Annotated in this window: 92 protein-coding genes and 2 tRNA genes (1 of these 94 running past the window's edge); 51 read left to right on the top strand and 43 right to left on the bottom strand. The window is 48.6% G+C overall.

Going from position 1 to position 115,343, the window contains the following annotated elements:
- Positions 1-1,065 carry the 5' portion of an FAD-binding oxidoreductase gene (locus tag PHW04_02300; GenBank protein ID MDD2714705.1) on the bottom strand. It extends 498 nt beyond the left edge of the window, so 1,065 of the gene's 1,563 nt are visible here — the first part of the coding sequence; the start codon lies at positions 1,063-1,065; its stop codon lies beyond the left edge, outside the window.
- A complete protein-coding gene (locus PHW04_02295) occupies positions 1,062-2,864 on the bottom strand; it encodes an FAD-binding protein (protein ID MDD2714704.1) in 1,803 nt (600 codons plus the stop codon). Before PHW04_02295 ends, PHW04_02300 begins: the two co-directional genes overlap by 4 nt.
- A 151-nt stretch (positions 2,865-3,015) precedes the next feature.
- Between PHW04_02295 and PHW04_02290 the strand changes: the two genes are divergently transcribed.
- Genes PHW04_02290 through epmA form a run of 3 tightly spaced genes read left to right on the top strand, consistent with a single transcriptional unit; the run spans position 3,016 to position 5,472 of the window.
- The gene (locus PHW04_02290) at positions 3,016-3,540 is read left to right on the top strand and encodes an RNA polymerase sigma factor (protein MDD2714703.1); all 525 of its coding nucleotides are present in this window, start codon (positions 3,016-3,018) and stop codon (positions 3,538-3,540) included.
- Positions 3,531-4,517, top strand: a complete 987-nt coding sequence (locus PHW04_02285; protein MDD2714702.1) for a FecR family protein — start codon at positions 3,531-3,533, stop codon at positions 4,515-4,517. The genes PHW04_02290 and PHW04_02285 overlap by 10 nt, the downstream gene beginning before the upstream one ends.
- 7 nt (positions 4,518-4,524) lie before the next feature.
- On the top strand, positions 4,525-5,472 hold the full coding sequence (epmA, locus tag PHW04_02280) for an EF-P lysine aminoacylase EpmA (GenBank protein ID MDD2714701.1): 948 nt from the start codon (positions 4,525-4,527) through the stop codon (positions 5,470-5,472).
- Between the two features lie 4 nt (positions 5,473-5,476).
- Here the strand turns inward: epmA and PHW04_02275 are convergent, their stop codons facing one another.
- Both PHW04_02275 and PHW04_02270 read right to left on the bottom strand, forming a co-directional pair.
- Positions 5,477-5,743 (bottom strand): hypothetical protein, encoded by a 267-nt coding sequence (locus tag PHW04_02275; GenBank protein MDD2714700.1) that lies wholly within the window; start codon positions 5,741-5,743, stop codon positions 5,477-5,479.
- 61 nt (positions 5,744-5,804) lie between these two features.
- The gene (locus PHW04_02270) at positions 5,805-6,926 is read right to left on the bottom strand and encodes a hypothetical protein (protein ID MDD2714699.1); all 1,122 of its coding nucleotides are present in this window, start codon (positions 6,924-6,926) and stop codon (positions 5,805-5,807) included.
- Between the two features lie 155 nt (positions 6,927-7,081).
- Here PHW04_02270 and PHW04_02265 point away from each other — a divergent pair, with 155 nt between their 5' ends.
- The 14 genes from PHW04_02265 to PHW04_02200 all read left to right on the top strand — a co-directional run bounded on the left by PHW04_02265 (position 7,082) and on the right by PHW04_02200 (position 21,388).
- Positions 7,082-8,128 carry a 3-oxoacyl-ACP synthase III gene (locus PHW04_02265; GenBank protein ID MDD2714698.1) on the top strand — a complete coding sequence of 349 codons (1,047 nt, stop codon included), beginning with the start codon at positions 7,082-7,084 and terminating at the stop codon, positions 8,126-8,128.
- Complete coding sequence (locus PHW04_02260; GenBank protein MDD2714697.1) at positions 8,122-9,009, top strand: alpha/beta fold hydrolase; 888 nt, start codon at positions 8,122-8,124, stop codon at positions 9,007-9,009. Before PHW04_02265 ends, PHW04_02260 begins: the two co-directional genes overlap by 7 nt.
- Positions 8,999-10,651: a fatty acid CoA ligase family protein gene (locus PHW04_02255; GenBank protein MDD2714696.1), complete on the top strand. Its 1,653-nt coding sequence runs from the start codon at positions 8,999-9,001 to the stop codon at positions 10,649-10,651. Before PHW04_02260 ends, PHW04_02255 begins: the two co-directional genes overlap by 11 nt.
- Entirely contained in the window at positions 10,648-11,646 is a 999-nt protein-coding gene (locus PHW04_02250; protein MDD2714695.1) for an NAD-dependent epimerase/dehydratase family protein, read from the top strand. The genes PHW04_02255 and PHW04_02250 overlap by 4 nt, the downstream gene beginning before the upstream one ends.
- A gap of 96 nt (positions 11,647-11,742) precedes the next feature.
- Entirely contained in the window at positions 11,743-12,981 is a 1,239-nt protein-coding gene (locus tag PHW04_02245; GenBank protein ID MDD2714694.1) for a beta-ketoacyl-[acyl-carrier-protein] synthase family protein, read from the top strand.
- A 23-nt stretch (positions 12,982-13,004) separates the two neighbouring features.
- Positions 13,005-13,256 carry an acyl carrier protein gene (locus tag PHW04_02240; GenBank protein ID MDD2714693.1) on the top strand — a complete coding sequence of 84 codons (252 nt, stop codon included), beginning with the start codon at positions 13,005-13,007 and terminating at the stop codon, positions 13,254-13,256.
- A gap of 4 nt (positions 13,257-13,260) precedes the next feature.
- Positions 13,261-14,334 carry an alpha/beta fold hydrolase gene (locus tag PHW04_02235; GenBank protein ID MDD2714692.1) on the top strand — a complete coding sequence of 358 codons (1,074 nt, stop codon included), beginning with the start codon at positions 13,261-13,263 and terminating at the stop codon, positions 14,332-14,334.
- 80 nt (positions 14,335-14,414) lie between these two features.
- Positions 14,415-15,335, top strand: coding sequence for a hypothetical protein (locus PHW04_02230; GenBank protein MDD2714691.1), 921 nt, complete (start codon positions 14,415-14,417; stop codon positions 15,333-15,335).
- 88 nt (positions 15,336-15,423) lie between these two features.
- Positions 15,424-16,812, top strand: a complete 1,389-nt coding sequence (locus PHW04_02225; protein ID MDD2714690.1) for an NAD(P)/FAD-dependent oxidoreductase — start codon at positions 15,424-15,426, stop codon at positions 16,810-16,812.
- A 251-nt stretch (positions 16,813-17,063) separates the two neighbouring features.
- Entirely contained in the window at positions 17,064-17,879 is an 816-nt protein-coding gene (locus tag PHW04_02220) for a M48 family metallopeptidase (GenBank protein MDD2714689.1), read from the top strand.
- Between the two features lie 53 nt (positions 17,880-17,932).
- The gene (locus PHW04_02215) at positions 17,933-19,342 is read left to right on the top strand and encodes an FAD-dependent oxidoreductase (protein ID MDD2714688.1); all 1,410 of its coding nucleotides are present in this window, start codon (positions 17,933-17,935) and stop codon (positions 19,340-19,342) included.
- Positions 19,343-19,356: 14 nt separating this feature from the next.
- The gene (locus PHW04_02210; GenBank protein ID MDD2714687.1) at positions 19,357-20,094 is read left to right on the top strand and encodes an SDR family NAD(P)-dependent oxidoreductase; all 738 of its coding nucleotides are present in this window, start codon (positions 19,357-19,359) and stop codon (positions 20,092-20,094) included.
- Positions 20,095-20,099: 5 nt separating this feature from the next.
- Positions 20,100-20,522 (top strand): 3-hydroxyacyl-ACP dehydratase FabZ, encoded by a 423-nt coding sequence (fabZ, locus tag PHW04_02205; GenBank protein MDD2714686.1) that lies wholly within the window; start codon positions 20,100-20,102, stop codon positions 20,520-20,522.
- Positions 20,523-20,584: 62 nt separating this feature from the next.
- Positions 20,585-21,388, top strand: coding sequence for an SDR family oxidoreductase (locus PHW04_02200; GenBank protein MDD2714685.1), 804 nt, complete (start codon positions 20,585-20,587; stop codon positions 21,386-21,388).
- Positions 21,389-21,492: 104 nt separating this feature from the next.
- On the opposite strand, the gene PHW04_02195 is transcribed toward PHW04_02200, so the two are convergent.
- A complete protein-coding gene (locus tag PHW04_02195) occupies positions 21,493-22,488 on the bottom strand; it encodes a hypothetical protein (protein ID MDD2714684.1) in 996 nt (331 codons plus the stop codon).
- Positions 22,489-22,497: 9 nt separating this feature from the next.
- Complete coding sequence (locus tag PHW04_02190; protein ID MDD2714683.1) at positions 22,498-23,397, bottom strand: polysaccharide biosynthesis/export family protein; 900 nt, start codon at positions 23,395-23,397, stop codon at positions 22,498-22,500.
- Between the two features lie 109 nt (positions 23,398-23,506).
- Here PHW04_02190 and PHW04_02185 point away from each other — a divergent pair, with 109 nt between their 5' ends.
- The 5 genes from PHW04_02185 (at position 23,507) to PHW04_02165 (ending at position 26,242) form a co-directional block, all read left to right on the top strand.
- Positions 23,507-25,069, top strand: coding sequence for a hypothetical protein (locus tag PHW04_02185; protein MDD2714682.1), 1,563 nt, complete (start codon positions 23,507-23,509; stop codon positions 25,067-25,069).
- Positions 25,056-25,412, top strand: a complete 357-nt coding sequence (locus PHW04_02180; GenBank protein MDD2714681.1) for a type II secretion system protein — start codon at positions 25,056-25,058, stop codon at positions 25,410-25,412. Before PHW04_02185 ends, PHW04_02180 begins: the two co-directional genes overlap by 14 nt.
- Positions 25,409-25,855 carry a prepilin-type N-terminal cleavage/methylation domain-containing protein gene (locus PHW04_02175; GenBank protein ID MDD2714680.1) on the top strand — a complete coding sequence of 149 codons (447 nt, stop codon included), beginning with the start codon at positions 25,409-25,411 and terminating at the stop codon, positions 25,853-25,855. Before PHW04_02180 ends, PHW04_02175 begins: the two co-directional genes overlap by 4 nt.
- 121 nt (positions 25,856-25,976) lie before the next feature.
- Positions 25,977-26,147, top strand: coding sequence for a 4Fe-4S binding protein (locus tag PHW04_02170; protein ID MDD2714679.1), 171 nt, complete (start codon positions 25,977-25,979; stop codon positions 26,145-26,147).
- Positions 26,148-26,156: 9 nt separating this feature from the next.
- A tRNA-Leu gene (locus tag PHW04_02165) sits at positions 26,157-26,242 on the top strand.
- A gap of 122 nt (positions 26,243-26,364) precedes the next feature.
- Here PHW04_02165 and PHW04_02160 read toward each other — a convergent pair.
- Both PHW04_02160 and PHW04_02155 read right to left on the bottom strand, forming a co-directional pair.
- On the bottom strand, positions 26,365-27,003 hold the full coding sequence (locus tag PHW04_02160; protein ID MDD2714678.1) for a tetratricopeptide repeat protein: 639 nt from the start codon (positions 27,001-27,003) through the stop codon (positions 26,365-26,367).
- A gap of 21 nt (positions 27,004-27,024) precedes the next feature.
- Positions 27,025-27,570, bottom strand: a complete 546-nt coding sequence (locus PHW04_02155; protein ID MDD2714677.1) for a tetratricopeptide repeat protein — start codon at positions 27,568-27,570, stop codon at positions 27,025-27,027.
- Positions 27,571-27,654: 84 nt separating this feature from the next.
- On the opposite strand from PHW04_02155, the gene PHW04_02150 reads away from it, so the two are divergent.
- Positions 27,655-28,191, top strand: a complete 537-nt coding sequence (locus PHW04_02150; GenBank protein MDD2714676.1) for a thermonuclease family protein — start codon at positions 27,655-27,657, stop codon at positions 28,189-28,191.
- On the opposite strand, the gene PHW04_02145 is transcribed toward PHW04_02150, so the two are convergent.
- A complete protein-coding gene (locus PHW04_02145) occupies positions 28,174-28,596 on the bottom strand; it encodes a hypothetical protein (GenBank protein MDD2714675.1) in 423 nt (140 codons plus the stop codon). The genes PHW04_02150 and PHW04_02145 overlap by 18 nt on opposite strands.
- A gap of 137 nt (positions 28,597-28,733) precedes the next feature.
- On the opposite strand from PHW04_02145, the gene PHW04_02140 reads away from it, so the two are divergent.
- A complete protein-coding gene (locus PHW04_02140; GenBank protein ID MDD2714674.1) occupies positions 28,734-30,323 on the top strand; it encodes a tetratricopeptide repeat protein in 1,590 nt (529 codons plus the stop codon).
- 23 nt (positions 30,324-30,346) lie between these two features.
- On the opposite strand, the gene PHW04_02135 is transcribed toward PHW04_02140, so the two are convergent.
- Positions 30,347-31,996 (bottom strand): SPASM domain-containing protein, encoded by a 1,650-nt coding sequence (locus tag PHW04_02135; GenBank protein ID MDD2714673.1) that lies wholly within the window; start codon positions 31,994-31,996, stop codon positions 30,347-30,349.
- Between the two features lie 63 nt (positions 31,997-32,059).
- Positions 32,060-32,698 (bottom strand): hypothetical protein, encoded by a 639-nt coding sequence (locus tag PHW04_02130; GenBank protein MDD2714672.1) that lies wholly within the window; start codon positions 32,696-32,698, stop codon positions 32,060-32,062.
- A 266-nt stretch (positions 32,699-32,964) separates the two neighbouring features.
- Here PHW04_02130 and PHW04_02125 point away from each other — a divergent pair, with 266 nt between their 5' ends.
- The 6 genes from PHW04_02125 (at position 32,965) to PHW04_02100 (ending at position 36,700) form a co-directional block, all read left to right on the top strand.
- Positions 32,965-33,468 carry a TlpA disulfide reductase family protein gene (locus PHW04_02125; protein ID MDD2714671.1) on the top strand — a complete coding sequence of 168 codons (504 nt, stop codon included), beginning with the start codon at positions 32,965-32,967 and terminating at the stop codon, positions 33,466-33,468.
- Positions 33,469-33,533: 65 nt separating this feature from the next.
- Positions 33,534-33,911 carry a hypothetical protein gene (locus PHW04_02120; protein MDD2714670.1) on the top strand — a complete coding sequence of 126 codons (378 nt, stop codon included), beginning with the start codon at positions 33,534-33,536 and terminating at the stop codon, positions 33,909-33,911.
- 183 nt (positions 33,912-34,094) lie between these two features.
- The gene (locus PHW04_02115) at positions 34,095-34,742 is read left to right on the top strand and encodes a TlpA disulfide reductase family protein (protein MDD2714669.1); all 648 of its coding nucleotides are present in this window, start codon (positions 34,095-34,097) and stop codon (positions 34,740-34,742) included.
- Positions 34,742-35,644 (top strand): ABC transporter ATP-binding protein, encoded by a 903-nt coding sequence (locus PHW04_02110; GenBank protein MDD2714668.1) that lies wholly within the window; start codon positions 34,742-34,744, stop codon positions 35,642-35,644. The genes PHW04_02115 and PHW04_02110 overlap by 1 nt, the downstream gene beginning before the upstream one ends.
- Positions 35,641-36,462 carry a hypothetical protein gene (locus PHW04_02105; GenBank protein ID MDD2714667.1) on the top strand — a complete coding sequence of 274 codons (822 nt, stop codon included), beginning with the start codon at positions 35,641-35,643 and terminating at the stop codon, positions 36,460-36,462. Before PHW04_02110 ends, PHW04_02105 begins: the two co-directional genes overlap by 4 nt.
- A 16-nt stretch (positions 36,463-36,478) precedes the next feature.
- Positions 36,479-36,700 carry a helix-turn-helix transcriptional regulator gene (locus tag PHW04_02100; protein MDD2714666.1) on the top strand — a complete coding sequence of 74 codons (222 nt, stop codon included), beginning with the start codon at positions 36,479-36,481 and terminating at the stop codon, positions 36,698-36,700.
- A 32-nt stretch (positions 36,701-36,732) separates the two neighbouring features.
- On the opposite strand, the gene PHW04_02095 is transcribed toward PHW04_02100, so the two are convergent.
- Entirely contained in the window at positions 36,733-40,533 is a 3,801-nt protein-coding gene (locus tag PHW04_02095; protein MDD2714665.1) for a hypothetical protein, read from the bottom strand.
- Between the two features lie 376 nt (positions 40,534-40,909).
- Between PHW04_02095 and rny the strand changes: the two genes are divergently transcribed.
- The 4 genes from rny (at position 40,910) to PHW04_02075 (ending at position 44,450) form a co-directional block, all read left to right on the top strand.
- On the top strand, positions 40,910-42,448 hold the full coding sequence (gene rny / locus PHW04_02090) for a ribonuclease Y (GenBank protein ID MDD2714664.1): 1,539 nt from the start codon (positions 40,910-40,912) through the stop codon (positions 42,446-42,448).
- A 165-nt stretch (positions 42,449-42,613) separates the two neighbouring features.
- Entirely contained in the window at positions 42,614-43,336 is a 723-nt protein-coding gene (locus tag PHW04_02085; protein MDD2714663.1) for a glycosyltransferase family 2 protein, read from the top strand.
- Positions 43,336-44,016 carry a hypothetical protein gene (locus tag PHW04_02080; protein MDD2714662.1) on the top strand — a complete coding sequence of 227 codons (681 nt, stop codon included), beginning with the start codon at positions 43,336-43,338 and terminating at the stop codon, positions 44,014-44,016. Before PHW04_02085 ends, PHW04_02080 begins: the two co-directional genes overlap by 1 nt.
- Positions 44,017-44,081: 65 nt before the next feature.
- Positions 44,082-44,450, top strand: a complete 369-nt coding sequence (locus PHW04_02075) for a zinc ribbon domain-containing protein (GenBank protein MDD2714661.1) — start codon at positions 44,082-44,084, stop codon at positions 44,448-44,450.
- Here PHW04_02075 and PHW04_02070 read toward each other — a convergent pair.
- Positions 44,442-46,568 (bottom strand): HEAT repeat domain-containing protein, encoded by a 2,127-nt coding sequence (locus PHW04_02070; protein MDD2714660.1) that lies wholly within the window; start codon positions 46,566-46,568, stop codon positions 44,442-44,444. The genes PHW04_02075 and PHW04_02070 overlap by 9 nt on opposite strands.
- Positions 46,565-47,260, bottom strand: coding sequence for a hypothetical protein (locus PHW04_02065; protein MDD2714659.1), 696 nt, complete (start codon positions 47,258-47,260; stop codon positions 46,565-46,567). Before PHW04_02065 ends, PHW04_02070 begins: the two co-directional genes overlap by 4 nt.
- Positions 47,261-47,385: 125 nt before the next feature.
- Here PHW04_02065 and PHW04_02060 point away from each other — a divergent pair, with 125 nt between their 5' ends.
- Positions 47,386-48,195 carry a glycosyltransferase gene (locus PHW04_02060; GenBank protein ID MDD2714658.1) on the top strand — a complete coding sequence of 270 codons (810 nt, stop codon included), beginning with the start codon at positions 47,386-47,388 and terminating at the stop codon, positions 48,193-48,195.
- Here the strand turns inward: PHW04_02060 and PHW04_02055 are convergent.
- The 7 genes from PHW04_02055 to PHW04_02025 form a co-directional block, all read right to left on the bottom strand.
- A complete protein-coding gene (locus PHW04_02055) occupies positions 48,192-48,500 on the bottom strand; it encodes a hypothetical protein (GenBank protein MDD2714657.1) in 309 nt (102 codons plus the stop codon). The genes PHW04_02060 and PHW04_02055 overlap by 4 nt on opposite strands.
- Positions 48,501-48,526: 26 nt before the next feature.
- Entirely contained in the window at positions 48,527-49,009 is a 483-nt protein-coding gene (locus PHW04_02050; protein MDD2714656.1) for a zf-TFIIB domain-containing protein, read from the bottom strand.
- A gap of 168 nt (positions 49,010-49,177) precedes the next feature.
- Entirely contained in the window at positions 49,178-50,485 is a 1,308-nt protein-coding gene (miaB, locus tag PHW04_02045) for a tRNA (N6-isopentenyl adenosine(37)-C2)-methylthiotransferase MiaB (protein ID MDD2714655.1), read from the bottom strand.
- Complete coding sequence (locus PHW04_02040) at positions 50,486-52,219, bottom strand: tetratricopeptide repeat protein (protein MDD2714654.1); 1,734 nt, start codon at positions 52,217-52,219, stop codon at positions 50,486-50,488.
- Entirely contained in the window at positions 52,216-53,046 is an 831-nt protein-coding gene (locus tag PHW04_02035; GenBank protein MDD2714653.1) for a carbohydrate ABC transporter permease, read from the bottom strand. Before PHW04_02035 ends, PHW04_02040 begins: the two co-directional genes overlap by 4 nt.
- Complete coding sequence (locus PHW04_02030; protein MDD2714652.1) at positions 53,043-53,924, bottom strand: sugar ABC transporter permease; 882 nt, start codon at positions 53,922-53,924, stop codon at positions 53,043-53,045. The genes PHW04_02035 and PHW04_02030 overlap by 4 nt, the downstream gene beginning before the upstream one ends.
- Positions 53,925-53,966: 42 nt before the next feature.
- Entirely contained in the window at positions 53,967-54,761 is a 795-nt protein-coding gene (locus PHW04_02025; protein MDD2714651.1) for a hypothetical protein, read from the bottom strand.
- Positions 54,762-54,861: 100 nt separating this feature from the next.
- Between PHW04_02025 and PHW04_02020 the strand changes: the two genes are divergently transcribed.
- The 7 genes from PHW04_02020 to PHW04_01990 all read left to right on the top strand — a co-directional run bounded on the left by PHW04_02020 (position 54,862) and on the right by PHW04_01990 (position 75,737).
- A complete protein-coding gene (locus tag PHW04_02020) occupies positions 54,862-55,731 on the top strand; it encodes a hypothetical protein (protein ID MDD2714650.1) in 870 nt (289 codons plus the stop codon).
- A 281-nt stretch (positions 55,732-56,012) separates the two neighbouring features.
- The gene (locus PHW04_02015) at positions 56,013-56,588 is read left to right on the top strand and encodes a LemA family protein (GenBank protein MDD2714649.1); all 576 of its coding nucleotides are present in this window, start codon (positions 56,013-56,015) and stop codon (positions 56,586-56,588) included.
- Positions 56,589-56,853: 265 nt separating this feature from the next.
- The gene (locus tag PHW04_02010) at positions 56,854-57,786 is read left to right on the top strand and encodes a hypothetical protein (GenBank protein MDD2714648.1); all 933 of its coding nucleotides are present in this window, start codon (positions 56,854-56,856) and stop codon (positions 57,784-57,786) included.
- 58 nt (positions 57,787-57,844) lie between these two features.
- Positions 57,845-59,296, top strand: a complete 1,452-nt coding sequence (locus PHW04_02005; GenBank protein ID MDD2714647.1) for a matrixin family metalloprotease — start codon at positions 57,845-57,847, stop codon at positions 59,294-59,296.
- Between the two features lie 55 nt (positions 59,297-59,351).
- The gene (locus tag PHW04_02000; GenBank protein MDD2714646.1) at positions 59,352-61,013 is read left to right on the top strand and encodes a carboxypeptidase-like regulatory domain-containing protein; all 1,662 of its coding nucleotides are present in this window, start codon (positions 59,352-59,354) and stop codon (positions 61,011-61,013) included.
- Positions 61,010-75,112: an Ig-like domain-containing protein gene (locus PHW04_01995; GenBank protein MDD2714645.1), complete on the top strand. Its 14,103-nt coding sequence runs from the start codon at positions 61,010-61,012 to the stop codon at positions 75,110-75,112. The genes PHW04_02000 and PHW04_01995 overlap by 4 nt, the downstream gene beginning before the upstream one ends.
- Positions 75,113-75,128: 16 nt before the next feature.
- Entirely contained in the window at positions 75,129-75,737 is a 609-nt protein-coding gene (locus tag PHW04_01990) for a hypothetical protein (GenBank protein MDD2714644.1), read from the top strand.
- A 142-nt stretch (positions 75,738-75,879) separates the two neighbouring features.
- On the opposite strand, the gene PHW04_01985 is transcribed toward PHW04_01990, so the two are convergent.
- From PHW04_01985 to PHW04_01965, 5 genes are all read right to left on the bottom strand, one after another.
- The gene (locus PHW04_01985) at positions 75,880-77,424 is read right to left on the bottom strand and encodes a hypothetical protein (GenBank protein MDD2714643.1); all 1,545 of its coding nucleotides are present in this window, start codon (positions 77,422-77,424) and stop codon (positions 75,880-75,882) included.
- 9 nt (positions 77,425-77,433) lie between these two features.
- A complete protein-coding gene (locus PHW04_01980) occupies positions 77,434-78,588 on the bottom strand; it encodes a hypothetical protein (protein MDD2714642.1) in 1,155 nt (384 codons plus the stop codon).
- Positions 78,588-79,673 carry a sn-glycerol-3-phosphate ABC transporter ATP-binding protein UgpC gene (gene ugpC, locus PHW04_01975; protein ID MDD2714641.1) on the bottom strand — a complete coding sequence of 362 codons (1,086 nt, stop codon included), beginning with the start codon at positions 79,671-79,673 and terminating at the stop codon, positions 78,588-78,590. The genes PHW04_01980 and ugpC overlap by 1 nt, the downstream gene beginning before the upstream one ends.
- A gap of 14 nt (positions 79,674-79,687) precedes the next feature.
- The gene (locus tag PHW04_01970; GenBank protein MDD2714640.1) at positions 79,688-80,155 is read right to left on the bottom strand and encodes a HutP family protein; all 468 of its coding nucleotides are present in this window, start codon (positions 80,153-80,155) and stop codon (positions 79,688-79,690) included.
- 377 nt (positions 80,156-80,532) lie between these two features.
- The gene (locus tag PHW04_01965; protein ID MDD2714639.1) at positions 80,533-81,414 is read right to left on the bottom strand and encodes a radical SAM protein; all 882 of its coding nucleotides are present in this window, start codon (positions 81,412-81,414) and stop codon (positions 80,533-80,535) included.
- 55 nt (positions 81,415-81,469) lie between these two features.
- Here PHW04_01965 and PHW04_01960 point away from each other — a divergent pair, with 55 nt between their 5' ends.
- From PHW04_01960 to PHW04_01940, 5 genes are all read left to right on the top strand, one after another.
- A complete protein-coding gene (locus PHW04_01960) occupies positions 81,470-82,357 on the top strand; it encodes an RluA family pseudouridine synthase (GenBank protein ID MDD2714638.1) in 888 nt (295 codons plus the stop codon).
- A 7-nt stretch (positions 82,358-82,364) separates the two neighbouring features.
- Entirely contained in the window at positions 82,365-84,617 is a 2,253-nt protein-coding gene (locus PHW04_01955) for a bifunctional (p)ppGpp synthetase/guanosine-3',5'-bis(diphosphate) 3'-pyrophosphohydrolase (protein MDD2714637.1), read from the top strand.
- 10 nt (positions 84,618-84,627) lie between these two features.
- Positions 84,628-85,869 (top strand): prepilin-type N-terminal cleavage/methylation domain-containing protein, encoded by a 1,242-nt coding sequence (locus PHW04_01950; protein MDD2714636.1) that lies wholly within the window; start codon positions 84,628-84,630, stop codon positions 85,867-85,869.
- A 90-nt stretch (positions 85,870-85,959) separates the two neighbouring features.
- Entirely contained in the window at positions 85,960-87,144 is a 1,185-nt protein-coding gene (locus PHW04_01945) for a hypothetical protein (GenBank protein MDD2714635.1), read from the top strand.
- Positions 87,145-87,187: 43 nt separating this feature from the next.
- Positions 87,188-88,168, top strand: a complete 981-nt coding sequence (locus PHW04_01940; GenBank protein MDD2714634.1) for a transglycosylase SLT domain-containing protein — start codon at positions 87,188-87,190, stop codon at positions 88,166-88,168.
- A 6-nt stretch (positions 88,169-88,174) separates the two neighbouring features.
- Here the strand turns inward: PHW04_01940 and PHW04_01935 are convergent, their stop codons facing one another.
- From PHW04_01935 to PHW04_01925, 3 genes are all read right to left on the bottom strand, one after another.
- Positions 88,175-88,951, bottom strand: a complete 777-nt coding sequence (locus tag PHW04_01935; protein MDD2714633.1) for a hypothetical protein — start codon at positions 88,949-88,951, stop codon at positions 88,175-88,177.
- A gap of 48 nt (positions 88,952-88,999) precedes the next feature.
- Positions 89,000-90,040, bottom strand: coding sequence for a hypothetical protein (locus PHW04_01930; protein MDD2714632.1), 1,041 nt, complete (start codon positions 90,038-90,040; stop codon positions 89,000-89,002).
- A 193-nt stretch (positions 90,041-90,233) separates the two neighbouring features.
- Complete coding sequence (locus PHW04_01925; GenBank protein MDD2714631.1) at positions 90,234-91,046, bottom strand: kelch repeat-containing protein; 813 nt, start codon at positions 91,044-91,046, stop codon at positions 90,234-90,236.
- A gap of 690 nt (positions 91,047-91,736) precedes the next feature.
- Between PHW04_01925 and PHW04_01920 the strand changes: the two genes are divergently transcribed.
- Positions 91,737-94,379, top strand: coding sequence for a valine--tRNA ligase (locus tag PHW04_01920; GenBank protein ID MDD2714630.1), 2,643 nt, complete (start codon positions 91,737-91,739; stop codon positions 94,377-94,379).
- Between the two features lie 24 nt (positions 94,380-94,403).
- Here PHW04_01920 and PHW04_01915 read toward each other — a convergent pair whose 3' ends face one another.
- The 6 genes from PHW04_01915 to PHW04_01890 all read right to left on the bottom strand — a co-directional run bounded on the left by PHW04_01915 (position 94,404) and on the right by PHW04_01890 (position 102,643).
- The gene (locus tag PHW04_01915) at positions 94,404-95,165 is read right to left on the bottom strand and encodes a SprT family zinc-dependent metalloprotease (protein MDD2714629.1); all 762 of its coding nucleotides are present in this window, start codon (positions 95,163-95,165) and stop codon (positions 94,404-94,406) included.
- Between the two features lie 348 nt (positions 95,166-95,513).
- Positions 95,514-96,602, bottom strand: a complete 1,089-nt coding sequence (locus PHW04_01910) for a HigA family addiction module antitoxin (protein MDD2714628.1) — start codon at positions 96,600-96,602, stop codon at positions 95,514-95,516.
- On the bottom strand, positions 96,603-96,902 hold the full coding sequence (locus PHW04_01905; protein MDD2714627.1) for a type II toxin-antitoxin system RelE/ParE family toxin: 300 nt from the start codon (positions 96,900-96,902) through the stop codon (positions 96,603-96,605).
- Between the two features lie 394 nt (positions 96,903-97,296).
- Positions 97,297-99,060 (bottom strand): aspartate--tRNA ligase, encoded by a 1,764-nt coding sequence (gene aspS, locus PHW04_01900; protein MDD2714626.1) that lies wholly within the window; start codon positions 99,058-99,060, stop codon positions 97,297-97,299.
- A 5-nt stretch (positions 99,061-99,065) separates the two neighbouring features.
- Positions 99,066-100,325, bottom strand: a complete 1,260-nt coding sequence (gene hisS / locus PHW04_01895) for a histidine--tRNA ligase (GenBank protein ID MDD2714625.1) — start codon at positions 100,323-100,325, stop codon at positions 99,066-99,068.
- An 8-nt stretch (positions 100,326-100,333) separates the two neighbouring features.
- Positions 100,334-102,643, bottom strand: a complete 2,310-nt coding sequence (locus tag PHW04_01890) for a xanthine dehydrogenase family protein molybdopterin-binding subunit (GenBank protein MDD2714624.1) — start codon at positions 102,641-102,643, stop codon at positions 100,334-100,336.
- 177 nt (positions 102,644-102,820) lie between these two features.
- Between PHW04_01890 and eno the strand changes: the two genes are divergently transcribed.
- Positions 102,821-104,101 (top strand): phosphopyruvate hydratase, encoded by a 1,281-nt coding sequence (gene eno, locus PHW04_01885; GenBank protein ID MDD2714623.1) that lies wholly within the window; start codon positions 102,821-102,823, stop codon positions 104,099-104,101.
- Between the two features lie 63 nt (positions 104,102-104,164).
- Here the strand turns inward: eno and PHW04_01880 are convergent, their stop codons facing one another.
- The gene (locus PHW04_01880; protein MDD2714622.1) at positions 104,165-104,968 is read right to left on the bottom strand and encodes a hypothetical protein; all 804 of its coding nucleotides are present in this window, start codon (positions 104,966-104,968) and stop codon (positions 104,165-104,167) included.
- Between the two features lie 165 nt (positions 104,969-105,133).
- Between PHW04_01880 and PHW04_01875 the strand changes: the two genes are divergently transcribed.
- Complete coding sequence (locus PHW04_01875) at positions 105,134-105,265, top strand: hypothetical protein (protein MDD2714621.1); 132 nt, start codon at positions 105,134-105,136, stop codon at positions 105,263-105,265.
- 18 nt (positions 105,266-105,283) lie between these two features.
- On the opposite strand, the gene PHW04_01870 is transcribed toward PHW04_01875, so the two are convergent.
- From PHW04_01870 to PHW04_01840, 7 genes are all read right to left on the bottom strand, one after another.
- The gene (locus PHW04_01870) at positions 105,284-105,478 is read right to left on the bottom strand and encodes a hypothetical protein (protein ID MDD2714620.1); all 195 of its coding nucleotides are present in this window, start codon (positions 105,476-105,478) and stop codon (positions 105,284-105,286) included.
- A complete protein-coding gene (locus tag PHW04_01865; protein ID MDD2714619.1) occupies positions 105,475-107,883 on the bottom strand; it encodes an ATP-dependent Clp protease ATP-binding subunit in 2,409 nt (802 codons plus the stop codon). Before PHW04_01865 ends, PHW04_01870 begins: the two co-directional genes overlap by 4 nt.
- Before the next feature lies 1 nt (position 107,884).
- The gene (locus PHW04_01860; protein MDD2714618.1) at positions 107,885-108,511 is read right to left on the bottom strand and encodes a tetratricopeptide repeat protein; all 627 of its coding nucleotides are present in this window, start codon (positions 108,509-108,511) and stop codon (positions 107,885-107,887) included.
- 8 nt (positions 108,512-108,519) lie between these two features.
- On the bottom strand, positions 108,520-109,083 hold the full coding sequence (locus PHW04_01855; GenBank protein MDD2714617.1) for a hypothetical protein: 564 nt from the start codon (positions 109,081-109,083) through the stop codon (positions 108,520-108,522).
- A 216-nt stretch (positions 109,084-109,299) separates the two neighbouring features.
- Positions 109,300-111,453 (bottom strand): tetratricopeptide repeat protein, encoded by a 2,154-nt coding sequence (locus tag PHW04_01850; protein MDD2714616.1) that lies wholly within the window; start codon positions 111,451-111,453, stop codon positions 109,300-109,302.
- Between the two features lie 253 nt (positions 111,454-111,706).
- A tRNA-Ala gene (locus PHW04_01845) sits at positions 111,707-111,782 on the bottom strand.
- A gap of 164 nt (positions 111,783-111,946) precedes the next feature.
- Entirely contained in the window at positions 111,947-113,452 is a 1,506-nt protein-coding gene (locus PHW04_01840) for a sigma 54-interacting transcriptional regulator (protein ID MDD2714615.1), read from the bottom strand.
- 344 nt (positions 113,453-113,796) lie between these two features.
- On the opposite strand from PHW04_01840, the gene PHW04_01835 reads away from it, so the two are divergent.
- On the top strand, positions 113,797-115,343 hold a 1,547-nt coding region (locus tag PHW04_01835), incomplete at its 3' end, for a hypothetical protein (GenBank protein MDD2714614.1).

The following is a 115,343-nucleotide window of genomic DNA, read 5'->3' as shown; positions in this document are numbered from 1 at the left end:
GGGATCCATGCCGTGCACTTTAAGGATAGATTCCAGGCTGGATATTTGTTCTGGAATCCCGCTTTCGTGTTCCAGTCCGATCTCCAGATAAAACACCTTGGCTGTATCTGACGGGAAGTCCGGTACAAAGCTGGCTGCTGCTATTTCCTGCTTGAATTCCTTGAGGATCTTCAAAGAACCGGAGTCCATGAACTCCAGGGAAATAAGATTCATTTCTTTCAGGTCATGCACCAGAGGAGCCTCCAGACAGCGCTCAGGAGCAAAAATACATAAATACAGGCATTTTTTCCAGGCAGGGGCAAGCTTGAGCTCCAGCTCTGTGATTACTCCCAGCGTTCCTTCTCCCCCGATGAAAAGATCGATCAGATCCATCTCACGATTCAGAAGATATCCGGCGACATGTTTGGTGGCAGGAGGCTTGATCCCTTCAAGCCTGTGCTTTTTGAAACCAGCTGATTCCAGAATGAATTCTCCGTCAACACAAAAACACTCTCCTCGCTTGAGCTTGAGCACAGCACCGTCCTGCAATACAACAGTCAGACCGTTGATCCAGTCCCTGCACGGGCCATAGTAAAGAGTTCGAGCGCCGCTCGCGTTGGCTGCCGCCATTCCTCCCAAAGATGCCGTCGTCTCCGTGGGATCAACAGGAAAGAATAGATTTCCGTCTGCAAAACTGCAGCGCTTTTTCAGGAAATTATTAAGATCACTTAGTCTGGCTCCTGCACCTGCTGTTACCGTGAACTTCCTGTCGCTGGACAGATTTACAGCCAGCGGGGTATTTCTTTCCAGTGAAAGGATATTCAAAGCGTGATTCACAGCTCCGCCAACGATCCCGGTTCTGCCGCCCGAAATCGTGACCGATTCGCCTCTTGCGGATATCTCGGCAAGGGCTTGTGCTGTCTGTTCCGTATTTTCAGGGAAATAAATCCTGTCCGGAATCGTTCCGTCCAGACGGGATTCATCGAGGCAATATTTCAGATATGAAGTGCTGATTTTTTCCTGTCCTTCAATGATTGGACATTTCGCGGGGTCCGAATAGAAGAATGCAGACAGAACATTTCTCATAGTTTTTCCGCAGCAACCATTTTCAGCATAATTTCCATGATTGGAAAACAGTCTGCAACTACCGCATAGTCGGAAATGGAAAAGATCGGAGCTGCAGGATCCTTATTAATTGAAATCACAATGCCTGCAGACTGCATCCCCACCAGATGCTGCACAGCGCCGGAAATTCCGAAGGAAAGATAATGCTCAGGCTGAACTGTCTTTCCAGTCTGCCCGACCTGATGCCTGTATTCGATCCAGCCTGCGTCTACTGCAGCTCTGGAAGCACCAAGCGAAGCTCCGGTTATTTCAGCGAGTTTTTTTAAACCTGAAAAGGCTTCTCTGGACCCGATTCCGATCCCTCCGGAAATCATCAGACCTGAGTCTTTTTCTGGACATGAATAACTTTCATGTCTGATAATCCGGAATCCGCTCTCTTCCTCGATCAAAACTGCAGGAGTCAAAATTTCAGGTTTGCAGCCACCCGGAAAATGATTAACCTGCTTGAAAACACCGGCTCTCACAGTAGCCATTTGCGGTTTATGCCTCTCGCAGGTAATGGTGGCCAGAATATTCCCTCCCAGCGCAGGTCTGATTTGAAGAAGCAGGCCTTTTTCGTCGAGATCAAGTTCAGTGCAGTCTGCAGTCAGGCCTGTACGAAGCTTTACGGAAATCCGGGGCAGCAGTGCTCTGCCCTGAAAACTCGCGCCACCCAGGATGATTTCCGGCTGCAGGGACTTGCATAGCTGTGCAATGGCCGAACAATGTACTCTGGCATCAAAAATTGAAAGTTTCTGATCGTCAAGCAGGTAAACCGAGTCAGCCTGTATCTCATTCAACGGAAGGTTCAGCTGATGCCCGCAGAAAATCACTCCTACTCTGGCGCAGCGTTGAGCAGCCAGCACTGCGGCGATTGAGAGCAGTTCCCTGGTCAGAGCTGTGATTTCAGCATCCAATTCCCCGATTACCAGAATCAGTCTCGCGTCGTTTACTGCGCAACGCTGAACATTATAGTCGATCTTTGAAATGGTCTTCTTTATTTTCAGCAGATCCAGAATCTGCCTGCAGATTTCTTCGGTGTTTCCTGTCAGAAAAACAGTTTTCTTGGAATAGGCAACAGTCCTGATTGATCTGACTCTGGTCGGAGAACCACTCAATCCCACCTGGGATGTTTCGAATCCCAGTGTAGCAGCATCCAAAGTCCTGATCTCTGAAACCAGTGCTCTGCTCCAGTCCGCGAGACTTGCCTGTCTGGGCGTGTTGAGCTCTTTGACAGCAGTGATCAGAAGCGGCAGTCCGGACTGGATGGTGTCACTGCCATTCCCGCATAACGATTGAACTGTGATTTTATCTTTTCCCAGGGCTACCACTCTGTTGACTGAGTCAATCTGTGGAATTCCCAGATGCTCAGCAATGCCTGGCCCGACCTGAGCGGTATCGCCATCAATGGCCTGCTTGCCGCAGAAAATCAGGTCTGCTCCGCCCAGGTGCTCGATCGCCCTGGAAAGGATCAGGGAAGTGCACCAGGTATCTGATCCGGCAAATGCTCTGTCAGTGATCAGGTATGCATTGTCGGCACCTCTGGCGATCGCTTCAGCCAGGGCGTCTGCAGCCTGCGGCGGACCCATTGAAATTACAGTGACAGTTCCACCATGCTCTTCCCTGATTCTCACTGCTTCTTCCAATGCATGCATGTCAAAAGGGCTGATGATCGAGTCCACGCCTTCGCGCTTCAGACTTCCAGTCACAGGATCAATGGAAATCTCGGCAGTGTCAGGGACCTGTTTCAGGCAGACAAAAAGGCGGAGTGGAGTAAACATGGAAGAATAATAACAAAACAAGCCGGAAAAATCATTTCCCTGCCAATAAAGCAATTCTCCCTCCTGAAGAGAAAATCAGATATGAAACATTCCTCGCTTCAGCAGGTATGATATAATAAAATTTATGGAGGAAAACCTTAAAAATTGGATTATGGGAGTCATCCAGGGAGACAAGTCGCAATTCCGGTTCCTTGTATTGGAATTCGAAAAAAAGATTTTTTACTACTTCCTGAGGATGACCAAAGATTACGAGGAAGCGAAGGATCTGACGCAGAACACCTTCCTGAGGGCGTTCAATTACATCAGAAGCTACAACTTCGATTACTCGTTCCAGAGCTGGCTCTATTCGATTGCCCATAACCAACTGAAGGACTGGTGGCTCAAGAAGAAGAAGGATTCTTTCAGCATCGAGGAAATGGAGGAGAAATACTTCTTCAAGTTCAGTTCAGATGAGGAAGTGATCCAGACTCTGAGCGACAAGAACCTGAATGAGAAAGTCAGAGAAGCAGTGAGTGCCCTGCCTGACCTCTACCGTGAAATCATGCTGCTGCTCCTGGTGGAAAACCAGAGCTACGACGAAATCGCATCTGTCACGGAGTTGCCGCTGAACACGGTCAAGATCAGAATCCACAGGGCCAGGAAACTCTTACGGAAGGCGCTGGAAAAATGGCTGTAAAGAAGAACTGTCAGAAATTCATGCAACTGCTGGAAGACGCCGAGCTGATGAGCTTGACCGCGGAAGAGTTCTCCTTTGTGGAAAAGCATCGCAAGTCTTGTGAAGCCTGTGCCCGTCTCGTAAGCCTGAATCAGAGCTTCGACTCAGCCCTCGCTTCCTTCAGGGATGAGGAAATTGCCTTCAGAAACAGGCTGATGCCAGAAATTTCACAATCAGTGATGAATGAGATACTTCCGCCAAAAACCAGACCGATCTGGTCATATGCCATGGCAGCTGTAATCGTCTTTTTCGCCCTGCTCGACCTCTGGCTATACAGGGCGGAACAGCCCTTGAACAAAGCCGTTCTCAGCGACAACTCTCTAGCTGCAGCGATTGAAGTGAAAAACGGAAGTTTCAGCCTTCACAAAGGCAGCAACTGGATCCAGGGTTCTGCTGGAACATTCAGCCTGCCTCTGGAAATCCGGACTCCTTCTTTCTCATCGCTTGACATCAATTTCCCCGGTGTCGCCGAAATGCGGCTCAAGCCTAATACAGTGCTCAGGATCGAGCAGAACTGCCTGTTCCTCACGCAGGGTAGGAGCCTGTTCTCCTTCAACCATCTCCAGGCTCCGTTTTTCATAAAAAGCAGTCTGGGCCAGGTAAAAATCGTAGGCACCCGGCTTCTTGTCTCAGCCGGATCAGATAAGTTGCGGGTTTCGCTGATCGAAGGGAAAATTGAGATCAGCAACAGATTCACAAACGCCACACTCAACGCAGGGGAAGAAACTCTGATTGAGGCTGGAACCGAGAAAATCCAGGCCTATAAAATCTCAGATCAGCTCATGTCGGAAATCCGGAACTGGGATAAAGCTGAAAGTACAGCCATTTCTCCTGCAGGCACTTCCCAGCCTTCAGAAAGCGAAGACAACATACTCGTACCCGACATTTTCAAGGAATTCGAAAGGCTGAAGGGTCTTGACATCCAGCAGTTCAGATAATTTCCGGTTGATCAAAGGCAGATTCCGGCTTCTCAAGACGATCCGGGAATTTTTTGATCGAAAAGGCTATCTGGAAGTGGAAACACCGGAACTTTCTCCTTATGCCACACTGGACGCCAATATTGCCTCATTCGAATCCTGCCTCAATGGTTTCCCCCTCTATCTTCAGACCTCCCCGGAATATTACATGAAAGAGCTGCTTTCCATGGGGTTCGACAGTATCTTCCAGCTCTGTAAAGCCTTCCGTTACGGTGAAATCGGTAAAATCCACAACCCGGAGTTTACCATCCTGGAATGGTACATCACCGGACATGATTATAACTACATGATGAGGGAGACAGAGGAACTGGTGCGGGAAGTTTTAGGAGAAAAAATCCGCAAAGACTGGGAACCACCCTTTGAACGCCGTTCGATCAGGGAACTGTTCGCAGCAATCCTGAAAATCGACCTGGACCGCTGCCTGACAAAGGAAACACTGCAGGAAGCCTGTTTGAAATCCAAGCTTACGCTTACATCAGACGGCGAATGGGAGGATCTGTTCTTCAAGCTTTTATTGACTTACATCGAGCCAACCTTCAAGGGCAAAGCGGTTTTTCTCTGCGATTATCCGGAAAAACTCGGTTCAATGGCCAGGCCTTCGGTGAAAAATTCCCTTTATGCGGAAAGATTCGAACTTTATCTGGATGGGATAGAGATCTGCAACGGTTTTTCGGAGCTGACAGACGCCGGACATCAGAAGAAGAGATTCGTGTCTGATCAGACTGAACGCAGATTGCGGGGCCAGCCTGTTTATGAAATCAACGACCGCTTTCTGGAAGTGCTCTCCAATGGTCTGCCGGCCTGCACAGGCAATGCTCTCGGCGTGGACAGGCTGTATCAGGTTCTGACCGGTGAACCGACGATTCACTCTTTCCTGCCGTTCAGTTTCAGGAATCACAGGCAGTTTCAAAAATAGCTCTCTATAATATTGAATCCGTAGCTTCCTTGCTCTCCTCATCGTCAGGATAGATGGCATCCAGCAGCAGGTCTACCTGGCAACTGAGAAATTCCTTCATCTGCTTGCGGCTCATCTTTTTGTAATCCTTGAAAATCACCTGACTGACGTGGGTCACAAACTTCTTGTATTGATCGAGGAACGAGAAGGTTTGGCAGCTATGATTGCGGCATTTCAGAGCCAGCAGGATGCCGGCCGCCAGTCCGGCCAGAAGAAAGAAATGCTTTTTCATTTTCTCCTCCGGGAATTAAATGGGATTTCGAGTTACATTATACCGGGTCTCAAAAAAAATGTCATTCAGGCAGGAAATTATTATTCAGGTCCATTTGCAGAGTGCTGATCTGAGCTGCAAGCAGGGTTTCCTTCTTTTTCAGGTCAAGATAGTTCATGATTTTCTCGGGATAAGCAAACGGATGATCCGGCAGTTCATCGATAATCTTTCGTCTGATCAGCTCTTTTTTCTCAGTCAGCGTCTTGAGAACCTCTGCAGTCATCTCAATGGCACTGACCAAATCATCATATGTCTGGAATCCTTTCCCAATCAGAAATGCTTCCATTTCCCGAAGCTTGGCATCGATCTCGCTTCCTGCCTGTGAAATCTGCACTTGAATTTTTTTGGCCTTTTCCGCTTTTTCCTCGAATTCAGGTGTTTTAAATAACTCGATCAGATTGCGGTCCACAATCTCAGTTTCGATTTCTGCATAATGTTTAGTCAGGGAATCAATACACCAGGTTTCGATGTTAAGTTTAACTTTACTCAGAAAACCAAGGAATCCGCCTGGATTCTGACTTTTTTTCACCTCAATCTGCTTCATCTTATAGTAGGAGATCAGAACCTGAAATAAAATTCCAGGAATTTTTCCGCCTATCCTCGCTCTTACATTGTCAGGGATATTCAATGACTTTCTCTGAAGAGTTTCAATCACATCGTCCAGTTCCGGGATCGAAATAAAATCAGCCTGCTTGAAAAAAGCTTCCAGCTCAGCACTGTTTTTCTTCAATTCTTCGTGCAGCAGGGTGTGGATCACTGTCATCCGCCGCTCATCGTATCTGCAGCCGACGATGTTCATGAAAATGCTGTCCCCGAATCCGCGGAACTGGTCCTGAATTTCCCCCTGGAATTTCAGCAGCCTTTTTTTCAGCACCTGACAGGATGCTTCCAATTGATCCCAGTGGTTCTCATTCTCTTCGAGCCGGGATTTCTTTGCTGATTCCTTTTCAAATTCAGAAAAAACACCCTTGAATTCGGAAACCTTCCTGAAAATCTCTTCTGGAACTGAATTCAGGTCAAGCTCGATCAACTGATTGAACACCTCGTTTTCAATGGACTGGCAGTCCGAGACAATCTTTGCCAGGTCCCGGCGCAGGTTTGCGATTAATTCTCTCCGTTTTTGTTCAGGGGTAAGGTTATCCATAGAGCCTCTTGCAAAATGCTGCACTCATTATATAATGAAATTCATTCCTTTTGATAACTCTGACACTTGACTTCTCCACATATGTACCAGTTACCATCGCTTGATTTTCACAAAGTTATGCAATACAATCTTTTTCCTAACCTTGAGGTCTGAAAATGCTTTTTAAAAATGTCTGCATCGAGTCGATCGCTCACTACCTGCCTGAAGAAGTGGTGACATCGGAAAAGATCGAATCCTGGCTGGCGCCTGTCTATGAGCGCCTCAAGCTGCCCTTCGGCCGCCTGGAAATGATGACCGGAATCCGCGAGCGTAAATTCTGGAAACCCGGCACTGTTCCAAGCGAAGTTTCAGCCCAGGCCGGAAAACTCGCCCTGGAAAAATCCGGAATTTCTAAAGACTCGATAAACTGCCTTGTGCATTCCTCTGTCTGCAGGGATTTTATGGAACCAGCCACAGCTTCCGTGGTTCACGAGAAACTGGAATTGTCTGACAATTCGATGGTCTTCGACTTGTCCAACGCCTGCCTGGGCTTTCTCGACGCCATGGTGGTAGTCGGTAACATGATCGAAAGCGGGATCATCAAATCCGCTCTGGTTGTCGCAGGGGAAAACGGCAGACCGCTGGTGGAATCCACCATCGACATGCTGCTGCATGATGAGAACCTCACCCGCGAAACGATCAAGGCCTCATTTCCATCCCTGACCATCGGTTGCGGTGCGGCAGCCGCGGTACTCGTGCATTCATCGATCTCCAAAGCCAAGCATCAGCTGCTTGGTGGAAGCTTCATGGCTTCTTCAAAATTCAGCCATCTCTGCCAGGGCGGATCCACGGCACCTGTAGCCAAGAATATCACCATGCTGATGAAGACGGAAGCTGAAACTCTGCTGCAGGCCGGCTGCCAGCTGGCGCGCCGCACCTGGGAAGAAACCAAGAACACCTTGAAATTTACGGAAAGCAATGTCAAACGATTTTTCTGCCATCAGGTGGGCAAGGCTCACCGCAAGTTGATGTTTGAGACTCTGGGAATAGACCTGGAGAAAGATTTTTCGACTTTTGAATTTTTAGGAAATATGGGCGCAGTTTCACTGCCAGTCACTTTGTCCATGGGTGTGGAGAACAACCTTGTCCGCAGCGGCGATCTGATAGCCCTGCTCGGCATCGGCAGCGGAATCAACTGCATGATGCTCGGGATAAAATGGTAGACCGGCTCTCCCCGACGGAATATCCGTTTTCCACATTCAAACACCAGATTAACAGCTATCGACTGAACTATCTCGATGAAGGTACAGGATTTCCCACCCTGATGCTGCACGGAAATCCTACCTGGTCGTATTATTTCCGGAGCCTTGTGCGGGAGCTTTCCGGCAGCTTCCGCTGCGTGGTTCCAGACCATATCGGATTCGGCCTGTCGGATAAACCACAGAATTATCCATACCTTCTCAGCAATCACATCGACAACTGCGAAAGCCTCCTCAATTCAATGAACATCGACAAATTCGACCTGATCGTGCACGACTGGGGAGGAGCCATCGGTATGGGGGTAGCGGTCAGAAACCCTGACCGGGTAAGGAAGATGGTGATCATGAATTCAGCCTCCTTTCGCTCCCGTCGGATGCCATGGCAGATCGCAATCTGCAGGTTTCCTCTGCTGGGCACTTTTGCAGTACGGAAACTGAATCTGTTTCTCCGGGCTGCGAGATACATGGGGACAGCCAAGCATACAGGGCTCCCAGCCGGTGTCTGGAATGGTTATCTCTTCCCATATGGAAATTATGCTTCCAGGGTAGGCATCGACAGTTTCGTAAAGGACATTCCGATGAATAAGTCTCACCCAAGTTACAACACGATACTGGGTATCGAAGGTAAACTAAGCAGTCTGGCATCCAAACCTGTCCTTCTCCTCTGGGGAATGCGTGACTTCTGCTTCACACCTAAGTTTCTCTCCCGCTGGCTGGATTTTTTTCCGGACGCCTTGACCATTAAAATGGAAAACGCCGGGCATTTCGTGCTAGAGGACGAACCACTCAAATCCGCCCTGGCGATTAAAAATTTTCTGACAGAAAGGGAATCGGATGGATTCTGAACGATTCAACATCGCGCAATATCTGCCTGAAACAGCGGCTAAATTTCCGCTGCAGAAAGCAGTGATCTGCCCTGGCGCTAGAATCAACGGCCGCAGGAGTTATCTTTCAGTGAATTTCCAGCAGTTGAACGCAGAATGTGATAGATTCGCGCACGGGCTTTTCAATTCCGGGCTGACGAGAGGTATGAAAACTCTTCTGATGGTCAAACCTTCGATTGAATTCATCGCCCTCACTTTTGCGGTTTTCAAGATCGGCGCAATCCCTGTGCTGATCGATCCAGGGATGGGTATAAAAAGGCTACTGGAATGCATCCGAAACGTGGAACCTGACGCTTTAATCGGTATCCCACAGGCACATGCCGCCAGAATACTCTTCCCAGCCTGTTTCAAAAAAACACGGCTCAATGTAGTGGTGAACAGCAACCTCTCATTTCTGGGACTGCCGCTTGAGAAAATCTCTCCCGAATGCAGTGAATCATTTCCGATTTCAGATACCACAAAGGCTTCTCCGGCTGCGATTCTTTTCACAACCGGCAGTACAGGGCCAGCCAAGGGAGTGCTTTATGAACACGGCATGTTTGACGCCCAGGTGCAGATGCTCCATGATCTCTATGATTTCCAGCCCGGCGAGGTAGACCTGGCCGGACTTCCTGTCTTCGCGCTTTTCGACGCGGCCCTGGCCATGACCTGCGTTGTACCTGACATGGATCCAAGTCATCCTGCTCTGGTCAACCCTGCAAACATCGTGGAAGCGATCAGGGACAACGGAGTCACCACCAGTTTCGGATCTCCTGCAATCTGGAACAGAGTCAGTGAATACTGCCTTGATCATAACATCGTCCTGCCGACACTCAGACGCGTTCTGATGGCTGGAGCTCCTGTGCCAGGCAGTCTGGTTGAAAAATTCAAGAAAGTAATACCGCTTGGAGATATCCATACGCCTTATGGTGCTACAGAATCCCTCCCCGCCTCTTCGATCAGTGGAAGTAAACTCATATCTGATACGCTCGAGAAGAGCAGGCAGGGTTTCGGCACTTGCGTGGGCATGCCTGCCCCAAACGTGGAAATCAGGGTAATCAGGATTTCAGAATCCCCGATCCAGGAATGGATTTCCTCCCTGATTCTTCCCCCTTCCGAAGTCGGGGAGATCGTGATCAAGGGACCCCAGGTGACAAAGGAGTATTATGGGAACCCTGCGGAAACCGAACTCTCAAAAATCAGGCAGGGTGGTGAATTCTGGCACAGGATTGGAGATGTGGGCTACCTGGATCAGCAGGGCAGACTCTGGTTCTGCGGTCGCAAGTCGCACCGGGTCGAACTGAAAGACCGGATTCTGTTCACTGTCCCTTGTGAGGCAATTTACAATCAGCATCCGAATGTTAGCAGGACCGCACTGGTCGGAATCGAAATCGACGGGGAAACATGCCCGGTGATAGTGGTAGAACCAAAAACTGGATTTTTTCCTGAAGACAGGCAGGCTGTCAAACAGTTCAGGCGTGAATTGTTCGAACTTGGGAAGAAATATGAACATACCAGAAATATTAAAATCTTCCTGTTTCACAAATCCTTTCCTGTCGACATCCGCCACAATGCTAAAATCTTCCGGGAAAAGCTCTCGGTCTGGGCCAGGAAAAAGCTTTGAAAACAATCGTCACAGGTGGAGGCGGTTTCCTGGGGCGCTTTGTCTGCCGCAAACTGCGGGATGAGGGGCACTCTGTGACCATCCTTGGACGTGGGCATTATGAATTCGCCGAACGAGAAAAATTCCCTGTGATCACCGCTGATATCAGTGATGGTGAAAACCTCCAGAAAGCATTCCAAGGCTTTGATGAGGTGCACCACATAGCTGCCAGGACCGGGATCTCGGTCTTCAGGGAGCCTTATTTTAAGACCAATGTACTGGGAACTGAAAATGTGGTCAAAGCCTGTCTGAGAAACGGAGTCGGAAAACTTGTTTTCACTTCCTCCCCGAGCGTAATCTTCGGTGGTAGTGATCAGCAGATGCTGATTGAATCGGCTCCTTATCCTGAGAAATATTTATCTTGCTACTCCGAAACCAAAGCTCTGGCAGAACGGATTGTACTCGCTGCCAACCAGCCGGGAAAACTCTTGACAGTCGCACTGCGGCCCCACCTGATCTGGGGGCCAGAGGACACAAACCTGATCCCGCGCCTTTTGGAAAGGGCAGCTAAAAAAAAGCTTTTCACCGTTGGTAACGGAAAAAACATGGCTGACGTGACTCATGTGGAAAACGTAGCTTATGCCCATCTGCTTGCTTCCAGGAAGTTAACCGAAGGATCGGCAATCTGCGGGAAGGCTTATTTCATTACAAACGGAGAACCAGTGAATCTCTGGGACTTTATCAACCGCATCATCACCGGGATGGGACATCCGGCAGTGGCCCGGAAAATGCCTCTCTCTGCCGCATATTGCATCGGTTTTGCGATGGAGTCGGTTTACAGAGCGCTTGGAATCCGGTCGGAACCGCTGATGACCCGCTTTCTGGCCCTGCAGCTTGCTACATCTCACTGTTATTCCATTGAAGCCGCTCAACGCGATCTTGGATACAAACCGGTCGTCAGTGTGGATGCAGGTCTGGCCTCGCTGATTGAACATCTCAGGAAAAAAACTTTATAAGTCCTTGATTTTTTCAAGCTGTTGAGGTAATTTTTCTCTAAACATCGATTTTTAGTATGTTTCCATGACCGACAAAAACACTTTACAAGAGGCTCTATGCTGCAAAAGAAACGGATCGTGATCACAGGAGTGGGACTGACTGCCCCTAACGGCAACAACTTATCTGAATTCAGGCAGAGTCTCCTTTGCGGAAAATCCGGCATCAGAAAATTCGAGACCAGATACATTGGCGAAGTTCTGGCAGGCGCCTGCAATTTTGATGAACTGCGATATCAGAAGAAAAAAGAGCTGCGCCGCGGTACCCGCGCCGGCTCGATCTCCATCTACTGCGCCAATGAAGCTTTCAAAGACAGCAAACTGGATCTCAGCACCCTCGACACTTCCAGAATCGGTGTCTACATCGGAACCACAGAACACGGCAATGTGGAGACTGAAAACGAAATCTACAATCTTTCCCAATATAAATATGACCTTAATTTCTGGTCTCATCATCACAATCCACGGACTGTGGCCAACAACCCGGCTGGAGAAGTCACGATCAACCTGAAAATTACCGGCCCGCATTACTGCATCGGCGCAGCCTGCGCAGCAGGCAACCTGGGCCTGGTCCAGGGTTACCAGATGCTGCAGCTCGATGAGATCGAGATGGCTGTCGCAGGAGGTGTGTCGGAAAGCATCCATACATTCGGCATTTTCGCGAGCTTCAAGAATGAGATGGCACTCGGCTCACACCCTGATCCTGCTAAAGCTTCCAGACCATTTGATAAAGCCAGGAACGGCATTGTGGTCTCAGAAGGGGGTTGCCTCTTTATCCTCGAGACGCTAGAACACGCAAAAGCACGAGGCGCCAAAATCTACTGCGAAATCGCAGGCTATGGAGTAAACTCGGACGCCTTTGATTTCATCCAGCCCGACCACAGGCAGCAGGCCGTCTGCCTTAGAAATGCACTGAAAAAAGCCGGAATCCAGCCTGCGGACATTGATCTGATTAACACCCACGCCACCTCCACCCCGATCGGCGACATCGAGGAAATCAAGGCAGTCAGAGAAGTTTTCGGGATAGACTCCAAAGTTTACATCAACAACACCAAGAGTTTCATCGGTCACGCTATGGGCGCTGCAGGAGCGCTGGAACTGGCCGGAAATCTGCCGAGCTTCGAGGACAATGTAATCCACCCCACAATCAATGTGGAGAATCTGGATCCTGAATGCTTCATGCCCAACCTTGTAATGAATAAAAGCTTGAAAGTTGATAAAATTGATTATATCCTGAATAGCAGTTTCGGGATGCTTGGAATAAATTCCAGCGTGATCGTAAAAAAATATAAAATATAATAGAACGGCTCGGAGGAGAATGTATGACACGACCACAGATCAGACAGGCGATACTCGATATCATTAAAGACCTTGCCGAAGACGCGGACCTGTCGAAGCTGAAGGACGATGTTCGCATCAGAGACCAGATTGAGCTGGACTCGATGGATTTTCTCGATATCATCATGGAACTGAGGAAGCGTTACGCAGTCCAGGTACCTGAAGATGACTACATGAAACTTTCCACATTGCAGGGCTGTGTAGATTACCTGGCTCCTAAACTCGCCAACAAATAATCTCTTGGCTTTGACCAATCCGGAAATCCTCCAGTTCACTTCAGGGAAGCCATTTGCGTTTATTGGTGATTCTGTTATTCCTGAACTGGACATCAGCTATGAAACATATGGCACTCTAAATTCTGCCCGTGATAACGCCATCCTGCTCTGTCATTTTTTCAGCGGAAATAAGCATGCTGCAGGGTTTTACCCCGGAGATAAAGCACCTGGCTGGTGGCACAATCTGATCGGTCCTGACAAGCCATTTGACACGAATCGATATTTTATAATCTCAAGCGACAGCCTTTGCTGCCTGCATGATTCGGACTTGATCAAAACCAGCGGTCCGCGTTCCATCAACCCATCAAGCGGTAAAATCTACGGACCTGATTTTCCGGTCACTTCAGTCAGGGATATGGTGAATGCACAGAAATTGCTGCTTGACTATCTGGGAGTCGGGAAGCTGCACGCAGTCGCCGGTCCCTCGATGGGCGGCATGCAGGCCCTGCAGTGGAGCCTGAGTTATCCGGAGATGGTGGAGCGGATAATCGCAGTGACCACTGGCCCGGGACTTGACGGATTCGCAAGATTTCTTCCCATGCGGCAAGGGATCGACTCAGTCCGGCTGGACCCGGAATTTCACGGCGGCCGATATTACGAGCATGGCACAAGGCCGCTGACAGGCCTGGCAAACGCTCTCGCAGCCCTCACACTTCTTGCCAGGCCACGCGGATGGGGCGGCAACTATCTGTCAGGTTATCAGGCATTCGAAGACGAATTGCTGAAAATAGCCAGGAGCAGGGCTCTGCAGTATGATGCCAACTGTTTTATCCAATTGTGCAGGACCAACATCGGATTCAACCTGTTTGAAGGTAATTCATCGCCTACTGATGCACTGAAAACCTCCAGAGCCCGGTATCTCCTGATAGCGGAAACCAATGATGTACTGTTTCCGATCGAGGAATCCCGTAAATTCGGAGAATTGCTTGCAAAACGAAACGATTCTGAATATCACGAATTTTCCTCTGCTGACGGCCATCTGGGTGGAGTGACGCATACGGTTCTGTTTGCCGAACAGATTAGAAAATTCCTATCGTAAGGTATAATCCCAACAGGCAATATCGAAAAACCTTGACGTTTGATCTTTCACGGCTACAATTTATTTAACAGGAGGGGGGAATGTCGATCTATACTATTAATACAGTCAAATTGATCGCAGCCTTCTGCCTGGGTTTTGCCCTGAACGCAGGTGCCACTCTGATCATCTCATCCCGCACAGGACAGGATTTTGACCTTTACAGAATCGAAGAAAACAGTTCTATCAGAATCAATCTGACAAAAACTCCTGAGATCGACGAACTTGAACCCAGCATTTCCCCGGATGGGACAAAGATTCTCTTCAGTGCCCGCATCAGGGCTGACATCTCATATGCAGATCCCCGCTGCTTCATCTGCCTGATGAACGTTGACGGAAGCGGCCTGCAGCGTCTTACGACTCCAGCCAATCACAGCTTTTCCGCTTCATTCTCTCCGGACGGGCAGTCTGTTGCCTTCGCAACCAATCTGGGAAGCGACAAACTGGATGAATTCGCTGTGCAGATAATGAATTCAGACGGAATCGAAAAGACCAGAATTTCAGAATATTCTCCTGCTACTCCCAGACCTGTTTTCAGTAAAGACGGCCAGAGAGTACTTTTTGATTTTCTCACCAGAAAGCTACCTGCACCAAGATACGACATCTGCTCAACCGACCTGCAGGGCGGGGATCTGAAGATCCTGACCTGCAATCTTCCTGATAATTACGGCCTGCTCAGCCAGCCTGCGCTCTCCCCTGACGGAACAAAACTCATCTTCATCCGGGAAAATTACTCGGCAGGCGAAGCCTGTTCCATAGTGCAGCTTTCCTTTTCGGATAAGAAATGCCTGGAACTTCATTCTTCGATCAATGTAATGGCCTGGCCGTCATATTCAAGAGACGGCAGATCGATTGTCTTTGAATCCTCAGGCCGGACTTTCATACTCAGTTCTGAAGGCGGCAAACCCAGGATGATAGAGTCAGACAGTTACGACATCAATCCTGCCTGGCGTAATGGAAAGTAAAAAATAAATATTTCAGATATTCCCTTTCACTTTTATCTTAACCCAACCTTTTATTGAATAAACAACCTTTTTCCCTTAAACTCATTTCATGTCGCCCGCTAATTACGACACCATCATCATCGGAGCCGGGATGTCAGGGCTCGCTGCAGGCATCCGCCTGGCCTACTATGGCAGAAAAGTGCTGATCCTGGAAAAACACACTGTACCCGGCGGTCTGAACTCTTATTTTGTGCGTAACAAAAGGGTGCTGGACGTGGGTCTGCACGCCATGACCAACTATGTACCTAAGAATGTGCGGTTGGCCCCGCTCAACAAGCTTCTGCGGCAGCTGAAATTGAAATGGGAAGATCTGGAACTGATTCCTCAGAATCATTCAGAAATCCGCTTTCCTGGAGTCTCGCTGCGCTTTTCCAATCAGATCGATCTTCTGAAACATGAAATCGCGGAAAAATTTCCAGCCCAGACTGTCGGCTTCAAAAAGCTTCTGGATTTCATTGAAAAATTCGATGCTCTTTCATTGACCAATACTTATTCATCCACCCGTACAGCGCTGTCGGATTTTTTCACAGACCCTCTGCTGCCCGAAATGATCCTCTGCCCGCTGATGTATTATGGCAGCGCCTGGGAGCATGACATGGACCTGTCCCAGTTTGCGATCATGTTCCGCTCGATTTTCCTGGAAGGTTTTGCCAGGCCGAAGAAGGGAGTGCTGACAGTGATCAATCTGCTGAAAAAGCAGTTTCTTGATCATGGAGGCGAACTAAGGCTCAGTGCCAATGTGGTAAAAATAATCGTTAAAGACAATAAAGCCGAGGGAGTGGAACTGGAATCCGGTGAAGAACTGACCGCTGCCTCGATTATTTCCACTGCCGGGTACTGCGAAACGATGAATCTGGCAGGCGGCACCCTCTATTCAGGAAAACCCGGAACCATGTCCTTCACAGAAGTCATCCTCTGTCTGTCCGAACCTCTTTCAGCACTAGGCCATACCAGCACGATCGTTTTTTATAATGACTCGGATAAATTCGAATACAGGAAGGCTGAAAGCCTCGTCTCCCTGAATAGTGGAGTGCTCTGTATACCGGACAATTTCGCCAGTCCTGACCCGAAGCCTGAGCCGATGCTTCGAGTGACCAATATGGCGTCCTTTGATCTATGGAAAAAACTCGGGAAAACTGGATATTACGCGGAAAAAAAGGCCTGGCTGGAAAAAATCATCGATAAGGCTTCCTCGATACTGCCGCTGAAAAAGGAAAATATCATCTTTACAGACATGTTTACTCCCCTTACTGTGGAACGATTCACCGGGCACATCAACGGAGCAGTCTATGGCAGCCCGGACAAGATCAGGAACGGAGAAACCGGGTTCAGGAATCTCTTCCTCGCAGGCACTGACCAGGGATTTCTGGGTATAGTCGGAGCCATGCTCTCAGGCGTATCCATGGCCAACCTGCATGTGCTGAAGGATAATGGCTGAAATATAAAATTAATAATAAACGGGCAGGTTTTGCAATTGAAGATTTTAGAATCTATAATAACAGTAGAACACCTTTCAGTTGATATTCCTGATGAGGTAACGCATCTCTGCTTCCCACTGTAAAGAAAAATAATATGGGTAGAAATACCGATCTGAGCTTAAAGATAAAAACTCTTACACACCTTAAGCCCGTTGAATATGAACATGAATTAGATAAACATGCACTTGTTGCATTGCAAAAGACCCCGGGATTGAATACTCTGATCCAGAAAATCAACCAGTCCGGCGTGGAAAAATTCTTTAAAGTCCAGTATACGGGCAGCAATCTCAAGGTTACGCCAAAATTCATCCCGAAAGCCTACCGGATTCTGGCTGCAGTCTGCGAGGTAATTTCTTTAAAAAACGTTCCTGATTTGTATATCCGTCAGGGTGATGATATCAATTCAATCACTATCGGTTCTGAAGCTCCGATCATCGTGATCAATCAGGGCTGCCTGGAAAAGTTGACAAACCTGGAATTAATGTTTCTGCTTGGGCATGAAGTCGGGCATATTAAAAGCCAGCACTGCGCTTATCATCAAATGGCCATGGCTTTTCCGATCATCAGCAATCTCCTCGGAAAGGCGACTCTAGGGGTAGGAGAATTCGTTTCCATGGGAATCAGGTCAGCCTTACTTGCCTGGCGGAGGAAATCAGAATTCACAGGCGACAGAGCGGGACTGCTGGCATGCCAGAGCATTGAAAGCGCCATCACTATCATGATGAAAATGGCCGGAGCTCCGGAATCGCATTACAATTCACTGGATCCACAGGATTTTCTGGACCAGACAGAGCATTTCGAAGGTCTCGGCGAAGATAATCTGGACCTGCTGGCGAAAGTTTTGTCTTCAGATGAAGAGAGTCACCCCTGGACAGTGACACGCTGTCATGAAATAAGCAAATGGGTTGATTCAGGAAATTACGACAGGGTAATCGAAAATCACTCAAAACCTGCACTCCAGAAGCAAAGCGAATCTGAACATGCTTCGAAGACAAGTGCAAAGTGCGGGAAGAGGGTAAGAGATTGAAAATAAAACAGAACTGGATAGAATATACTCTGCATTAACTGACTAAGGATTATATGTTATACCATACACCGGCTGAGCTCAAAAGCGAATACGACGTGGCAGTGATCGGCGGAGGCCTGGGAGGCCTGACTGCCGCGATCGTGCTTGCCAAAAAAATGGGGCGCAGGGTCGTGCTCTTGGAGCAGCATGACAAGCTGGGCGGACTGGCCACCTGGTTCAACCGGAAAGGCCATATTTTCGATGTCTCTCTTCACGGTTTCCCTGTAGGCATGATCAAGACCTGCAAACGTTACTGGAACGAAGAGATCGCCGCTTCCATAGTCCAGCTTTCCGAAATCCGCTTTGAAAACCCTCAGTTCTCTCTCTCCACTACTTTTGACGAACAGGATTTCACAAGTAAACTGGTCCATCAGTTCAAGCTCAATCCGGAAACTGTATCCGAATTTTTCAAAACAGCCCGCAGGATGGAATTCGTGGACGAACCTGATCTGACTGTGGCTCAATTGTTCGAGCGCTTTTTTCCGGGCAGGAACGATGTGGTACGGTTGCTGATGGAACCTATCACTTACGCCAATGGATCCACCCTCTCGGAACCTGCCCTGACTTACGGCATTGTCTTCTCCAACTTCATGAGCAAGGGAGTTTTCACCTTCCAGGGTGGAACTGATCTGCTGATTTCCAAGATGCAGAAAGAGCTGCTGGACAGCAAGGTGGATATTGCGCTCTGCAGCCTGGTGGATAAGATCAATCTGGCCTCAGGCAGGGTTCAGTCAGTGGAATCCTGCGGCCATCAGATCCGCTGCAGAAGCGTGATCTCCAATGGGAACATCCTGACTACAGTAAAAAAAATGGTCGGGGAACAGCATTTTTCAGATCAGTTCAGAAAAAATCTGTCTGGAGTCAGGCTCAATAATTCCTCCTGCCAGGTATACATGGGTGTCAGAAGTGGAGAGAAAATCCCGGAAATCGGAGATCTGATTTTCTGTTCAGAAGAGCCTGAATTCATACCTGAAAAACTGCTGGCTTTTGACACCAGCAGCCGCACTTTCTCCCTTTACTACCCGAAAACCCGTCCCGGAACGAACCGTTATTCCATAGTGGCTTCCAGCAACGCAAAATTTGAAGACTGGACTGCATTGAGCGATCTTGAATACAGCGCTGCCAAGAAAAACCTCTGCGAAATCACGCTGAAAACACTTGAAAAATTCATCCCGGGCGTGAGGTCTAAAATCGATTACATCGAAGCAGCCACTCCCCGCACTTTCCACCGCTATACCCTGCATGAACAGGGCGCTTCTTTCGGCACTAAATTCGAGGGCCTGAAGATCAGCATGGGGCTCGAGCGGGAAATCGGAGGGCTGTTCCACACAGGCTCGGTCGGCATCATCATGTCAGGCTGGCTGGGAGCCGCTAATTATGGGGTGATTGTAGCAAATAATGCAGATAAATATCTTAAAAAATAAAGCGGGGATAATACATGATCTTTGATTTTTCAGGACAGCTGGTGATTGTGACAGGCGGGACCAGGGGCATCGGCCGGGCGATTTCAGATGCGTTTCTCGCATCAGGCGCCCGGGTGATCGCAACATATGGCAGGGACGGCAAGGCAGCCGGGGAATTCAGCAAAGCCAATCCATCGGGCCGTCTGTCAACCGTTAAATGCGATGTCTCTTCATATTCTGAAGTCGAAGCTTTTTTCCGCTCCCTGGAAGAAAAAGGGGATTCCGTGTCAGTGCTGGTCAACAACGCAGGCATCAGACGGGACTCGATCGTGGGGATGATGAAGCAGGACGACTGGAAATCAGTGGTCGACACCAATTTGAGCGGGACTTTCCATATGTGCAAATTCGGGGTACTGAACATGATGCGTCAGCGTTACGGCCGCATCATCAATCTCACTTCCGCAGGCCGCGAAGCCGGGTTTGAGGGGCAGGCCAACTATTCAGCAACCAAAGCCGGGATAGTGGGATTCACCAAGAGCCTTTCCAAGGAAGTGGCCAGACGTAAAATCACAGTAAACTGCGTTTCTCCAGGATTCATCGAAACCGAGCTGATCAAGGATCTGCCGGCAGATCAGGTGGCGGAATATCAGAAATTGATCCCGCTGAAACGCTTCGGCAAAGCCGAGGAAGTGGCTCCTGTGGTGCTTTTCCTTGCTTCCAAAGAAGCAGGCTATATCACGGGCTCAATCTATGACGTTAACGGTGGTCTATGAAACAGGTGACTGACATTCTGCCACATCGCCCTCCCTTCCTCTTCATCGATGAAATCGTGTCGGCTACAGACACGTTTATTCTAGCAAAGCGTAAAATCAGAGCAGACGAGTTCTTTTTTCAGGGCCATTACCCGGGCAATCCGGTCCTGCCGGGTGTCCTGCTCTGTGAAGCCATGTTCCAGGCCGGGGCAGCACTGCTCGCTCTCAAGCTTCCTGAAATGCCCGAGGGGATCCCTGCTGTGACAAGAGTCAATAATGTCAAATTCAAAAAGCTTGTCCGTCCGGGGGATGAACTGCAGATCGAAGCGCAATTCCTGGAAAAAATAGCCAATGCCTATCTGTTCAAGGGTAAAATCAGGGTAGGCGAAACCATCGCTGCAGCCTGCGATTTCACCTGCACGGTTGTGGATGAAAAAGATAAATTGTAAGGGCGGAGCATGCTCCGCCCATACGAAGGATCTGATCAAATGGCAATGTCTAGGGAGGAAAATTGAATTCTCCGAAAGATTTTCTGGGTGTTTCCGGCAAAAAATATCTGATCTTCGGTCTGGCCAACAAAAAGAGCGTGGCCTATTTCATCGCCAGGAATCTGCAGGAATCAGGCGCTGTTCCTATCTTTTCAGTGCAGACAGAAGAGCAGCTCCGGCAGGTGGAAAAATTGTTCCCTGGCTGCAGCTCGAAAATCTGTGACCTCAGGGATCCGGAAAATCTTTGCCGTCTCAAATCTTCAATGCCCGCTAAAACGATACTGGACGGCATAGTGCATTCAGTGGCCTTCGCCAACTATGTGCCTGGCAGGAAATTTCTCGAAACTTCCAGGGAAGATTTTCTGAGCTCTACAGCGATTTCCTGTTTTTCGCTGGTGGAAATCAGCCATGTTTTCAAAGACATGCTGGCTAAAGATGCCTCAGTGGTGACGATCTCCATTTCCACTACCCGCATGGCTGCGGAAAATTACGGCTATATGGCTCCCATCAAGGCAGCCCTTGAATCATGCCTCTGTTTCCTTGCCAAATCATTCAGCGAATTTTCAGAGGTTCGCTTCAACGCAGTCTGTGCCGGGCTTCTGAAAACCTCGTCTTCAGCCGGGATCCCCGGCTATGTCGACAGCTATCTGTTCGCTGAGCAGGCTATACTCAGAAAGAAAAACCTGGAAACTCAGGAAGTAGCTGATGCAGCCGTTTTCCTGCTCAGCAGGCGCAGTTCAGGCATCAATGCCCAGAAAATCATTGTGGACGCAGGAATGGAAACGAATTATTTCGATAAAAAGATAGTGGAAAAAGTAGTCAAGTAAAGGAAAGTCCCACTCTTAATCCCACTCAGATGAAACTGTGTTTCATCTTCGGGGATAAGGAGCTGTAACAAAATCCTCGTTGTAACTCGGATTTTTAACAGCTCCTAAAACTTCTGGGTAATAGCAATGCTCATTGTCTGGCTGTCTTCTATGAAATTGATATCAGTGTTGAAGATGTTGGCGAAATAGTTTGAGGAGTCCTGGATCTGGTTTTTCATCTTCCTGTATGACATTTCAATGCCGAAAGACTCCTTGCTCTGATAGAACAGCGAGACACCTGAACATTTCTTTTTTTCAGCGAGAGTAACTTTGAAATCCTGCCAGTTGGCATCCAGTTTCAGGAACAAGGTGTTGTAAATGTGAAAATCGTCGCTGGCGCCGTCATGCATGGAAGTGCGGCGGTGCATGTTCTCAAAACCGCCATATAATGTGCAGATCTTACAATCATAGGAAACATAACCTCTATAATAGTTATCCTCGATCTGCATCAAAAGATCCATGAAAGTCACTGGAACTGGAGCGATGCCGTATTTCAGAGAATACACAATATTGATATATTTACGATCTTCAGAATAATAATCGAAATACGCCCCGATCTTCTGTTTTCCGATTTCACCCATTTTAAAGGTGAATCCAAACAGGTTGTCCCTGCGGTCCCGGTCCGGATGCAGCGGAGGCTTGTATCCGAACGGGAACATCAGGTTGTATTGCGAAGATGTCAGATAAGTGGTCAATTGATTATTGAGATACTGGTTGTAGCCCTGAACAAATATGCTGTTCTGATTCAGGTCATAGGAATTGTTCCCTGCGTTCCTGCCTATGTACATGAAAAAATTGTCTAAAAGCGAGTAACTGAGCACGATCTTTTTGTACTGATCATCAACGTGTGCGATGGTGATGTCATCAGCCTGGTTCTTGATGCTTCCGCTTCCATTCTCATAGATCAGATACAGATTCAGATTTTTACGCTGCGGCATCTTGGTGCCTGGAAAATAAAACTGCTGGGGATCGAACATCTGATCCGGAGTTGTGAGATAGATCACATTGGCATTCAGGAGGAAGCAGAAAGCGAGGGACATAAGAATAATATTTTTCCGCATTTTACCCCCTTACCAGCCCTTGACCAGGCCATGCGTGGTTGAGATCGTTGTCAGCATCGGTGCGATCCTGTCCCATTCCGGTTTGGCGCTCTTCGGCACATAGATCACATCGCCAGGCTCAATCTTCATGTTAAACTCAAGCTTTCCTTCACGGATGATCTTTTCCGCATTCACGATGTAAATATCAGGATCTGTTTTGCCTTCTTTTTTCCGGACAATAGAAATCCTCCGCATCATGGCTTTATCTGTTTCAGAACCGGCCAAAGCAATTGCTTCCAGCAATGTAAGCCCGTCTTTCATCGGAAAAACTCCGGGTTTAATCACTTCCCCCAGGATATAGAACTGATTTTTAGTGCCTTGGGGAACATAGATCACATCCCCAGGCCCCAGTTCCAGATTCTTGGTCATGTCGCCCTTGACGAGCAGTGAATACAAATCCAGCCTCAACAGCTCACTGCTGTCGGCTTTTTTTAAGTAAGCTTCTGAAAGAGAGGCTGTATCCTTCGGCCCTTCGGCCATGGAAATCGCGTGCATCACGGTAGGTTCACTCTTCAACACATAAAGCCCCGGCTTTCCTACTTCCCCAAGCACAGCGACTTTGAAGCTGTTGTATGCTTCGATTACCACCGACACCATGGGGTTCTTATAATACTTGCTCAAGAGTTGAGTCATTTTCAAGCGCACTTCTTCCCTGGAAAGCCCCAGTACCTGCACATTTCCGATCAGGGGATATGAAATATATCCGTCAGGTCCGACTGGAACTGAGACAGTAAGTTCTGAATGCCTGTCAACAAAAATCCTCAGCTGATCCTCAACACCCACGCGATATTTCTCTTCAGAAGGAACTACTGATCCCAAAAGGGTTACTGTGTATAACAAGAGCAATGCGGCAAGTATTTTACCGGCCATGTTCAAACCTCTAGTTTTTTTTATGATATCGGCCTGAGTATCGAAAAATTAAGATCCCTGCAGAATCAAGCCATTTATTCTTGCCGGGCCGGAGAGTATAATTTAGAGAATGAAACATCAAGGCTGCCTGAAAAAGGGATATACCCTGTACCTTGTGGCCGTCCTCCTGGGAAGCGCCCTGCTTGTACTAATGTACATATCCAATCTGAGAAGCCAGCTGACGTTCCAGAATACCCATTTTCTCCATAACAGGCAGGCATATTACTTTCTCAGGGCTTCAGGCAACCTGATTTTCAGGGAAATCGCGAAAGCCGCCAATGACAGGGACAGCGAACTTTTCGCCTCCCTGCGCCAGACCGACAATTTCGAAATGAACCTGAAATTGTCGGCTGAAGGTTCTGCTTCGCTTCGGCAGATAGCAGAATACAGCGGTTGTTCATACCCGGAAAACATCCTGTCTGTGACTGATGTCAAAAAAATTCAGAATAAAGTTTACTCGGACAGCAGAGAAAAAAGCGGTCTGATTTCATTGTCCCTCTCGACTATTGTCGGAGGCACTCAGTTCTCCCTGCATTCTTCGAAAAGATTCCAGCTGATCAACGATCTTCCTCCAGTCGTCAATTTTTTCTCTGTTTTCAGCCGGAGAGGATTCAACGGCAACATCAACTGCTGCAGCGACCCGAAGCGCACCGTGACTCTGAACAACAATTCAGGAATGCAATATTTTGGAGTCCAGAAACACATACTGAACCTTTCTGCAGGACTGGAGGAGTTTTTACTGCCTGAGCGGAAAATCAAACTTGCTCCCGACGGCAGGAGCGCTCTGGTCACCGAGTATTTCTGTTTTTCCCAATCCTATGCGAAGTACGCCGGGGAAAATCTTAATTCAGCTGTACTCTGCATCTTCGGAAGCAACGGCTGTCCATCCAAAACACAGACCCTGGGCTATGTTTCCTTCAACTGCCTGAGCGTGACTGCTGATTTCGCCGTTTCTGACCGGAAACTGGGAGATTTCACGATCATTTCCGGGGACACCAGCGAATTGAAACCGCAGATTCATTCCCTGCCTGCGTCCATGGAGAATATTTTCCACCCGCAGGCCTTCTATGACAGGGAGCGGGACATGCTTCAGGTGATCGCGCCAGACAGAACGCTTTTCTGGCGCGGAGAAGCCCATCAGTTTCCATTGATTGAGGCTCTGGTTTCCAAGACCACCTATCACGCCAGGTCCCAGGAGCAATTACACAATTTTCAGAGCAATTTTCTTGATCATTCGCAGCTCGATCTCTCAGGCAATGTGGTATTGTTTGACGGAAATCTGACCCTGAAGAATGTCAGGAGCAAATCCCCTGGAATTCTGATCTGTACCGGGGACGCAGTGCTCGGAAACATCAGCTCTAGTGCACCTCTGACAATCGCCTGCCTCGGGAACACGGTCTCACTGGAGGGGCCAGTCGATGCATACCTTTGTCTGGCGGGTCCCTCGGTCAAGGTCAGGAGCCGCAGGATAGAAATCCAGGGAGGGCTTTTCGCGGACAATATCTTCCCTGACGATTACAGCTGTGGCGGCAGTATTACATATAACAACGCTTTCAGGGAATATTTTTCCCAGGAAAATTACAGTCTGGTGCTGGCCGGTAATTTTCAGGAGCTGAAATTTGAAAACCGTTAAAGGGATCACCTATCTGGAAATCATCATGAGCATAGCCATTTTTTCCGTACTCGCTTTAGCTTATCTGGACCTCTCACGGCAGACGAATCTCAGAGGGCATCTGCTTTCCAGAAGCAACGAAGCTCTGTTCCTGTGCCTCAATGCCCTTGAAGTTTTAGATGGGTCAGCACTTCCGGATACAGGGAAATTCGTGAAATTTTCCGAACTGCACCTTCAGGCCCCGAAGGAAGGTGTGGACAGCATCATGGTGAGGGTGGAAAACCACGCCCCTCTTCAATACGTATATCTGGAATGCCCGCTCCAGAAAACCTTGAGATTCTGCCTGATCAAGGAGCTGAAATGAAACGTGGATTCACCATCCTGGAAACAATGCTGAGCCTGTCTCTGCTGAGCCTGGTCCTGCTGCTGGTCTTCAGTATCGGAAAAAACGCCAGCAGCACATTTTCGGCTGGTTTGTCGGATGCCAACAACCTGGAACAGGACGAAGACATGCTCCTTTATCTGAAACCTATCTTCGATAACCTGCGCCTGATAAAATGGGAACCTGTAAACAACCGGATTTTCCTCGCCACTTCATCTGAAACAGCTGAGGTCATACTGGAAGAGGGAAATCTGGTCCTGCGGAAGGGCTCAAAACTGCGAAACCTCTCCCGCAATAAAATCACAGGGTTCAGTTTCAGCTTCGACGGCAGGATCGCAATGCTGGAGCTGTCGTCTGCCGGAAAGAAAAAATCGTATTTTTTTCATCCTGTCTGCTATCTGAACGATCCTGACGAAAAAATTTAAGATCGTGGTGAACATTGTTTGAGGACATCGGTACAAAAAAATACTTGCCAAGACAAAAGACCATGTTTAATATAATGAAGGTTAGTGACTTTTTCGAAAAAATTCGAATGGGAGGAATGAGATGGCGCACGTAATTTCCGATTCCTGCGTCACCTGTGGAAGCTGCAAGGATGTATGCCCGGTGGGAGCGATCGCAGAAGGAACTCCCAAGTACAAGATAGATCCCAATGTCTGCATTGACTGCGGCGCCTGCGTGGACACCTGCCCGGTCAGTGCGATTTCACCGGCATAAGCTATTTCTGCGGAGATGGTGGAACTGGTAGACACGTAGGTCTCAGGCACCTATGGTTAAGAGCCATGGGGGTTCAAGTCCCCCTCTCCGCACCACTATCAAAAAACCCGCAGCTGTAAGTTTTATTAAAAACTAACAGCTGCGGGTTTTTTGTTTGGCTTGATTTCACATGCAGCGAAAATCAGGATATTCGTGTAGGAACTATTATTCGTTGTTTCTATTTACCAGGGTGCTTTTCTGTCCACTCAGTCGCCATTTTCTGAGCTTCAGCGACCTGCTCTGCAGTCATCTTCATGGCAACTGTATCGCGATTTTTTCTCGCTTCCTGGTTACCTGAAGCAGCTGCCAGATTCCACCAGAAATGGGCCTTCACATAATCCTGGGGGACTCCCAATCCTGTCTCATAGGCTGCCCCGAGATTGAACTGCGAAGCAGCATCTCCGGATTCCGCCTCTTTCAGATTCTTCTGCAGAATCTGTCCGTAATCTTCAGGGGATTCTACAACTTCAACAAATTCAACCATGTCCTGGCTTTGAGCAATTTCAGCATCAGCTGCGTGATATTCCTTAAAATTTCCAGTGGTATCAGAGAATTTCCCGCAAAAATGTTCGTCTCCATTTTTTCCAGTTTTAGACAAATCCATAAACAGCCAGAACACCATGCAGGGAATAAATATCAAAAATCCCCGCACACCAAAAAAGAAACCAGTCAGCAAAAGACAGATTGAACCTAGCCAGAAAGTAAGATAAGAAGCTCTTACCCAATCCGTTCTTCTGGCAACAAAGAAAATAATAATTCTGGTCAAAAGAAATGTTGTCAGCAGCGCTCCAGTCAATGCTCCGATGATATATGCCATTTGTGTCTCCTGCCGGATTATTCACTTTCCCGGATGCTTTTCCTTCCAATCCTGTGCCATTCTGCCTGCTGCCTTCAACTGGTCTGGAGTCAGATTGTCTTCCAGGATATCCCGATTCAGAACCGAGTCTTTATATCCGGTCGCTGCCGCCAGATTCAGCCAGAAGTAAGCTTTCACCATGTCGATCTCGACTCCGCTGCCCTCGTAATACATGAGCCCTATCGCATACTGAGCTGCTGTGATGCTCTGTTCAGCGGCTTTTTCGTACCAGAGAGCAGCCTGCCCTGAATCCTCCTGCACGCCGTAGCCATTTTCATACATGACCGCGCATTTGAACTGGGCGCCTGAATGACCCTGGATGGCTGCTTTCAGGAACCACTGCATGGCCTGTTTGTAATCCTGTGGAACTCCCGCACTGCCGGTAAAGCATTCCAAACCAAGCTTATACTGACTTTCTGCAGACCATCCCGCATTTTCGATCAGAACTTCCCGCGTGTTTTTCTCTATCGTAAAATAGGGGCTGGAAATCGCCAGGAATAACAGTGCGGAAAAAAACTCGGTTTTCAAAGAGTTCCTCCAGTCTATATTTTAACACAAGAAAGACTTGCCTTCTTTAATGAACAAAAACATGATTCTGCCGATTGATGATTCATGAGCATGCTTAAAACAACTTTTTTAATACTCGCTGTTTTCCATGGAATTGCTTTCGCTTCTGCTGATAAAGATTTCAAAGCTTCAGTGATCGGAGTGATCAACGGCCACACCCTGATCGTGCAGACTGATTCGGCTCAGCTCAAAGTCAGGCTTTACGGGATCGCCTGCCCGGACCTCCGCCAGCCATATGGGTTGATGGCCTGCAAATATTCGGCAAGAGCCGTAAATGGTAAGCAGATTCAGGTAGTAGTCAAGAGCAGGGACGATAACGGAGTAATAGCGGGACGGGTTTATCTGGAAAAGAACAATGACGGCGACTGCCTGAATCGAGAACTGGTCAAACAGGGCCTGGCCTGGTGGAATCAGGTGGAATCACCTACTGAGCTTACGCTGAATAAACTGGAAAAGCTGGCCAGGGCTAAAAAAATCGGGCTCTGGCAGGACGATGACCCCTTGCCGCCGCATGCGTTCAAAGAAATCAAGAAACAGCAGAAAATGGCATCCAGAAAATCCCGGCTACGATCCGGAACCTGAACCGTCGGTTGAATTGTCCGGATTATCCGGCATTGGCGACACTGGTGCATCTTCGCTGGGAGTCGGCTCTGGTGTGAGTGAAGTGTTATTGTCGGACTGGACCTGATATTTTGTAACTTTGATCACTTTCTTCAATTCACCTGTGACCTGAACTTTCCTGCCGTTGAATATCATCAGTTCCTTGATCATCATATTATCTTCGACCAGATATTCGTCACCCTCGGTGACGATCTTGAGTTCATCCTTCTGGGTTCCGCTGTCGTCGTGGACAAATTTGACCGTCCCCACCAGGGTCATGGCACTTTTGACGGCAGGTCTAGGCTGTGCGCCATTGTCTTCGGATCTGAGCATCACAGCTCCGATAAAAATTACGCTGATCAGTAACAGAACTTTCAATCTGTCCACTGCGTCCTCCTTTAATTCTCAAAACGGCATTTCCAATTGACAGAATTATAATCCCAACCCGTGAATAAATAAAGCACTACTTCCCATAGTCATTAATTTCTAGTAGTATTTTGCTGCCTGAGCGGCGGCGAGATGGAATGCTGAAAAAAATTCTGACACTTTTTCTCGGATTTCTCTGCTCCCTGATTCTGCTGGAAGCAGTATTGTGGATCAGCGGGCTGTTTACAGTAAATTCCAGATCTGTTGCGCCGAGCGGGAACGATTTTCAGATTTTCTGCTGCGGAGATTCATTCACCTTTGGTTACGGTGTAACTCAGGGAAAAGACTATCCTTCCATGCTTCAAGAGATGTTAAATAAAGATATCCAGCTCAGAAAATTCACAGTCTCCAATCTTGGAGTGAGCGGAGGCAACACCAGAAAAGTCATGCAGCGCCTGGAATCTCAACTGCCGGCATCCCCTAAAATCATCCTGGTCCAGGCAGGGATGCGGAATTACTCAGATTTTTCCGGCTATCCGGAGAAGGGAAATCCAGTCTGGCAGCTGATCCGTTTTCTGAGCGACAATGCCAGAAGCATGAAACTTTTCCGCTCCCTGCTCCTGAATCTTCGGGATAAAACAAACGATCTCAGCTGGTTCCAGATCTGGAACTTTCTGATCGAGTCCCTGACCACGAAAGTGGAGTACCTTCACCCGCCCCTTTCCCGCCCGGGGGAAGGTGAAATACCCACTCAGCCCCATACTTCTGAAATTGTGGCAAATGATGATCCACTAAAGCAGGGACTGGAAGCGCTTGACTCAGGCAGACCGAGAACTGCAATCAAACTGTTCCGGGAAGCTATCCGGCTTCATCCGGGAAATACAGCCCCCTTGATTGGACTGGCGGAATCCTTTGATGCACTTTCCAGACCGGACCTCTGCCGCGAATGGCTGGAATCAGCGCTGAAACTTCCGGACAACGGCAACTCCTGCAACGCCCTGGGAGAATTCTACTATGATCAGAAAAAGTACTCCGCTGCTTTGACAATCCTCTCGGAGGGCATCAGCAGGCATCCTGATCACGCAATGCTCCACTATAATCTGGGGCGTGTCCATTCCAGGCTGAATGACCTGGCCAATACTATCAGATGCTTTGACCAGGCTCTGTCCCTGCACCTGTCTGATCCCGAATCGCTCGCCGACATCTATGTCCTGAAAGGATTGATCAAATCCCAGAGCCGCAATGCCGCTGAGCGGCAGGAGGCGGAAAAATATTTTCTGGACGCTGAAGCGCTGACTCCAGGCAGTGCCTATCTGCTGAACAGCATGGCTGAATACTATCAGAGGCAGGAAAATCTGGTTAAAGCAGGCGAATATTTTCGCAAGGCCGGCAACAGGCAGGCCCTGTCATGGATAAAGAGGCTGATCAGCCTGGAATTCGACAGACAGAAAATCGGGGACTGGCTCAGGACGGACTATCGTGAATTTATCTCTGAAGCCCAAAAACATGGCTCTGCAATCTTATTTCTGAACTACCCTGAGGATGAAATCAAAGAGATGCGGGAGGTTGCGGAGAAATTCGGGATCCCTTTGATCGATCTTAAGACTGGATTCGATGATTTATGGAAAAACGGAATGAACAGAGACGATTTTTTCCTGCCTGACGGCCATTGCAATGCAGAAGGCAACAGAGTGATGGCTGAAATAGTATTCGAAACATTGAAGAAATCGGGCTTGCTGGAACAGTAATCTGAAAGAGTGAGACAGCCTTTTTACAAAGAAATCCTGATGTTTCTCAGATGTGCCTTAGCTTCCTTAGGATCGTCCATTTCCTGTTCTGCTGTGATCAGGCAGCGCTCAGCTTCAGCAGGATTATCCCTCAGGTAGTCCCTTCCAAGCCTGTAATAAAGCCTGCCTCTCTGATCTCCAGGCTCAAGCCTCTGCAGCCTCGCTTCGGCTTCTGCATATCGCCCCGAGTTGATCAGGGCTTCCGTCAGTCTGACCCTGACAGAGTCAGGGTCAGATTGCTCAGCCAGTAATAAAAATTCCAGGGCTTCGCTGTCAAACCCATCCGACTGAGCGAGACATGCAGCGTAATGGGTAAACTCACCCCGCTCAATCCCTTCAGGCAGACTCCGGCAGAGTTGCAGGGCCAGCCCGTATCGGCCTTTCCTCAGAAAAAAATCAGCTTTCATTAAAACTTTTTCTCCGCAATCCGAGAGGACCAGGTCGATAATCTCAGGTTTTCCGCTGAAAATCTCGTCAATCTCAGAGAGTTGCAGATAATCAAAAAATGTGTCTTCTGCTACTGGGCAGGTCGGGCAGTTGGCTGAGAGACGAGCAAAATCCCGCCTGACGCTGGCCTCCCTTTTCTCAGAGGCTGTCTTAGAAAACCAGATCTCACTGAAAGTGTTTTGATCAAGGTTTCCAAGGCTGAAAGGCTCAAAGCAGCAGACTGTAACCTCACCGCTCGGTAAGATCAGCGCACTTTTAAACGGGAACGGGCAGGGATTTTTTCTCTGATGTTCCCAGGGAATAATTTTGCGGACTTTTGCCAGATCTTTCCCTTCCGCTATCTGCAAACGGTCCAGAGAGGCTATTTTCCAATCATCGTCCGGAATCTCCGGGAGAGCAGGACTGCCGCCCCTGATCAGCTTTTCCACCCAGAATTCCCAGAGTTTCCGGGTTGAACGGTCGAATTCCTTCTCATGGCAGATAGACAATGGACGCAGGTTGATGATATCGCAGCCCTCTTTCAGCACCGTGGTATAGGAAAGATTTTCCATCGGAAGCAGTGCATGTGAAAGAGAGAGCTGTTCGAGAAACCCGGACCAGTAATCTACGAAAGACCCGACTTCGTGAAAATTCCTGGGTTGAATCACGATCTGGAAAATGAAGTTCAAGTTAGAGGTACCTCGTTCAGTTCTCCTGATTACTAAATTACGGACATTTTCCTGAACCAGGTCAAAATCACCGTTTCGGCGGATTTTCCCATAAACAGAAGCTGAACTGGCATCCAGCGAAAAATCAATCACAACCCTCGTTTTCTGAGCCTGCATCTCAAGAATTCCAAGCAGAGATTCAGCTGATTCCCTATCAATCAGAGTGGCATTTGTATTGAGAAAAACCCAGTCGAAAATTCTGTTTTCCGTATTCTGCTCAAAAGCGTAAGAAAGCATCGATAAAAAGTCAGGCGCCAGGAAAATTTCTCCCACATTATAGAAATACAAGGCATTGGCATGGAGCCCGCTATCCAGCATGCTGTCGATGACAGAGCGGAACTGCTCAAGGCTGAAACAGTACTTTTTTAACTGCTGGAACTCGACTTCGCTCTGCACGCACATCACGCAGCGCAGGTTGCAGAAATCAGTGATCCCAAACTGGATGATGTCGAGCCTTTTCAATGCTTCCGGACGATTCATGACTATCTCTTAAAAAAAAAGAGGTGTCTGCACCTCTTTTTCACTAAAATATGATGGTTTTTTTTACTGTTCGGGATGTACATCCGTGATGAATACATCTTCATTGAAAGTGCCGATAAATCTGTCTTCCACCGGTTCAGTGGCAGTGAGATGGGTGAGGAGCACTGTATAATTGATCTTCACCACATAGGGAGTTCCTGAAGTGATCGGCTGGTTATCGTTGACATGCACATCGTTGACCACTGCAGTCACGGTCTTTGGATATCGATATTTGCCGTCGAAAACATGTCGATTCACTACATCCAGGTATCTGGCAATGCCCAGCACCAGCCCGCGGTCCTTGGCGGAATACTGCACAGGGGGTTTCAGACCAGGATCCTGGCAGTACACTAAGCCCGGCTCAAAGAAACCAATGCTGTCATCGCGGGTGTCGATTTTGAATCCGATTGCACCGCTCCCATCCAGAATCTTCATCAAGCCGCTGATGATTTCCCGGTCCTTGCTGCCGGCTTGCCCGAGCATGGCCTGCAGGAATTCATGAACTCTGCCAAGAAGTTGCGGCATCCGGTAAATCTGATCTCCTTCGGGTATAATCAGGCCGGTGGAATAGTCGTCTTTGTTGTTTGCATTGAACGTCTCACCCCTGGCGAGCAAGGGAAACATGAGACCTGCAACTAAAAGCAGTAAAAGAACCTTTTTCATTTTCACTCCAGTGAAAAGGTATCACCACTGCGCTCTGCCCACAATTCTCAGGATAAATTTATGAATACAAATTACTGAGTACTATACTTTATACATTCATTATATCGGTAAAAAGTCGAAAATCAAGAGTTTTCGCATGGATTTTATGGTTTGCTAGCTACGTCCCGTCAATACAAGCTTTTGCTTTAGACATATTGTAACATGGAAAATGTTGACAGGCTTTGGTTTACGGATAAAATTATATTATCAATCTCCCGGGAGGTATGATGAAGATCGTAGCCCTCATTTTGCTGGTTTTAGCTGCTGCCGGCTTCTGCCCGGCTCTTCAGGCAGATGAGATTCAGCCGGACGAACTTACCATGGACAGGGTTCAGACTCCGAATTTCAGCCTGACATACTATGATGATCCAAACAAGACATTCACGCTGAATGATAATCTGGGACAGAAAAATCACGTGTTCGTCTTTTTTGCCACCTGGTGCGGCGCCTGCCAGAAAGAACTGCCCCAGATCAATGCCATCCGCAACAAATACCCGACCTGCGATTTCACAGCCATCAATTACCGCGAAACCACGCAGCAGGTCACAGACTACTTCGGGTCTGCCAGTATCCAGCTCCCCTGCCTGCTGGACAAATCCGGCAGCGTTTTCAAGCAGTTCGGACTTGAGTACATTCCGGACATACTGGTAGTGAGCAAAACCGGCGAACAGCTGATGCTTGGTACAAAGTCTGTCGAAGAACTGGAAGCTCTTTTGGCAACCCTGAATTGAAGTTTTGACTTTCAACTGGTTTCATGGTATAATTTATTCAAGCAAGTATATAAGGAGGCATAAGTATGAAGAGTGTGTTGGTACTACTGATTCTTTTCGTGGCCTCACTGGCCATGGCCGGCACTCCAGTCACTGCCCAGGGGATTGTCTGTGGCGACTGCGACGGCGACAACTGCCCGGTTCCTCCGCCACCTGATGATGACCACGGCGGTGGATGCGACGGCGACAACTGCCCGCTTCCCAAGCTGACCGGTGACTGTGACGGCGACAATTGCCCGGTTCCTCCGCCACCTGATGATGATAACGGCGGTGGATGCGATGGCGATAACTGCCCGCTTCCTAAACTGACCGGTGACTGCGATGGCGACAACTGCCCGCTTCCTCCTCCACCTGATGATGATGACGGCGGATGCGACGGCGGCAACTGCCCGGTTCCCAAGTAACTTTTCGGAATGCTAAACCGAAAGGGCTCTAACCAGAGCCCTTTTTCATTTGGTAAATATTCATAAGATTTAATTGTTAAACTATTTTTAATTTCTTAATGTATCTCGTTAATATTTTATTAACATTATAATTTTATCGTGCTATAATAAAAAAGTCGATCAGATCTGTTTGGAGACAGGAACATGGAAAAACGACAGCGGGCTATAGTCATTCTTCTGTTATTGACCGGCATGGTTCTGACAGTATTTCACATCAAAATCAAGCAGCTGCCTGATGCAGGTGCAATGAAATCCGGGATCATGGACCAGCTGAATTCCTATGCCAGGCAGGGGCAATACTTCCCTGAAGCGCGGATCAGGCTTCTCAGCGGCGAATCGCTTGATATTACTGAAAGCATAGGCAAAAAGGTGATCATCATCAACTTTTTCGCCTCCTGGTGCCCTCCCTGCAAATCTGAACTGCCGGATTTCGAGAAATACTTCGAGAAACTCCGCGATAAACCTGTGCTTTTTATCGGCATCAGCCTGGACCAGGAAAAAGACAGGAAAGCCCTGGACAGTGTTCTGGCTGAGTCAGGAGTAACTTATCCTGTGGGTTTTCCGGAAATCCCGAGTATTGCTGAAAAAGTTAACGTAAAATCAATTCCAGTCACTGTCCTGATCAACATTCTGGGAAAAGTATCCAGCATGCACGTTGGAGCCATAAATCCCGAAACCCTGGGCAAAGAAATCGACGCAAATCTCAGGGGTCTGGAACGCGGTCTGGGCATCAGCCGAGACGATTACCTGACCAGACTGGCAAAACAGACTCTGGAAAACGGGGGGGAATGATGGAAACAATGGTCAGAACGGAAAAACTCTCTGTTTCCTATCGGACAGGAAAAAGCAAATACCTGAAAGCACTGTCAGATGTGGACCTGGCAGTGGAAAAAGGCGATTTTCTCGCGCTGCTCGGCCCCAACGGAGCAGGCAAGACTACAGCCATGCTCTGCATGCTGGGGCTGATCAAACCCACTACAGGCTCAGTCTCGCTGCTTGGTTCATCTCCATATCCGGGCGCTCCTGTTTTCGAGCGGGTGGCCTATCTTCCTGAAGAGCCTCTTTATCCGGAATTTCTTAACATCAGAGAAACTGTGACCTACTATTCAGGTCTCTATAAAAATGACTGCAACGAAAAGAAAATCCGGGAGCTGATCGGCAGAGTCGGCTTGACTGATTTTGAAAAGCTCAAAGTGGGCCAATGTTCAAAAGGCATGAAACAAAGACTCGGGATAGCGATCTGCCTGGCCAATGATCCCGAAGTTTACTTCCTGGATGAATTATCGCGAGGCCTGGACCCGATCATGCTGATGGATCTGCGGGATATCCTGCTGGAACTCTCTTCGGAAGGCAAAACCATTATCATGAATTCCCACATGCTGTCCGAAGTAGAACAGCTCTGCACAAAGGCGGTGATTATCAATAAAGGAAGAGTGATCAGGCAGGACACTCTGGATAATCTCATGTCTACAGACATCGAACGCTATACTGCTGAAATCGGAAGTTGTGAAGTCCCTGAGTTCGCAGAACTGGTTTCCAGAGTTCAGAACAGGCTGATTCTGGAATTCGAGACTTCCAGACTGCCTCAGATCGCCGAATACTGCCGCAGCAGAAATGTTGTGTTATACGAATGTCATCTGAAGAGACGCAGCCTGGAAGATGCATTTCGACAGGTACTCGGGGAGGATAAATGAAGCAGATCAGAGAACAGGTGATTTATGATCTCAGATATCTCCTCCGTTCCAGGGATACGATCAGCCTTGTGATTGCCATATTTGTGCTCATGCTGTTCATATACGGGACCCAGGTAAGGAGTGAGATTTCCAGCAGGGAAGGTCTGGAAAAACTGGCAGTGATTGAAAGTTACATCAATCTTCTTCCTTTCATGGTCGCTACTTTTTCATTGATGCTGCTGGTACGCGGCCAGGTGAATCAAAGCCTGCGCCTTGTCTTCACGCGCCCGGTGCAGCCGTCAATCTGGGTGCTTTCATTGTTTTTGGCCGTGGCTGCAGTGACGGGAATTTTGTTTCTGATAAATTTTCTGATCCTGGTTTTCAGCTCGCTTTATCTTGGTCTTGACCTTGGAATAGGCCTGCCTGCAGCCGAATTCTTACGTTTCATACTCGATCTTTCCAAAATTGCACTGCTTTTACTGGCTACACTCCTGATCGGCACCTATTCAGGGTTCGCCTGCTGGTTTTTCATTGGCGAACAGACATTTGTCCAGGGATATCTCTATGCCGGATACAAGGCTTCGATCTGGACCGGAATCCTCAAAGCTATCGCAGTAGGATTCAAATCAATTTTTGCCCTGCTTTATTATGCATTTCCTGACTGGAGCTACTTCACGGCAAAGCTCAAAATTCTGGAGAACGAGTTTGCTTTCGGCAACGGGGAAGTTCAGTTTTTTTTCACTGCACTGGCCTATCTGGCATGCCTGACTCTGTTCCTGTATTTGTTGTCAGTGCTGGTTCTTTCAAAGAAAATGGAGCAATCGGAGCTGTTGGGATGAAAAACTGGAGAAAAACATGCCTATAATCATCAGGCTCGACGTTGAATTAGCCAAAAAGAAGATGAAACTGACAGAACTTTCGGAAAAACTCGGGATCTCCATCGTGAACCTGTCCAATTTCAAGACAGGCAAAATCAAGGTTGTCAAGCTCTCAACTCTGGAAGGGATGTGCGAGGCCCTGCAGTGCCAGCCTGGCGACATCATTGAATACAAACCTGAAGAAAAAGGGCAGCCCTGAGCTGCCCTTGACTTGTCTTACTGTTAAAACGGTTACTTCACTTTGATCCAGATGCTGCCGTTGCTGCCAGGCACGCAGTTTCCGCTGACACCGTAACCTATGGATGTAAGCCCTTTATAACCGTCGCCCTTTGCGTTGACTCTTACCGTCAGATCTCGCTCCTCCCCCTGCGAGAGGTTGAGATCCCAAGAGCTCTGGCTGATTTCTAAATTTTCCGGCTGATAGATGTCAAACTTGAAATTCCCGGTGGAATCAGATCCGACATTGCTGAGTGTCAGCTTCAGTTCCAGGGATTTCCCAGCTTCGATCTCCCTCAGTTCACTCAGCTGAGTGACAACAATGAGTGGAGGAGTAGAGACAGAACCTGAGAAATAGCTGTTCAGCTGGCTTCCGAAATTCTGATAGGCGTTTTTGATAATTCCTGCCAGCTGCTCAAGCTTGTTCAGGATTTCCTTGTTGTCATACTTATGGGCTGCGAGGTAATCCTGGGCAATCAGTTCAGCAAAGAAATTTGCCCGGTTGAGGTCCTGATTCTGGATCTCGGTCAGCATCTCTTCCGCCCTGCTGTCTTGACCCTGTCGAATTTTCGAACCCAGGATCTGGGTGACGCTCTCTTCTGCCCTGTTCAGATCCGTGTCTGATTCCAGGAATGAAGGCAGGCAGAGCTTCATCTGAGCTGCATCCTGTTTCACTGCAGCATTTTTCACCCGTTCCAGCCGATCCAGATACTTGGAAATCAGGGTCTGAGCCGAACTGGCAAGCAGCGGAGCCAGCGAGTTCTCTTTATAAAGATATGGAGATTTCACCTTCTCAGGCATGCACTCCCTGTCCGGGAAAAAGCTTTTATTCACGGCTTGAACGGTAAAATCAGGAAGTTCTTTATAATAGCCACATCCCGAAGTGCCGATTGCATGAACCAGGAACCCGCCGCTCGCGACCTTACCCGCTATTGTGAGCACTTTGGAAATCACTGTCGGATCGATGGCGCTGGTGATAGCTGTCACATCGGATACGGCATTGGCGATACCTGATAACTGTCTATCCCTGTCGCAGGTGGAGAGAACACCGTCAACCCGCTTGTTCATAATGCCAAGTATCGAGCTGTCCCCTTCCCAGACCTTTGCCAGAGCGTCTTTCTGACTCAGGCTGAACTCCTTCTGATTGACCAGGTTCACACCCAGGTCCACATTATTCTGCGTCAGCGGGACATAGCCGATCACTGGAAGCGAGGAAAGCACATATTTTCCGATGGTCTTGACTGCCAGCTCCTTCATGAAGCCTGCCTCATATGGGCTTCCCTGCGGATCGATGTGCATCACCTTGAAAAAGACCTTCACCATCAGATCAGAGGCTATGGGGACAATGCTGCTGTATGGCGAAGGCAGGCTCTGGGAGCCGTAACTCACCACGCGCTGAAACAGCACGGTGATCTTCTCAATCAGCTTGAACTTGATTGTCTCAGCGTATGGACCGATCAGAGGAAGGTTGGTGGCACCATCAAGAGCAAGGCTTACAATATCAGTGCTGTGGGCGAAGAGAAGGATCAGGCGAAACAGGGAGAGTGTTGCGTCTTCGGCGAGCAGCAGGCTTTTGTCATAGCTCTGCTCCACAAAGTTCTCGCCCAGAGTCAGCCGTCTCAGCAGTTCCAGGTCTGATGCCTGCACACCCTGTGGCCCAAGTTGGGTCAGCTGAGCAAGATAAGCCTTGGCAGCTTCCTCGTTGTAATCCCTGAGAGCTAATCCGTTGGGGAATGGAATATGCGGGAAATGGAGGTTGATCTCAAGAAGCTGAAGCATCTGCTTGATCTGTCCTTCCAAGTATACCGGGTCTATCTTCAGATGGGTCAGCCCGTCGATGATTTCCTGTTTTTTGCTCACCAGGTAACCAAGATTATCATGAGAAGTGTCCTGCTCGTCGGATTTCAGCTGCGTCTGCGTCGTTTCCGGTTTTGTTGATTCCCTGAATATCCGTTCTCCGGCAACAGCAGTCACTGCTTCGATTCTGTCCAGGTACTGCAGATAGGAGTCTATATCCTGATGATTAAGCTTTTCCAGAGCCCTGGCCTGCAGTGATTTCAGCACATGCACATCATGGAGAGCGCTTTTGGGGGAAGTCAACAGTTCGGCCTTGTACTTGTAGGATAGCGAAGAACTGTCTGTGGTGTTGATCGGAATCAGGATCACTGTATCGAACAGAGTACCGTAATCATCGACCTGCACTGTCAGTTTATTGTCAGAGCCCAGGGTCAGTTTATCGATCTTGAGAGTGGATTCCAGATTCCTGGAATCGAATTTGACCAGATAAAGCTGGAAAGTCTTGCTGAAAAACCAGGAACTCCCATCGAAACTGAGCTTGAGAGTGTTTTGATTCTCCTTGGTCATGTCGATCGAGGTGACCGGCACAGTATATTCCTGGCTCAATGTGCCGTCTTCATAGCGGAAAACAAAGTTAAGCTGCTTGACTTCCTGCTTGGAAAGAATCTTGAAAGGCCCGAGATCTGCCTCGAATTTACCGCTTCTTGACTTGAGCGCAGTCTTGATCCGTCCGTCATCCAGTGTGGAATCCGGCGGCAGATACTCCGAAATCGGGGTCTGCCAGCCGTTGACTCCCCAGACCACAACGCCTGCCTTGTCGGAACGCACAGTGATCTTGTCGATCAGGGTCGGGAAAAGGGGCAGGAACGGCACATTGTATGAGAACTGCAGATAATCTGCGCTGAACTTGAGCACTTTGTCCGAAACCCAGTCGCCGGTGTCAGCAACATAAGTTTTAGTGGGGTGGAGCTTCATGCCCATCGTACTGTCGTATCCATAATCCGAACCCCTGCTGTTGATGATGTTGGCTACAGCCCAGTCTGCAAAAATCTTGGTCAGGTCTTCTGTCACCCCGATCTGGGCCAGTGTATCGCTGACGCTGTCCAGTCCGTGCTTCTGGTTGGCGACCAGCTTCAGGGTAAAATTCTCATAATCAGGGGAACTGAACTTGGAGGCCAGGTAATAATTCCAGAGATAGACTGCCCCATAGTTTTCCAGCATTACTTTTTTATCCCAGGCCGGAAGGGAGAGCTTGGGATTCAGGATATAGGCGAAGATCTGATTGGGATGTTCGTATCCACAGGTTTTCATGGCGAGCTGGGCGCAGGATTCGTTGAGCCAGACTTCTTCCCTGGGGTCCACGTTCCAGTGAATCATATGCTGGAATTCATGGGCAATCACCGAATAAGTCATTTTGCTGGAAGGAGTCGCAGGATTGGTGTCTATATAGAGCATTTCGCGTTCGTTGGAATATTCGAAGGTCTTGGTGGAATACTCGTTCATAGGAAAGTAATAGCCAGCCACGAAGCCGGGTGAAGTCTGGGGATCGTATCCATCCTTGATGTCCAGGAAAAACATGGTAACCCGCTCGTCAAAGTCTATGCCGGGATTCCATTCGCTGCCATAATACTTGTGGTCATTCGGATAGATGTTATTGTCAAATTCGGAAGAGAATCTGGTGATCGTCTGGTCAGAAACGGTCTGTCCTTCCTCCACATAAATATACGCATGGGCTGTTACAGCTCTCAGAGTGGCGTTGATCTTCTCGAACTGTTTGGTGGAGATGTTCATGGACCAGAACTGTTCTTTACCGCCGATCTGGGTCTTGATCGGCTTGTGCTGAAGCAGGGACAAATCCTCTTTGCCGTGCAGTTGGAAAAACTGGGCGGCTTCGGTCAGGAACATGTCTGTGCCATCAAGGTAATAAGGACCATTCTGCAGATTAGCCTGATCGAGCAGGGCAGCAGGCATGGCATAAGCTGAAATACAAAAGAAAACGAAAATAAATGCGGTTCTCATTCCTACCTCCGGTAACTTCCCCTGTTTTTTTAATGAGACCCGCAGTCCACGGTTTTTGCTGAAATTCATTATACAAAGCCGGAAGGGAATAGGCAAGCATTATTGATCTTTAACTGTCCAACGAATTCCATTCTACTGGCCGCTTTCGCAATTTTCAATGCTTCTTTGGCCAGGTAAAAGCTCAATAGATTGCATCAGTCAGGAAAAAATGTTCCTTCCGGATTGACAGTGACGATGGTGACTGGTACAATTCTCACAGGCCGTAGTAGACGCGGCATAGAGCTTCTCAGTACGAAAAATGTCTGTTTTCTCATATTCCACAGTGCCATTTTTTTGTATTTAGAAACTCTTGCCTTAAAAATATAGGAGGTGCTCTTTGACGCTATCTTACGCCATTTTAGCATTCGTCATCGGGATTGTCGTTGCATGCGCTTTGTACCCTGTAATCAACCACAAAAAGATCAAACAGGCAACACAGACCGCCCTGCAAATCAAAGCTGAAGCCGACAAAGATATCGATGTGCTGAAGCAGAAGGCCGACCTTGAGATCAAGGAATTAAGGATCAATGTAAGGAAGGACCTGGAAAGAAAATTCGAAAAAGAAACAAGGGACAAGAAAACCGAACTTTCCCGTCTGGAAACACGTATCATCCAGCGGGAAGAAAAATTGGATAAGCGTACTGAGGAACAGGAAAAGCTGGGCGTCACCCTGAAAGAACGCGATAACAAAATCAAGGAACGCGAACAGCAGACAGAAGAAGTCCTGGCAGCCTGGAAAAACAGGCTGGAAAAAATCGCGAATCTGTCCGCAGAACAGGCCAAGGATATTCTTCTGAAAGAAGTGGAAAAGGATCTGGAACTGGAAATAGCGGTCCGGATCAGGAAAGGTGAAGAGGAAATCAAGGACACGGCCGATAAAAAGGCCAAAGATATCGTTTCCATTGCCATCCAGAAAGTGGCGGTCGATCATGCCAACGACACCACTGTATCAGTGGTACCCCTCCCCAACGATGAAATGAAGGGAAGGATCATCGGCAGGGAAGGCCGCAACATCCGTACCCTGGAATCCCTGCTCGGAGTCAACATCATCATCGACGACACTCCTGAGGCAGTCGTCATTTCCGGCTTTAACAACATCCGCAGAGAAATAGCCCGCATCGTGCTGGAGCGCCTGGTGGCTGACGGCAGGATCCATCCAGCCAGAATTGAAGAAATGGTTCAGAAAGTTGAGAAGGAGATCGAGGAAAAGATCAAGGAAAAGGGAAATGAAGCCGCTGAATCAATGGGCGTGAAAGTATCCGCGGAGATCGTCAAAGCGCTGGGGCGGCTGCATTATCGTACCAGCTATGGCCAGAACGTGCTGGCCCATTCCCTGGAAGTCGCCACTCTCGCCGCAGCCATGGCTGCGGAGCTCAAATGCGACGTGACGCTTGCCAAGCGGGCCGGGCTGCTCCACGACATCGGCAAGGCCATTGACCATGAAATTGAAGGCACACATACCCAGCTGGGAGCGGAAATGGCAAAGAGGAACGGTGAAAAGGAGCCTGTGATCAATGCGATCCTCGCTCATCATGAGGAAGAAAAACCGCAGACCATAGAAGCAGTGCTCGTAGCCACTGCAGACGCCATCTCTGCAGCCAGATACGGAGCCAGGCATGAAAGCATCGAAGCCTATATTAAGCGGCTGCAGGAACTGGAAAATGTAGCCTCGAGCTTTCCTGGTGTCGACAAGACATACGCGATTCAGGCCGGCAGAGAACTCCGGGTGATCGTCAAACCCGAGGAGATCGATGACAATCTGACCTATAAGCTGGCCCGGGATATCTCAAAAAAAGTCGAGGAATCGCTGGAATACCCTGGTGAGATCAAGGTCGTAGTCGTCCGGGAAATCCGCTCGACGGAGTATGCGAGATAGTTGGAACAAAAGGCGCTGGACTGCGCTCGTTTTTCGGCGCCTTTAGGTTTATAAGATTGTAAGTTTATAAGTTGGAGGAAAACCTGCTAGAACTTACCAACTTATGAACTTACAAACCGCAAACCGCAATCCAGCAATATTATTTAGCAGGTAATTATCTAAAACATGCTTTACGTCATCCCAGTTTATAACGAGGAAGCATACCTTCCTGCATTTTTCTCGGAATTTCAGACAGTGTTCTCTGATCAGGACCGGGCAATTTTCGTGAACGACGGTTCCACTGACATGAGCGGGCGGCTGCTCAGCAATTTCGCAGCCGGCAGTACTTCAATCGAGATCCTGGAGCACAGGACGAATCTTGGACTTTCCTCTGCTCTGAAAAAGGGGCTGGCCCGGGCCCTCAACTATGCAGAATCACAATTTCCTGTGGTAACCCTGGATGCTGACGGACAGCACAACCTGAAAATGCTTCCGCAGTATATGGACAGGTTTAAAAAAAAAGACCTGGATGTACTGATCGTTTCCAGAGAATTTCAACTCTATCCGCTCTGGCAGAAAACCGGCAACCGGATTCTGAGCCTGATCGCCACTATCCTGCTCGGAGTAAAAATCCGCGATATCGAATCAGGCCTCAGGATCATGAATCGCCATGCTCTGGAACTGATCCTCAGCAACCTGGTAGGGATCCGTTACAGCATCGCCAGCGAAATAGTCTACATCTGCAATCTGCACGGAAAAAAATTCGAGAACATCGGCCGGAACAGGATCAATTTTTACAGGTCCAGGCCGCTGATCTCAGATTTCTGCATCAATTTCGGTCTGGGGATCTTTCATCTTGTAAAGGCCAGGCTGAAACATCACTTCACTTCAGGAGGTAGAATAAAATGATGAAACCATTTTTTTTCATAATCATGCTGCTCGCGACCTCGGCCTGGTGTTTCCCATATCAGAACGCCGAATGGCGGCTTTACGGAAAGATGATCCGCTACTGCTACCCTCAGGAAGCTTTAACTGACCTGACTTACTTCATCACCACCCAGAATCCCGGCGTCAAACGGCTCGGACTCACCAAGTTCAACCGGCAGAGTCCGAAAGGGGTTGTCTTTCTGGACGGTACAATCGAAGCAGGCATCACCGGCGAAATCGTGTTTTCCAGTTCCGAGATCCTGGACCTGACCTCTCTGGATTCGGCCCACGACATTCCGCATGACAAAAAAAGAAGGGCTGAGACAATTCAAAAATACAGGCTGGACGGATTCGTTGAGCTGGAACTCTCTGAAGCAGGGGAAATCACTCAGGAATATCTCTGGTTTGGAACCAATTACCGTTATATTTCCATCAAAAAATACCTGAAATGCATTCTCAAGATCTATGACCAGAAAGGCGAAATCGTCTTCTTTGATTTTGTCGATCCCGGTTATCAGAAAGACCTTTACTACGAGGTCAAGGAAACTTCTTCCTTTGACAGTCAGATGCTCAATTATGTGCAGCTCGAAAGCAAAGAATCATATTTCTCAGATAAATCCCGCGACAGCGATAAAAGCATCTGGGATAGTTCGGAAAAGTAATTTATCCTGCTCTTCTTCCGATATCATTTAAAACGGATTTGATATTTTCCGATAAGGAGCCCACCATGTTCTGTCCCAGATGCGAAATCAACTATCACCAGTCACTGGAAAAATGCGTTAACTGCGGTACAAAACTTTCTCCAGGCATCATCTGCATGGAATGCGGCACCAAGAATCGTGACACAGCCAGACTTTGCAATCTCTGTGGCAAGACCCTCACTTCAAAGCTCAAGGCAGTAGCTCCCAAAAAAGAGGAACCAGAGCAGAATGATGAATACATCAGAGTCTGCCCGAACAGCCACGCCAACGACATCCACAACATCTTCTGCTCATCCTGCGGAGAATTTCTCGAACTGCGCCGCAGCGACAATCTGCCCACCAGAAAGGCTTCATCCTTCAGCCTGGCCTTTAATTATCTGTCCAGCCTATTTTAGGATAAACGCGACCCATTCTTTGGTTTTCAAGTCGGATTCCTTCATGATTTCCTGATAAAGCTTTTGATAGACGCCGAGGTATTTCTGGAGAAACTTGGCTACCCAGAATGCCTGCTGCTTGGGAAGTTTGGTGAGAGTGGAGATCAGCTCTCTGATCATGATTTCGTCCGGCCGTCCATTGTATGTATTCAAAATCAGCATTTTTTCCTCATCAGTCCCGGACATGTAGACCTTGTAAACCACCTGGTTGATGCTGCCTTCCTTGATGGCTCCAAGATAGCCCACAGATTCCGCCTTGACCTTTTCCCGCTTGTCCCGGATCAGGATGTCCATCAGGAACTGATATTTTGCAGGATGCGGGGAATTCGCAAGGATCTTGATCATCCAGATGGCCTGATCTTCTGTGCTGCGGAAGAATTCTTCGCGCACGATCTTGAATTTTTCCAGCGTGGAGATTGAGGATAAGATTTCAGATATTTCCAGGGAAATTTCCGGAGGAGTGCGTCTCAGTGCCTTTAAAAAAGGCCGGATCAGGCAATTCAAATCCTGGGTCTTGATCAGCTCGCGGAATCGTCTGCGGAAATACTTGTCTCCTGAAATGTATTTCTGGATCGTGAGTTCCCAGGCTTCTTCAGAAGCGATCGAACATAACAGGTGCAAAGCCAGTGTGATCTCACGGTCCTGGCTGCTGGCTGTGAGGTATTCGGACAGGAACTGCTTGATCGTGTCGATCGGCAGCTTGCCTACGATGTAGGCGGCCCAGTACTCCAGATGAGGATTCTGCTCCCGCTCAAGGATGTACTTGACAAAAGTTTCCAGGCCGGTCCTTCCCATTTTCACGAGGACGTCGGCGGCCTCCCTGCGTACTGCCCAGTGCTTGTCAGCCAGCAGCGGCACAGTATGACGGATAATGTCCTTGTTTCTGATATTCAATGCCTGCTGTACGGCGAAAATCCGGCGTTTTTTGTCAGGGTGGGAAAGCAGGGGCAGATAAAGGTTGAGGTCCCAGTTGGCGAGCTCTGATAAAATGTGGATGCACCAGAAGCAGACGTTTTCCCGTAAGTCCAAGACCCCGAGCTGCACAGCCGGCAGGGCTATGGAACCCATCATCTGCAAGGCCTTGGCTGCTTCCTTGCGTACAATCCAGGCCCGGTCGTCCAGACAGTCGATCAGCAACGTCACTGACTCACTGGTTTTCACCTGTCCCAGGGCAGTGACGGCATAATGCCTGAGTTCAGAACCCTGATTCTGCACGATTTCCTTGAGAAAGGGCAGCGCCCGGTTTTCCATGATTTCCGAGAGCAGTATAATAATCCAGTATTGCTGTTCCGGGTGTTTTTTCCGGAAAGCTTTTTTCAAAAGAGGTACAATATCTTTACCTTTTTTTCTGAGTATCTCAGCGGCCTCGGCACGCAGCAGCCATTTTTTGTGATTCAGAATGTCGACCAGGAGCTGCTGACTGTCCGGGGTGTTGATTTCGTCCAGGCCCACCATTGCATAGTAACCATGTGTATCCGGGTTCTCAGAAAGCATTTTTTCGAGGAAGGGATAAAGATCCTTGCCCATGATATCCGCCAACACCTTGATCACCCAGTACTTCAGATCACGCCCCCGCCCTGAAAAGAGTTTTTTCAGGTGCGGCACTGCCGGTTTGCCGATGGCAATCATTGATTGAGCGCAGTTTTTTTTGATCAGCCAGTTGTCTTTCTTGAACAGGGCGATCAAAACCGGAATGGCCAGCTCAGGATCCGAAACCGCGGAAAGCTGAGTAGCCAGGAATGCGCAGATCTCTTCTTTCTCTTTCAGGGCAATTTCCGCAAGGAAATCCACTTCAGGCTTGCCCCCGCGGATCAGGGTTCTGATGGACCAGTACTTCTGATTTTCATCGGCTGTTGTATAAAGATTTTTCAGATAGGTGAGCGCAGGTTTTCCCAGGCCCACCAGTTCATCGCAGGCAATCTGGCATAATGAAAACTGCTGGTCGGAGAACAGGCTGTACAGAAAGGGAAGTGCAGCATCGTGCGAAAGTTTTGCTGCCTCCCGGATGCCATTCCTGGCTTCTTCGAGGCTGCCGTGCCTGATCAGTTCCTTTACGCTCTGGATCAGCTGGGAAATCATGATCCACCGAAAATTTTCAGTACCCAGTCGATCAGCTCCAGAGTAATCGCGGATTTTTTGGATTTTGCGATCTGGATCCTGCCGTTCTGGGAAAATTTCAGATTGCGGATACCCAGCGGAGTATTATAGACGCCGGTGAAATGTGTGATCTCAGCTTCGCGAAGCGGGAGGGAACCGAAATTGTAAACATCCTCAAGTTCGCCTGCCAGCGTTATCCTGTCCACTTCCGAATGGGGAATGTTTCTGAATTGAATGGACTTGATGACTGCAGCCTGTTCGAGGATTTCCCTCATTTTTTCCGGGTCTGCTTTCAGATAGCTGGTAGAGATGTTGACGAAAGGGCTGAGAATCTGCAGGGCCATTTTGGCGGGGGAACTTTTACCTGAAAACAGGATGTAGCCAGGCACAAAGAGAACCCTGGCAGTTTCCAGCACAGGGACTTCCAGCTTGCTCAACACTCCTTCCCTTAGAACTTCAATCATTTCTTTGAGGGGATAGGCGAAAATGGCCATGATTGCACCGAGATATTTCTCGATCTTGAAAAAACCGGGCTTCATTTTCTCCAGATCCGTGGAGAGTTCGTCCTTCTTCAGAATCATATACAGGTTTTCATGCGAAACGCTTTCGGACTTGTAAACCTGGAAGGTATAGTTGTAATTGGCGGCAATGATTTCCACTTTCGGGTTAGACATCTGAATTCTCCGTTCTGACTTCTTGTCAGAAATTCTACTAAAATTAACCACCGGCAGTCAATAAAAAGCTTGGATAAGTCTGCCTGAATTTGCCAAGCATCAGATTAACGAATAAACTTAATCCTATGGAAAGAATCACTTTCAGCATCATTGTACCTTCAGTCAGACCGGATCGCCTGGGGAGACTTCTCGGATCACTAAAGAATAAGCTGACTGAAGGCGATGAAATCCTGGTAATCGTAAGTTCAGCTTCTGCTTATGAAAACCTGACAACAGTGTACACGGAAGCCCGCTTCCTGTGCTGCACCAAACCGGGACCGGCCTGCGCCAGAAATGCAGCCATCAGGGTGGCGCGTGGTTCGCACCTGATTTTTCTGGACGATGACGCGATTGCATCAGAAAAGCTGCTGGGAACTTACCGCAGAGCTTATCAGGATCACCCGGAAGCAATGGGGATCGCGGGAAACATCAGGCACAAGGAAACCGGTGGAATTCTGGGGTGGTATTTCGCAGCACAGCCGTTCACCTGGAAACATTCAAGCCGTCTGTTCGTGTCATGCAACTTCTCTGTGCGCAATACAGGACTGACCTTTGATGAGCGTTTCGATTTTTCATGCGAAGACGTAGCCTTTTCGCTCAATTTCAGAAAAAAGGAAATCATTTTCCTGAAAGAGGCTTGGGTATACCATGATATCCCGGAGGACCTGATCGCTTTCTGCCTGAAATATTTCAGATACGGTCTGGGCAGGGCCAGATTCGCCCGCCTGTATGGCGGATTACCGAAAGTCAGGAAATTCCAGCTTCCATTTACACTTCAAATCTATTTCCGCAGATTTCCTCTGCCTGAATTTTTATTACTCTCAGCTCTGGAACTCCTGAAATATCTTAATTATTACTCAGGCTATCTGTATGATCTGCTGAAAAACCGCCCTTAATTGTCATCCTTGGGCTTGGGCGGCTGATTGCTGTATTTCTGGAGCCATTCCCGGTATTTTTTCTCATCAGCAAGTTCCTTGACATAGCGCTGCACACCCATTGCCGCCAGCCGTTCTTTGGCGTCCGGGATGCAGTTTCCATACTGTTCAATCACGTTTTCATAGGCATTTTGCGCCATGTAGTCGCTGTGCAGCTCCTCGTGGAACTTTCCAATAAAATACTGAAGGTCGTCCGCGAATTGTGAAACGTAGAAAAGAATGATCGCTCCGATGATGATTGAAACAAATCCCTTGACTTGATCCATGTTACCTCCTGATTTGACGGTTTCTGCTAAAAGTCAGGATTGACTTTATCGATGACTCTGAAAAGCTTGCCGAGCTTTTCCTGCCGCAGCCGCTGCTCTTCCAGACTCTGTTCATACTCAGGTATGTTCCGCAAAAGGTTTTCGCAGAACCTGGCACGCTTTTCCTGATCCATAAATCCCTGCTTGATCAGCTTGAGTTCTCCTGCGTCGAGGAAGATACCTCCGCATTCATAGCACTCGTCGATAGTCACATCCTTGTTGAACTGATATTTATGCCTCTTGAGCCCGATCTTGCAGTACGGACAACTGATCGGGCTGCGCTTCGTGTCGTCGGCAAGGGCCGCGCTCAAGGCTTTTTCCATTGCGGGCCCGCTGCCTTCGGCAGGTTCATCCAGCTTTCTCAGCTCCAGCATGTCGAACCAGATGCCTCCGCAATTCTGGCAGACGTCCACCTGGACTCCGCCAAAGTCTTCTGTTGTCATAGCCTTGGAACAGACCGGGCAATCCATAGTTCCTCCTTCACTTTATTCAAAAAAATAATTCTCCAGCTAAGATTTTACCATTTAGAATCACAATATTCACCTATTAACCAGCAAACGATATTTCCACACATATAAACTTACCAACCAACTAACTTACTAACTTCTTGCAGTAAACAAGCGATAAAAAAAATCAACTTAGATCTTTTCAGCCTTGAACGCCCATTTCCCTGCTTCCTTGATCCTGACTGTGATGAACTTTCCGAACATGCTCTCATCTCCGTCAAAAACGAGCACCCTGTTTTCAGAATCATGCCCGAACACCTGGCCGGGCCTCCCTGACCAGCGCTCGACCAGCACTCTGGTTTCAAGCCCCACCATCCCTGCATGAATCCCGGCTGTGATTAGATCCTGAGCTGCAATCAACCGCCGCAGCCGTTCTTTTCTGATGGCAAGAGGAATTTTTCCTTCCATCTTCTCTGCGGCAGTACCAGGCCGGTCGGAATAGTAAAAACTATAGAGGCCGTTGAATCGGAATCTCTCAACAGCTGAAAGCGTTCTTTCGAAATCGTCGTCAGTTTCTCCTGGAAAGCCCACAATGATATCAGTGGTGATGCACGCTCCCGGGACCTTCGCATGAATGTAATCCACGATTCCGGCATAGTGCTCCAGAGTATACTGTCTGTTCATCGCCGTCAGGATGCAGTCAGACCCGGACTGGAGAGGCAGGTGGAAATGGCGGCAGATTTTATCCGATTCTCTGATGAATTCGACAAGTTCCAGGGAAAAATCCCTGGGATGCGATGTCATGTATTTCACCCTGAAATCTCCGCCAATCGCATCTATCGCTCGCAGGAGTCCGACAAAATCCAGGGGTTCGGCAAGGCCTCTCCCGTAGGAATTGACGTTCTGCCCGAGCAGCACGAATTCACGGGCTCCGCCGGCTGCAAGCCTTTTAATCTCGTCCAGGATCTCCCCTGCCGGCCTGGAAACTTCCCTGCCCCTGGTGAATGGGACAATGCAGTATGAACAATAATTGTTGCAGCCCTTCATGATGGAAACCCAGTATCTGTAAGCATTCTTCTTCAGGTTGAATCTGTTGTCAGGGATAAAGGCCCGCTCCCTGTATTCGGAGACGACACGCTTTTTTCTCGCATCATCGATGATTTCAGCTACATCCCCGATATCCTGAGGCGTAAGCACAAAATCAAGATGCGGAATTTTTTTCAGCAGTTTGCGGCCGTATGCAGATGAGAGGCAGCCTGCACAGCCGATCAGGGCACCCCGGTCGCGCTTGTGCTTGAAGAGCGAATTAAGCTGGCCGACCGCCCGCTCTTCGGCGCTCTGCCTGACAATGCAGGTGTTGACAATGATCACATCCGCTGCGTCAGGGCTGTCTGTGATCTCAAATCCGGCAGCCACAAGGCGGCCGGTGATGTTTTCGCTGTCATGCTCGTTCATCTGGCAGCCGTAAGTGACGATATGAACCAATCCTCTGCCGGCCATTTATTTTTTTGATTTGTAGAAATTGAGGTAATCTTTGATGATTTCGTTGTCCGGTTCATATTTAAGGGCTTCATCGGTCGCGGAAATCGCCTTCACCAGATAGGTCTCGTCGTTTTTGATTTCCCAGAGCCTGTAATAAACAATGCCGAGATTCACGTAAGCGTTCACATAGTCTTTCTTGAAACCGATGGCTGTCTCGAAACTTTCAATCGCCCGCTCGAATTCGGACTGCTCTGTGAAAACCGTACCCATGCTGAGATAGGCATACGGCAGTTCTTTATTGATTTCCACGGCTTTTTTAAAGGAATCCAGGGATGAGACGTAATCCTCCAGGCTGAGATAGGCATCGCCGAGTCTCACAAGCGCATCCGTGTTTTTCGGATCGAGCTGGCAGGCGGTTTTCAGGGTATCCACGGCATCCTCGTACTGATGCACCTTCTGATACTCAACGCCGAGCAGATAATGGCCCTCGATGTTTTTGGAGTCCAGGCTGACACACTGGCGGAATTCAGCGATCGCCCTGGTCAGGTTGTTCAGCGCTGAAAAACATTTTCCCATCATCAGATGCGCGTTCACTGAATCAGGGCTCAGGCTTAGCGCCACCACCAGTTCGCTGACCGCGTCATTGTAAAACTGTTTTTCGAAAAGCATTTTCGCGCGGGCCATGTGGAAATCCAGCGAGTCATACTGGTACGGCTTGAGCTCCAGTTCCGAAACATACTGCCTCAGCTTGGACAGATATGGCAGATAACTTTTAGGAGCCTGATTTCCGGCTGTATCGATGGCTGTAAGAGCTTCGTTCTTGCTGAAAATCATGATGTGAGCATAGGCGAGCAGGTAATTGATGAACCAGAAGTCCGGATTCGCCTGTCTCGCTTTTTCCAGGAAATAGAAATGTCCGAAGGCATAGGTGTAGAGTTCCTTTTCCTGCCTGGCCGAGAGATTCACGAACCTCTCTTCGTCGATTTTCTGTTCAGCCATCAGCCCGTACATCATCCGTTCCCGCTTCACTCTGAATTCCATCCCCCGCGCCACAGCCGCGACTTCGCTTTCAGAGTCGAGCTTCCTGATCTCGGCAAGAACCTTCTCGGTTTCATCATAATCATGGGCAAGCAGCAGAAGGTTGGCAAGGCAGAGCCTGTTTTCCTGACTGTATTTCTGATACTCCACAGATTTGTTGAAACAGAAAGAAGCCAGTTCCTTGTCGTCCCTGACGAAATAAATCTCTCCGAGACGCTGATAAGCCGTACCAAATCCGGGCGACTTGGAGATCGCCATCTTGTAATAAGACTCGGCCACTTCCGTGCTTCCGAGCTCGAACGCCCGTTCGCCCAGTGTGAAATACTTCATTGATTCAGTGCAGACCGGGATCACTTCCTCAGCGAAAGTATCCACCTTGTTCCAGTCGAACTTGATGCCGATCGTCTTGCGGGCCGGGGAATCATCGTGATAAAGCTTCTTATAACCTTCCCAGCGCTTGGACTCGATTTCCTGGATCAGTATTCTGACCCGCTGGTCGTCAGGAGACAGTTCAAGGACTTTCTGGGCACTGTACATGGCTTTGTCCCACTGTTCCCGCTCCATCTGGTAAATCGTGTTGAAATAATAATTTTTGGCCTGCCACTGCTGCTCCAGCCTGGCGCGGATCCTGGCGCTGGCCTCGGCCTTATCGTCCTCTGTGTCGGCGAACAGGGGCAATCCGATGAACAGCAGGATAACCAGAAATATTTTCATTCCTTCATCCCCGATCTGGCAACGCCTTCGATGAACTGCTTCTGAGCCATGAAATAGCCGATGACCAGCGGCAGTGTACAGAATGTGGCCGCCGCGCTCAGGAGTTCCCAGGCTGTCCCGGAATCCTGCGAAAAATAAGCTAAGCCCACCTGGATCGTGCGCATCTCCTGGGAATTGGTGACCATCAGGGGCCAGAGGAAACTGTTCCAGCTGCCCAGAAAGTTGAAGATCCCGGCTGTGATCATCGGAGGCACGGAAAGTGGCAGGATGATCTGGAAAAAGAAACGCAATTTGGTGCAGCCGTCGATTTTGGCCGCATCATACAGGTCCTTTGGAAGCTGCATGAAAAACTGCCTGAGCAGGAAAATGGTAAAGACAGAACCCATCCAGGGCACGATCAGTGCGTTGAAAGTATCGATCCAGCCCAGTTTGGAGAGGACAATGTAATCCGGGATCAAAAGCGCCTGCTGGGGGATCATCATTGTGGAAAGTAGCAGCATGAAAATAGTGTTTTTCAGGGGGAATTCCATGAAAGTGAAAGCAAAGGCAGCGAGGGATCCCAGAAGTAACTGGCCCCCGGTAGTGGCGAGCGCAATGAAAAAAGTATTCAGAAAATAGCGGCCAAAGGGCTGCTTGGTGAAAGCTTCAGCGTAATTTCCCCACTGCATGGTGTCCGGCCAGAGTTTAGGCGGGAACTGCAGAACTTCCTGAGAGGTTTTGAGCGAAGTCGAGACCATCCAGTAAAAGGGCATCACCATGGCTATTGCGCCCAGCAGCAGGATCAGGTGGATCAGGAATTTCGAAGGACTCAGTTTTATGCGGCTCATGAATAGTGTACCTTCTTCTCCACAAAAAACTTCTGCAGAAGAGTCATGGTCAGGATGATCAGGAAGAGAATAAAGGCCAACGCTGAGGCGTAGCCGAATTTATACTGCCTGAAGGCATACTGGTAAAGGTAGAAAACAATCACTGTGGTGCTGCCCATGGGGCCGCCGTTGGGAGTCATCATATAGACCTGGGCGAATACCTGGAAAGAGGAAATTGTGGACATCACCAGCACAAAATAGGTGACAGGCGAGAGCAGCGGCCAGGTGACGTGCCGGAAGCGCTCCCAGGCATTGGCTCCGTCAATGCGGGCAGCTTCATACAGATACCCGGGCACGTTCTGCAGCCCTGCCAGAAAAATCACCACATTGTATCCCAGTCCTTTCCAGATGCTCATCATGATGATGGCCGGCATTGCGAAGCGCGGGTCCTGAAGCCAGTCCTGAGAGGGAAAACCCAGGAAACCTATCAAATAATTGAGAAGCCCATACTGCCCGTGATAGATCCATTTCCAGACAATCGCCACCGCGTTGATGGAGGTGATCACAGGGATAAAATAGAGTGTGCGGTAAAAGGAGAGCCCCTTGATTTTACTGTTGAGCAGAATTGCTATGAACAGGGCCAGCAGGATTCCGCCGGGTACGCTTCCCAGGGAAAAATATACCGTATGTTTGAGGGAAGAATAGAATTCATCGCTCTGCAGGATGGACCTGTAATTTGAAAGCCCGACGAATTTCGCAGGGCTCATCAGGTCCCATTCCTGAAGGCTGACAAAAGCTGCGAGAAAAATGGGCATCACATGAAAAAAAAGGATGATCGACACTGCCGGAAGAAGATAGAGGTAGGCATCCCACTCTTTGTTTTTCCAGACCTTGCTCATGGAAATTATTTTAATCCAAGCAGCCCGAAATGGCAAACAGGCTCATCCGGGAAAGCTTCCGCAGGAAGGCAGGATCATCCAGAAATTCCAGACAAAATGCAGCCAGAGCGGATAGACGATACTTTTTTTCCGCTGATAAAGGAGATTGACCAGAATCGAAAACAAAATGTAGAGCGCCAGTGTGAAAGCGAATCTGCCGCCATGATACAGGTAGAATTTGAAAAAATGTCCGGAGGCGAAAAAAACCACATTCAGGAGCATCACCCTTTTCTCGAATGCCATTCTGTGAATCAGCGTAAGGCCCTGATTCAGGATCATCATGAACAGGAAAAAGAGCAGGCTCGACACTATCATCTGCAGGTGGTTGTCAGGAAACAACGGCCTGAAGAAGGCAGCAAAAAAGAGCAGATAGATTTCAGAGAGAATCACAAACCGCCTGGGATATCCGCCGATGTTCGATAATTCGAAGAACAGATTGTAAAAGAAAAAGCGGAACACCAGTTCTTCGTAGAAAGGAGCGTATAAAAGCAGCAGATAATTAGCTCTGAAAATGTTTTCCAGGTTGAAAAAACCGAAAAAGACCCGGTGAAAGAAATTTCCGGGGTTAAGAGAACCTACCACACAGACATAGTTAATAAATGCCACTAAAGCGGAGAATAGAAAGAGGAAGAAAAAATCCCTGACTGTTCCGAGATCGGCCTTCTGGTCAAGATTCAAACGATATTCGGACTTTTCGCGGTAGCGGGTGAAAAAAATGTAAAGTATCAGTATATAGATGGAGTAGTGGAAGAGATTATAGAATTCCGCAGTCCTGAGGTGGGATAGGCAGAAGAACAAAATTACCTCACTGAATTTAGCTCAGCCTATTCTATCAGGCAGGCGGCAAAGACGAAACCGGAAATTGACCGATTCCTTGATTTGCGCTATAAAGTTAATCATGATCACAACAATCCATCTTTTTCTGCTGCAGGCTGCCCCGTTAATCCAGCTTGCCAGTCATCACCATGACGACAGCGATCCGGTAGTCTATGCTGCGATCGGTTTTTTCGCAGGCCTCTATTTTTTCTACAGCGGCTTCCAGAAACTCCGCCTCAAGCGTACCATCGAAAACACGCCTACCTCCAAGATCCGTTCCATGGCCATGGGGCTGGTGGAAGTGAACGGCAAGGCGCTGGGCAGGAAAAATCTTCTCTCCCCTATGCATCTGAAACCATGTGTCTACTTCCAGTGGAAGGTGGATCAGTGGGTCTCCAGTAAAAACGGGGGGCACTGGAGTCTGTTATCCAAAGGCGAGTCCAATGAAGCTTTCTTCATCGAAGACGACACAGCCAGAGCCATTGTCTTCCCTGAGGGAGCCACGATGAATCTGAAAACAGACTATTGCAGGGAATTCAGCTCCTTTTCCACCCTTCCGGCTGAATTGACAGCTTTCCTGAAACAGAAGCACATCAATTATGAATCCCTGTTCGGCGGGCACAGGCGGCTGCGCTTCACTGAAATTTTCATCGCCCCTAATGACGGGCTTTACATACTCGGCACAGCCGCTTTCTGGCAGAAAAAAGCCGATGCAGACAACCTGGACAACCCTGACCCGGATCTTGCAGCGCAAATGAAAAGCATGGCTCTGGAAGACAACAAATGCGTGGCCAGCATCAGAAAAGGCGAGCAGTGGTTTTACCTTTCTGATTCCAGTGAAAAGGATATTCTCAGTTCCCTGGGATGGTGGGCTCCGTTCGCCATCTTCGGCGGTCCTCTGCTCACCCTGGTATGCATGATTTACTTATTATTCCGCCTGGGTGTGAGGTGAGTCTGCTGTTGAAAAACCAGGTTAAAGACTTGAGTTTGGCAAATTTTTGTAGTGTACAGCCAAAGGTTGTTCGGAAAACTCGATTTGTGGCGGGTCCTGTCCTGGCATCTGAAGCTGTTGAAAAACCCTCCTGGTTTTGTTACAGCTTCGGACGCCTGGCCACCCCACAAGGGTTTCAGCGGTATGATCTGGAAAATTTGCCAAAGTCGAGTTAGAGATTTGATTTCCCTGATGTTATTATAATAATATATCAGAATAAAATTGCCTGAGAAGGAGGAACGTTGATAATCATCGGTTTAGCTGTCCTTTTCATCATGGTCATCTTCCTGATCGGGATCGTTGTCTATTTCATCTCCTTATACAACGGCCTGATCTCAGTGAAGAACAACATTAAAAAGAGCTGGGCCAATATCGACGTGCTGCTGAAGCAGCGGCACGACGAACTGACCAAGCTGATGCCGACAGTCGAAGCCTACATGAAGCATGAGCGCGAAGTGCTCCAGAGAGTGACAGAGGCCCGCACTGCATTCATGAACGCCAAAACAGTCGGGGACCAGGCCGGTGCCGACAATATGATGGCAGGCGCGCTGAAATCCATGTTCGCGGTCGCGGAAAATTATCCTGATCTCAAAGCTAATGCAAGCTTCCTGCAGTTCCAGGGAAGAATCTCTGAAATCGAGAATCAGATCGCGGACCGGAGAGAATTCTACAACGACAGCGTCAATTCCTATAATATCCGCATCGCTTCCATCCCTGACCTGCTGATCGCCAGGATGCTCGGCTACACTCCTGAAGAGATGTTCAAGGTCGCTGACACAGACAAGCAGGATGTGGAAGTAAAGTTCAACTTCAAGTAACAGATTTTAAATCAGTAAGCTAAATGGCCGCTTTTTTCCGCGGCCGTTTTTTTCTCGAATCAGTAATTAAAATCCTTTGAAGAGACACTTTCAAACTTGTTTGTAATGGGTTCTCAGATCCCCTCACGGAGCTCGGGGATCCTGTTCTGTAATTAAATTTCATCGCGAAACTCGAAATTTAATAACAGAACAGGACCACTCACCAAATCGCTTAATCTCCTGCTTGCAACTGTCGATAACCATATTAAAACACAGGGGATAGCCTATGAAAAAAATAATCATCTTTTTTGTCTTTTTCAATTTTGCCTGTGCCTTTGCAGAGCAGGTGGATGATGCCCTGCAGCAGATCGGATACAGCTATAAGGACGAGATCCTGAACAAGCAGAAACCGCCGGCAGACGACGAACAATATCCGGTTTCGTACTTTTCACGGCTGGCTGAACTCTCGCTGGGAGACGGAGGACTCTGCCTCTCGGGCTGCACAGGACTGATCGAACTTCCCACTGCCTTCATCGCCTCGCACGGTTACTGCAACGTGGCAGGCCACATGCTTTACTCGGACGGCGATTTCAATCTGCAGGGAGCGGCATATCAATCCAAAAAATGGGAATACATAGGTTCCCTTAACTACGGAGTCAGAAAAAACACTGAATGCGGAGTGAACTTCATTTCAGTGAACAATGACATAAGCAGCATTCCGGCAAATGTCAATTACTCCATCCGCAAGGAATTCGCCACATTCCACTTCAAGCTGGCGACTCCTTACAAGGGAAAAGCCGTCGCTTTCGGCGGGCAATACACGAATCTCAGCAATGAGGATCAGCTCCTGATGGATTACATGGACCTGGAAAAGATGAACGGCTATTACATCGCGATCTCGGATCAGGTCAGCCCCAGGCTGTTCACGAACTTTTCCCTGAAAAACACCTTCATCCGCAGCACAGACATCCCTCCGATCCACATCGAACGCCAGGATCTGGCAATCGCCGGAGCAGGACTGGAATACCGCCTGGGATATACTTCGCTGCTCGCTGAAGCCAAGCAGCTCTGGGGCAATTACATCAATGACGACAACAACCTGGCTTTCAACTGCGGGGCCAGATACCGCCATTCCAGGATCTCCCTGGATTTCGCAGCCTTGAATCTCTTCAACGGCTCAGATGCGATCTACTCGGGCGGAATGACGTATACGTTCTGAAAAATGCAGGGGCAGACCTCTGCCAGGAATCGGGATTTCAAAGGGTTGAGAGGAAAAAATGGCAAATAAATCCAGACTGAAGAAGCTCCTGTATGCGAGCCTGCTGCTGTTTGCAACCATGTTCCTGGGTTGCAAGGATGACGGGTCAGGCACCAGCGTGCCCTTCAGCCTGCTGCCTTATACGCCGCAGGGAAGCGACGGCAAAGCCAATCTGGCAGTCAAGGTCCGCTACCTCAGGTCTCAGACTTCTTACAATGGTTTCTGGTTTGGCGTTGGATATCATGACAACGGCAGCAATCATATTACTCCCATTGAAAATGTCCTGAGCTATGTCATAGAGTCAACGGAAGTTACAGGAGCGGAATCAATTTACTGGCATCCTAAAGCTCTGATCAGAGTCGATAATGACAAGCTGATCCAGAATAAATGGGCAGTCGAAGATTCGACACTCTTTAATACAAGTAATTACCTTGCAGGGATCAATGATCTTAACGTGGGGTTCCACAAACTGGAAATGTTCGTGCCTGGATTCAAGACTGAATCGATCGACATTCTGCTCCAGCCTGGGGAAAATCTGCTGGAATATCAGCCAAAAGTCCCGTCAGTGCGCACTCCTAACTACTATGCCTATATCAGTCGCCTGATAAGGTTTGATGACGATGCTCCTGAAAAAAGACTCAGGATATCTTCCCGCAGATTTCTGGACATGCCGGTCAAGGTCTATCTGGGCGATTTCGTGACCTGCAAAGATCCGATCGTAATTCCTCAGTCAATAATCGACAGTTCGGATAAAATAAGCACCATTAGTTATCCTGATCCGAATTCCATAAACGGTGGAGGAGAATTTCTCCTCACTCCTCCGGAAACCATGGATGTTTCATTTCAGAGCGTGGATAATCAGACTGCTTTTATCAACAGCCTGGAAATCCTGTCCCCTCTTTCCATAGTGCTGGACAAACTGCACAGCAATGCCAGGAACGCGCTCAATGAATGGGCCACAGCCTGTCCTGCTCTTTCATTCGTTGTGACTGATGATCCTGCAGTGGCAGACCTCTCCATTTACTGGACAAACAAGATCAATGTAGAGCCAACCTCTACGAGTTCCACGAGCGAAACTTCTACTGCCAGCCTGCTCGGCCTGACACTGGCTTCCAATCCAGCCAGTAACATGGCAGGCCTGTTTCTGCACAAGCCAGTGGTTCTGCTGACTGCAGTCGATCCTTACAATGGCAGAGGGCTGATCGACAACGCTGCCAGCGAATACCTGGCTCTGCACGAGATCGGCCACGCCCTGGGCCTGTGGGGACACAGCTACAATGAAGGGGATGTGATGTTCGGTTCGACTCTGAAGCTTCCGACTTATTCCCTGCCGCGGCCTGAGCTCTCTTCGTCAGACATCAATACAATCAATATTTTATATGAAGTTGCTCCGCTTTTTACCAATCTCCCGGCCAATGATTATATCAAAGCTGATACAGGAATGAATTTCTGGAACGAGTGCATACATTGAAAAGGGGCATGATTATGAAATTTGGATTTTTAATACTTTCTAATAGGGAGGCTCGATGAGAACCCGGATCAAGATACTGATGACTATCACGGCTGCCACGCTCTCGCTGATTTTTCTGATCGGCTGCCACAATGATAATACCTCAGTGCTCAACAGCATGGTGGCTGACAGGAATCTCGGCGCCACAGTCGGGGCCGTCGTTTTCACAGGAACCGTGACTGCCGCTGTCTCCAATGCTCCGGTCTGCAATGCGCTGGTGATCCTGACCGACGGCATCACAAAGCGCGAGACCAGATCCATTTACAACGGGTTTTATACATTCGAAGGGCCTCTGGCAGCCAAGACTTATACCCTGCGCGTGGAAGCCAGCGGGTTCAATCTCTATGAAAAATCCGTGCTCATCGATCAGACCGGCCAGTCCAATGTGATGCTGACTGAAACTTTCGGCCTGACCTCATCCAAGGCAGGATCAGTCAGCGGCTATACCCTGGACGGATTCGGCAAAGGCATTCCTGAGGTGAAGGTGACACTTGACGGCCAGACAGCCTATACCAATCCGAACGGCTTATACTTCTATGCCAATGTAACCTCTGGAAACCACACCCTGACTTTCTCTTTAGACGGCAAGACCTCGAAGAGCCTGCCTGTTTTCACCTATGGGACTGAGAGCTATGCCAATGCTACGCTTGTGATGGAAAACGACTATTCGGAAGTAGCGCTTCAGATTCTGGATGCCAACAACAGCAACCCTGTGGAAGGCGTGCAGGTGATCATCGAAGGGTCGGATGTAGTGATCGATTCATGGTACTCAGACAAGGACGGGATGGTCTACATGGCCAGCCTGGGGCCGAAAACCTACAACCTGCTGTTAAAAAAAGACGGCTATTACCAGAAATCCGACAGCCTGAATCTGACAGCTGCAGGCGGCGAAACTGTGAAAGTGATCCGGATCCAGCCTTATAAGGCCACTCTGGCCGGCCGCGTGACAGACCCGGCTACAGGACTCGGGCTGGAACAGACAGACATCACTGTCAAGGACGGCTCCACTACTACCAAGTCAGACTCGCAGGGCGATTTTCTGCTGATGAACATCCCGCCGGGTGAGCAGACTGTCCTTTTCCGGAAAACAAATTTCGAGACACTCAGCATGGACCTGAAATTCCTGCCCAAGGAAGACAAGACCAAGGTTGAGGTGAACATGGTGAACAACAATCCCTCATCCAAAGTGGAGGGCGAATTCTATACTTCCAGTGGCGGCAAATATGCCTATCTGACAGTGGACAAAACTCTGATCAGCCTCAAGCTCTTACGGATGGTCAAGCTTCCGGAAGGTACCAGCACCACTACCACAGGCGGCACCGGCACCGGAACTTCAGGCACGACCGGGACCCAGGAGACCTCAACCACCAAGGAAACCACCACTACCACTGCCGCAGGCCTGGATCTCTCCGAATACACGGAAGTACCGATCGATGTTTCCAGCAGATTCACACTGATCGGCTATCGCTTTACCGTGGACAGCCTGTTCTCAGGCATTTACAAGATCAAGTGCGAATACGTGGAAACTGTCGGCACTCCTGCCAGGGTCAATGGCGACTATCGCTATAACCAGTCAGGTACTGACTACTTCATCCTGGAAGAAGGAAAAACCATGACAGTGCCTGTAATCATGACCCGCTACACAGGCGGCACAAGTACAGGTGAGGTGACACAATGAGCAGAATCCGGAGTTCAATCAGCCTGCTGCTGTTCATCCTGCTGCTGGGCTGGGCCCAGGCAGCAATGGCGGCATTCACTATTGATGATATTACAGTGGAGACACCGATAGATGGCGCTATCTTCTATACAACAGAAGTCACAGCGCACATCACTGTGGATTGGTCTGGTGGCACAGGTGGCACCAGAAATGTAACTGCTTACGTCGGAGCAGCAGCACATACTCACACTTCATATAATTTCAGCACTTCATCAGGGACCCATTCTTTTGACATTACAGTGTCATGCGTAGGCGGGCTCAATCAAACAGTCCATGCCGATGTAGACGGGAGCGGATCAAAAGATTCTACTGATTTCTACACAGCACAAAAGATAAATATCAAATGGGCAGATGTGAGCAACTGTACAGTGACCAGTCCTGCCAATGGAGCAAACCTATACGCTACAGCGAATAATGTGGTCTGCAGCGTGACATATGATACTAATGGAGTAGCAGGAGTGACTGCTGAAGTCTACGCTTACATCGGCACACATGAAGCACATATCACACATACATTTTCCGGCACTTCAGGGACAGACTCAGGCATTACGATCCCCGTAAACTGCGTCACTGGTGTCAACCAGTATGTCAAGGTGCTGTGCAACGGGACATACAGCAATGCGACTGCGGTAAAAATCAACATTTATCCTGTGACCGACTGCCAGGTCTTTTCTCCGACTACTGGATCTACTTTTTATACCCAGGAAATTACAGTACAGGCCAGAGTGACGGTTTTCGAGGCCTGCACACGATCAGTGACCGCTCTTGTCGGAGCAAAATCCGGTGTGGTTTCGCACGTTTTCGCAGGTGCAGGGACCGAAACTTTTCCGATCCTGGTGAGCGCTTGCGCAGCAGGAACAGCCCAGGCAGTCAAAGTTACTGTCGACGGGCTTGATTCAACCGTGCTGCATGCTCCGGCACCGACCATCAATATTTATACAGTAGCCCCGACGAGTGTCACGATCAACAGTCCGACAAATAACGCGATTTTGTATACAACTGAAATCATTGTGACCTGCGAAGTGGATTCCCCTGGTCCGTTCTTAGATGCGACAGCTGAAGTCTTTGCCACTGTCGGGACAAAGTCAGGGTCTACTGTCTGCGTTTTTACCAGTGGGCATCAAATAGCTACTGTCGAAGTGCATAATTGCCTGACAGGTCCATCTCAGACAGTCTCTGCCACCTGCAAAGGCGTAAGTGCCACCACAAAAAAAATCACTATTTATGCAGTGACTGACTTCAAGATTTTAAAGCCTGATAATGGCTACCTGGCCCGTTCCAGTGAAGTCATACTGACAACAGAGATAACAATCAATGCGCCGGATACAGTCACAGTCGAAGCTCATGTAGGCACAAAAACCGCCTATGCTTCACGCACATTCGGCGCAGCCGGGACTTACACCTTTCCTGTCACAGTGGAAGGCTGCGTGGATGGAACGTCCCGTGCCTTTTATGCCTCTGCTGAAGCATTTTTAGACGATGAAGGCTGGACCATGGATATTGACGGCACTCCTCCTGAAGTCCAATCAATCGAAATAACCTATCTTGACCCTGATGAAAACACAGTAGTCACAATCCTTAATTCACCTTACGCCACCAATAACCTGGTAGGTCCTGTTGGCAAAGATCCAACTATGGAAATCCGGATTTCGTTCAAGGACGCGCTCCATCACGACGCAACGGAATCTGATTACCTCTGCGATCTGGGGACTCTGACCACAGCACCCCAGGGGATGCCGCTCGAGGGACCTACCGGAGGATGGTACGAAAAGTACTGGTACCCGGTTAATATTCCGGCCAACAAAATCGTTAACCAGAGGGTAACCATCAATGTCCCGGATGACTATGCCGGAGCAGATCCGCAGCACATATACACTACAGTCTTTTTCACCCTGATGGTGAACAGCACTGCGAAAGGCGTGAATCACATTGATGTCACATCCCCGACAGACGGTTATAAAACCCGTTCCACAGAAGTCACGGTGAACGGTTCAGTTACAGTCGACAGGGCAGCCACTTATGAAGTCATCGCTTATGTCGGAAGCTCGAGCGGCAAGATTTCTCAGCATTTTGACATCGGCGTGGACGCGGTTTCGATCCCTGTCCACTGCACAGACGGGAACAGCCAGGAAGTCAAGATCAGCGCCGGCGGTCATGATTCAGCAACAGACAATCCTATGGAATGGCAGCCGCATGTAGGTATCGACTCCTTAGCACCTGTGATCTCTTCGATCGAAGTACGCTGCATGGGTAAGAGATGGCAGATTACCAGCCCCTATCTGTCAGGCAACTCGGTGGGACCAGTGGCTGCTACAGGTACCATGGAGATCAGGGTCAGATTCAGGGACGACAATACAGATGAAACTTCCACAGGATACATCTGCGATCTTGGGTCTCTGACAATCGCACCGACCTCGCAGACAGACCAGGAAGCAGACTCCATTGTCAGATCCTGGTATCCGATCTCGATCGATCCCGGCAGAAGCTCTCCCCAGGCAGTGATCATCACTGTTTCAGATTATATTCCAGGGATCAAGCCTGAACGCCTTTCCTCTTCAGCCACTTTCACACTGCAGGTGGACAGCATCTCGCCTGTGGTAGATTCCATCACAATCTACAACGACGACTGGGGCTGGGACAATCAGTCCATGAGATCCTGGCCTCTGACAACGCCGACTACGCCGGCCTATCTCAAGGGCAAGAATTCCCCGCCATATGCACCGAATGGAGGCTCGCATTTCAGGATCCAGGTGTCTTTCACAGAAGACAATATCTCCCTTGACCAGAATGATTATTACCTGGACCTCCAAAACATCATAGTCAATGCTACTCATGAAGCTGCCGTTGTTCCACCGACTGTGGCCTCGACCAAAGGCACCATCATGTTTGACAACAACTTTCAGGTAGACACGGTCGGTGTTGCAGCAGGCAAGACCATTACACTCTATATCACTGACAAGGCAGGAAACGTCCTGGAAAAATCCTACTACAATATCATGATTGACGATACTGTACCTGATTTCAATTGTCTGGTATTCTCGAACACCACCAAGAGCCTGTCTTTCGACACTTCGGAACTGGCAGCCAGCCAATGGCCTGCCATTTACCTGCCTGCAGGCGACAATTTCCAGGTCACCTTTTATTATGACGATGCAGGCAACCAGAGCGCCATGACCGATTCAGACATCATACTGGACCTGGGAAACATTGGATCAGACAGTTCAAGTCCTAACACCATCTCCTCAGACTATATGGCCACTTTCACCAATAAAAAAGTATCAGTAGGAAGCCCGGACGCTAACAATGGAAGAATTCTAGTCAGGCTGATGGATGCTGCCGGAAATCATACAGTCACCCCTTATTCTTCAACCTGCGTCACAATTGATACCACTCCGCCTGTGATCAATGATGTAGTGGTCACGCCTGAACTGATCGGCCTGACTGCTAAAGCGATCATAGACGCCAAAAACCCGACCATAGTCGTTGATTCAGGATCGTATTTCAAGAAAAACACCACTTTTGAAGTCTGCGTGAATTACATTGAGAAAAATTCATACCTCTATGCTTCACCCAAGATCGGACCTGCACCATCCTATGACAGCTTTTTCAACCTGTCCAGCTCAATGGGCAATAAAACCGTGGAAGTACTCGCTTCAGACCCGGTTTCCCAGAAATGCAATGCCACTTTCGAAGTCAAAGGAGGCCTCCCTGCAGACGGAGATTATGAACTGACTTCAACAGTCACTGACAGGGCAGGCAATCAATGTGAAAGCACTTTTGTGATACACGTGGACTCAGTCAAACCAAAAATGACTTTCATGCCGACTTACTTTTTCAATCATCTGGACGGCTCGCTTCAGAAAGATCAGTCTCCAAATCCAAACCCTGTTACATATTTGTCAGGCCAGGATCCCATCCCCATGTATACAGGATTCACCCTGAATTTCGACGAGCCTGTATTCATAGGGAGCGGTACGCAGACCAATGCCGCACCTGTGCTGCCTTCGATCAGCGCCTCAAATCTGTTCGATTTCCTGAAGCAGGATGACGTCTTGATCTCCAGTGAAAAAGTCGAGTCAAAGGATCCCAATCCAATCAATCTTTTCTCAGCCACCTGGAAAGTAGGGGACACTTCTTTCTATGGCTCATCGGTAGAAGTGTTTGATTACTTCTCTGCCGGTCCGTCCTACCTGGATCCTAACGCCCATTATACTCTGGGTGGAGTAGTCAGCGGAACCATTATCGACAGGGCAGGCAATGTGATTGACAGCGATTCGCTCACAGCTACAATGTTCACTGCTCTGACTGAACCGACAGTCGAAGCAATTGTTGAAGAAAATGGAGTGAATTACACTGAAAAAAATGGAGTTTACACAAACACCTCAGGCCAGACCAAGCAGTTCTTCAATCCGGACATCAACGTTAAATTTCTCTTTTCAGAGCGCATGGACAAGACAGGAGAGCTGAACAGCCTCTGGATCAGCCTTTACAACAATGGCGGCTATCAATGGTATCAGCTGACCACAACAGCGGAAACCGTGCCTGGAATCGGAGGGCCTCCGCTCGACAATTCTTATTACATGCAGGATCAGAGCAATGACGGCAAAACAATAGTAGTGCTTGATTTCAACAACAATCTGTTCAAAATCGGCGGAGTCTGCTCGATCATGCTGGCAGGCAAAAACAAGCAGACCAATCTGGCGGATGTGCCTTATGCAGGACCCAACTCATACAATGACGGTGGCCCGGAAGCATCCGATCATCCGACAGTTCTGCCAGGCATTGTAAGCTTAGCCGGAACCTCTATCTTCTCCAGATCATTCACTTTCAATGTGATCAAGGATGTGCCGCATGTCCTGACCACTGATCCGCTGGCTAATCAGACAGGCGTGGACAGGACCACTGAAGTTCCGGTAAATTACGCTTCCACTGAAATCACAATCTTTTTCGATTCGCCGCTGGATTCGCATTCAGTGGAGACTAAGTGGGGATGCAACAGTGTCAGGCTGTTCAAATGCAGCCATGAAGTCAGCCTGGACAATGAAGTCTTAGGCACAGTGGAATATCAGTATGTTCCGAACGGATTCCTGTCGCCATACAGGGTAGTGTTCCACCCAGCCTCCTATCTCGCCTTTAATTCAGATTACACATTCAGCTACAGCCACGCCATCCGGAATCTGAACGGGGTGCCTCTCTCTTCCAGCCCGGACTACTCTGGTGAAGCAAGCCTGGTATCTTTCAGAACTGTCTCTGCGACATTTTCTGACACCACCAGACCGACCATAACTTCAGAGACCTCGATCAGCCCGCAGCACAATTCAGTGGAAGTAAACACAAACTCCGCAATTTACATCGATTTCAGCAAAGTCATGGATGCAGCCAGCCTCAGGACTGCTGTCATAGTGAAAGACAGCGCTGAAAACGAGGTGATAGGGCAGCTGAACTATCAGGACCCGGCTGTCAGACCTGGTGCAGCCCATGAACTGAGCTTTATCCCCACAGGCGGATTCAAGAATACTGAGATCTATTCAGTGGAGGTCAACAGCAATGCCAAGGACATCTGGGGAAACAGCTTTGACAGATACCTGAACACTCCGGCCCTGGAACCCCTGGTCTTCAAATTTGCCACTCCCGGCGCTGCGCCCTGGGTGATAAGCACCAATCCCAGCAATGGCACCACAGAAGTTAACCGGACCAAAGAAGTGGTGAGTTTCACTTTCAGCCACGATATGGATCCGACCTCTGTGTCCCAGGGACTTCAGGTAGCCATCTTCTATGGAGGCAGCCTGGAACCCCTGAAAACCAGCCAGCTCAACTGGCCTGCAGTCCCTGCCAAAACATTCACGCTCGAAGTCGAAAACCCTCTGCCTTACGACACGACCATTTACCTGATCGCTCTCAACAACTGCAGAAGCGCCCAAGGGTCCAGAATGAAATACAATCCGACCTTCTCCGCCACTTTCGAGACGGAAAGCGAAGGCACCCACGACATTACCCGTCCCACCTGGGATGGAGACCTTGTCCCGCAGGCGCAGTCCCGCACCACTCCTTATCCTGGAAGCACGGAAGTAGCGATCGCCAGTTCGGTTGAGATCGCTTTCAACAAATCCATGAATGAAGCTTCGCTCAGTCCGTCTTTCCACCTGATCGACTCTGAAGGGAACATGGTCAGCGGAAGCCTGGTCTATACAGACAGCCCCAACCATCTGCTGAGCTTCAAGCCAAGCTATAGTTTCCAGGAAGCCGAGCAATACACGGTCGAACTGATGAGCTACAAATCCCCTGAAAGCATAGGATATGCCATAGACCTGAGCGGGAATTCCTTTGATGCCCTGCTTACCACCGAGACCATGGAAACGCTGACTTACGCATTTAATACCCATGGCAGCAAACCAAAGGTCCAGAGCACAATCCCTGCGGATGGAGCAAACAATGTCTCCAACAATATAGCGACAGTGGAGATAGTCTTCGACCACATGATGGATACCGCAACTGTAATTAATTCCATCCGTGCATTTTATGACTCCCAGGAGATTCAGGGTTACGTTGATTACACTGCTTCACCTACCAATGATTTCATGTTCCATTTCCTGAACCCGCTTCCCTATAACAAGAACATCAGCATCAGGGTAATGAGAAACTGCTGTTCCACCAGCGAAACCAGGATGAAAGATGATGCAGTGATCACTTTCACTACCGAAAACAACCCGGTCAGCGACACAGTTTCCCCCACCTGGATCAGCAGGATCGATCTGACCCATACTCCCAAGTGGTACAGCGAGACGTCGCCTTCCATCAACAGTATCGAAGTGGCTGTCACCAGCGAAATCCATATTTTCTTCACTGAATCCATGGATGAAGCCAGCGTGTACAGGGCTTTCCATCTTTACGACCCAAACACCCAGGAAGTCGGGGGTACAAAGTTGTATCTGGACTCTTCCGAGAACAGCTCAACCCATGAATTGATTTTCAGGCCTTACGAAAATCTGGCGGAACTGGTCAGCTATAAAATCCAGTTTGACAGTGTAGCCAATGACCTCAGCGGGAATCAATTCGACGCCTATATCACTACCGAGGTTGCAAAGGATAACCTGGTCTACAATTTCACCACAGGCAGCACTCTGCCACATGTGATCAGCACCTGGCCTGCCGATGGAGCGATTGATGTATCTCACCTGAACCTTTTCAACCGCACCCAGACAATAGAAATCAGATTCAGCGAGCCCATGAATCCGGATGTGACTAAAACTTTCATCGGCGCTCAGCTGCAATATCAGACCGATGTATGGCAGTTTGTGACCGCTGAAGTGACATGGAACGCTGCGAAAGATATTTTTTACCTGCACCCGAAAAATCCGCTTCCCTATAAAGACACTGTGCGGATGATTGTTTCCAGAAGCTGCGAGTCAGACGACGGGGAAAAGATGCCGGATAAATACTGGTTCTCGTTCACGACTGAATCGACAGCTGAAACACAAATTCCCACCTGGGTCAGCAGTAGAACAATACCTTCCATGGACAGTACTGAAGTATCATTAACCGATCCCATCAAGATCTTCTTCAATACATCCATGCATGAAGCCAAGCTGTATATGGCCGCCTATCTGCAGGACTACGACGGCCATGTAGTGGCAGGCGACAAGGCCTATCTGGATTCAGGCGAGAACAGCTCGACCCATGAACTGATTTTCACGCCTTATGTACCACTCAATCCTCTTGCCCGCTATACTTTCCACATAGACACCAACCCGGGCGCTGAAGATTTGAACACAGACAACTTCACCAGCAATGAGGCTTTTTCCGGTAATGCCGCCATTCCGCTGACTCTCAATTTCACCACCAGCAGCCCCCTGCCCCATGTAGTCAGCACATTACCCGCGGCTGGTGCTATAAATGTAACCAATGAAATCACAGTGGAGATCAATTTCAGCCAGTCCATGGAAACTTCCACAGTCAAAAACAACATCAGCGCCCAGCTTCAGGATGGAAACGGCATCTGGCAAAACCTGAGTTCTGAAGTGAAGTGGTTGCCTTCGACTCTCACGAATGCGAAGAAGTTCTATCTGCAGCTGAAAAACCCGGTTCACTATGAGAGCCTTGTGCAGATTTCGATTTCACAAAACTGCAGGTCCATTACCCCGGATCTGATCAGGATGCCGGCTGACTATGTCTTTACTTTCACCACTGAAAAATCTTCGGATAATGCTATACCAACCTGGGTCAGCAAGGCCGATCCTGCTCATAATCCTCCCTGGTATAGTGAGACCTATCCCTACCAGATTACCGAAGAAATCCCGATCAACAGCTCCATCAGAATTTTCTTCACCAAATCCATGAATGAAGCTTCTCTTTACAGCTCATTCACGCTCCAGGAGCAGGACGGACCTGGAGTCGCGGGCAGCATAGCCTACCTGGATTCAGGAGAAAGCAGTTCCACCCATGAACTGATCTTCACGCCCAGCATAGACCTGAAAGCCAATACCGTCTATGTCTATACTCTGTACACCAATCCGGGAGCAGGAGACCTGAACGGAAATTTCTTCGACGCCAACCGTAACACTGATCAGTATGACAGGCTGCAGAACAGCTTTACCACCGGCGCAAACCGCCCGGTTGTGATCAGCACAGTCCCGGCAGACGGCGCAATCAACGTTTCACACCTGCTCAGGACAGTCGAGGTCAATTTCAGCCAGCCCATGGACACAGAGAGCGTGGCCGCAGGGATCTATGCCTCCTGCGACAGCCAGCGCCTCCAGTCCGCTGTAAGAGTTGCCACTACTACTAAATTCTACCTGCTGTTCACAAACCCACTGCCCTATAACAAACCCATCACAGTCACAGTGCTGAAGTCCTGCCTGCGCGACACTAATGAACTCGGCATGAGTTCTGACTATGCCTTCACCTTCAATACCGGTACTTCCAGCGACATCACAATTCCAACCTGGATCAGCAGTGTCAATCTTGCACATTATCCACCCTGGTATACTGCGACCTCTCCCTACCAGATTACAGAGGAAATTCCTGTTACTGCCGAAATCCACGTTTTCTTCACCAAATCCATGAATGAAGCCAGTCTCTATAATGCATTCACGCTCAGAGAACTGAACAGCACTGAAGGCACCCAGGAATCTTATGGTCCGGAAGTTGCAGGGACTATGACTTACCTTGATTCAGGAGAGAGTTCTTCCACTCACGAGCTGATCTTCACGCCAACCCTTGACCTGAAACCAGACACTGCCTTTATCTTTATCGTAAATACCAATCCAGGCGCTGAAGACCTGAGCGGAAATTTCTTTGACAGCAACCGCAACACAAGCAAGTATGACCCGTTGCAGATCAGTTTCATAACCGGGGCAGCCCGTCCGCTTGTGCTCAGCACGATCCCTGCCGACGGTGCCACCAATATTTCCCATCTGCTCCAGACAGTTGAAGTCAATTTCAGCCAGCCCATGGATGTCGCAAGCGTGGCAGCAGGGCTCTATGCCGTCGCGGACGACCAGCACCTCCAGGCCACTGTAATAGCGGCTACTACAGCTCCGGTAACAAAATTCTACCTGCTGCTCAACAACCCCCTGCCGTATGGCAAGCCAATCACTGTCACAGTAATGGCGACCTGCCAGCGCGCAGACGGTGAAGTCCGTCAGGACACGGATTTCCTGTTCACATTCATTACTGAAACCGCAAGCGGCTCTGATACAGTCAAGCCGACCTGGGACACGGTTCTAAGTTCCCCCCTGGACGGGTCGGTTGAAGTCTCCCCTGATGCCAACATCTATATCTATTTCACCAAACCCATGGATGAAGGCAGCCTGTATAAAGCCTTCCATCTGCTGGACAAGGATTCCAATGAAATCACAGGAACCCTGGCCTACCGCGGCAGCGGCGGAGCGCACAGCAATGAACTGGTCTTCAACCCCTCCTATGACATGACTGCAGGAGTGAAGTACCAGGTCATCATCGAAAATACCGCCAAGGACCTCTCAGGGAACCTGTTTGATGGAATCCCCAAGACAGTTCCTGCGGACGGCCTCTCGCTCGTATTCTACACTACAGGAGTCAGCCCCTGGGTGCTCAAGACAATCCCGACAGACGGGGCAATCAATGTTTCCCACCTGCTCGGTACAATTGAAGTCGATTTCAGCCATCCGATGGACCCTGCGAGCATCAGCACCGGACTGAACGCCAAGGAACTGATGCCTGTGATCCTGCCGGGTACCACTAAGGAAACCATCATAGAGAACAGTCTGGCCTGCAATCTCACCTGGAGCGGGGATTTCAAGAACTTCTATCTGCTGCCCAGAAATCCGCTGCCATACAACTCCACCATCGAACTCAGCATCGGCTCCAGTTGCACAAACTCCAGCGGGAACAGGCTGCTCCAGGACTATAGTTATCATTTCAAGATTGAAGCCTATACAATACCCGACACTCTCACGCCGACCTGGGTCAGGGACTATACGACACCCAGCCCGGACTCAGTCGATGTAGCTCTGAGTTCAGACATTGTGCTTTACTTCAACAAGACCATGGATGAAGGAAGCGTATATTACGGCTTTTCTCTCCTGGACAGCCAGGAAAACCAGGTTGGAGGCACTAAAACCTATCTGGACACCGCAGGAGCACATCCCCATCAGCTGACCTTCCATCCCAGCAACACCCTGCAACCTGGCGAACAGTATAAAGTGCAGGTCGCGACAGGTGCCAAAGATCTCTATGGCAACAATTTTGATGGCTATACCAATACCATCAAACTTGACACCCTTACATACTACTTTTACACCCTCGGCACTCTGCCTGTGGTCAAGGTCATCAGCACCAGTCCGTCCAGTGGGGCAACAAATGTCAGATACACGCTCGACAGCATCGAAATCGTGTTCAATCACAACATGGACGCAGCAAGAGTTCTTACCGGCATCACTGCCAGCATGCTGACCGCCAATGCTTCAGGTACCGGTGAAGTTCTGGCCAGGCTCAACACATCCGTGACTTACAATCCGTCGGACCTCACCAAATTCTATCTGAATCTGGTGAATCCGCTGCCGTTCAATAAGGACATCTATGTAAAAGTGGCCAATTCCTGCAGAGATGTGAGCGGAATTCCATTGATCAGCGACTATCCATTCTCCTTTAAAACTGAAAACCTCCCTGATCCGGACCAGATGCCACCTACTGTGAACGGAGTCTACCCGCAGAACGGCTCCCTCAACGTAAGCCTTAACAGCAAGATCCTGATCTATTTCAGCGAGTCAGTGGATGAGACAACCGTCAATTCCAGCACCATTTCCCTGACCAACCAGAGCAATGTTCCGATCAATGCGTTCTATCACTATTTCGACCAATACTCATCGGGACTCCATGTGGCGGAGCTGACTCCAATAGTTCCGCTGGGCGGCACCCAGACCTACAAAGTGACGATCAATGAAGACGGGGTCAAAGACCTGGCAGGAAACGGCTTTGACGGCGATCTTTCCAGTACGCCTCTGGACGAGTATATCTTCAGTTTCCAGACAACTTCCCAGAATTTCCCATATGTGGTCTCTGTTGCTCCGGCCAATGAAGAGACAAACGTTTCCAGCAGCGAAGTGATTGTCGTTACGTTCAGCAAGGCCATGGATATGACAGTGACGGGAAATTCCTTCAGCCTGGTCTCCAACACCGGAGAAGTGATCACAGGCCAGAAAACATGGAACACATCCCAGACTGTGCTCACCTTTGATCCAGACACAGGTGAACTCATCACAAATTTCTACTATACAGTCGTTGTCGGCAGCAGTTCCAAGGACACACTGGGCAATACAATGCAGAGCATGTTCACCTCGCGATTCCAGACAGGAACTCCGGTCGTGACTACAGTCTACCCGCAAGTCGTTCTAACCATCCCGGATAATTACCTGAACACGGTTCCCACATCATTGACTGAGATCATCGTGCAGTTCACCAATACCATGGAAGTGGATTCATTGAACACGGCAGGCACTTCCTCGGTCATGTTCACCAACAGCTCTGGAACCATCATCCCGATCTCGATCAATGAACCTGTCGACACCAAGGAAATCAGGATCACTATCCTGACCACTCCTCTCGCGGAAAACGAGACTTACAACCTTAAAATCATGGCAACAGTCTATGACGTCAATGGCCATAAGCTGGACTCTGATGGTGACGGCCTGCCCAACCTTTCATATGAATACTACAGGCTGCAGTTCAAAACTGTGGGAGGCGTCACAGCAGCAGGTCTCAGCCACACCATTCCGCCAAGCAGAGCGTCCAATGTCAGCATCGACACTTCAATTCAGGCTTTCTTTACTTCAGACAACGGAATCGGCCATATCATCAAGCTGTATAAAGGCAGTCTCAGCGGACCCGAAATCTCTCCAAAATCTCCCCTCTCCTATATCGGAACCCTGCGGCTGGAAAAGTTCATTCCACCCACTCTGGAATACAGTACAAGGTACTATTTTACAGTCGACGGCGGTTCTTCGATCAGCAGCGGCGATCCATACAATGACGGTCCTCTTTATTTCACCACAGAGTCTGACAACCAGCCTCCTGTAGTGGAAACCGTTACTCCGGTGGAAAATGCCACCAGTATCCCTCTGACACAGGAAATCAGCATCAAATTCAGCGAAGCAATGGATCAGGATTCCATCTCAGAAGATACGATCACACTGACCAACGGTTCCCGCCTGATACCTGTTCAAAATTTCAGCTATGATCCGGATACAGTGACAGCTGCTTTCAGTCCTTTCCCGTCCCTGGTCAACGGCATCAGATACACTGTCACAGTCAAAGCTTCCTGCAAAGACCTGGCTGGCAACAGCATGAGCGATGATTACTCCTACAATTTCACCACTGCCGCCAATTGTGCAAATCATGTGCTGGAAGCCTTCCCGCTGCCGGGAGACGGTACCACGCTGATGATCTATCTGAAAAAACCGACTGCATATCTGAGCTCTCCACATCAGCTGGTGATCTGGCAGACCGGAATGTCGACCTCAGAGGTAGTCCCAACTGTGCAGCTTACAGGTTCGAGCAGCAATATCTTCAAAGGAGCATATCACCTGAAAAGCAGCTATCCGGGACTGGGCATGATCAAAATGACTGACAGCGGCCGGACAGTCTCAATGTATTTCGTCTATGAAATGAGCAGTTTCAAGACAGGTTCACTCGCGAGCCCGGACAAACAGGCCCTTCTTTCCTATCTGACAGAGGAGCAGGCAGCGATCGTCTGCTTCCAGGATTCGCCCCTGAACACTCCTGCTTCAGGAGCTCCCTATGAAGGGGAACTGGTTCAGACCGGTTCAGCTTACTCTTTCTATTTCCCTGCAGCGAAACCAGGAGTTCTGAAAATCGAAGCCTCTGACTCGCCGCGTTCCGGAATTTATTATTTTGCGAATGAACGCTGGAACTTCCTCGGCCGCAATTATGCAGGCGGTTCATTCAGCGCGCCTGCCTCGCAAAGCGGCAAATACGGACTGTTCGAGGACACCAAGGCTCCCAGGCTTCTGACTGAAGCCAAGCCGGAATACAAGGAAAAGATCAACGAAATCGTCCTGAAAGTCGCTGAATACGGTTCCGGAATTGACGAGCGCTCCAGCGAAGTCACGCTGGATGGAAAACCGCAGGTGATCCGCTACGATGCGGCAGCTGGAGAACTGACTGTAAGATTCGGAGAATTTCTCGGAAACGGGGACTATCAGCTGCAGTTCAAACTCGCTGACAAAGCAGGCAACCAGAATCAGCTGGCTCCCACCAGATTCGCAGTGAATCTTCCTTTCAGTCTGAACACGTTCCAGGTGTTCCCGAATCCTGCCACAGATTTTCTCGCAGTCAGGTATTCACTTTCCGGAACTCCGGAGTCAGCAAAACTGATCATCTATGACTCTTCCGGAAAAAAAGTAAAAACACTCGATCTGAGCGGTTCGAATGGAATGGAGCAGTTCGACCTGGTCGGCAGGAAGGGCAACCCACTGGCCAATGGCGTGTATTTCTATCGCTTTGAAGCAGTGCGGGACGGAGTCAGGCTCAAGTTCGAAGGAAAGTTCTCGATCCTGAAATAACTAAGCGAGGTGCCAAATGAAAGCCATACTTCTTTTGATAATCGGGGCAGCCTTGTTCGTGATTTCCGGCTGCGGCGGAGGTGGTGGTGGAGGAGGCGGTGGAGGGACTACTCCGCCTGCCAATACCGTGACCTCAGGCTGGAGCTACTTGAACGGCGCAAATTACTCTTCTGCTACGAGCACTTTCAATGCAGTGCTTCAGAATCAGGAATCTACGGCAGCAGACAAGGCATCGGCAAGAAGCGGACTGGGATGGATCGATCTTCGGGAGGACGGAGTTTCGCTGGTCACAGACGAGACGATTGCAAAGTTCACGACTGCTCTGACCGAAGATGCTGCAAACAAAGAAGCCATGATCGGACTGGCCATGATCTATCTCACCCGCACCGGCAATCAGGAAGTCGGTTATCTGGAAAGCGCGGGCTTATCAGATGTGAACTACGTATTTTCAAGCAAACTCAGCCTTTCCAATGCCGAAGCCCACTCCCTGATGGCCTTGGCTTATTTTGAAAACGGCCAGACCGTGCCGGCTCAAGCCCAGATCGATAAGGCCAACGCCCTGGAAGGTGGAGCGAACAAGACGATCCAGCAGGTATACAACAGCCTGGATAAATTAGGACTATAGAATCATGTAACATCGAAAGAGGTCAGTATGTTGGTATGTTAGTAAGTTAGTAGGTTACAGAATCTTTCCTCAACATACCAACCTACAAACATACAAACCTGCCAACCTCTCACAGTACTTCAGCCGAGCGAAGCTCCATACATCACTTACCTTTTAAGCTTTTCTCAGCTGCCCTGACTTCTTCAGTTGAAATCTGTCGAAAATCGTTTTCCAGCGCTGCGCTGAGCATGCCCTTGAGAATCGGGAGATCAGTATTTGTAAGCTGAAGGTCCAGCAGGCTGATGAAATTCTTGTTCCCGAGTTTTTCCAGCTTATGATTCCACAACGCTGCATACTTCCGGGCTTCGATCACATTCACCAGGAGTTCCGCTTTCTTGTCAGAGGATCTCGGGAAGGCCCGGTAAATTCTATCGTCTGCGATGGAATTCCGGTTGTCACCATGTACCATGTTGAAAATCAGATCCGGATTGTTCGAAACCAGCAGTTTCTTTGCAGACACCAGAAGATAAGCTTTGGCGTTCGGGAACAATGGAAATGAAATCGTGGTGAATTTACATTTCTTGTATTCTTCCTCGGTCACGACAAACGCCCTGGCATTGAAATATTTTGCTGCCTTGTCCCTGATTTTGGAATAGCGTGATTCATCCGAGAGATCGAAGATGGCAGCCACCTGCGGAAACTTTTCCAGGGGCGGATAGACTCCGATAAGCATAGAGTTGCCTAAAAAAGGGACAATTTCCTGTTCCCATGAAATTCCGGCATCCTTCTGCAGAGTGTCGGAAAGATTCCGGGGGATCTTGAATTTCGCGGGGTTCAGATTAAGAGTCAGGAAACCCAGCAGGTCTGCCCCCAGCAGTTTTTCATGGGGTATGCCACGGTTTTCCAGGGCTGAGAGCAGATTCTGAATCGCGACGAAGCTTGGCTTATCTGTATTGGCAGGATTGAGCGTGAAATAGAAGTCAGCCTTGACGAGCGGTGACTGAAAGTCAGCCGAAAAAGAGTTCAGGTTGAAGGGATAATCATGCATTGGTCTGGACATGAGCTTTTCCGGGATTGTGAACAGGGCAGACACTCCTGAATAGGCAGTATTCTTCCTTGCTTCCAGAAACTCCCTGCGTTTGGAAAGAGAAGCGGAGTTGTCTTTTCTAAGCTTTTCAAACTGCTCTCTGTATTCTGTCAGAAGATTTATCGATTTTGGAGACAGCAGACAGTAATCACCGGAAAAAAGTCCATAAAATGTCAATTTTTCCTCAATCAGGGGATTCGAATCCTCCCTCTGGCTGGATTTGGGATCGGGTTTGATTGTGAGCGAAAAAATCTCCCCTGATTGCTCAAAGCCAAGTGCACTGTGTTTTTTAAGACTTTCCAGAGCGAGCTTAGAATCCTTGAACGTCAAAAGTCCCAATGGATTTTCTGTGGTTCCGTCAGCGGACGGGCAGGCAAAAAATGCCGCTTCCCTGATATTGTTTATCTCAATTGAATTGAAACTGAAAAGTTCCCGGGCCAGAACCTCCTCTGTCCGGAACGTCAGCACTGATTTAAGATGCCCTGAAACGCTCCTGATGAATTCTCCCTGATAGATCAGGGAAGCGAAAGCGCTGGAAGGGATAAGCCCGGCGCTTTGAAAGTCCTCGCCAATCAACGGGCTGGAGCAGAGAACGATCAACAGAAAAACAAAAACACGCATGATGCACCTCTATTTTTTTAAGATTGTTAGCTTCAGTTCAAGGAATTCCGGCTGACTGCTTCCGGAAAGCGCAAGCTTGAACTCTGAAATCTTTTTCAGATATTCAAGCACAGGCTTCAGATACTCGGGAATCGTGATGAAATTTGAGAGAAGCGGCAGCAGCCCTAAAAATGTCGGTTCGATCACAAGATGAAATGGCTCTGTGGGAGGCGTTTGGCGCAGTGTTTCGAATGACAGCAGGCTGTTGGAGCCAAAAATCCTGCTCCCATCGTCCACACAGAAAAATGTCAGTTTCAGGAAGTCCGGCAGACTCTGGGAGGAGAAGTTGAACAGAGAAGCAAGATTCAGAATCAGCTTTCTGCTGCCGGGGTCTCCTTCAGATTCAAGCCTGCCGTCAGCCACCATCTGTTCAATCGCGTCCCTGGTAAATTGATAGGGCGATCTGGAGGTGGACCGTGGAAAAAAGCTGAACTTTAGTTGTAATGGATCGAAAAAGGCGAAAAGAGACTGATAACTGATGTTTCCGCTGGAGGTTTTAGGAATAACTGCCTGGTTGAACAGAAAAAAGAAAGGATCCTTTTTCAACAGCCTGGTGAAGAACGGTGTGGACAAGCTCCTGGAAACCGGTTTGAGAATTCCATCATACGCATCCAGTGCCGATAACACGGAATCACGGTTGTTTCCCGCCAGGATCGCGCTTTCCACGAAAGTAAAAACCAGTGTCCTCTGCCCGGAGTCTGTCAACTCGAAAAGCCGGTACTTTTTATAATTAAACGAGCAGATCAGATAATCACTGATTTTTCCGGACTGACTGGCTCTACTGAAATAAAATTCCAGCAGTTTCACTTTATTTCCCGCATCCACAGCCATCAGCAGGCCATTCTTCAGGCGGCAGCAGGCAAATTCGGAAGGAAACAGTGATGAGTAAGGTTTGGCCGCAAGCAGCAGAGACTGGTAGTCTGCGGGAAGAAAGTTTAGAAAATCCGAAGCCGTGAAGTTCTCGAGGGCAATTGACAGGTTGCCGCCGCCGCAGAGAAACAGGTAGTTGTCCGGAATGAACGAGAGGGTGTTCTGCCTATAGCCGACAGCGAAATAAGTAAGCGCAGACAGGATAAGCAAAAATACGATAACTGGAATCATCCATCTGACTTTATTGAAGACCATCAGCGGATTGCATTCCCTGTGTCGTGATCAAAAAGATGGAGCTTGTGGGAGAGCGGTCTGACACGGATTTCAGATCCTTCTGCAGCCCTGATTTCCGGTGAGAGCCTGATGGTAATGGTCCCGCCGGACAACCCGAGAAAAGCTATATCTTCAGCTCCGAGCGGTTCCACCAGTTCGATCCTGGTTTTGATCACATTCCGGCCCTCGCCTTTTTCCACAAGTTCGAAGTCTTCCGGCCTGATTCCCAGAACGACCTTTCTGCCGCCATAGTTTTTCAGTTTAGCCGGGTCTTTGAGCGGAATCTCGAACTCAGGATGAATGATCATGTCTGAGGATTCCGACAATGTCACCGGAATAAAATTCATCGGCGGAGTTCCGATGAATCCTGCCACAAATCTGTTCACGGGTTTGTGATAAACTTCATAAGGAGTTCCCACCTGTTGTACTATTCCTTCATTGAAAATAGCTATTCTGTCGCCCATTGTCATGGCTTCGACCTGATCGTGAGTGACATAAATGAAAGTCGTCTTGAGACGCTTGTGAAGTTTGGAAAGCTCGCTTCTCATCTGGACACGCAGTTTAGCGTCCAGGTTGGAAAGGGGTTCGTCCATCAGAAAAACCTTTGGATGCCTGACAATAGCCCTTCCGAGAGCCACGCGCTGACGCTGCCCTCCTGAGAGCTGTTTGGGCTTTCTCTGGAGCAGGTCCTCGATGCCGAGGATCCTGGCGGCTTCCTTGACTTTCTGATCTATCTCGAGCTTCTGGACTTTACGCAGTTTAAGGCCAAAAGCCATGTTCTCATAAATGCTCATATGCGGATATAAGGCGTAATTTTGAAAGACCATGGCAATGTCACGATCCTTTGGGGGCAGGTCGTTCACCACTTTGTTCTCGATCAGGACCTGGCCGGAGCTGATATCTTCAAGTCCGGCGATCATCCGGAGGGTGGTGGTCTTTCCGCAGCCTGACGGACCGAGGAAGATCATGAATTCCTGGTCCTTGATCTCCAGATCCACACCCTTGATCGTAAAATCCAGGGCCTTATCGTATTTCTTGAAAATTTTCTGCAGTTCGACTCTCGCCATGGTTCCCCCAGAAATTATAATTTAAGTGAGTAATATTGAATATCTGTTCCAAGAATTTCCCGGTCCACATTCAAGCCGGGTATGCCGACTGACCCATAGACACCGATTGCGAGGTGTGTACCCTGGCTGACAATCCCGATCTTGGCTCCTCCTCCGCAGATGGTTTCCATCTCGTCACGGAATTGTTTGACAATGTTTTCCACGCTCCTGTAAACGGTATATTCATTCTCAGGGTTGCGGCTGATCACTTCGGAGTTTTCTGCTGCAGCCAGTATGTTGCGGAACAGTTTGAATTTGAAATTGTCCCCGCGTCCTCCAGCTCTCGTAATCACGCAGCGGAATCCCAGAGACTTGAAATACTCCACGATCTCCTCGTCGGCCTGGTCTTCGATGGTAGCCAGACAGACGGCAATCTTTACCAGGGAAAGCTCCCCTTTTTCATTTAGAACTAGATTATTGATCCGCAGCCTGGTTTCACTCATGCTGGTTTCCTTTTAAAGCAAATAGACCGGAATTGCAGATCCGGCATTTAATATTGTAAAGAGCTTCTTGATAAAAGTCCAATAAAAAACATTAGAACCCATTTCATAAGTCTGCGTCAGCCGCGTTCGAAGCTCCGAAGTTCAAAAGCTAGGCGCGGTGAGGAAGGCAATGTAGTGCATTTCCGACGAACCGCAACGACGCTTTTGAATTTTGCAGCCCGAACCCGGAGGGTTGCCAGCACAAGCTGCGCATTTCTTCGTTATCCGGTCTTGATGATGCGCCGCATCACCTACGACCGGATGGCCTCGAAATGCTTGCATGTGCAAGGCAACGCGGTGACGCAGACTTATGAAATGGGTTCTAGAACTGGTTTATCTCAAATCGCTTGAATGAAAATGTTCTCCATTCCAAGTTTCTCGGCATGCTCAACAGCCCGCTCATATTCTCCCGCTGAAAGAGACTGTTCCAGTCCGGGAATGCTCTTCGCATTGTAAGCAGGAAAGTACTGACTCATCAAAGAAACATTGGTGTTTCTACCCAGATGCTTGCAGATCCAGTCCAGAATCGCAATGGTGTTCCCGACCTGACCAGGGAGCACCAGATGTCTGATCAGAAGTCCACTTTCCGCTACACAGCTGTCGTCCAGGCAGAGTCGGGGCTGCTGCCTCTGCATTTCAAGGATCGCACTGCGATTAGGTCCGACATAATCTCCGCAACCGGAAAACCGTGCAGCCAGCGCATCGTCAGAATATTTCATGTCAGGCAGAAAAATCGTCACAATTCCTTCGAGCATCAGGATGATTTCCTTCCTTTCCCAACCCGATGTATTGTAAACAATCGGCAGGGTAAATCCTTCGGAAACTGCCAGGGCCAGCGCCTGTAAGATTGACGGCAGCATATGAGTGGGAGTGACCAGATTAAGATTATGTGCTCCTTTTTTCTGAAGTCCAAGCATTTTTTCCGCTGCTTCCTGACTGGAGTAAACCTTTCCTGAAGCCAGCTGCGAGATCGGATAATTCTGGCAGAAAACACAGCGCAGGGTGCAGTTGGTGAAAAAGACAGTACCTGACCCGCCAGTGCCGGAAATCGGGGGTTCTTCTCCAAAGTGAAGATTCATGCTGGCTATTTTCAGATCAGTCCCTGCCTCGCAGAAACCGAGCTCACCGGCCAGCCTGTTGACTCCACAGATCCGGGGGCAGAGGTCACATTTTTTGTAATGTTCCCAGAGTGCTGAAGCGATTTTTTTTATTTTTTTCATGAGGCACTAAACCTCGAAACTTTTCTTCGCCATCAAGCATATATATAATTGACTTATGAAACAAGTCCGCACCCTCTCAGTCGGCGAAACCGAATCAGGTATGAAGCTCTGGCAGTTTCTCTCCCGTGCCTGCCGCGGCGCTTCCCGAACGCTCTTCTTCCGCTGGGCGAGAACAGGTCAGGTCAGGATCAACGGCAGGCGGGCTCAAGTTGATGTAAGGCTTTCCACAGGCGATTCGGTAAGGATCCCGCCCTTTGAAGCGGAAGAAAGTGAAATGCCGGCAGCAATGGATTATAAAAAAATCCTGATCTTTGAGGATCAGGACTTGCTGGTGCTGAATAAACCGTCCGGCATTGCGGTGCACAAAGGCACTGGTCACATCGGACTGATCGAACAACTGGCCGGAGCCGGGCTTTTCCGTCCGGTTCCGGTGCATCGGCTGGACCTCCCCACCTCAGGAGTGCTGGTGATCGCTAAAAACTTCCGCACTCTCAAGGCTTTGAAAGAAAACTGGGGTCAGGCAGAAAAATTCTACCTGGCGCTGGCAACAGATTCCAGGCAGCTTATACCCAGTGGTCGGACTCTGGAACTCCGCGACAGGCTTGCAGAAAGGGCAGACGGCCCCAAAATGGAAATCAGCGCAACAGGCAAGCTCGCCCTGCTGCGCCTCCGCCGCCTGTCCGTAAAAGGGGAGCAGACGCTGATCATGATCAGGCTTTTCACCGGCCGCACCCATCAGATCAGGGTACAGATGGCGAATTTTGGAGCTCCTCTTACCGGAGACGCCAGATATTTCCGTTCAGGCGAACTTTTCCTGCATTGCCGGAAAATCGTGATCCCTATCCAGGGAGAAAAAAAAACATTCAAAGCTCCCCTACCCCCCGGCTTTGCCAGGAAAATTACAGAAATAACTGGAAAAATCGATGATCTGGCTGTAAAATAATTTCAGCATGATGGACAATCTTCTCCATATCAATGACACACCGGACCTCGCTCAACTCAAACGGAAAGTGGCCACCTACAATCCGGATGCCAACTGGGAGCTGATCGAGAAGGCATTTTTTCTGGCTGAGCGTGTGCACGCACCGCAGAAACGCGCGGACGGCTCTCCCTATTTCTATCACCCTTTCAATGTAGCCATGATCGTCGGTGAACTGAGAATGGATTCGACCTGCATTTCAGCAGCACTACTGCACGATGTTGTAGAAGACACTGAAATTACCGTTGATTACATCAGGGACAACTTCTCGCCAGTGATGGCACGCCTTGTCGACGGGGTCACTAAAATCAGCAAACTGGCCTTTAAAACCAAAGTCGAGCATCAGGCGGAAAACATCCGCAAAATGCTGCTCGCCATGTCCGAAGACATCAGGGTGATCATCATCAAGCTCGCAGACAGGCTTAATAATGTGCTGACGCTATCCGCGCTGCCTCCGGAAAAGCAGAAGCGGATCGCCAGGGAAACCCTGGACATCTATTCGCCTCTCTCCCACCGCCTCGGCATGCACCAGATAAAATCGCTGCTCGAAGATTACTGTTTCAACGCCATCGAACCCGCTGAATATGAAAAAATTCATCGGCAGATGGCGGAACGTGCCAATGAACGCGATAATTATGTTGAACAGACCATAGAACTCCTCACTGAAAGATTCAAGGAAAATCATATCCAGGCCACAATTTACGGCCGCACGAAGCACTTGTACAGCATCTGGAGGAAGATGCTGCAGAACAATAAAACCATCGATGAAATCTACGATCTGCTGGCTGTCAGGATTATCCTTCCCACTGTCAGGGACTGCTATACTGCCCTGGGCATAGTGCATGACCTCTGGACACCGATGCCCGGAAGATTCAAGGATTACATTGCCATCCCCAAGCAGAACCTCTATCAATCGCTGCACACCACTGTGATGCAGAAGGTTGCCAACACAAACGAAGGCCTTCCGCTGGAGATCCAGATCCGCACCGAAGAAATGGACAGGGTGGCTGAGGCAGGTATCGCCGCGCACTGGGATTACAAGGAAGTGAAAAACCAGTCAGACAACCTGAAAGTCAATCAGAAAATCTCCTGGCTGAGGCAGCTCATCGACTGGCATTCCGAAATCCAGGACGCCACAGACTTCATGCACAACCTCAAGAACGACCTGTTCCAGGACGAAGTCTTTGTATTTACACCGACCGGCGATGTAGTGGCTCTGCCGGCCTCAGGAACTCCTCTGGATTTCGCTTTCACCGTGCATACTGATGTAGGGATTCGATGCTCAGGTGCCAAAGTCAACGGCAAGATAGTTCCTCTCGACTATCAGCTTAAAAATGGTGATGTTGTGGAAGTAATCACTTCCAATCAGTCCCATCCCAATACGAGCTGGCTGGAAATCGTCAAAAGCCACCGCGCCAAGAATAAGATCCGGCAGTATCTCCGCAAGCAGGAGCACGACGTCTACCTCGACAGGGGTAAGATCACACTGCAGAAGGGTTTGAAACGAATGCAGAAGATCGTGGAAAAAGCCGAAAATCCACCGTTCAACCCTGCCGAACTGTCCCCAGGGGCATTCTTAAAGACAGAGCGGATCAAAAAAATGTTTTCCGACTCCGATTTCCGCAATCCTGAGGAGATCATGGTGGCCCTGGGTGGAGACAAGCTCAGTTTCCAGCATTTGTTCAACAAAGTTTATCCGGAATGGAACCTTTACCTCGACACGCAGAAACGTCTGAAAAAGATCGGCACAGGACAAGAGAAAAAATCCAAATCCACCCAAGGCATTATAGTCGAAGGAATCGACAATCCTCTCCTGAACTTCTCACGCTGCTGCAACCCTCTTCCAGGCGACAGGATAGTGGGCTACATCACCCGCGGCAGAGGTATTTCTGTCCACCGCAGCAACTGCCCGAACATCAAAAGCATGAATGAGCGGGAACGGCTGATCGCCCTGCACTGGGACCAGGCACAGATCAAAAAAGGGACCTTCTTCGTTTCGATCAGGCTGGAGGTGGATGACAGGCCCAACATGATCCTGGACATCACCCAGGTACTGTCGACCCAGATGAGTCTCAACATCAGCAATCTCAACGCACGCAGCAATAAAAACGGCGGCGGGATCATCAATGTCCAGATCGAACTCTCGGAAGTGGCGCAGCTTGAAGGCATTCTCGCCAGACTGGCTGCGATACCGGAAGTTCTGAAGGCATACAGGTTGAAATAGGTGAGGTGAAATGTTGAATTTTAAATGTTGGCTGCAGAATTCCCGGAAAAACAGTTTAATTCAAAATCTGCCTGAAAAAGGCTTCACTTTCCTGGAAGTCGTTGCAGTGATGATGATCCTGACGATGCTGGTGCCCCTGGCGTATAAATACATTTCAGGCAATATCCAGGACGCCAAGCGTGCAAAATGCAAGGATGACCTGAAATCTCTGGCCGAGGCTGCGGGAACTTTTTATCTCAAGAACAGCTGCTGGCCCTCCCTTAATAACCTGATCGGAAACCAGCTGGTTTCGATTCCGATCGACCCCTGGGGAAACAGTTACATCCAGGACGAATTTCTTTATAAAATAGTATCCACAGGCCCGGACGGAAAACTTCAGATACCTTTCAAAGACAAAGCAGGAGTCTGGGCTGGCGATGACTTGTACGAGATGTATTACCAGAAAAGGATAGTTTTCGTAAGGCATTCCGGCGGGAATTCGATGGTTTATACAGTGCTGCTGGACGGCAGGGATTTGCGGGTAGTCACAGATCAGAGCTACTCTGCCAATCATCCGAAACTGTCGCCTGAAGGAATACAGGTGGTTTTCGACAGCAGCATGTCCGGCAGTAAACAGATTTATTTGATAGGAAGCGACGGAAAAGGGTTCAAACAGCTCACCACTATGGGATCAGGAAACTGCGAATATCCCTGCTTTTCACCTGACGGCTCCAAGATTGCATATTCCTGCAACCAGGGTGGGGGAACTTCGGAAATCTGGATCATGAGTCTGGATGGTCAGTATCCAACCCGTGTCACAGCTCTGAATGCCCCTAATACCAATTATCCATGTTTCTCGCCGAACGGTACTGTGCTGGCCTTCTGTTCGGACCAAAACGGGGCAATGGAGCTGTATCTGGTCAATGTCACCAATCTCAAGGAAATTGCCAACAATCACCCGACCAGAAAATCGACTTCAAACTCCCCTGTTTCTGAGCCGGCTTTTTCCCCGGACGGACAGTACCTCTGTTATCAGTCCGGTAATACTATTTACAAATACTCGGTGTTGACGAGAACCGATGAAGTGTTCACCACAGGTGAAGTCAACTCCAGTCCATCCTTCTCCCCTGACGGGAAAAGGCTCGTTTATTCCAGCACAAAAGACGGGGGCCAGCGGCTCTTTTTGAAGCAGCTTGACGGCAATTATGAGTGTTGCCTGACAAACGGGGATGCTGATGTAACCAATGACCAGTGCGCTTTTCCGCTATATTGAGACTGGTTTTGTTTGACACCTGGACTTGACAATATTATAATAAATTGCCATCTCATAAAGATCGGCCTGCCGCAAACTCTGGAGGGAACCATGCCTGAGCGCGAAACCATCGACATCAACACTGAATTCTATAAAAAGCTCAACCAGCAGATCGTCCAGAAAGACAATCTGATCAGACTACTGCAGATGCAGATCAACAATCTCAAAGGCCAGTCCGGCGACTCAGCCGCAGATGCAGCCAGGGAAAAACTCTCTGCCAGAATCCATGAACAGGAAGAACTGATCTCCACCCTCCAGGACAAGATCAAGGAACTGGAAGAAGCTTCAAGCGAGAGGAATGCAAGCGATCCAGCTGAGCAGGTCAAGCAGGAACTTGAAGAAAAAATCCAGGCTCTGAGCAGCGAAAACCAGGAACTTCAAGCTAAAATCTCAGCAATGGACCTGAAAGAGTCAGACGAACTCTTACGGTCAGAACTGCAGGACCTCAAAAAGGTCAACCTGGAACTTTCAGAGACATCGCACAAAGCTTCCCAGGAACTGGAGCAGCAGAATCTGAACATCGCCAGACTCAAGGAAGAAAATACCCGTCTGGTCAAGAAAGTTTCGGCCCTGGAAGTGGCAGCACCAATTGACAACAATGAAATACCGGAAAAAATCAAGAGCCTCGAATCCATCAACGCCAGTCTGGAATCCAAAAATGACGACCTCGAACGACGCAGGCTCGAACTCGAAGAAAAAGTGGCGATCCTGGAAAAAGGCGGGCAAAGGAGCGGATTCGAAGATGAACTGCTGTCCCGCATTAAGGATGACCTGCTGCTGAAAATTGAAAAACAGAAGCTCTCAATGGACAATCTGAAGAGCGAACTGGAGAAAGCCAGGCGCGAATCTGCCGAAGAAACCCTTAAATGTTCCACCCAGGAACGTAAGTTCAACGAATATGAGGAACGATTCCGCCAGTCTGACGAGAAATTCGAAAAACAGGATCAGGAAAAACAGCGACTGATCAAAACCCTCAACGACAAAGACGGTGAAATTTTCGATCTGAATGCTAAGATTGCCAAGCTTTCCGGTGAAATCGAGCGGAAAAATGCCTTATCCCGTGAACTGACTCAGAAAATCGAAGATGTCGAACTGCAGCTCAGAGATAAGGAACAGCTCGTCCGCGAGTTGGATCAGATCAGGCATGAAAATAAAAATCACAACGAGGACATGAACAGGCTGCGTTCACAGATCGAACTGCTGGGCAACTATGCCCTCAATATAGCTAAAACTTGAGATTCTTCTAATACTTTTCACGAATCAGCCGATATTTTTCCCGATGAAAGCGATTTTCTTAGTGTTCCTTCTATATTTTAGCGGGTTCTGCCACGCAGCCATCTATAGCTATCGGGACAGCCACGGCAATGTCTATATCACCGACAAACCGCAGAGCGAAGACTATCAGATCCTGGTAACCACCAGCAAGCAGCCGCGCAGGCTGCTGAGCAGCAAAGGTTATTACACTCTGATGGAGACCGGCGAGAAGTACCAGGACAGCGTGGCCCTCTATTCCGAAAAGTACGAACTACCACCCGCGCTTGTGCTGGCGATCATCAAAGCAGAGTCCAATTTCGACCCAAAGGCGGTCTCCAAAAAGGGCGCGATGGGACTGATGCAACTGATGCCTGTGATCTGCGAAAAATGTGGAGTCAAGGACCCCTATGATCCTGAGCAGAATGTGCAGGGAGGCACCAGTTATTTCAGCGAGCTGCTTGTCCGCTTCAAGAATGTGAACCTGGCTCTGGCTGCATACAATGCAGGACCGTCCCGGGTGATTCAGTACAACGGGATTCCTCCTTATGAAGAAACAAGGAACTATGTCAAAAAAGTCAACTTCTATTACAAGTACTATCAGCAGAACGGGAAAAACTTGAAGGAAATCGGCCTCAACAGTTGCTTCAAGGATGGATTCGCAAATTATCAGAAGGATAACCTGGGCGAAGCGGTGCGGGATTTCGAAACAGTTGCCGTAAAGTATCCGAACGCTCCTGAGGTGAACTACAATCTGGCCCTGGCCTATGACCTGAAGGCGGAATATTCGCAGGCAGTCGTTTATTATCTCAAGGCACTCAGCCTGGACCCGTTCCTCAAGGAAGCCTATTACAACCTGGCCATCATCTATGAAAAAATCGGCTTGAACTTCAAGGCCATCTCCACCTGGCAGAAATACATGGAATTCGAATTAAATCCGGACATCATCAAGGAAATCAAAGGATATGTCAAGGAACTGATCAAGGTCATCACCCAGAAATCTGATTAAAGATCTTCAATCAGACACAATTGAACAGAAAATCTCTGCGCTGTCCTCAGCATACCATCGATAGAATCCGCCCAGACCCCGCCTGATTTCATTGTAGAAATCCATCTTCTCAATGTCTGTAATGTACTGGCTCTCAAAGACTCTCAGAATGCGCGAGAGATTCTTCAGTTCAGGCAGGAAGACTTCCCTGAATTCTCTCTTGAATTCAGGGTGTGCCCGGTCCAGATAGATATCTGTGACTCCCCCGGACAAATTAATCCCGAGATCAGCGGCTTTTTTAGCCTGCCAGAGATCATGGTGAAAAAGATAATGCTCAGGTTTCTTGAGTTTGTAAGTGGATGCGCCTAACATGAAGCTTTTGTTTAACAGCTGAAATGCTTCCAGGAAGCAGTCATTAGGACCTGCCAGATCCTTCGGTGGCTGGTGCTGCGAGCACTCCACCAGCCAGTATTCGGTATAACGGAGTTTCCTCAGGTAATAATAACCGCCTGCCGGGCATTCCGGAGCCTTGAAATCAGGACGGACAGCTGAACAGATGTCAAAAAGAGTGCGCTTCTGAGACAGCCCCTGCAGATACCCTTCATGCACTATCCGCTCAAGCAGCCGGATGTTTTCCAGGCAGGTGCGTGTTTTAACCAGAACCTCTCCTGTAACAGGGGTTTTGCTTTCCGCGGAATCGGCTGGGGTTTCCGCAGTAGCTGGAGTCGTTTTGACTTCCCCGGTCTCTGCGAAAAGTACTGCAGTGAGCAGAGAAAAAAAGAGTGTCAGAAACAATGATTTCATTTACAACAGTATATCAGAATTGCATTCCATGTCAGGAACTATTTCGAGTCAGAATCTGGACGGCCTGCATGACCAGACATCGTTTTTCACTCCTGTGCCGTCTCCTCCTCCGATTACCCACAGCTTGCTTTTATAAACCAGGCTGGAATGATAAAAACGCCCTGGGAATACAGCGACAGCAGCTATCTTGGTCCAGGTGATGCCATCACTGGTGGACCAGACATCATTCTTATATGTAAGATCTGCAGTTGTAACGCTCTGATATCCACCTATCAACAATAAGCTTTTTCCATAAATCAGGCATGAGTGTGCGGTCCGGCTTCCCCAGGGAGCTTCAGTAGTAACTGCAGTCCAGTCCTTGCCATCAGTGGAATACCATGCATCACTGTAGTTAGAATTGCTGCCGCTGCCGCCAATTACCCACATTTTATTGTCAAAAACCAGACATTGGGTGCCTGTTCTTGCAGGCCAGGGAGCAGATGAGGCAACCTCTGTCCAGTTCAGGCCATCTGTAGAACACCAGACATCATTCGAGAATTTATAAAAGTTATACCCTCCCATTATCCACATTTTGTTGTCAAAGATAAGACCTGAATGGTTAGATCTCCCGCTCCAGGGCGCTGAAGGGGTCACCTGAATCCAGTTGATTCCATCAGCTGAATTCCAGACATCGTTGTTATACTTATTCGAATCATTAGTATAACCGCCCAGCAGCCACATTTTACTGTCAAAAACCAGGCAGACAGGAGTATTTCTTTTGCTCCAGGCAGCACTTGCAGTAGCCAGGGACCAGGAAATTCCATCAGTCGAAGACCAGACATCGTTTTTTGTGCTGGTCCCGTCCCAACCGGCCATCACCCAGATCTGGTCGTTAAAGACAAGGCTGGCCTGACCGCGGCGGGCGGAAAAAGCCGCCTCTGAAGTCGCCTGTTTCCATCTTAGCGAAACCGGGGCAACTGAATCCAGCAGTTTACTTGAGGTAAAGATGATCACAGAAAACAATGCAATCACAACCAGGAAAAAAATCAGTGCCTGAAATACCCTGGCCGAACAGCCAGGTCTGATATCTCCAGATGGATACCTTTTCATCAGGAAAAAAATTAATCTGTCGATTAAATTCGGTTTCTTACGGGTATGAATCTCATGTTGAATATCGCTGTAAGTAGAATCCCATTCATCACGAGGCATTATTTATCCCTCTCTGCCTGAATCCAGTCCGCTATATTTAATTAACATGAGTCTGTGTTTAAAGTAAAATTTTCAGACAGGTAATATTTGCATCTCAGAATCGCGATGGCCTGCATGTCCAGACATCGCTGAAACAGGTAGTGGCATTATTCCACCCCCCGATTACCCATATTCTGTTGTTTAAAACTATACTGCTATGCTGATCTCTGGGACTGAAAGCGGCACTGGGCGTGACCTGGGTCCAGGTTGCACCATCGCGGGAATACCAAACATCATTAGTAAATCCTGTATAGTTAAGTCCGCCGCCGATTATCCAGATCTTGTTGTCATAAACCAGGTTTGAATGATCACTTCGTCTGGAAAAAGCCGCATTTTCCTGGACCTGGGTCCAAGTGATCCCGTTACTGGAATACCAGACATCATTATAATAATTAGTGCTGTCATATCCGCCAATCAACCACATCTTGTTGTTAAAAACCAGGCTGGAATGACTATAGCGTTTGGAAAAAGCCGCACTGGGTGTGGCTTGAGTCCAGTTAGCGCCGTCAGTAGAATACCAGACGTCATTGTATGAAGTGGAACCACCAAACCATGGGGTCCCGCCGATCACCCACATTTTATTGCCAAAAACCACACTGGAATGCAAGTATCTTGGAGGAAAAGCCGCATTAGGTGTAATCTGGATCCAGGTTACACCATCGGAGGAAGACCAGACGTCGTTATTACATTTTGTTCCGTCCCACCCACCGATCACCCACATCTTATTGTTAAAAACCAGGCTGGTATGAGCATGTCTGGCAGAAAAAGCTGCATTTGCAGTGAACTGAATCCAGGTGATCCCATCAGCAGAAGACCATACATCATTTAAATTTACAGCACCCTCTCCGTAACCTCCGATCACCCACATTTTGTTGTTAAAGACTATACTGGAATGAACTCTTCTCTGGGGAAATGGTGCTCTCGCTGTCGCTTGCGTCCAGCTGCATTTTAATGGAAATGTATCAATAAAATCCCTGGTAATTTTTATGGTGAAAATAATAATTAAAATCAGAATTACAAGAGCCTTGAAACTCTTTACCTCTTTCAATAGCTTTAGTGGATTACCAGGTTTGACATCTTTGGCAGGCAGTATTTTCAGTAAGCGAAATATTATTTTATCGATTAATTTCGGTTTCCTACGGATATGAATCTCATACTGAACATCTTCATCATTTGAATCCAATCGGTCACGCGACATTTATTACTTCCATCTGCTTAATTCTTATCCCTTTTATTTGATTAACACAATTCTGAATTTAATGCAAAATCAATCAATTCAAATCACTAACTCGACTTTGGCAAATTTTCCATATCATGCCGCTGAAACCCTTGTGGGGTGGCCAGGCGTAACTTATTTCTCGATCTGAGCCTTGCGAAGGAGAGAAAAAGTTATGCCAGGACAGGACCCGCCACAAATCAAGGTTTTTAACAAATATCTGGCTGCACACCATAAAAATTTGCCAAACTCAAGTCACTAAATCTAAATGTTTTATCTTCTAAACTGGAAAAATTGCCAAAGTCGAGTAAACTAAAAAGGAATATGACTGCGGAGGATCAAATGAAAACTACTGAAATACCTTCTAAATACCAGCCCGAGGAACTGGAGAAAAAATGGTACGCCTTCTGGATGGAAGGCGGCTATTTCAAATCCAGAGCCAGTGCGGATAAAAAACCCTTCACCATCGTGATCCCTCCGCCGAATGTCACAGGCATTCTCCACATGGGACACGCTTTCAACAACACTCTGCAGGATCTGATCATCAGAACCCGCAGAATGCAGGGTTTTGAGGCCTGCTGGCTGCCAGGCACAGACCACGCAGGGATCGCCACGCAAAATGTGGTGGAAAAGGCTCTGGCCAAAGAAGGAAAAAAGCGCGAGGACCTCGGCCGCGACGCTTTCATCAAGCGGGTCTGGGAATGGAAGAAAGAACATGGCGGGACCATCATCAATCAGCTCAAAAAGCTGGGCTGCTCCTGCGACTGGGATCGAGAGCGCTTCACCATGGACGAAGGACTGTCTCGTGCCGTGCGCGAAGCTTTCTGCAGACTCTATGAAGAGGGTCTGATCTACCGCGGCTATTATCTCGTGAACTGGTGCCCGCGCTGCACGACAGCCATCGCAGACGATGAAGTGGAACATGAGGAAATAAACGGCGCATTTTATCATGTAAAGTACTTTTTCAAGGACCAGCCGGATAAATTCATAGTGATCGCCACCACCAGGCCTGAGACGATGCTCGGAGATACTGGAGTGGCAGTGAATCCTGACGACGAGCGCTACAAAGACCTGATCGGCAGGAAACTGATTCTGCCGCTTGTGGGACGGGAACTTCCAATCATTGCGGACAAGCGGGTGGACCTGGCTTTCGGAACCGGCGCGCTCAAGGTGACGCCTGCCCACGACATCAATGACTATGAAATCGGACAGGAGCACAAGCTGGAGTTCGTCTCAGTAATGGATGAAAAAGCCAGGATGAATCACAAAGCAGGAAAATACGCCGGACTGGACAGATACGAGTGTCGAAAGCGGATTGTCGAAGATCTGACCGAACAGGGCTTCCTGATCCAGACTGTACCCCATTTACACTCAGTCGGCCACTGTTATCGCTGCCATACCGCGATCGAGCCCAGATACAGCGAACAGTGGTTCGTGAAGATGAAGCCGTTGTCCGTGGAAGCACTGGCAGTGGTGAATGACGGACTGGTAAAATTCCATCCTGAAACATGGGCTAAGACATATGAAAACTGGCTCAACGGCATCCGCGACTGGTGCATTTCCCGCCAGATCTGGTGGGGCCACAGGATCCCTGTATTCTATTGTGATGAATGCAAACACACCTGGGCGAGCCGGGTGGATGACAAAAAATGCCCGAAATGCGGGACAGCTGAAATTCATCAGGACCCTGATGTGCTGGATACCTGGTTTTCCTCGTCGCTCTGGCCTTTCTCTACATTCGGCTGGCCTGATAACACCGCGGATTTAAACTACTTTTATCCCACTTCCACCCTTTCCACAGGCTTTGACATCATTTTCTTCTGGGTGGCCCGCATGATCATGATGGGCACGAAATTCATGAAAGACGTGCCGTTCCGGGATGTTTACATCCATGCCCTGCTGCGCGACGAGCACGGGAAAAAAATGAGCAAATCTTCGGGCAACGCGATCGATCCTGTGAAACTGATCGAGGATTACGGAACAGACGCCCTGCGCTTCACAATGGCCTCGCTCGCCATCCAGGGACGGGACGTGAATGTATCGCTGAAAAAGATCGAAGGTTTCCGCAATTTCATGAACAAGCTCTGGAACGCCCATCGATACATTCTGATGAACCTGGAGGGTTACCGGGAAATCGAACTGAAAAAAGAGGAACTGCTGCTGCCAGACCGCTGGATTCTTTCCAGACTGGAAAACACAGTGGCTACAGCAGAAGCTGATTTCAATTCTTTCCGCTTTTCTCACTCCTCTCAGTCTCTCTATGAATTCCTCTGGGATGACTTCTGCGACTGGTACATTGAGATTTCCAAGGTTTCGCTCGCCTCCAGCGACAAGCAAAGAAAACTGGTCACACAGAATGTGCTCTATCGTGTGCTTGCAAGAATCATCACCCTGCTGCATCCATATACTCCGTTCATCACAGAGGAGATCAGGGAAAACATGGGGATAGCAAAACCGCTGATCATTTCAGAATATCCTCAGGTAGATCAGAAATATCTCGACTTAGAGGCTGAACAGCGGATGGCTGTAGTAAAAGAAATCGTGCGCGCCAGCAGGAATTTCCGCAGCGAATACCAGATCCCGCCTCAGCAGCTGATCAGGATCATGGTGAAACCTGAAAACGAGCGCATCCTGACCCTGATCACTGACAGCAGGGATTACATCATCTCACTGACAAAATGCTCAACCCTGGAAACCGGTCTCCAGATTGACCGGCAGGGCGCCTGCGGCACGCAGGTGGTGGCAGGTGCAGTTCTTTACTTTCCGTTGGAAGGCCTGATCGACACAAACAAAGAGGTCACCCGTCTCACCCGCGAGCGGGAACTGCTGCTGACTGAACTTGGGCGTGTGGATAAAAAACTCAATAGCGATGGCTTCCTCGCCAAAGCTAAGCCTGAAGTGGTGACCGAACAGAGGGAAAAGCGGGAGGAACTCGGGAAGAAACTGGCTCAATTGGAGCAGAATTTAACAGTACTGAAAAAGTAGTTAGCGGAAACTCCCGGGACATCGTCATTCCAGCGAAAGCTGGAATCCAAGTCCTTGTGTGCTTAAATTTTTGCGTCTGCTTAAGTAATCCGGTAGAAATTTTCCCACTTCCTGCCAGAATCGCTTCCCGTGATTTCTGTATTTCAAATGACAGAGTTCATGCACCACAATATAATCAACCAGTTCAGGAGAGCCCATGATGATTCTCCAGTTGAATCTGATTTCACCTTTTGCATTGCAGCTGCCCCATCGTCTTTTTTGTTCCTTTATTATTATTCGCGACGGATACTGTTTCAGCACGGATGAAAAAAACGCGCATCTTTCCTGCAGGCAGTTTTCCGCTTTGTTCAGATACCACTTTTGCAATAAATCCCTGGCGGTTTCACCTGTTAGTTCGGGTTTCAAGTTCCTGGGTAAATAAACGGTCAGGTACTTACCGCTAAGTTTGCATCTTGACAGCTTGTTTTCAGGAATTTTCTCTATTGAATAAACATATTCACGCCCAAGGTATTTAAGACGGCAACCTGGTTGAAGAGTTTCTCTGTTTGCAACTTTATGGCAGGCAAGGTCCTCAATTTTTTTAATTATCCAGGTTGATTTCTTTTTCAGAACATTCAAAATCATTTCGTGAGAAGTACAGAAAGGCGCTGTTACAGACAGTCCTTTTTCCGGATTTATCGTAATGCCGATGCTGAACCTGCGGCTGCTGCGGAAAAGCGAAAATGTCGTTCTAAGTTCAGCGCATATAACTGGAAAATTCCCGATAAATTCGATTTTTTGTTTCATTTCTTATAAAACCGTACTTTAGCCAGTTCGATGATTTTGGGAATCAGCGAGATTGTATTCGTTCAACAGGTCTTTATCGGACATTGGTTTTCTCGCTCTTTTTAAGTAGTACAGTCCACATTTTCCTGGGTAATTTTGCTGCACCCAATTCTGCTTCACCAAGATCTAATTCTCTCACAGCTTGTGAGAGAATTGTCGTAAGTTGTGTCCCAAGATTGTCGCAAGTTCAGTTTGTCTCCTTGAGCATCAGTCCAGCGGAGATCCAATAGGTGATAGTGAATTTGTGGATAAAGTTCTTTGTCATTACATACGTCATCGGATAATGGTATGTAAACCTCATCTTCTCAATCATTGAGTTATATATTTCGCAAAAACCGGTCTAATGCTTTCCATAAGGTTTCGCAGGTTAGACCAGGGGATTTTCTCATCATACTGCAAGCGGCCAACAACGATCGATGGATGGACGCCAATTTTTTCTGCAAAAGACTTCACTCTGTTTCTGGTGAACAAGGGTTCGGTTTCATCAAGAAACTCTTGATACTTTTCTTCTGGAATCAAATGATTCGCAGCAAATTCGTTGGCTTTAATTTCTACGGCATCAAGCTCCTGATGATAAAGATCAATGTCAACTCTGGTATCTTTGTTGAGTAAGTGGGCTATTTCATGCAGCAGGGTAAACCAGAAATTATCTTTGCGATCCAGTCTCAAAGTCATGGCAATTACTGGAAATTTGCCTTCGATCCAGAAAGCGGCGCCGTCTACGCTTGTCTTGGAAAGATGGGGAAGAAGCACGAACCTGACGCCGGTCTCAGCGAGCAGTGCCGGTACTGCGGCTGTATCGGCATCGTTTGTTGATCCGCTGATCAAAGCAAGTTTATCGGCAAGTTTGGAGAGCAAGGCTTTAGAATATTTTTTTACTTTGAGTTTTTCAGCCTCGATCTCGGCTTTTCTCTGCCAGGCGCGGATTGAGGGATCGGACGAATACTTCGTTTTAGCCTTGCGCAGACGAGCAGAGAGTGGTTTCAACTGATCTAAATCGGGGATATCGTAAAAGCGCAAAATTTTTGTGTGCAGTTCATCAGTTGAAGTGAAACCCGTGATCCATTTTCGCTTCACCATTTCCTTTACAGGAGCAAGCTCGAAAATTCTGGCTTTAAGCGAGATGTCGGAACGATCCTGTTTCTCGTGGAAAATCAAATCCAGACGGAAGGAATTTTCAAGATTGAGCCAAAAATCCGCGGAAGTGCCGAGTGCCGCACTGAATAATACCGCAGTTTCCGGTGTGATCGCTTTTTTCCCCTTGATGATTTCATTGACGACTTGGATCGGCCTGCCGATGATGTCGGCAAATTCGTCCTGTGTCCATCCGCGCTCGTCAAGTTCGTCCTTCAGGATTTCTCCGGGTGGAATAATAATAAACGGTCTGGCATTGTTCATTTAATCTCCGTAATGATTTACGATTTCAAGAATAATCACGATTTTTCCCAGCGTATTTTTGGTCATTGAAACGATCAGCCTCCAACTTTTATTCAACCTGATTGAATACTTACCTTTCTCGCCCTTCATGCTTTCAAAATTCAAGCTTCTGATCTTGCGGAGGTCATTTTCATTGCTGGCGTCCTTGATGGCATTTACTTTTTTTACAAAGGCTCTGACGATTTCGCAAGGATAGTCTTTTGCACCTTTGCCGGAATAATAAAGCTCTTCAAGCTTATTTGACGCGAATTTAAACAGCACCTTCTTAACCTCATCAATTTCATTATAACTTATACTTAATTACTTGTCAACTATTATTCACCCATAGTATTGAATCTATTAATCAACTTTGACTTTGCCTGTCACCCCAATTGTAACTATAACCTCTTGCATGAAGTGGATATACTTATATTGTATTCGAACCAACCATTATGCAAGTTGATATTCGTATTAATAACTTGCGACACCCAATGTTTAAATTTAAAAATTGCGAACAGGCATCTGCTTTATGCCGGATTCTAGGAGAGGATGGATACCAGCTTTCCCCACTATGCTGAAGCTCCTATGAAATTTAGACGCTGGTTGACGGGAGATAGTGCGAAACATTGAATGCCATTATTTGAGCAATAAGGCAGGTTATTTCAGGCTAGAAAGCTCAGGTTTTTATACTGATCTTCAGTTCATCCAGCTGCTTCGGGTCAACTGAATCCGGTGCGCCTGTCATCAGGCAGGAGGCTGAGGCTGTCTTAGGGAAGGCTACCACATCGCGGATGCTCGTCTCACCTAAGAGAATCATCACCAGCCGGTCGAAGCCGAAGGCGAACCCTCCGTGGGGCGGAGCCCCGTATTTGAAAGCTTCCAGCAGGAATCCAAAGCGGATTTCAGCGTCTGCATCAGACATGCGGATTACATTCAGCATCCGTTTCTGTAACTCACGATGATTGATCCTGATCGAACCTGAGCCGAGCTCAGTCCCGTTCAACACCATGTCATAAAGCTTTCCGTGCACTTTCAATGGCTCGGATTCAATAAACTGCATGTCCTCTTCGCGCGGATGCGAGAAAATATGATGCTTGGGCGTGTAATTCCCTGTGTCATCCAGCTCAAAAAGCGGGAAACGGTTGACCCAGAGAAATTTCAGCGCTGACTTGTCTGTAATCAGGTTCTCGCGGTCTGCAAGGATTTTGCGCAGATGGCCGAGGCTGCAGCAGGCGCGCTCGTGGTTTTCATCAGCCACTATGAAGATCAGACCCGTCTGGAGACCGCTTTTTTTAATCATTTTCGCCTGGATCTCAGCTGAGAGGAATTTGGCAATGCCGCCGTCCAGTTTTCCTGAATCGACTTTAACAAAGGCCAGGCCGCCGATTTTGTATTCTTTCTTTAAAATTTCCTCGAATTCAGTGATGTTTTTCCGCGAATACTGATTTACCGGATTCAAGGCCAGGGCTCCGATCTTCCCCTTCTTTTCCAGCACCTTCTGGAACACCTGGAATTCAGATCCTGCCACTTCAGCCGCCAGATCCAGGATTTCGAGCCCATAGCGCAGGTCAGGCTTATCCGAACCGAAACGCTCGATGGCTTCTTCGTATGAGAGGCGCAGGAAAGGCCGCTCCACCTTCCGGCCACAGGCCTTTTCCAGTCCATGCACAATCAGCTTTTCGCACAGTTCATAAACATCCTCTTCGTCCACAAAGCTCATTTCCAGGTCGATCTGGGTGAATTCCGGCTGCCTGTCGGCCCGCAGGTCCTCATCGCGGAAGCAGCGGGAAAACTGGAAGTAACGCTCCATGCCGGCAACCATCAGCAGCTGTTTCATGAGCTGCGGAGACTGCGGCAGGGCATAAAATTTCCCGGGCTGTACGCGGCTGGGAACAAGATAATCCCTGGCTCCTTCAGGTGTGCTTTTGATCATGATCGGAGTTTCCACTTCCAGGAAACCCTCGTTGATCAGGAAATCCCTCAGGCAATGCCCGAAACTGGAACGAAAAATCATGTTCCTGGTTAGATTGGGTCGCCGCAAGTCCAGGTAACGGTATTTGAGCCGCACATTTTCACTGGCTGTCTCCCGTTCGTCGATTACGAAGGGCGGAGTTTCGCTCCTGTTAAGAATTTCAAGCCCTGAGGCTCTGATTTCGACCTTACCCGTATGCATTGAAGGGTTCACATTTTCCGGGGTCCTGGCTGCCACCATGCCGGAAATGGAAACTACGAATTCCGGACTGAGTTCAGCTGCGCTTCCGCACAGGGTTTCATTGTCCGAGGGGTCGAACACAACCTGAACCAGTCCGGATCTGTCGCGTACAAGGATAAAAATCAGGCTGCCGAGGTCACGCCGTTTATGCACCCAGCCGTTGACAGTCACGATTTTACCAATAAGCTTTTCAGTCACTTCTCCGCAATATTGAGTCCGTTTAATCATTATTATCAGCCTCTGATCAGTTTGCAGATCAGGGCCAGATCGTCCAGCTGCACATCGAATTCTTTCTTGTGATTGAGGTCCTTAAGCTTGGCCTTGCGCTCGCGCAGCTCATTCTCCCCGATGATCAGGGCGAACAACTCTCTGCGCTTATCCGAACTGCGCAGCTGAGCCTTCAGGCTTTTTCCTCTGAAATCCATATCCACCTTTAAACCCATTTTTCTAAGATCCTGGGTCAGGCGAAAGCTGACTTCCAGGGATTTCTCGTCCAGGGCGATCACCCTCAGTTCGATCAGGTCGCTGTCTGGAATCACCACTTCGTCGGCGTCCATGGTGAGCAGGATGCGCTCTATTCCGGCCGCGAAGCCGACTGCCGGAATGTCCGGACCGCCCAGTTCCTTGATCAGGTTGTCGTAGCGTCCCCCACCCCCGACTGCGTTCTGTGCGCCGAGGGAGCTGGACACGAATTCGAACACTGTCTTGGTATAATAATCCAGCCCTCTTACAAGGGAAGGCGCGATCTCGTACTTGATGCCCAGAATGTCCAGGCCATGCCTGACACCTTCAAAATGAGCCTTGCAGTCATCACAGATGTATGACAGGGACTGGGGAGCTTCAAGCAGCAGCTCGTGGCAGCCTTCGTTCTTGCAATCCAGTGTCCTGAGCGGATTCTTATGATACCTCCGGTTGCAGTCTTCACAGAGAGATTTCAGATTGATCTCCAGGAACTTCTTCAAGCTTTCCATGTAATGCACTCTGCATTCACGGCAACCCACTGAATTGATGTTAATGGAAAGATTCTGAAGGCCCAGGGATTTGTAAAGGTTGTTGATCAGTGAGAAAATCTCCACATCCGCCCAGGGAGAAGATTCACCGAAAATCTCAAGCCCAAACTGATAATGCTGCCGGAATCTGCCGGCCTGGGGCCGTTCGTATCTGAACATAGGACCTACGTAATAGAGCTTGCAGCGTTCCTCCTGCTTGTCCAGGCCATGCTCGATGTAGCTGCGGACCGCCGAAGCCGTACCCTCTGGTCTCAAAGTCATGGAACGATTGCCGCGGTCGTCAAAAGTATACATTTCCTTTTCCACAATGTCAGTCCCGTCACCCACACCCCTGACAAAAAGCTCTGTGGATTCAAAAATCGGAGTGCGGATTTCCCTGTAACCGAAACAACGGGTTATCTCCCTTATCTTTTCTTCCAGATGATGCCAGCGATAACTGTCGCCGGGTAAAATATCGTTTGTTCCCTTGGGTTTCGTGATCATTTATCCTCCTAATTCTTTTTTGCCGTTTTTAAAATGGCTTGGTTCGCATCTTTCAGTTGCTGAAAAACTCTCTCAGGAGTAAGTGGTATCTGACAGAATTTAACACCCGTAGCATTCCTGACTGCATTGGTGATTGCAGGAGCCACACCCATCAGCGGTAATTCTCCAAACCCTTTCCCGCCGTATGGACCCTGGCTGTATGGTTTTTCAGCAATCAAGGGTACGATTTCAGGAGCATCGAGCACAGTGGGAATGATGTAAGTTGAAAAGCCGGTAGTCTTCATCAGACCATTGTCGTGCAGTATTTCTTCGCAGGTGGCGTAACCTGCGCCCTGCAGAGTGCCGCCCTGAATCTGGCCTTCAACCTGCTGAGGATTGATAGCTTTCCCGATCTCATGGCAGGCAGTGATCCGCTCCACTTTAATTTCACCGGTTCTAAGATTTACAGCCACTTCCGCAATATTGGTGGCATAGGAATATGTGAAATAGGCATCTCCCTGCCCGTTTTCATTGTCAAAGGTCGTGTTGGGAGCAACATACCATCCCACAGTCGACAAGCCGGTCTTTTTCTCGTAAAGAGCAAATTTCGCGAGCTCCTGCAGCTCAATTTCCCTGCCTGTGGCAATCTGAATCACTTTATCGTTTTTCCACAAAACATCAGGGGCAGAAACACTGGTGGAGAATTTTTCCGAAAGTGCCGGCAGGAGCCTCGTCTTGAGCTCACGGCAAGCGACGATCACAGCGTTCCCGGACATGAATGTGGCTCTGGAAGCTACAGTAGGGCCAGAGTCAGGGACGCGGCTGGAATCGACATCCAGGATCCGGACCCGCTCGTAACTGATCCCAAGTTCCGATGCGGCAATCTGGGCGATTACGGTTTTATATCCCTGCCCCATCTCTGTGTTGCCTGCAGCCACTTCTGCGCTGCCGTCTGCATTCAGCTGGACAAAAGCTCCGCTTCGGTCCAGGTGTTTGCCGCCGGCTCCCAGCCCCACTCCATAAAAAACAGTGGATAAGCCGATGCCTTTTCGCCATTCCTCTTTTCCCGGATTGTTCTTAAATTCAAAAATCTTCTGTTTGTAGCCGCTGCTTTTCAAGGCTTTTTCCAGCGTTTCCCTGGCTCCCACAGATTCCGTCAGTTTCTGATTTGTGGCAGTGGTATCGCCTTCGGAAATCAGGTTGATCCTGCGTATTTCCAGAGGATCCCTGCCCAGCGAGTGAGCTATCTCGTCCAGCTGGCTTTCATGAGCAAACAGGATCTGCGGCGTCCCGAAACCCCGGTAAGCGCCGCAGGGCACCAGATTAGTGGCCACCGCATATGTCTCGACCAGCACATTGTCAATCCGATAGGGGCCCGCGGCATGCACTGTCCCCCGCCAGAGCACGACCGGCGAGAGAGTGGCATAGGCTCCCGCGTTTAAATAATATTTTACTATCACAGCTTTGATCCGCCCCTGTTCGTCGTAAGCGGTTCTGTAGTGTGTAATGCTCGGGTGGCGCTTGCTGGAGAAGATCAGGTCTTCTTCTCGCGAGAGCACAAGCTGTACAGGTCTGCCGGATTTCCACGAGAGCAGCGATGCATAGGCAGCCATCAGCGAAGGGATATCTTCCTTGCCGCCGAATCCTCCACCTGTGGCAGCCTGAATGATCCGCACCTTGGAGAGCGGCAGCCCCAGTATCGAGGCCACGGCGTCCCGCACGTAAAACGGGCACTGCATGGAGCCATAGACAGTCATGCTGCCGTCAGAGTCGGGGACTGCAAGCATGCCTTGTGTTTCCAGATAGGCATGCTCCTGATAAGGAGTGCGGTAGGTATCTTCAGCGATCCGAGGAGCTTGCTTGAAAGCTTCGTGCGCATTGCCTTTGACGATCCTGTATGATTTGAAAATATTATCTGTACCATAAACCCTGGGGGCGTCCTTCTTCAGAGCGTCTTCGATGGAGAGAACGGCTGGAAGGGGCATGTATTCCACCTTGTAAGCCCTGACTGCATCAATCAGCGTATTTTTATCTTCTGCAGCGATCAAGGCTATGGGCTGGCCGTGGAAATTAACTTCAGCTACCGGTAGAAACGGCATGTCCGAAAAAACCAGAGGCAGGATGTTTTTCCCTGGGATGTCCGCTGCAGTCAGGATGAGCGTGTTTTTCCGGAGCTTCCGGTCGGAGATACCCTTGAGATTTATCTGAGCATGAGCAGATGAGCTCATCACCATCTTTGCATAAAGCATTCCTGGAAGCCTGAGGTCCGCTACGAACTTCTCAGTTCCCCTGACTTTTTCCAGTGCATCTTTCCTGGCTACCGACTTGCCGACAGACATGGCTGCTCCTAATTGTAAGAATCAATCTTGTTTTTGAGTATCTCAGGGATTATATTTTATCCGAATCAGACTGGAATCTCAACTTGCCTTTTATCCCTGAAATTTCTGTTTCTGAATGTTTGCCAAAATCATCACTTGTCGGATACAATTTCAGGAATCACATCGAGGAGGAATTCAATGAGCGTAATTCAGGAAATCTTTGCCCGCGAAATACTGGACTCCCGGGGTAATCCTACCGTGGAAGTCGAATGCTATCTGGAAGACGGGACTTATGGAAAAGCCTGCGTCCCCTCTGGTGCCTCCACTGGGGAGCATGAAGCCCTTGAACTGAGGGACAAGAAACCGAACCGCTACCTGGGCAAGGGAGTGGAAAAGGCTGTGGACAATGTGAATGAAAAGATCGCTCCGATGCTCGTGGGTCTGGATGCCCGCGACCAGCTTCAGATCGACCAGATCCTTTTAGACCTTGACGGCACAAGCAATAAGAGCAAACTGGGCGCCAACGCCATTCTGGGCGTGTCGCTGGCCTGCGCCTATGCCGCTGCCTCCACTTCGGCTCTGCCCCTCTATCGTTACCTGGGTGGCGTAAATGCCAAGACACTGCCTGTACCCATGATGAACGTCTTAAACGGTGGTGCCCATGCAGACAACAACCTGGACATCCAGGAATTCATGGTTGTTCCGGCCGGAGCCCCGAGTTTCAAGGAAGCGCTGCGCTGGAGTGCAGAGACTTTCCATAACCTGAAGAAGCTGCTGGCCGAAAAAAAACTCACCACAGCGGTCGGCGACGAGGGCGGATTTGCCCCCAACCTCAAGAGCAATGCCGAAGCCATCGAATACATCATCAAGGCCATCAAAGCCGCCGGCTACAAAGAAGGCAAAGACATCTTCATCGGCCTGGATGTGGCAGCCTCAGGCCTTTACGACGGCAAGAAATACACACTTGAAGGAAAAAAGCTGAGTTCTTCTGAACTGATTTCCTATTATGAAGGTCTGGTCAAGAAATATCCTGTGATCTCGATCGAAGACGGCCTGGCAGAGGACGACTGGAAGGGCTGGAAAGAGATGACAGAGAGAATGGGCCACAAGATCCAGATTATCGGTGACGATCTTTACGTAACCAATACCGAGAGACTGGCCAGGGGCATCAAGGATGGCTCATCCAATTCCGTCCTGATCAAGCTCAACCAGATCGGCAGCCTCACTGAAACCCTGGACTGCATCGAAATGGCAAAAAAAGCCGGTTTCACTGCTGTCATCTCACACCGCTCCGGCGAAACAGAAGACACCACAATCGCGGATCTTGCGGTAGCCACTAACTGCGGGCTGCTCAAGTCAGGCTCAGCTTCACGCTCAGAACGCATCTGCAAGTACAATCAGCTCCTGAGGATTGAGGAGGAACTGGGCGAAGGTGCTCAATATGCAGGGATGAAAGCCTTTTACTCGATTAAAAAATAACCGCCCTTAATTGTCGATTTAAGCATCCGTAATGATGAGACAGGCACTGGCCTGTCTCATCTTTTATTGTTTTTCACCGGCATCGCATCTGGCGATCAGGCGATTCAACCCGTCGATTTGAGAATTTACGGCAACCATAATTTTTGACACAGTGTCACGCAGGGTATCCGTTGGATTATCCCTGAATCCAGAGAGACAGACTCCATCGTAATTTTTCATTCTGCCCAGAAAATATCCCAGGACCAGCATGCTGAGGAAAACAACAAAAATTCCAGTCCGGTTTGGCTGAGGCTCGTCAGATTCGACTTTCAGGAGTTGTCTCTCGGCTGCATCAGCGGCTTTTTCCATGGTTTCCACAAGCACCAGATAGATTTTCTGTGATTCTTCAATAGTCGATCCAATCTGGCCATCGAGACTGGTAAGTTTTGAGAGCGCGGCGCCTTCAGCCAGTAAGCGGTCCCTCTCGACCGATTCGTCAATCAGCTTGTCCAGGATCGCCTTCCATTCCTTCCAGAGTGAGGCGATTTCGAGCATCCGCTCATCGAAACCGGCAGACCTGGATTTCAGCTCATGGCAGATTTGCAGGCAGCTGTCCACTTCTTTTTGTGTTTCCGACAGGAACGCATAGCGGATTTTCCGTGATTCAGTAAGCTTCCGCTCGGGATAGGCCAGCATCCGCTCAGCGGAATTCAGTTCAGTCAGCGCCCTGTTCAGCCTGGAAAGCGATATGAACAACTGCAGGCATTTCGGATCGCCATTTTGCCGGAAGGGATCAGCTGGAGAAGCTCCGATTCCATCAATAGTCAGGAAGAGCAATGCAATACCTGGAAGCAGGAGCAGGATTCTAAAAAAAGAAAATTTTGGCATGACTCCTAAAAAATCGGCAGAAAACAGAATTTAATTTAAAATAAATTTCACTACCCCTTAGACTTTTTTCCAGTTCTTCCGATAGAAATTAAGAGTCTCTACAAAATGTATTTCATTTAAAAAATTTTGTTAGAGACTCTTAATCGAGTATCGAGGAGGTAAGCCATGAAATGCCCGCACTGCCAGAAAGACGACAATTGCTGGACTATGCACAAGGACGAAGTAGTACATCTTCCCTGCAAATTCACAGCCAAGCAGGATGAAATGCTTGACAGGGTCCGTGAAAACAATGGCTAGAAAAAAGGGAATCGTCCGTTAGAGCCCGCCCCGGTATCCGCGGCGGGTTCTTTCTTCAAGAAACATCCGCTCGATCAGTTCAGAATCCTCTTTTATTTTATAAGTCTTCCTGTCCCTGGTAGTCAGAATCGTGATTCCAGATTCGTCATGGAATGATTCTATCTCGCTGGGGCGTAAGTTCAATTTCTTTCCGTTCAGGTTTGTCAGAATCATTCTGTGGTCTTGATCAGAATTTTTTCAGCTATATGATCGAATTCCAGCTTGACTTCGTCTCCAGTGGAGAGGTTCCCCTCCAGCATGGTCTCAGCCAGAAAATCACAAATCATCCGCTCCATCAGTCTCCGCAGTGGCCTCGCACCATATTTTTCAGACTGCGCCCGTTTGGCAAGATAGGAGAGCAGATTATCGCTGACAGTCAGGTTGATGTTTTCTTCCAGCAGCCGTTTCTGGACTGCAGCGAACTGGATTCCTGCTATCTTCCTGATGTCTTCAAGTGAAAGCGCGTTAAAGATGATGATCTCATCAATGCGGTTGATCAGTTCAGGATTCAGCTGATTCTTCAACTCTCTAGTGAGAGTTTTTTCCAGCTCTTTCCGATTGTCACGGCTGAAATCCATGAATCCGATGCTGGAATTCTCGCTGATGTTTCTGGTCCCGATGTTGGATGTCATGATGATGATGGTATTCTTGAAATTAACCATCTTCCCCTGGGAGCTGGTTAAACGCCCATCTTCCAGGATCTGCAGGAGAATATTGAATACATCGGGATGGGCTTTTTCAATCTCATCGAAGAGAATCACTGAATACGGTTTTCTCCTGACCTGCTCAGTCAGCTGGCCGCCCTTTTCATAGCCAATGTACCCCGGGGGGGCTCCGATCAGGCGGCTGACTGCATGTTTTTCCATCAGTTCAGACATGTCGATCCTGATCAGTGCATCATCCGAGTCGAACAGAACTCTAGCCAGCACCCGGGCGGTTTCAGTCTTGCCCACACCGGATGGTCCCAGAAAAACGAAAGATCCAAGCGGTCTGTTGGGATTGGAAAGGTGCACCCTGGCACGCTTGATGGCTGAAGCGATTGTATCCAGAGCTTCATCCTGTCCGATGATTTCCCTGGAAAGCATTGGTTTCAGATTGAGCATCTGCGCCATTTCCCGTTCACAAAGCTTCTGGACCGGGATCTTGGTCCATTCCGAGACCGCAACTGCGACATGTTCTGCGGTAAGCTGCGGTGCGCTGCCCTGGATTTTCATCAGTTCCTTTTTAAGAATTTCGATTTTCTGTTCCAATTCAAGCGCCTGGCAGTGTTTCATCGCGGCCAGTTCGTATTTCTGATCCCTGGTGGCCTCTTCCTCTTCCTGCTGAATATAGACGAGTCCTTTCTGCAATTTACGCAGTTCAACCGGGGTACGGCGGCAGTCAAGCTTGAGCTGGGCCGCGGCTTCATCGATCAGGTCGATTGCCTTGTCCGGAAGGAACCGGTCGGTCAGATAGCGCGAGGCGAATTGTGCGGCTTTTTCCAGGGCTTCATCCAGAATCGAAACTTTATGGAATTCCTCGAATCTACTGCGAAGCCCGAATAGGATTTCGACCGTTTCCCGCACTGAGGGCTCGTCGACCATAATCGGCTGAAGGCGCCGTTCCAGAGCCATATCTTTTTCAATGTATCGCCTGTATTCTTCAATCGTGGTTGCTCCGATCAGCTGGATTTCTCCCCTGGCCAGAGCGGGCTTGAGAATATTGGCGGCATCCATGCCACCCTCCGGAGCTCCGGCACCAACTATGATATGGACTTCGTCGATGAAGATGATCAGATTTCCGGCTTTCTTGATCTCATCGATCAGATTTTTTATCCGTTCCTCAAAATCTCCCCTGAATTTCGCTCCGGCAATCAGTGAAGCAAGAGATAGTTGATAAATCTGTTTGCCATCAAGGGTTTCGGGTACATCTCCACTCACGATCTTCTGTGCCAGCCCCTCCACAATTGCCGTTTTTCCGACTCCGGGATCTCCAATCAGCACAGGGTTGTTCTTGGAGCGGCGCGCCAGAATCCTGATCATGCGGTTGATTTCAGTCTTGCGGCCGATCACAGGGTCCAGCCGTTGAGCCATCGCCTCCGCTGTCAGGTTGATGCCGCAACGGTCGAGCATGGAAGAAGGTTTCGGGTTTTTCTTATCTGATTTGTCATTGCTTGAGATGGTGTAGATGGCGTTGATGATCTCGATCCGCTCAATCCTGATCTCACGAAAAAGTACTGGAATAATACCCTCATCCAGCTTGAGCAGAGCAATCATCAGATGCTCAAGGTCGGCCTGCATGGCTCCACAAGCGTAGGCTTCTTCCACTGCATTCCGCAAAACCAGCTTGGCAGCTGGGGTCAGATCACGATGAACCGCTACCTTGATCTTGGTGTTTGCAGTGAGTGCTTCGATCTCAACCCTGAGATGGCTGTACCTGAGGTTGAAGTTTCCAAGCAAGCGCTTCAGCCCGTCGTCGGCTTCTTTGACGATCGCCAGCAGGAGATGTTCCGGGCCTACGTAAGATTTCCCGAGAAAAGCTGATTCCTCCTGAGCGCTGAACAGGATTTTCTTGGCTCTGTTGGTGAATACTTCAGTCATTTTACTTAGTGGGGTTTTTAAGAGTGTTCAGCTCATTCAGGATCTGTTGAGCCATCGCTGCTATCTTGGCGTCCGGATTGAGCTTGAGAAGTTTATCCAGGGTCTCTTTTGCAGACTGATAATCCTCAAGTTTGGACTGGCAGATTCCCAGACCCAGCATGGCTTTGGTGTTTTGTGGTTCAAATCCGAGTATTTTCTGGTAGCACTCCATTGCGACAGAATAGCACTTCTTGAATCCGTATCTGGTTTTAAGGTTGTGGTTGTTGACATATTGCCTGGACAGGGTGAACATCACCGGGATGTCTTCTGAATTCACGCCTTCAGGCGAGGAAAGGCCGCGTTCATAAAAACCAACGGCATTTTCTTCGAAGTTCATGGCTGTATAGACATCACCCAGCAGAATGTTGATCTTCTTGTTCTCAGGAGCGAATTCCAGGGCCTGATCCAGGTCTGCTTTCGCACGCTCCAGATCTCCCGAGTTTTTTTCGGCAAGCGCACTCTCATAAAGATTCATTACTTTCTTTTCGTTATTTACGAATCCACTGGTGCTGGTATACATCCTCCGCCCCATGTAAATGGATCCATAAGCCAGTATGCATAAAAAAATGATCAGAAAAATTTTATTCATCTAAATACTCAGTCATTGATTCCGAAAATCAGGACTTTTTCTCCCATCCGCTTGAAATCGACCAGCATTGCGCTGTTGCCTTCCCTGGTCTGGAAAAGATTCTTTACCACTCCCTCGTCTTTCCAGATCTGGTGGAAAATCTTCTGGTTAAGCTCATAGTTCTTCTTGCCGATGTTGTAAACTTCTACATTGCTTTTCACGATTCTGGTGGTCTCGTTCTTGATCTTGACTATCGGAGCTGCCTTGACTTTGAATGTCTCTGCTTTTTCCTTGCGTTTCTGGGCTCTGGAAAGTTTCAGCCTGTGCAGTTTGCGCTTGATCGCCACTTCACTGACACTGAATCGATCCGAAAGTTCCTTGTCCGAATATTTCATGTAATTCTTCTTGAGGAAAATCTCATCTTCCTTGGTCCATTTCTTCTGCTTCTGGCGGTGACAGGAAAGTCTGGCCAGCTTGCGCTGGATCGCTATCTCAGAAACATTGAATTTCTCGGCCAGATCCTTATTGGAAAGCTTTTCGAAATTCAGTTCTAAAAAATCTTCTTCCTCTTTGGTCCACCTTTTTGTAGACATCGAAACCCTCCTGATAATGAAGTCGCTCGGTTTTCGGATTAATTTATATCAATAGATTAGCATACGGGGTTAATCAGTGAAATCATCAGCTGTGATGCGGTAAAACTATAGCCATCCTCCAGAAACCTGATCCGTTGTTGGCATTTACCATTCTCAACAGATGCATTATATAATAATGATTACAAATTTGCAAAGATCCTTCAAAGAAAACAGATTTCAGGGTAATGTCCCCAGTTTTTCCATCACCAGTCCGGCCATGAATTCATTCCCGAGCGGAGTGCAGTGCACCTGATCGGGCAGCAGATAATCCTGCCGGGATTTGCCGGCAAGCCAGAGCTTCATGAATGCAGCATAAGCGTCTACTAAAACCACTCCAAGCCTGGCAGCTACGATCCGGGCCGGTTTGTTTTCATTGTCGGGATAATTCAGAAAAAGCACACTGCACCCTGAGCTCCTGCATATTTCAACCGACTTCTCCAGGTCTTTTGCAACCCAGGTGCTGATGAACCGAATGTATGAATCGTTGGCAGCACCCTCCCTGATCCGCCTGTCTATCAGAGAAACGGCCTGGCGGTTGTCGCTTTTACGGAAGTAAACCAGCGCCCGTTCCAGCTGGCCTTTTTCGAGAAAAAGAACAGCTACGCTATTGTAGTAATATTGAAGATCGAACGTATCACTGAACCCGCCAAGCTGGCGATCAAACCAGTCCACGAACGTTTCAGCTGAATCCGGCGAATCAGTGCAGATCCGCAGGACACTGAGCGCTACATTTCCCACGATGAGTCTTCTGCCTCCTTTCTGGAATGCCTGTTCGAACCACCACAGCACCCGGCTGTAGTCCTTCTTTTCCACTTCCACATTTCCCATGCCAAAGTAGTTTCCCGGAAATTCCGGGGCATTGCGGATACCTTCCTCATACCAGCGCCTGGCCTCTTCAAAATCATACTGCTGGAAAAAAGTATCTCCGAGCTGCTGATATGCAGTACCAGACCCGGGATTGGAACTGACAGCTTTTTCCAGCCATTCCCGGGCAGCCGGAAGATTGTTTTTGACCATTTCCATCCTGGACAGATCTAAATAAGCGATAGGACCCACTGGATGCCGCAGTGCGTATTCCTCCAGCGCGGTTTCAACAGTACTGCCTGCTGACAGTCTGGACCTGGCGACTGCATTCTCGGGGTTTACTGCCAGCACCTTTTCGTACCAGCTCTTCGCATCTGATGCTTTTCCCTGCAATGAAGCCAGATTTCCCAGCGCAAACAAGATACCCTCGAAATCCGGATTGTTTCTAAGCCCTTCCATGTAATATTCCCGGGCGCGTTCCGGCTGGGCAAGATCCTCGTGGATGTCCCCGAGCAGTTTATAGATGACTGCGTCATGCGGATCATAGGTAAGGGCCGCGTTCAGCCATCTCAACGCCTGAATGTTCAAATGAGCGGCGAAGTAAATGTGCCCCATCGCAGTAAAATACCCGATGTCAGGCCCGGTCTTATCGATTCCAGTCTTCAGGAGCTCCTGGGCTGATTTCAATTTTCCCAGTTCACAGAGGGAAAGAGCTGCTCCAATATAAAAAGCTGAAATGTCGGGCCATTTACGGATGCCTGTCTCGAACACCGACAAAGCTTCGTTGAAACTGCCTGTCCAGTGAAGCGCAGTACCGAGTGCTCCCAGCTCCAGAGAATCCGAAATGGAATCAGGAGCATCTATTGTGACCAGCAGTTTGGAAAACTGTTTCTGATGGATCAGCTCCCAGGATCTGGAATGATACTGGTTGAAATCCAGGCTGTTCCGCGAAACTTCCATGGTAAACTCCAGGACAGGAGGCTGAATGATTTCAAGTTCACTGGTTTTCTCCCGATTCAGAGAGATCTCTTCAGTGACTTCAGGGATAAATCTTTCTCTGGAAGGTGGATTCCCGGCCAGTCTGGAATGAATGTTTCCAGAAAGAAGTGTGACTAGACGGTAGGTCTTCAGAGAGCCGAGGATTTCCCGAAAAATCACAAGTAAGCTTTCTCCCCCCATTGATTCGGAAAGGCCATTGTGATTCCAGGCATTGGCCGGACCGGCCTGGATCACTACTGTCTGCGGGCGATAAGTTTTCAGGCTCTCCCGCAGTTTATGCAATACATCCGAGGAATTGGCACCAGGGATTCCAAGATTCAACACCAGATAGTCATTCCCAAGCAAGCCCTGAAGTTTAGAAGGATAATCCTGCCCCCTCTCCACCCCTGCGCCATAGGTGACCGAATCACCAAGGCAAAGCACCACTTTTTTTCCCAGGGTTTCTTTCGGGGGAACATAATATTCCCTGCGGAAAACTGTTCCGGCAATATTGAGCACAAGTTCAAGCAGCACCAGAAAACAAAACACACCCAGAAAAAAGACTAATAGTTTGGTTCTGATTTTTTTCCCACGTGGAAAGCCGCTGAATAGGTAGTTATTATCAGAATGTTCAAAAACGTGGAGATGCTAGGCGCATTATCTTTGCATCTAAAATCAGGTTGTTCAAAAACCCCGGATGCGAGGCGCTTGAGCCCGCGCAAGGCGAGGCGTACTAATGGTACGATGAGCCGCGCAGGGCGAAGGCAACGAAGCAGACGGGTGTTTTTCAACAACCTGAAGATGGTGGACGGTAGGAGATTCGAACTCCCGACCTCAGCGTTGCGAACGCCGCGCTCTCCCAATTGAGCTAACCGCCCACTTGACTTATTGATCTTTAACACCGTAAAGTATACCTCGCATTTGCTTTACCATGGTAATGATGCTTTCAAAAATACTATTCTTTACGGCGCAAAAGCTCAATAATAAATTACCCATTGCTTAGAAAATTGTCAATAAACCAGCGGGAAAAATAATGACTGACCTAAGATAAGCCGATTTTCTTCAATGCCGATTTCAGAGTATTGAGTGTAATATCCAAGGCCTTGGCTGTCTGCGCCTTGTTTGATCCGAACTTCTGATAATATCTGCGGATGATTTCCAGCTTATGCTGCTCCATGGAAAGTTTCAGATCATACTCAGAAAAGTCTGCCTTGGAGTCACCGGTTGTTTTCTGAAGCCGCCCTTCATACTTTTCACCTTTCATTTCCCATTTCCAGTGATTCGAAAAATATGCCATTTTAAGATGTCTGGTCAACTGCCTGATGTTCCCCGGCCATTTCCCGCTTGTCAAATACTGCCTGGCATTTTCATCAAAATTAACTGCGTCCAGCTTCAGCTCCTCAGCCAATCTGTAACTGATGTCTTCGGCGATTGCAATAATATCGTCAGGCGACTGTCTGAGAGAGGGGATTTCAAGAATCGTGTCAGTAATGCCATAATAAAGATCCTGTCTCAGCCCATTGCCATCAAAGTCTTCGGGAAGTGCATTTTCAGCAGAACTGATGATCCTGACATCTGTATTGATTTTTTTTACTCCTCCCACCCTGCGGAAGCTGCGTTCATCCAGAAAATCAAGAATTTTTTTCTGAAGCCTGGCAGGAACTTTATCAATGTCCTGCAGAAACACTGTCCCGCCATTAGCTTTTTCCAAAATTCCAGGTTTATTCTGGGTCCCACTGAAACCTTCCAGTCCGAACAATTCCATTTCCAATTGTTCTTCATCCAGACCAGCACAGAATATCTCAAGGAAAGGGCGTCCTGTTCTTCTGCTGCAGTAATGGATCAGGAATGCAGCTGTTTCAACTCCAGTCCCTTTTTCTCCGTTTATCAGGACGTTCCCTTGATTTGTTCCGTATTTCAGAATTAGTTCTTTCAGTTTCAAGAAACATCCGCCACGGGCCAGTAAGAACAGATTCATGCAGTTGATCTGATACTGGGAGTGGACAAAATCAAGATTGATAAATGAGGCAGGCAGGCTTTCAAACAGCTCGAGCTGACCCACAATATCATTTTCTTTCTTGTAATGTGAATGGAGAATCGTAAAATACAGAAGACCCGGAAAAATCAGCTGAGATTTCTTTTCCTGCCAGGCAAGATATTTTCTGACAGATTCTGAATCGACTTCGAATTTTTCGGCCATCATTTGAGGCAGACTGAGCTTATTTTCAAGCAGCCTGAAATTCGGTCCGGTTCTGCTTTGGAAAAAAGACAGGTCATGGCGGTTGTTTAACCAGGTTATCTGATGCCCGGAAGTTACTGCTGCCTCTATCACAGCCTGAAATTCTTTCAGATTGTAGAAAACTTCAGCTCCCAAAAAGAAGAAATGACTGCTGGTTTTAAGAGTTGAAAGAATTTCAAGGATTTTAGCAGGAAATCCTGGCACAGAAGTCAGGACTAACTCTGAATCCTGAAATCTTTGCATAGCAATATAAGATGCCGCAGCACTCTGCGATTCAAGCAGACTGCAGATCAGAATTTTTTGTTCCATCTTAGTCAGGATAATCCGTTAATATTAAACAGTCAATTTCTGACTTGGTACAAATAAGTTTATATTTCCAAAGACAAATTACCGGTTACTTATTGATATGTATTTAATACTATCTGCAAATTGACACATCACCAATTCCAAAAAAATTAATTTCACAGATAGATGGAGACGATAGGAAACTAATTTCAAGGAAATAATATTTCTGACTGTGAAATTCTGACTGTAGCTTAAAGATTGATAAATATAGAGCAGAACTGAAGCAATGGAAAAGGCAAAACAGCGATGGTTGACACAGATATCTGAGAAAGTATGTCTCCTGCTTCTGGTAAAGTAATGAGGTTATAATGCGGCTGAGTCAGAATTTAGATTGTTCCCATAAATATTCAGATGATTTCAGCAGAAAAATAATTCTGACCGGAAAAATCCTGTCTGTTATTTTCCTTTTTGTGTTGCATGGCATCGGTTTTGGAGCTACTGCTTATACCTGGAATGGTTCCACTACCGACTGGGCCACTGCAGGAAACTGGTCTCCAAGTGGTGTCCCGGGCGATGTGGCTGGGGACAGCGTCGATATTCCAACAGGAGTTACAAGCGAACCAACACTTGGTGTCACACCATTAAACGCTCTCGTCGGTCTGACTATCGGCTCAGGTAAAACTCTTACAACAGCAGCCGGAATTACATTGACAGTAAGCGGACCTACGGTTATCGATGGGACATTAACACCCACCACAACTACGATTTTCAGTTTTGCAGCGGTCACGATTGGTGCGACCGGGGCATTCGGCACTGGCACAGGCAGTGGTTTAATGACTTTCAGTGGAGATTTCATCAACAATGGTACCTTCAACGGCGGCAGTGGTATTAATACTTTTACAGGCAACTGGACCAACAATACTGCCAACTATACAGCCACCAGCGCCACCACTAATCTCAATGCCACCAGCAGCAACACCAATTCCAGTTTCGCTCACAACAACGGCACTGTGATCGTGACTGGCGGAACACTGACACTTGGCGCTGATACCACATTCAAAACCCTGACCATCAACAGCGGTGCGACACTGGATTTGGCCGGCTTCAACCTTCCTTCAACTACTGCAATGACAGTCTCAAGCGGAGCTACCCTCCAGCTGAAAGGACCTGAGTCTGTCAGCACTACTCCCACCCTGAGCGCAGGATCCCTGGTCAAGTATCAGGGAACCTCTTCAAGTCCTCAAGCTATCCAAGCCTGGCCCTATAAAAACCTGGAACTCAATACCACAGCAATTACTTATACACTTCCTGGAGTCACCACAGTTGGAGAAAATCTGACAGTTACGCTCGGCACCCTAAGCACAGGCGCTAATGCCAACAATCTCACAGTCACAGGCACTACTTCAATTGCAGCCAGTCAGACACTTACATCTGCAACTTATTCCAGCACTCTCAGTTTCAGCGACACAGTATCCATTTCCGGTGCTCTTACAAACGGCAGTGGATTAATGACTTTCAACAAAGATCTGACCATTAATGCCACTGGCACACTGACACTTGGCACTGGCAATATGGCCTTTGACGGCAATCTTATTTATAAAATAATAGGTGCTGGCACTTTCACCCCTGGCGCTAATCTGACAACAATCTCCAGCGGTACCACCACGCTTGGATCAAACATCACTTTCGGAGCTCTGACCATCAGCAACGGAGCTGCTTTGAATCTGGCAGGTTTCGACCTTCCTTCAGGGACTGCCATCACAGTCTCAAACGGAGCTACCCTCCAGTTGAAAGGATCTGAGACTGTCAACACAAACCCCACACTGAATGCAGGATCACTGGTTAAATATCAGGGCACTGCTGCCGGCCTGGCCATCAAAGCCTGGACCTATAAAAAACTGGAACTCAATACCAC

Source organism: Candidatus Wallbacteria bacterium (assembly GCA_028687545.1).
Taxonomy (GTDB): domain Bacteria; phylum Muiribacteriota; class JAQTZZ01; order JAQTZZ01; family JAQTZZ01; genus JAQTZZ01.
Note: the sequence above shows the minus strand (reverse complement) of the source record. Positions and strands in the feature narration are given on the sequence as shown.

Excerpts from the sequence above, each read along its gene's own strand:
- PHW04_02295 (MDD2714704.1), bottom strand. The coding sequence starts at position 2,864 with ATGTTTACTCCACTCCGCCTTTTTGTCTGCCTGAAACAGGTCCCTGAC.
- PHW04_02290 (MDD2714703.1), top strand. The coding sequence starts at position 3,016 with ATGGGAGTCATCCAGGGAGACAAGTCGCAATTCCGGTTCCTTGTATTG.
- PHW04_02285 (MDD2714702.1), top strand. The coding sequence starts at position 3,531 with ATGGCTGTAAAGAAGAACTGTCAGAAATTCATGCAACTGCTGGAAGAC.
- PHW04_02275 (MDD2714700.1), bottom strand. The coding sequence starts at position 5,743 with ATGAAAAAGCATTTCTTTCTTCTGGCCGGACTGGCGGCCGGCATCCTG.
- PHW04_02270 (MDD2714699.1), bottom strand. The coding sequence starts at position 6,926 with ATGGATAACCTTACCCCTGAACAAAAACGGAGAGAATTAATCGCAAAC.
- PHW04_02265 (MDD2714698.1), top strand. The coding sequence starts at position 7,082 with ATGCTTTTTAAAAATGTCTGCATCGAGTCGATCGCTCACTACCTGCCT.
- PHW04_02260 (MDD2714697.1), top strand. The coding sequence starts at position 8,122 with ATGGTAGACCGGCTCTCCCCGACGGAATATCCGTTTTCCACATTCAAA.
- PHW04_02255 (MDD2714696.1), top strand. The coding sequence starts at position 8,999 with ATGGATTCTGAACGATTCAACATCGCGCAATATCTGCCTGAAACAGCG.
- PHW04_02245 (MDD2714694.1), top strand. The coding sequence starts at position 11,743 with ATGCTGCAAAAGAAACGGATCGTGATCACAGGAGTGGGACTGACTGCC.
- PHW04_02240 (MDD2714693.1), top strand. The coding sequence starts at position 13,005 with ATGACACGACCACAGATCAGACAGGCGATACTCGATATCATTAAAGAC.
- PHW04_02230 (MDD2714691.1), top strand. The coding sequence starts at position 14,415 with ATGTCGATCTATACTATTAATACAGTCAAATTGATCGCAGCCTTCTGC.
- PHW04_02225 (MDD2714690.1), top strand. The coding sequence starts at position 15,424 with ATGTCGCCCGCTAATTACGACACCATCATCATCGGAGCCGGGATGTCA.
- PHW04_02215 (MDD2714688.1), top strand. The coding sequence starts at position 17,933 with ATGTTATACCATACACCGGCTGAGCTCAAAAGCGAATACGACGTGGCA.
- PHW04_02210 (MDD2714687.1), top strand. The coding sequence starts at position 19,357 with ATGATCTTTGATTTTTCAGGACAGCTGGTGATTGTGACAGGCGGGACC.
- PHW04_02195 (MDD2714684.1), bottom strand. The coding sequence starts at position 22,488 with ATGCGGAAAAATATTATTCTTATGTCCCTCGCTTTCTGCTTCCTCCTG.
- PHW04_02190 (MDD2714683.1), bottom strand. The coding sequence starts at position 23,397 with ATGGCCGGTAAAATACTTGCCGCATTGCTCTTGTTATACACAGTAACC.
- PHW04_02185 (MDD2714682.1), top strand. The coding sequence starts at position 23,507 with ATGAAACATCAAGGCTGCCTGAAAAAGGGATATACCCTGTACCTTGTG.
- PHW04_02175 (MDD2714680.1), top strand. The coding sequence starts at position 25,409 with ATGAAACGTGGATTCACCATCCTGGAAACAATGCTGAGCCTGTCTCTG.
- PHW04_02170 (MDD2714679.1), top strand. The coding sequence starts at position 25,977 with ATGGCGCACGTAATTTCCGATTCCTGCGTCACCTGTGGAAGCTGCAAG.
- PHW04_02160 (MDD2714678.1), bottom strand. The coding sequence starts at position 27,003 with ATGGCATATATCATCGGAGCATTGACTGGAGCGCTGCTGACAACATTT.
- PHW04_02150 (MDD2714676.1), top strand. The coding sequence starts at position 27,655 with ATGAGCATGCTTAAAACAACTTTTTTAATACTCGCTGTTTTCCATGGA.
- PHW04_02140 (MDD2714674.1), top strand. The coding sequence starts at position 28,734 with ATGCTGAAAAAAATTCTGACACTTTTTCTCGGATTTCTCTGCTCCCTG.
- PHW04_02135 (MDD2714673.1), bottom strand. The coding sequence starts at position 31,996 with ATGAATCGTCCGGAAGCATTGAAAAGGCTCGACATCATCCAGTTTGGG.
- PHW04_02130 (MDD2714672.1), bottom strand. The coding sequence starts at position 32,698 with ATGAAAAAGGTTCTTTTACTGCTTTTAGTTGCAGGTCTCATGTTTCCC.
- PHW04_02125 (MDD2714671.1), top strand. The coding sequence starts at position 32,965 with ATGAAGATCGTAGCCCTCATTTTGCTGGTTTTAGCTGCTGCCGGCTTC.
- PHW04_02120 (MDD2714670.1), top strand. The coding sequence starts at position 33,534 with ATGAAGAGTGTGTTGGTACTACTGATTCTTTTCGTGGCCTCACTGGCC.
- PHW04_02115 (MDD2714669.1), top strand. The coding sequence starts at position 34,095 with ATGGAAAAACGACAGCGGGCTATAGTCATTCTTCTGTTATTGACCGGC.
- PHW04_02110 (MDD2714668.1), top strand. The coding sequence starts at position 34,742 with ATGGAAACAATGGTCAGAACGGAAAAACTCTCTGTTTCCTATCGGACA.
- PHW04_02105 (MDD2714667.1), top strand. The coding sequence starts at position 35,641 with ATGAAGCAGATCAGAGAACAGGTGATTTATGATCTCAGATATCTCCTC.
- PHW04_02100 (MDD2714666.1), top strand. The coding sequence starts at position 36,479 with ATGCCTATAATCATCAGGCTCGACGTTGAATTAGCCAAAAAGAAGATG.
- PHW04_02095 (MDD2714665.1), bottom strand. The coding sequence starts at position 40,533 with ATGAGAACCGCATTTATTTTCGTTTTCTTTTGTATTTCAGCTTATGCC.
- PHW04_02085 (MDD2714663.1), top strand. The coding sequence starts at position 42,614 with ATGCTTTACGTCATCCCAGTTTATAACGAGGAAGCATACCTTCCTGCA.
- PHW04_02080 (MDD2714662.1), top strand. The coding sequence starts at position 43,336 with ATGAAACCATTTTTTTTCATAATCATGCTGCTCGCGACCTCGGCCTGG.
- PHW04_02075 (MDD2714661.1), top strand. The coding sequence starts at position 44,082 with ATGTTCTGTCCCAGATGCGAAATCAACTATCACCAGTCACTGGAAAAA.
- PHW04_02070 (MDD2714660.1), bottom strand. The coding sequence starts at position 46,568 with ATGATTTCCCAGCTGATCCAGAGCGTAAAGGAACTGATCAGGCACGGC.
- PHW04_02065 (MDD2714659.1), bottom strand. The coding sequence starts at position 47,260 with ATGTCTAACCCGAAAGTGGAAATCATTGCCGCCAATTACAACTATACC.
- PHW04_02060 (MDD2714658.1), top strand. The coding sequence starts at position 47,386 with ATGGAAAGAATCACTTTCAGCATCATTGTACCTTCAGTCAGACCGGAT.
- PHW04_02055 (MDD2714657.1), bottom strand. The coding sequence starts at position 48,500 with ATGGATCAAGTCAAGGGATTTGTTTCAATCATCATCGGAGCGATCATT.
- PHW04_02050 (MDD2714656.1), bottom strand. The coding sequence starts at position 49,009 with ATGGATTGCCCGGTCTGTTCCAAGGCTATGACAACAGAAGACTTTGGC.
- miaB (MDD2714655.1), bottom strand. The coding sequence starts at position 50,485 with ATGGCCGGCAGAGGATTGGTTCATATCGTCACTTACGGCTGCCAGATG.
- PHW04_02040 (MDD2714654.1), bottom strand. The coding sequence starts at position 52,219 with ATGAAAATATTTCTGGTTATCCTGCTGTTCATCGGATTGCCCCTGTTC.
- PHW04_02035 (MDD2714653.1), bottom strand. The coding sequence starts at position 53,046 with ATGAGCCGCATAAAACTGAGTCCTTCGAAATTCCTGATCCACCTGATC.
- PHW04_02030 (MDD2714652.1), bottom strand. The coding sequence starts at position 53,924 with ATGAGCAAGGTCTGGAAAAACAAAGAGTGGGATGCCTACCTCTATCTT.
- PHW04_02020 (MDD2714650.1), top strand. The coding sequence starts at position 54,862 with ATGATCACAACAATCCATCTTTTTCTGCTGCAGGCTGCCCCGTTAATC.
- PHW04_02010 (MDD2714648.1), top strand. The coding sequence starts at position 56,854 with ATGAAAAAAATAATCATCTTTTTTGTCTTTTTCAATTTTGCCTGTGCC.
- PHW04_02005 (MDD2714647.1), top strand. The coding sequence starts at position 57,845 with ATGGCAAATAAATCCAGACTGAAGAAGCTCCTGTATGCGAGCCTGCTG.
- PHW04_02000 (MDD2714646.1), top strand. The coding sequence starts at position 59,352 with ATGAGAACCCGGATCAAGATACTGATGACTATCACGGCTGCCACGCTC.
- PHW04_01995 (MDD2714645.1), top strand. The coding sequence starts at position 61,010 with ATGAGCAGAATCCGGAGTTCAATCAGCCTGCTGCTGTTCATCCTGCTG.
- PHW04_01990 (MDD2714644.1), top strand. The coding sequence starts at position 75,129 with ATGAAAGCCATACTTCTTTTGATAATCGGGGCAGCCTTGTTCGTGATT.
- PHW04_01985 (MDD2714643.1), bottom strand. The coding sequence starts at position 77,424 with ATGCGTGTTTTTGTTTTTCTGTTGATCGTTCTCTGCTCCAGCCCGTTG.
- PHW04_01980 (MDD2714642.1), bottom strand. The coding sequence starts at position 78,588 with ATGGTCTTCAATAAAGTCAGATGGATGATTCCAGTTATCGTATTTTTG.
- ugpC (MDD2714641.1), bottom strand. The coding sequence starts at position 79,673 with ATGGCGAGAGTCGAACTGCAGAAAATTTTCAAGAAATACGATAAGGCC.
- PHW04_01970 (MDD2714640.1), bottom strand. The coding sequence starts at position 80,155 with ATGAGTGAAACCAGGCTGCGGATCAATAATCTAGTTCTAAATGAAAAA.
- PHW04_01965 (MDD2714639.1), bottom strand. The coding sequence starts at position 81,414 with ATGAAAAAAATAAAAAAAATCGCTTCAGCACTCTGGGAACATTACAAA.
- PHW04_01960 (MDD2714638.1), top strand. The coding sequence starts at position 81,470 with ATGAAACAAGTCCGCACCCTCTCAGTCGGCGAAACCGAATCAGGTATG.
- PHW04_01955 (MDD2714637.1), top strand. The coding sequence starts at position 82,365 with ATGATGGACAATCTTCTCCATATCAATGACACACCGGACCTCGCTCAA.
- PHW04_01950 (MDD2714636.1), top strand. The coding sequence starts at position 84,628 with ATGTTGAATTTTAAATGTTGGCTGCAGAATTCCCGGAAAAACAGTTTA.
- PHW04_01945 (MDD2714635.1), top strand. The coding sequence starts at position 85,960 with ATGCCTGAGCGCGAAACCATCGACATCAACACTGAATTCTATAAAAAG.
- PHW04_01940 (MDD2714634.1), top strand. The coding sequence starts at position 87,188 with ATGAAAGCGATTTTCTTAGTGTTCCTTCTATATTTTAGCGGGTTCTGC.
- PHW04_01935 (MDD2714633.1), bottom strand. The coding sequence starts at position 88,951 with ATGAAATCATTGTTTCTGACACTCTTTTTTTCTCTGCTCACTGCAGTA.
- PHW04_01930 (MDD2714632.1), bottom strand. The coding sequence starts at position 90,040 with ATGAAAAGGTATCCATCTGGAGATATCAGACCTGGCTGTTCGGCCAGG.
- PHW04_01925 (MDD2714631.1), bottom strand. The coding sequence starts at position 91,046 with ATGTGGGTGATCGGAGGTTACGGAGAGGGTGCTGTAAATTTAAATGAT.
- PHW04_01920 (MDD2714630.1), top strand. The coding sequence starts at position 91,737 with ATGAAAACTACTGAAATACCTTCTAAATACCAGCCCGAGGAACTGGAG.
- PHW04_01915 (MDD2714629.1), bottom strand. The coding sequence starts at position 95,165 with ATGAAACAAAAAATCGAATTTATCGGGAATTTTCCAGTTATATGCGCT.
- PHW04_01910 (MDD2714628.1), bottom strand. The coding sequence starts at position 96,602 with ATGAACAATGCCAGACCGTTTATTATTATTCCACCCGGAGAAATCCTG.
- aspS (MDD2714626.1), bottom strand. The coding sequence starts at position 99,060 with ATGATTAAACGGACTCAATATTGCGGAGAAGTGACTGAAAAGCTTATT.
- hisS (MDD2714625.1), bottom strand. The coding sequence starts at position 100,325 with ATGATCACGAAACCCAAGGGAACAAACGATATTTTACCCGGCGACAGT.
- PHW04_01890 (MDD2714624.1), bottom strand. The coding sequence starts at position 102,643 with ATGTCTGTCGGCAAGTCGGTAGCCAGGAAAGATGCACTGGAAAAAGTC.
- eno (MDD2714623.1), top strand. The coding sequence starts at position 102,821 with ATGAGCGTAATTCAGGAAATCTTTGCCCGCGAAATACTGGACTCCCGG.
- PHW04_01880 (MDD2714622.1), bottom strand. The coding sequence starts at position 104,968 with ATGCCAAAATTTTCTTTTTTTAGAATCCTGCTCCTGCTTCCAGGTATT.
- PHW04_01875 (MDD2714621.1), top strand. The coding sequence starts at position 105,134 with ATGAAATGCCCGCACTGCCAGAAAGACGACAATTGCTGGACTATGCAC.
- PHW04_01870 (MDD2714620.1), bottom strand. The coding sequence starts at position 105,478 with ATGATTCTGACAAACCTGAACGGAAAGAAATTGAACTTACGCCCCAGC.
- PHW04_01865 (MDD2714619.1), bottom strand. The coding sequence starts at position 107,883 with ATGACTGAAGTATTCACCAACAGAGCCAAGAAAATCCTGTTCAGCGCT.
- PHW04_01860 (MDD2714618.1), bottom strand. The coding sequence starts at position 108,511 with ATGAATAAAATTTTTCTGATCATTTTTTTATGCATACTGGCTTATGGA.
- PHW04_01855 (MDD2714617.1), bottom strand. The coding sequence starts at position 109,083 with ATGTCTACAAAAAGGTGGACCAAAGAGGAAGAAGATTTTTTAGAACTG.
- PHW04_01840 (MDD2714615.1), bottom strand. The coding sequence starts at position 113,452 with ATGGAACAAAAAATTCTGATCTGCAGTCTGCTTGAATCGCAGAGTGCT.